This is a genomic window from Bacillus sp. URHA0034, from assembly GCF_056280405.1.
In genome coordinates, this window is sequence record NZ_JBWCDK010000002.1 from 230,687 (window position 1) to 341,692 (window position 111,006).

The 111,006-nt window shown below is 39.4% G+C and carries 125 protein-coding genes, 2 other RNA genes, 4 pseudogenes and 3 riboswitches (2 of these 134 only partly in view); of the genes and pseudogenes, 43 read left to right on the forward strand and 88 right to left on the reverse strand.

The window, feature by feature from the left end; all coding sequences use genetic code 11:
* From ppsA to ACZ9EE_RS03355, 4 genes are all read right to left on the reverse strand, one after another.
* Positions 1 to 1,531: the 5' portion of a phosphoenolpyruvate synthase gene (gene ppsA, locus ACZ9EE_RS03340; protein WP_476025269.1), read on the reverse strand. It extends 1,082 nt beyond the left edge of the window; only the first 1,531 of its 2,613 coding nucleotides appear in the window; its start codon is at positions 1,529 to 1,531; the stop codon falls past the left edge of the window.
* A gap of 165 nt (positions 1,532 to 1,696) precedes the next feature.
* Positions 1,697 to 2,314, reverse strand: coding sequence for an FMN-binding negative transcriptional regulator (locus tag ACZ9EE_RS03345; protein ID WP_476025270.1), 618 nt, complete (start codon positions 2,312 to 2,314; stop codon positions 1,697 to 1,699).
* 26 nt (positions 2,315 to 2,340) lie between these two features.
* Entirely contained in the window at positions 2,341 to 2,856 is a 516-nt protein-coding gene (gene paiA, locus ACZ9EE_RS03350) for a spermidine/spermine N(1)-acetyltransferase (RefSeq protein WP_476025271.1), read from the reverse strand.
* A gap of 26 nt (positions 2,857 to 2,882) precedes the next feature.
* Positions 2,883 to 3,335 carry a MarR family winged helix-turn-helix transcriptional regulator gene (locus ACZ9EE_RS03355; RefSeq protein ID WP_476025272.1) on the reverse strand — a complete coding sequence of 151 codons (453 nt, stop codon included), beginning with the start codon at positions 3,333 to 3,335 and terminating at the stop codon, positions 2,883 to 2,885.
* Positions 3,336 to 3,523: 188 nt separating this feature from the next.
* Between ACZ9EE_RS03355 and ACZ9EE_RS03360 the strand changes: the two genes are divergently transcribed.
* Positions 3,524 to 4,006 (forward strand): CBO0543 family protein, encoded by a 483-nt coding sequence (locus tag ACZ9EE_RS03360; protein WP_476025273.1) that lies wholly within the window; start codon positions 3,524 to 3,526, stop codon positions 4,004 to 4,006.
* Between the two features lie 269 nt (positions 4,007 to 4,275).
* Here the strand turns inward: ACZ9EE_RS03360 and ACZ9EE_RS03365 are convergent, their stop codons facing one another.
* The 4 genes from ACZ9EE_RS03365 to ACZ9EE_RS03380 form a co-directional block, all read right to left on the reverse strand.
* Complete coding sequence (locus ACZ9EE_RS03365; protein ID WP_476025274.1) at positions 4,276 to 5,103, reverse strand: STAS domain-containing protein; 828 nt, start codon at positions 5,101 to 5,103, stop codon at positions 4,276 to 4,278.
* 139 nt (positions 5,104 to 5,242) lie between these two features.
* Complete coding sequence (locus ACZ9EE_RS03370; RefSeq protein ID WP_476025275.1) at positions 5,243 to 5,446, reverse strand: hypothetical protein; 204 nt, start codon at positions 5,444 to 5,446, stop codon at positions 5,243 to 5,245.
* Between the two features lie 130 nt (positions 5,447 to 5,576).
* On the reverse strand, positions 5,577 to 5,765 hold the full coding sequence (locus ACZ9EE_RS03375; RefSeq protein WP_476025276.1) for a hypothetical protein: 189 nt from the start codon (positions 5,763 to 5,765) through the stop codon (positions 5,577 to 5,579).
* A gap of 69 nt (positions 5,766 to 5,834) precedes the next feature.
* Positions 5,835 to 6,941: a glycosyl hydrolase family 18 protein gene (locus ACZ9EE_RS03380; protein WP_476025277.1), complete on the reverse strand. Its 1,107-nt coding sequence runs from the start codon at positions 6,939 to 6,941 to the stop codon at positions 5,835 to 5,837.
* Between the two features lie 213 nt (positions 6,942 to 7,154).
* On the opposite strand from ACZ9EE_RS03380, the gene ACZ9EE_RS03385 reads away from it, so the two are divergent.
* The gene (locus tag ACZ9EE_RS03385; RefSeq protein ID WP_476025278.1) at positions 7,155 to 7,553 is read left to right on the forward strand and encodes a CotD family spore coat protein; all 399 of its coding nucleotides are present in this window, start codon (positions 7,155 to 7,157) and stop codon (positions 7,551 to 7,553) included.
* A gap of 157 nt (positions 7,554 to 7,710) precedes the next feature.
* Here ACZ9EE_RS03385 and ACZ9EE_RS03390 read toward each other — a convergent pair whose 3' ends face one another.
* Positions 7,711 to 8,901 carry a macrolide family glycosyltransferase gene (locus ACZ9EE_RS03390; RefSeq protein WP_476025279.1) on the reverse strand — a complete coding sequence of 397 codons (1,191 nt, stop codon included), beginning with the start codon at positions 8,899 to 8,901 and terminating at the stop codon, positions 7,711 to 7,713.
* A 148-nt stretch (positions 8,902 to 9,049) separates the two neighbouring features.
* On the opposite strand from ACZ9EE_RS03390, the gene ACZ9EE_RS03395 reads away from it, so the two are divergent.
* From ACZ9EE_RS03395 to ACZ9EE_RS03415, 5 genes are all read left to right on the forward strand, one after another.
* Complete coding sequence (locus ACZ9EE_RS03395) at positions 9,050 to 9,343, forward strand: LytTR family DNA-binding domain-containing protein (RefSeq protein WP_476025280.1); 294 nt, start codon at positions 9,050 to 9,052, stop codon at positions 9,341 to 9,343.
* Positions 9,344 to 9,942: 599 nt separating this feature from the next.
* Positions 9,943 to 11,415, forward strand: a complete 1,473-nt coding sequence (locus ACZ9EE_RS03400) for a spore germination protein (protein WP_476025281.1) — start codon at positions 9,943 to 9,945, stop codon at positions 11,413 to 11,415.
* On the forward strand, positions 11,405 to 12,622 hold the full coding sequence (locus tag ACZ9EE_RS03405; protein ID WP_476025282.1) for a Ger(x)C family spore germination protein: 1,218 nt from the start codon (positions 11,405 to 11,407) through the stop codon (positions 12,620 to 12,622). The genes ACZ9EE_RS03400 and ACZ9EE_RS03405 overlap by 11 nt, the downstream gene beginning before the upstream one ends.
* A 30-nt stretch (positions 12,623 to 12,652) precedes the next feature.
* Positions 12,653 to 13,747: a GerAB/ArcD/ProY family transporter gene (locus ACZ9EE_RS03410; RefSeq protein WP_476032841.1), complete on the forward strand. Its 1,095-nt coding sequence runs from the start codon at positions 12,653 to 12,655 to the stop codon at positions 13,745 to 13,747.
* Positions 13,748 to 14,204: 457 nt separating this feature from the next.
* Positions 14,205 to 15,275: an AI-2E family transporter gene (locus ACZ9EE_RS03415; protein ID WP_476025283.1), complete on the forward strand. Its 1,071-nt coding sequence runs from the start codon at positions 14,205 to 14,207 to the stop codon at positions 15,273 to 15,275.
* A 78-nt stretch (positions 15,276 to 15,353) separates the two neighbouring features.
* Here the strand turns inward: ACZ9EE_RS03415 and ACZ9EE_RS03420 are convergent, their stop codons facing one another.
* Positions 15,354 to 15,695, reverse strand: a complete 342-nt coding sequence (locus ACZ9EE_RS03420) for an avidin-fold protein (protein ID WP_476025284.1) — start codon at positions 15,693 to 15,695, stop codon at positions 15,354 to 15,356.
* Positions 15,696 to 15,865: 170 nt separating this feature from the next.
* Entirely contained in the window at positions 15,866 to 16,027 is a 162-nt protein-coding gene (locus ACZ9EE_RS03425) for a DUF3934 family protein (protein ID WP_476025285.1), read from the reverse strand.
* A gap of 219 nt (positions 16,028 to 16,246) precedes the next feature.
* Between ACZ9EE_RS03425 and ACZ9EE_RS03430 the strand changes: the two genes are divergently transcribed.
* Positions 16,247 to 16,390 (forward strand): anti-repressor SinI family protein, encoded by a 144-nt coding sequence (locus ACZ9EE_RS03430; RefSeq protein ID WP_476025286.1) that lies wholly within the window; start codon positions 16,247 to 16,249, stop codon positions 16,388 to 16,390.
* A gap of 144 nt (positions 16,391 to 16,534) precedes the next feature.
* Here the strand turns inward: ACZ9EE_RS03430 and ACZ9EE_RS03435 are convergent, their stop codons facing one another.
* Positions 16,535 to 16,672 carry a hypothetical protein gene (locus ACZ9EE_RS03435; protein WP_476025287.1) on the reverse strand — a complete coding sequence of 46 codons (138 nt, stop codon included), beginning with the start codon at positions 16,670 to 16,672 and terminating at the stop codon, positions 16,535 to 16,537.
* 473 nt (positions 16,673 to 17,145) lie between these two features.
* Entirely contained in the window at positions 17,146 to 18,186 is a 1,041-nt protein-coding gene (locus ACZ9EE_RS03440) for an NAD(P)-dependent alcohol dehydrogenase (protein ID WP_476025288.1), read from the reverse strand.
* 293 nt (positions 18,187 to 18,479) lie between these two features.
* On the opposite strand from ACZ9EE_RS03440, the gene ACZ9EE_RS03445 reads away from it, so the two are divergent.
* Positions 18,480 to 18,893 carry a MerR family transcriptional regulator gene (locus tag ACZ9EE_RS03445; RefSeq protein WP_476025289.1) on the forward strand — a complete coding sequence of 138 codons (414 nt, stop codon included), beginning with the start codon at positions 18,480 to 18,482 and terminating at the stop codon, positions 18,891 to 18,893.
* A 131-nt stretch (positions 18,894 to 19,024) separates the two neighbouring features.
* Positions 19,025 to 19,246: a hypothetical protein gene (locus ACZ9EE_RS03450; protein WP_476025290.1), complete on the forward strand. Its 222-nt coding sequence runs from the start codon at positions 19,025 to 19,027 to the stop codon at positions 19,244 to 19,246.
* Positions 19,247 to 19,381: 135 nt separating this feature from the next.
* Here the strand turns inward: ACZ9EE_RS03450 and ACZ9EE_RS03455 are convergent, their stop codons facing one another.
* Both ACZ9EE_RS03455 and ACZ9EE_RS03460 read right to left on the reverse strand, forming a co-directional pair.
* The gene (locus tag ACZ9EE_RS03455; RefSeq protein ID WP_476025291.1) at positions 19,382 to 20,386 is read right to left on the reverse strand and encodes a DUF3231 family protein; all 1,005 of its coding nucleotides are present in this window, start codon (positions 20,384 to 20,386) and stop codon (positions 19,382 to 19,384) included.
* Positions 20,387 to 20,490: 104 nt separating this feature from the next.
* Positions 20,491 to 20,706, reverse strand: coding sequence for a hypothetical protein (locus ACZ9EE_RS03460; RefSeq protein ID WP_476025292.1), 216 nt, complete (start codon positions 20,704 to 20,706; stop codon positions 20,491 to 20,493).
* A 420-nt stretch (positions 20,707 to 21,126) separates the two neighbouring features.
* Here ACZ9EE_RS03460 and ACZ9EE_RS03465 point away from each other — a divergent pair, with 420 nt between their 5' ends.
* From ACZ9EE_RS03465 to ACZ9EE_RS03475, 3 genes are all read left to right on the forward strand, one after another.
* Positions 21,127 to 21,249: a YjcZ family sporulation protein gene (locus tag ACZ9EE_RS03465; RefSeq protein ID WP_476025293.1), complete on the forward strand. Its 123-nt coding sequence runs from the start codon at positions 21,127 to 21,129 to the stop codon at positions 21,247 to 21,249.
* 62 nt (positions 21,250 to 21,311) lie between these two features.
* Positions 21,312 to 21,401 carry a YjcZ family sporulation protein gene (locus ACZ9EE_RS03470; protein WP_476025294.1) on the forward strand — a complete coding sequence of 30 codons (90 nt, stop codon included), beginning with the start codon at positions 21,312 to 21,314 and terminating at the stop codon, positions 21,399 to 21,401.
* Between the two features lie 220 nt (positions 21,402 to 21,621).
* Entirely contained in the window at positions 21,622 to 22,389 is a 768-nt protein-coding gene (locus tag ACZ9EE_RS03475) for a hypothetical protein (RefSeq protein ID WP_476025295.1), read from the forward strand.
* 96 nt (positions 22,390 to 22,485) lie between these two features.
* Here the strand turns inward: ACZ9EE_RS03475 and ACZ9EE_RS03480 are convergent, their stop codons facing one another.
* From ACZ9EE_RS03480 to ACZ9EE_RS03490, 3 genes are all read right to left on the reverse strand, one after another.
* The gene (locus tag ACZ9EE_RS03480) at positions 22,486 to 23,124 is read right to left on the reverse strand and encodes a YcnI family copper-binding membrane protein (RefSeq protein WP_476025296.1); all 639 of its coding nucleotides are present in this window, start codon (positions 23,122 to 23,124) and stop codon (positions 22,486 to 22,488) included.
* Between the two features lie 17 nt (positions 23,125 to 23,141).
* On the reverse strand, positions 23,142 to 24,788 hold the full coding sequence (locus ACZ9EE_RS03485; protein ID WP_476025297.1) for a copper resistance CopC/CopD family protein: 1,647 nt from the start codon (positions 24,786 to 24,788) through the stop codon (positions 23,142 to 23,144).
* Between the two features lie 217 nt (positions 24,789 to 25,005).
* The gene (locus ACZ9EE_RS03490) at positions 25,006 to 25,152 is read right to left on the reverse strand and encodes a hypothetical protein (protein WP_476025298.1); all 147 of its coding nucleotides are present in this window, start codon (positions 25,150 to 25,152) and stop codon (positions 25,006 to 25,008) included.
* 226 nt (positions 25,153 to 25,378) lie between these two features.
* On the opposite strand from ACZ9EE_RS03490, the gene ACZ9EE_RS03495 reads away from it, so the two are divergent.
* Together ACZ9EE_RS03495 and ACZ9EE_RS03500 are read left to right on the forward strand one after the other, a co-directional pair.
* Positions 25,379 to 25,915: a CBO0543 family protein gene (locus tag ACZ9EE_RS03495; protein WP_476025299.1), complete on the forward strand. Its 537-nt coding sequence runs from the start codon at positions 25,379 to 25,381 to the stop codon at positions 25,913 to 25,915.
* 210 nt (positions 25,916 to 26,125) lie between these two features.
* Positions 26,126 to 26,326: an MBL fold metallo-hydrolase gene (locus tag ACZ9EE_RS03500; protein ID WP_476032842.1), complete on the forward strand. Its 201-nt coding sequence runs from the start codon at positions 26,126 to 26,128 to the stop codon at positions 26,324 to 26,326.
* A gap of 181 nt (positions 26,327 to 26,507) precedes the next feature.
* On the opposite strand, the gene ACZ9EE_RS03505 is transcribed toward ACZ9EE_RS03500, so the two are convergent.
* A complete protein-coding gene (locus tag ACZ9EE_RS03505) occupies positions 26,508 to 26,678 on the reverse strand; it encodes a hypothetical protein (RefSeq protein WP_476025300.1) in 171 nt (56 codons plus the stop codon).
* 286 nt (positions 26,679 to 26,964) lie between these two features.
* Between ACZ9EE_RS03505 and acpP the strand changes: the two genes are divergently transcribed.
* Positions 26,965 to 27,192 carry an acyl carrier protein gene (acpP, locus tag ACZ9EE_RS03510; protein WP_476025301.1) on the forward strand — a complete coding sequence of 76 codons (228 nt, stop codon included), beginning with the start codon at positions 26,965 to 26,967 and terminating at the stop codon, positions 27,190 to 27,192.
* A 254-nt stretch (positions 27,193 to 27,446) separates the two neighbouring features.
* Here the strand turns inward: acpP and ACZ9EE_RS03515 are convergent, their stop codons facing one another.
* The 4 genes from ACZ9EE_RS03515 to ACZ9EE_RS03530 form a co-directional block, all read right to left on the reverse strand.
* Positions 27,447 to 27,806 carry a hydrolase gene (locus ACZ9EE_RS03515; RefSeq protein ID WP_476025302.1) on the reverse strand — a complete coding sequence of 120 codons (360 nt, stop codon included), beginning with the start codon at positions 27,804 to 27,806 and terminating at the stop codon, positions 27,447 to 27,449.
* Between the two features lie 74 nt (positions 27,807 to 27,880).
* Complete coding sequence (locus tag ACZ9EE_RS03520; RefSeq protein ID WP_476025303.1) at positions 27,881 to 29,482, reverse strand: glucose PTS transporter subunit IIA; 1,602 nt, start codon at positions 29,480 to 29,482, stop codon at positions 27,881 to 27,883.
* A 297-nt stretch (positions 29,483 to 29,779) separates the two neighbouring features.
* On the reverse strand, positions 29,780 to 30,370 hold the full coding sequence (locus tag ACZ9EE_RS03525) for a hypothetical protein (RefSeq protein WP_476025304.1): 591 nt from the start codon (positions 30,368 to 30,370) through the stop codon (positions 29,780 to 29,782).
* Between the two features lie 77 nt (positions 30,371 to 30,447).
* Positions 30,448 to 30,756: a hypothetical protein gene (locus ACZ9EE_RS03530; RefSeq protein WP_476025305.1), complete on the reverse strand. Its 309-nt coding sequence runs from the start codon at positions 30,754 to 30,756 to the stop codon at positions 30,448 to 30,450.
* A gap of 232 nt (positions 30,757 to 30,988) precedes the next feature.
* Between ACZ9EE_RS03530 and ACZ9EE_RS03535 the strand changes: the two genes are divergently transcribed.
* Complete coding sequence (locus ACZ9EE_RS03535; RefSeq protein ID WP_476025306.1) at positions 30,989 to 31,324, forward strand: hypothetical protein; 336 nt, start codon at positions 30,989 to 30,991, stop codon at positions 31,322 to 31,324.
* 314 nt (positions 31,325 to 31,638) lie between these two features.
* Here ACZ9EE_RS03535 and ACZ9EE_RS03540 read toward each other — a convergent pair whose 3' ends face one another.
* Positions 31,639 to 32,508: an SDR family oxidoreductase gene (locus ACZ9EE_RS03540; protein WP_476025307.1), complete on the reverse strand. Its 870-nt coding sequence runs from the start codon at positions 32,506 to 32,508 to the stop codon at positions 31,639 to 31,641.
* 231 nt (positions 32,509 to 32,739) lie between these two features.
* Here ACZ9EE_RS03540 and ACZ9EE_RS03545 point away from each other — a divergent pair, with 231 nt between their 5' ends.
* Complete coding sequence (locus ACZ9EE_RS03545) at positions 32,740 to 33,186, forward strand: Rrf2 family transcriptional regulator (protein WP_476025308.1); 447 nt, start codon at positions 32,740 to 32,742, stop codon at positions 33,184 to 33,186.
* A gap of 309 nt (positions 33,187 to 33,495) precedes the next feature.
* On the opposite strand, the gene ACZ9EE_RS03550 is transcribed toward ACZ9EE_RS03545, so the two are convergent.
* Complete coding sequence (locus ACZ9EE_RS03550; protein ID WP_476025309.1) at positions 33,496 to 34,095, reverse strand: hypothetical protein; 600 nt, start codon at positions 34,093 to 34,095, stop codon at positions 33,496 to 33,498.
* A gap of 305 nt (positions 34,096 to 34,400) precedes the next feature.
* Here ACZ9EE_RS03550 and rnpB point away from each other — a divergent pair.
* Positions 34,401 to 34,786, forward strand: an RNA gene (gene rnpB / locus ACZ9EE_RS03555) — RNase P RNA component class B.
* Positions 34,787 to 34,958: 172 nt separating this feature from the next.
* Here the strand turns inward: rnpB and ACZ9EE_RS03560 are convergent.
* Together ACZ9EE_RS03560 and ACZ9EE_RS03565 are read right to left on the reverse strand one after the other, a co-directional pair.
* Entirely contained in the window at positions 34,959 to 35,150 is a 192-nt protein-coding gene (locus ACZ9EE_RS03560) for a hypothetical protein (RefSeq protein WP_476025310.1), read from the reverse strand.
* Positions 35,151 to 35,304: 154 nt separating this feature from the next.
* The gene (locus ACZ9EE_RS03565; protein ID WP_476032843.1) at positions 35,305 to 35,883 is read right to left on the reverse strand and encodes an ADP-ribosyltransferase-containing protein; all 579 of its coding nucleotides are present in this window, start codon (positions 35,881 to 35,883) and stop codon (positions 35,305 to 35,307) included.
* A 128-nt stretch (positions 35,884 to 36,011) separates the two neighbouring features.
* Between ACZ9EE_RS03565 and ffs the strand changes: the two genes are divergently transcribed.
* Positions 36,012 to 36,276, forward strand: an RNA gene (gene ffs / locus ACZ9EE_RS03570) — signal recognition particle sRNA large type.
* Positions 36,277 to 36,387: 111 nt separating this feature from the next.
* Here ffs and ACZ9EE_RS03575 read toward each other — a convergent pair.
* From ACZ9EE_RS03575 to ACZ9EE_RS03590, 4 genes are all read right to left on the reverse strand, one after another.
* Complete coding sequence (locus ACZ9EE_RS03575) at positions 36,388 to 36,516, reverse strand: hypothetical protein (RefSeq protein ID WP_476025311.1); 129 nt, start codon at positions 36,514 to 36,516, stop codon at positions 36,388 to 36,390.
* A gap of 153 nt (positions 36,517 to 36,669) precedes the next feature.
* Positions 36,670 to 37,494 (reverse strand): aldo/keto reductase, encoded by an 825-nt coding sequence (locus ACZ9EE_RS03580; RefSeq protein WP_476025312.1) that lies wholly within the window; start codon positions 37,492 to 37,494, stop codon positions 36,670 to 36,672.
* A gap of 28 nt (positions 37,495 to 37,522) precedes the next feature.
* On the reverse strand, positions 37,523 to 38,554 hold the full coding sequence (locus ACZ9EE_RS03585; RefSeq protein ID WP_476025313.1) for an NADH:flavin oxidoreductase/NADH oxidase: 1,032 nt from the start codon (positions 38,552 to 38,554) through the stop codon (positions 37,523 to 37,525).
* Positions 38,555 to 38,808: 254 nt separating this feature from the next.
* Positions 38,809 to 39,255, reverse strand: a complete 447-nt coding sequence (locus ACZ9EE_RS03590) for a MarR family winged helix-turn-helix transcriptional regulator (protein WP_476025314.1) — start codon at positions 39,253 to 39,255, stop codon at positions 38,809 to 38,811.
* 262 nt (positions 39,256 to 39,517) lie between these two features.
* On the opposite strand from ACZ9EE_RS03590, the gene ACZ9EE_RS03595 reads away from it, so the two are divergent.
* On the forward strand, positions 39,518 to 40,744 hold the full coding sequence (locus ACZ9EE_RS03595) for a Bcr/CflA family efflux MFS transporter (protein WP_476025315.1): 1,227 nt from the start codon (positions 39,518 to 39,520) through the stop codon (positions 40,742 to 40,744).
* Between the two features lie 797 nt (positions 40,745 to 41,541).
* On the opposite strand, the gene ACZ9EE_RS03600 is transcribed toward ACZ9EE_RS03595, so the two are convergent.
* Positions 41,542 to 43,110, reverse strand: coding sequence for an amidase family protein (locus ACZ9EE_RS03600; RefSeq protein ID WP_476025316.1), 1,569 nt, complete (start codon positions 43,108 to 43,110; stop codon positions 41,542 to 41,544).
* Positions 43,111 to 43,406: 296 nt separating this feature from the next.
* On the opposite strand from ACZ9EE_RS03600, the pseudogene ACZ9EE_RS03605 reads away from it, so the two are divergent.
* Positions 43,407 to 43,793: pseudogene (locus tag ACZ9EE_RS03605) on the forward strand (VOC family protein).
* Positions 43,794 to 43,832: 39 nt separating this feature from the next.
* Here the strand turns inward: ACZ9EE_RS03605 and ACZ9EE_RS03610 are convergent.
* The gene (locus tag ACZ9EE_RS03610; protein ID WP_476025317.1) at positions 43,833 to 44,009 is read right to left on the reverse strand and encodes a hypothetical protein; all 177 of its coding nucleotides are present in this window, start codon (positions 44,007 to 44,009) and stop codon (positions 43,833 to 43,835) included.
* 157 nt (positions 44,010 to 44,166) lie between these two features.
* A riboswitch (TPP riboswitch) is annotated at positions 44,167 to 44,281 on the forward strand.
* A gap of 133 nt (positions 44,282 to 44,414) precedes the next feature.
* Between ACZ9EE_RS03610 and thiC the strand changes: the two genes are divergently transcribed.
* Together thiC and ACZ9EE_RS03620 are read left to right on the forward strand one after the other, a co-directional pair.
* Positions 44,415 to 46,199 (forward strand): phosphomethylpyrimidine synthase ThiC, encoded by a 1,785-nt coding sequence (gene thiC / locus ACZ9EE_RS03615; protein ID WP_476025318.1) that lies wholly within the window; start codon positions 44,415 to 44,417, stop codon positions 46,197 to 46,199.
* Between the two features lie 252 nt (positions 46,200 to 46,451).
* Complete coding sequence (locus tag ACZ9EE_RS03620; protein ID WP_476025319.1) at positions 46,452 to 46,850, forward strand: CBO0543 family protein; 399 nt, start codon at positions 46,452 to 46,454, stop codon at positions 46,848 to 46,850.
* A gap of 133 nt (positions 46,851 to 46,983) precedes the next feature.
* Here ACZ9EE_RS03620 and ACZ9EE_RS03625 read toward each other — a convergent pair whose 3' ends face one another.
* Both ACZ9EE_RS03625 and ACZ9EE_RS03630 read right to left on the reverse strand, forming a co-directional pair.
* The gene (locus ACZ9EE_RS03625) at positions 46,984 to 48,486 is read right to left on the reverse strand and encodes a DHA2 family efflux MFS transporter permease subunit (RefSeq protein ID WP_476025320.1); all 1,503 of its coding nucleotides are present in this window, start codon (positions 48,484 to 48,486) and stop codon (positions 46,984 to 46,986) included.
* Between the two features lie 155 nt (positions 48,487 to 48,641).
* On the reverse strand, positions 48,642 to 49,484 hold the full coding sequence (locus ACZ9EE_RS03630; protein WP_476025321.1) for an aldo/keto reductase: 843 nt from the start codon (positions 49,482 to 49,484) through the stop codon (positions 48,642 to 48,644).
* 114 nt (positions 49,485 to 49,598) lie between these two features.
* Here ACZ9EE_RS03630 and ACZ9EE_RS03635 point away from each other — a divergent pair, with 114 nt between their 5' ends.
* Complete coding sequence (locus ACZ9EE_RS03635; RefSeq protein ID WP_476025322.1) at positions 49,599 to 49,799, forward strand: lmo0937 family membrane protein; 201 nt, start codon at positions 49,599 to 49,601, stop codon at positions 49,797 to 49,799.
* Positions 49,800 to 49,858: 59 nt separating this feature from the next.
* Here the strand turns inward: ACZ9EE_RS03635 and ACZ9EE_RS03640 are convergent, their stop codons facing one another.
* From ACZ9EE_RS03640 to ACZ9EE_RS03650, 3 genes are all read right to left on the reverse strand, one after another.
* Positions 49,859 to 49,996 carry a hypothetical protein gene (locus tag ACZ9EE_RS03640; protein WP_476025323.1) on the reverse strand — a complete coding sequence of 46 codons (138 nt, stop codon included), beginning with the start codon at positions 49,994 to 49,996 and terminating at the stop codon, positions 49,859 to 49,861.
* 210 nt (positions 49,997 to 50,206) lie between these two features.
* Positions 50,207 to 51,784 (reverse strand): phytoene desaturase family protein, encoded by a 1,578-nt coding sequence (locus tag ACZ9EE_RS03645; protein WP_476025324.1) that lies wholly within the window; start codon positions 51,782 to 51,784, stop codon positions 50,207 to 50,209.
* Between the two features lie 219 nt (positions 51,785 to 52,003).
* Positions 52,004 to 52,276: a hypothetical protein gene (locus ACZ9EE_RS03650; RefSeq protein ID WP_476025325.1), complete on the reverse strand. Its 273-nt coding sequence runs from the start codon at positions 52,274 to 52,276 to the stop codon at positions 52,004 to 52,006.
* 214 nt (positions 52,277 to 52,490) lie between these two features.
* Between ACZ9EE_RS03650 and ACZ9EE_RS03655 the strand changes: the two genes are divergently transcribed.
* Complete coding sequence (locus ACZ9EE_RS03655) at positions 52,491 to 53,309, forward strand: cobalamin-binding protein (RefSeq protein WP_476025326.1); 819 nt, start codon at positions 52,491 to 52,493, stop codon at positions 53,307 to 53,309.
* 71 nt (positions 53,310 to 53,380) lie between these two features.
* On the opposite strand, the gene ACZ9EE_RS03660 is transcribed toward ACZ9EE_RS03655, so the two are convergent.
* The 5 genes from ACZ9EE_RS03660 to ACZ9EE_RS03680 all read right to left on the reverse strand — a co-directional run bounded on the left by ACZ9EE_RS03660 (position 53,381) and on the right by ACZ9EE_RS03680 (position 57,583).
* Positions 53,381 to 54,349: an LCP family protein gene (locus ACZ9EE_RS03660; protein WP_476025327.1), complete on the reverse strand. Its 969-nt coding sequence runs from the start codon at positions 54,347 to 54,349 to the stop codon at positions 53,381 to 53,383.
* 170 nt (positions 54,350 to 54,519) lie between these two features.
* Entirely contained in the window at positions 54,520 to 55,512 is a 993-nt protein-coding gene (locus tag ACZ9EE_RS03665) for a DUF3231 family protein (protein WP_476025328.1), read from the reverse strand.
* Between the two features lie 105 nt (positions 55,513 to 55,617).
* Complete coding sequence (locus ACZ9EE_RS03670) at positions 55,618 to 56,229, reverse strand: NUDIX hydrolase (RefSeq protein ID WP_476025329.1); 612 nt, start codon at positions 56,227 to 56,229, stop codon at positions 55,618 to 55,620.
* Between the two features lie 21 nt (positions 56,230 to 56,250).
* Positions 56,251 to 57,018, reverse strand: coding sequence for a TSUP family transporter (locus ACZ9EE_RS03675; protein ID WP_476025330.1), 768 nt, complete (start codon positions 57,016 to 57,018; stop codon positions 56,251 to 56,253).
* Between the two features lie 247 nt (positions 57,019 to 57,265).
* Complete coding sequence (locus ACZ9EE_RS03680) at positions 57,266 to 57,583, reverse strand: antibiotic biosynthesis monooxygenase family protein (protein ID WP_476025331.1); 318 nt, start codon at positions 57,581 to 57,583, stop codon at positions 57,266 to 57,268.
* A gap of 184 nt (positions 57,584 to 57,767) precedes the next feature.
* Here ACZ9EE_RS03680 and ACZ9EE_RS03685 point away from each other — a divergent pair, with 184 nt between their 5' ends.
* The 3 genes from ACZ9EE_RS03685 to ACZ9EE_RS03695 all read left to right on the forward strand — a co-directional run bounded on the left by ACZ9EE_RS03685 (position 57,768) and on the right by ACZ9EE_RS03695 (position 58,703).
* A complete protein-coding gene (locus ACZ9EE_RS03685) occupies positions 57,768 to 57,989 on the forward strand; it encodes a hypothetical protein (protein WP_476025332.1) in 222 nt (73 codons plus the stop codon).
* A 70-nt stretch (positions 57,990 to 58,059) separates the two neighbouring features.
* Positions 58,060 to 58,218 (forward strand): hypothetical protein, encoded by a 159-nt coding sequence (locus tag ACZ9EE_RS03690; protein WP_476025333.1) that lies wholly within the window; start codon positions 58,060 to 58,062, stop codon positions 58,216 to 58,218.
* 140 nt (positions 58,219 to 58,358) lie between these two features.
* Complete coding sequence (locus ACZ9EE_RS03695) at positions 58,359 to 58,703, forward strand: YkgJ family cysteine cluster protein (protein WP_476025334.1); 345 nt, start codon at positions 58,359 to 58,361, stop codon at positions 58,701 to 58,703.
* 150 nt (positions 58,704 to 58,853) lie between these two features.
* Here the strand turns inward: ACZ9EE_RS03695 and ACZ9EE_RS03700 are convergent, their stop codons facing one another.
* Complete coding sequence (locus ACZ9EE_RS03700) at positions 58,854 to 59,879, reverse strand: threonine aldolase family protein (protein ID WP_476025335.1); 1,026 nt, start codon at positions 59,877 to 59,879, stop codon at positions 58,854 to 58,856.
* 195 nt (positions 59,880 to 60,074) lie between these two features.
* Here ACZ9EE_RS03700 and ACZ9EE_RS03705 point away from each other — a divergent pair, with 195 nt between their 5' ends.
* On the forward strand, positions 60,075 to 60,995 hold the full coding sequence (locus ACZ9EE_RS03705) for a YhcN/YlaJ family sporulation lipoprotein (RefSeq protein ID WP_476025336.1): 921 nt from the start codon (positions 60,075 to 60,077) through the stop codon (positions 60,993 to 60,995).
* 63 nt (positions 60,996 to 61,058) lie between these two features.
* Here the strand turns inward: ACZ9EE_RS03705 and ACZ9EE_RS03710 are convergent, their stop codons facing one another.
* The 5 genes from ACZ9EE_RS03710 to ACZ9EE_RS03730 all read right to left on the reverse strand — a co-directional run bounded on the left by ACZ9EE_RS03710 (position 61,059) and on the right by ACZ9EE_RS03730 (position 65,103).
* The gene (locus ACZ9EE_RS03710) at positions 61,059 to 62,063 is read right to left on the reverse strand and encodes a DUF3231 family protein (RefSeq protein ID WP_476025337.1); all 1,005 of its coding nucleotides are present in this window, start codon (positions 62,061 to 62,063) and stop codon (positions 61,059 to 61,061) included.
* Positions 62,064 to 62,087: 24 nt separating this feature from the next.
* The gene (locus ACZ9EE_RS03715; RefSeq protein ID WP_476025338.1) at positions 62,088 to 62,657 is read right to left on the reverse strand and encodes a hypothetical protein; all 570 of its coding nucleotides are present in this window, start codon (positions 62,655 to 62,657) and stop codon (positions 62,088 to 62,090) included.
* Positions 62,654 to 63,178, reverse strand: a complete 525-nt coding sequence (locus tag ACZ9EE_RS03720; RefSeq protein ID WP_476025339.1) for an SRPBCC domain-containing protein — start codon at positions 63,176 to 63,178, stop codon at positions 62,654 to 62,656. The genes ACZ9EE_RS03715 and ACZ9EE_RS03720 overlap by 4 nt, the downstream gene beginning before the upstream one ends.
* A 123-nt stretch (positions 63,179 to 63,301) precedes the next feature.
* Positions 63,302 to 64,723 (reverse strand): amino acid permease, encoded by a 1,422-nt coding sequence (locus ACZ9EE_RS03725; RefSeq protein WP_476025340.1) that lies wholly within the window; start codon positions 64,721 to 64,723, stop codon positions 63,302 to 63,304.
* Positions 64,724 to 64,920: 197 nt separating this feature from the next.
* Positions 64,921 to 65,103 carry a Fur-regulated basic protein FbpA gene (locus ACZ9EE_RS03730; protein ID WP_476025341.1) on the reverse strand — a complete coding sequence of 61 codons (183 nt, stop codon included), beginning with the start codon at positions 65,101 to 65,103 and terminating at the stop codon, positions 64,921 to 64,923.
* 261 nt (positions 65,104 to 65,364) lie between these two features.
* Here ACZ9EE_RS03730 and ACZ9EE_RS03735 point away from each other — a divergent pair, with 261 nt between their 5' ends.
* The 3 genes from ACZ9EE_RS03735 to ACZ9EE_RS03745 all read left to right on the forward strand — a co-directional run bounded on the left by ACZ9EE_RS03735 (position 65,365) and on the right by ACZ9EE_RS03745 (position 68,446).
* Positions 65,365 to 66,273 carry an MBL fold metallo-hydrolase gene (locus ACZ9EE_RS03735; protein WP_476025342.1) on the forward strand — a complete coding sequence of 303 codons (909 nt, stop codon included), beginning with the start codon at positions 65,365 to 65,367 and terminating at the stop codon, positions 66,271 to 66,273.
* A gap of 181 nt (positions 66,274 to 66,454) precedes the next feature.
* Positions 66,455 to 67,543, forward strand: a complete 1,089-nt coding sequence (locus tag ACZ9EE_RS03740; RefSeq protein WP_476025343.1) for a C40 family peptidase — start codon at positions 66,455 to 66,457, stop codon at positions 67,541 to 67,543.
* Positions 67,544 to 67,627: 84 nt separating this feature from the next.
* A complete protein-coding gene (locus ACZ9EE_RS03745; RefSeq protein WP_476025344.1) occupies positions 67,628 to 68,446 on the forward strand; it encodes a GDSL-type esterase/lipase family protein in 819 nt (272 codons plus the stop codon).
* Between the two features lie 64 nt (positions 68,447 to 68,510).
* Here ACZ9EE_RS03745 and ACZ9EE_RS03750 read toward each other — a convergent pair whose 3' ends face one another.
* Entirely contained in the window at positions 68,511 to 69,074 is a 564-nt protein-coding gene (locus tag ACZ9EE_RS03750) for a DUF2062 domain-containing protein (protein ID WP_476025345.1), read from the reverse strand.
* A 352-nt stretch (positions 69,075 to 69,426) separates the two neighbouring features.
* Between ACZ9EE_RS03750 and ACZ9EE_RS03755 the strand changes: the two genes are divergently transcribed.
* Complete coding sequence (locus ACZ9EE_RS03755; RefSeq protein ID WP_476025346.1) at positions 69,427 to 70,422, forward strand: NADPH:quinone oxidoreductase family protein; 996 nt, start codon at positions 69,427 to 69,429, stop codon at positions 70,420 to 70,422.
* A gap of 260 nt (positions 70,423 to 70,682) precedes the next feature.
* On the opposite strand, the gene ACZ9EE_RS03760 is transcribed toward ACZ9EE_RS03755, so the two are convergent.
* Both ACZ9EE_RS03760 and ACZ9EE_RS03765 read right to left on the reverse strand, forming a co-directional pair.
* Complete coding sequence (locus ACZ9EE_RS03760) at positions 70,683 to 72,152, reverse strand: IS1182 family transposase (protein ID WP_476025347.1); 1,470 nt, start codon at positions 72,150 to 72,152, stop codon at positions 70,683 to 70,685.
* Positions 72,153 to 72,403: 251 nt separating this feature from the next.
* Positions 72,404 to 73,111, reverse strand: a complete 708-nt coding sequence (locus ACZ9EE_RS03765; protein WP_476032844.1) for a rhamnogalacturonan acetylesterase — start codon at positions 73,109 to 73,111, stop codon at positions 72,404 to 72,406.
* Positions 73,112 to 73,462: 351 nt separating this feature from the next.
* Here ACZ9EE_RS03765 and ACZ9EE_RS03770 point away from each other — a divergent pair, with 351 nt between their 5' ends.
* The gene (locus tag ACZ9EE_RS03770; RefSeq protein ID WP_476025348.1) at positions 73,463 to 73,939 is read left to right on the forward strand and encodes a hypothetical protein; all 477 of its coding nucleotides are present in this window, start codon (positions 73,463 to 73,465) and stop codon (positions 73,937 to 73,939) included.
* A 61-nt stretch (positions 73,940 to 74,000) separates the two neighbouring features.
* Positions 74,001 to 74,723, forward strand: a complete 723-nt coding sequence (locus ACZ9EE_RS03775; protein WP_476025349.1) for a 4Fe-4S binding protein — start codon at positions 74,001 to 74,003, stop codon at positions 74,721 to 74,723.
* A gap of 64 nt (positions 74,724 to 74,787) precedes the next feature.
* On the opposite strand, the gene cysI is transcribed toward ACZ9EE_RS03775, so the two are convergent.
* From cysI to ACZ9EE_RS03820, 9 genes are all read right to left on the reverse strand, one after another.
* Positions 74,788 to 76,506, reverse strand: a complete 1,719-nt coding sequence (gene cysI / locus ACZ9EE_RS03780) for an assimilatory sulfite reductase (NADPH) hemoprotein subunit (RefSeq protein ID WP_476025350.1) — start codon at positions 76,504 to 76,506, stop codon at positions 74,788 to 74,790.
* 28 nt (positions 76,507 to 76,534) lie between these two features.
* The gene (locus tag ACZ9EE_RS03785; RefSeq protein ID WP_476025351.1) at positions 76,535 to 78,334 is read right to left on the reverse strand and encodes an assimilatory sulfite reductase (NADPH) flavoprotein subunit; all 1,800 of its coding nucleotides are present in this window, start codon (positions 78,332 to 78,334) and stop codon (positions 76,535 to 76,537) included.
* Between the two features lie 172 nt (positions 78,335 to 78,506).
* The gene (locus tag ACZ9EE_RS03790) at positions 78,507 to 79,232 is read right to left on the reverse strand and encodes a sirohydrochlorin chelatase (RefSeq protein WP_476025352.1); all 726 of its coding nucleotides are present in this window, start codon (positions 79,230 to 79,232) and stop codon (positions 78,507 to 78,509) included.
* Positions 79,233 to 79,250: 18 nt separating this feature from the next.
* Complete coding sequence (gene cobA, locus ACZ9EE_RS03795; protein WP_476025353.1) at positions 79,251 to 80,030, reverse strand: uroporphyrinogen-III C-methyltransferase; 780 nt, start codon at positions 80,028 to 80,030, stop codon at positions 79,251 to 79,253.
* A 23-nt stretch (positions 80,031 to 80,053) separates the two neighbouring features.
* Positions 80,054 to 80,653 carry an adenylyl-sulfate kinase gene (cysC, locus tag ACZ9EE_RS03800; protein ID WP_476025354.1) on the reverse strand — a complete coding sequence of 200 codons (600 nt, stop codon included), beginning with the start codon at positions 80,651 to 80,653 and terminating at the stop codon, positions 80,054 to 80,056.
* 15 nt (positions 80,654 to 80,668) lie between these two features.
* Entirely contained in the window at positions 80,669 to 81,820 is a 1,152-nt protein-coding gene (sat, locus tag ACZ9EE_RS03805) for a sulfate adenylyltransferase (RefSeq protein ID WP_476025355.1), read from the reverse strand.
* 64 nt (positions 81,821 to 81,884) lie between these two features.
* Positions 81,885 to 82,952 carry an inorganic phosphate transporter gene (locus ACZ9EE_RS03810; RefSeq protein ID WP_476025356.1) on the reverse strand — a complete coding sequence of 356 codons (1,068 nt, stop codon included), beginning with the start codon at positions 82,950 to 82,952 and terminating at the stop codon, positions 81,885 to 81,887.
* A 155-nt stretch (positions 82,953 to 83,107) separates the two neighbouring features.
* Entirely contained in the window at positions 83,108 to 83,824 is a 717-nt protein-coding gene (locus ACZ9EE_RS03815; RefSeq protein WP_476025357.1) for a phosphoadenylyl-sulfate reductase, read from the reverse strand.
* A gap of 75 nt (positions 83,825 to 83,899) precedes the next feature.
* Entirely contained in the window at positions 83,900 to 84,028 is a 129-nt protein-coding gene (locus ACZ9EE_RS03820) for a YezD family protein (protein WP_374104086.1), read from the reverse strand.
* A 99-nt stretch (positions 84,029 to 84,127) separates the two neighbouring features.
* Positions 84,128 to 84,229: riboswitch (SAM riboswitch) on the reverse strand.
* A gap of 183 nt (positions 84,230 to 84,412) precedes the next feature.
* Here ACZ9EE_RS03820 and ACZ9EE_RS03825 point away from each other — a divergent pair.
* Positions 84,413 to 84,697 carry a hypothetical protein gene (locus tag ACZ9EE_RS03825; protein WP_476025358.1) on the forward strand — a complete coding sequence of 95 codons (285 nt, stop codon included), beginning with the start codon at positions 84,413 to 84,415 and terminating at the stop codon, positions 84,695 to 84,697.
* A gap of 262 nt (positions 84,698 to 84,959) precedes the next feature.
* Positions 84,960 to 86,066 (forward strand): AbrB family transcriptional regulator, encoded by a 1,107-nt coding sequence (locus ACZ9EE_RS03830; protein ID WP_476025359.1) that lies wholly within the window; start codon positions 84,960 to 84,962, stop codon positions 86,064 to 86,066.
* Positions 86,067 to 86,253: 187 nt separating this feature from the next.
* Here ACZ9EE_RS03830 and ACZ9EE_RS03835 read toward each other — a convergent pair whose 3' ends face one another.
* From ACZ9EE_RS03835 to ACZ9EE_RS03855, 5 genes are all read right to left on the reverse strand, one after another.
* On the reverse strand, positions 86,254 to 86,472 hold the full coding sequence (locus ACZ9EE_RS03835) for a helix-turn-helix domain-containing protein (protein ID WP_476025360.1): 219 nt from the start codon (positions 86,470 to 86,472) through the stop codon (positions 86,254 to 86,256).
* Between the two features lie 10 nt (positions 86,473 to 86,482).
* Positions 86,483 to 86,968 (reverse strand): DUF2975 domain-containing protein, encoded by a 486-nt coding sequence (locus ACZ9EE_RS03840; protein WP_476025361.1) that lies wholly within the window; start codon positions 86,966 to 86,968, stop codon positions 86,483 to 86,485.
* A gap of 298 nt (positions 86,969 to 87,266) precedes the next feature.
* On the reverse strand, positions 87,267 to 87,848 hold the full coding sequence (gene clpP / locus ACZ9EE_RS03845) for an ATP-dependent Clp endopeptidase proteolytic subunit ClpP (RefSeq protein WP_476025362.1): 582 nt from the start codon (positions 87,846 to 87,848) through the stop codon (positions 87,267 to 87,269).
* A gap of 29 nt (positions 87,849 to 87,877) precedes the next feature.
* Entirely contained in the window at positions 87,878 to 88,576 is a 699-nt protein-coding gene (locus tag ACZ9EE_RS03850; RefSeq protein WP_476025363.1) for a sigma factor-like helix-turn-helix DNA-binding protein, read from the reverse strand.
* Between the two features lie 106 nt (positions 88,577 to 88,682).
* On the reverse strand, positions 88,683 to 88,823 hold the full coding sequence (locus tag ACZ9EE_RS03855) for a YrzI family small protein (protein WP_476025364.1): 141 nt from the start codon (positions 88,821 to 88,823) through the stop codon (positions 88,683 to 88,685).
* Between the two features lie 312 nt (positions 88,824 to 89,135).
* Here ACZ9EE_RS03855 and ACZ9EE_RS03860 point away from each other — a divergent pair, with 312 nt between their 5' ends.
* Positions 89,136 to 89,333: a hypothetical protein gene (locus ACZ9EE_RS03860; protein WP_476025365.1), complete on the forward strand. Its 198-nt coding sequence runs from the start codon at positions 89,136 to 89,138 to the stop codon at positions 89,331 to 89,333.
* A 116-nt stretch (positions 89,334 to 89,449) separates the two neighbouring features.
* Complete coding sequence (locus tag ACZ9EE_RS03865) at positions 89,450 to 89,647, forward strand: hypothetical protein (RefSeq protein WP_476025366.1); 198 nt, start codon at positions 89,450 to 89,452, stop codon at positions 89,645 to 89,647.
* A gap of 31 nt (positions 89,648 to 89,678) precedes the next feature.
* Here ACZ9EE_RS03865 and ACZ9EE_RS03870 read toward each other — a convergent pair whose 3' ends face one another.
* The 4 genes from ACZ9EE_RS03870 to ACZ9EE_RS03885 form a co-directional block, all read right to left on the reverse strand.
* Positions 89,679 to 90,047, reverse strand: a complete 369-nt coding sequence (locus ACZ9EE_RS03870; RefSeq protein ID WP_476025367.1) for a hypothetical protein — start codon at positions 90,045 to 90,047, stop codon at positions 89,679 to 89,681.
* A 206-nt stretch (positions 90,048 to 90,253) separates the two neighbouring features.
* Positions 90,254 to 91,615, reverse strand: coding sequence for an MATE family efflux transporter (locus ACZ9EE_RS03875; RefSeq protein WP_476025368.1), 1,362 nt, complete (start codon positions 91,613 to 91,615; stop codon positions 90,254 to 90,256).
* Between the two features lie 125 nt (positions 91,616 to 91,740).
* A complete protein-coding gene (locus tag ACZ9EE_RS03880) occupies positions 91,741 to 92,550 on the reverse strand; it encodes a hypothetical protein (RefSeq protein ID WP_476025369.1) in 810 nt (269 codons plus the stop codon).
* A 139-nt stretch (positions 92,551 to 92,689) separates the two neighbouring features.
* Positions 92,690 to 92,890: a cold-shock protein gene (locus tag ACZ9EE_RS03885; protein WP_098527548.1), complete on the reverse strand. Its 201-nt coding sequence runs from the start codon at positions 92,888 to 92,890 to the stop codon at positions 92,690 to 92,692.
* Positions 92,891 to 93,236: 346 nt separating this feature from the next.
* Here ACZ9EE_RS03885 and ACZ9EE_RS03890 point away from each other — a divergent pair, with 346 nt between their 5' ends.
* Positions 93,237 to 94,475 carry an MFS transporter gene (locus ACZ9EE_RS03890; protein ID WP_476025370.1) on the forward strand — a complete coding sequence of 413 codons (1,239 nt, stop codon included), beginning with the start codon at positions 93,237 to 93,239 and terminating at the stop codon, positions 94,473 to 94,475.
* 81 nt (positions 94,476 to 94,556) lie between these two features.
* On the opposite strand, the pseudogene ACZ9EE_RS03895 reads toward ACZ9EE_RS03890, so the two are convergent.
* Positions 94,557 to 94,796, reverse strand: a pseudogene (locus ACZ9EE_RS03895) (MarR family winged helix-turn-helix transcriptional regulator); the annotation flags it as partial.
* 15 nt (positions 94,797 to 94,811) lie between these two features.
* Entirely contained in the window at positions 94,812 to 94,979 is a 168-nt protein-coding gene (locus ACZ9EE_RS03900) for a hypothetical protein (protein ID WP_476025371.1), read from the reverse strand.
* Positions 94,980 to 95,130: 151 nt separating this feature from the next.
* Between ACZ9EE_RS03900 and ACZ9EE_RS03905 the strand changes: the two genes are divergently transcribed.
* Positions 95,131 to 95,868, forward strand: coding sequence for a protein-glutamine gamma-glutamyltransferase (locus tag ACZ9EE_RS03905; RefSeq protein ID WP_476025372.1), 738 nt, complete (start codon positions 95,131 to 95,133; stop codon positions 95,866 to 95,868).
* An 82-nt stretch (positions 95,869 to 95,950) separates the two neighbouring features.
* Here the strand turns inward: ACZ9EE_RS03905 and ACZ9EE_RS03910 are convergent, their stop codons facing one another.
* From ACZ9EE_RS03910 to ACZ9EE_RS03980, 15 genes and pseudogenes are all read right to left on the reverse strand, one after another.
* Entirely contained in the window at positions 95,951 to 96,958 is a 1,008-nt protein-coding gene (locus tag ACZ9EE_RS03910) for an ABC transporter substrate-binding protein (protein WP_476025373.1), read from the reverse strand.
* Positions 96,959 to 96,976: 18 nt separating this feature from the next.
* Positions 96,977 to 97,747 (reverse strand): ABC transporter permease, encoded by a 771-nt coding sequence (locus tag ACZ9EE_RS03915; protein WP_476025374.1) that lies wholly within the window; start codon positions 97,745 to 97,747, stop codon positions 96,977 to 96,979.
* The gene (locus tag ACZ9EE_RS03920) at positions 97,737 to 98,474 is read right to left on the reverse strand and encodes an ABC transporter ATP-binding protein (protein WP_476025375.1); all 738 of its coding nucleotides are present in this window, start codon (positions 98,472 to 98,474) and stop codon (positions 97,737 to 97,739) included. The genes ACZ9EE_RS03915 and ACZ9EE_RS03920 overlap by 11 nt, the downstream gene beginning before the upstream one ends.
* Positions 98,475 to 98,481: 7 nt before the next feature.
* The gene (gene tenA, locus ACZ9EE_RS03925) at positions 98,482 to 99,153 is read right to left on the reverse strand and encodes a thiaminase II (RefSeq protein WP_476025376.1); all 672 of its coding nucleotides are present in this window, start codon (positions 99,151 to 99,153) and stop codon (positions 98,482 to 98,484) included.
* Complete coding sequence (locus ACZ9EE_RS03930; protein WP_476025377.1) at positions 99,116 to 100,441, reverse strand: acetylornithine deacetylase; 1,326 nt, start codon at positions 100,439 to 100,441, stop codon at positions 99,116 to 99,118. Before ACZ9EE_RS03930 ends, tenA begins: the two co-directional genes overlap by 38 nt.
* A gap of 18 nt (positions 100,442 to 100,459) precedes the next feature.
* Positions 100,460 to 100,975, reverse strand: coding sequence for an energy coupling factor transporter S component ThiW (thiW, locus tag ACZ9EE_RS03935; protein WP_476025378.1), 516 nt, complete (start codon positions 100,973 to 100,975; stop codon positions 100,460 to 100,462).
* 4 nt (positions 100,976 to 100,979) lie between these two features.
* Entirely contained in the window at positions 100,980 to 101,630 is a 651-nt protein-coding gene (thiE, locus tag ACZ9EE_RS03940) for a thiamine phosphate synthase (RefSeq protein WP_476025379.1), read from the reverse strand.
* On the reverse strand, positions 101,627 to 102,436 hold the full coding sequence (gene thiD / locus ACZ9EE_RS03945) for a bifunctional hydroxymethylpyrimidine kinase/phosphomethylpyrimidine kinase (protein ID WP_476025380.1): 810 nt from the start codon (positions 102,434 to 102,436) through the stop codon (positions 101,627 to 101,629). Before thiD ends, thiE begins: the two co-directional genes overlap by 4 nt.
* Before the next feature lie 14 nt (positions 102,437 to 102,450).
* Entirely contained in the window at positions 102,451 to 103,257 is an 807-nt protein-coding gene (gene thiM / locus ACZ9EE_RS03950; RefSeq protein WP_476025381.1) for a hydroxyethylthiazole kinase, read from the reverse strand.
* An 83-nt stretch (positions 103,258 to 103,340) separates the two neighbouring features.
* Positions 103,341 to 103,451, reverse strand: a riboswitch (TPP riboswitch).
* A 68-nt stretch (positions 103,452 to 103,519) separates the two neighbouring features.
* Positions 103,520 to 103,759 (reverse strand): glutaredoxin family protein, encoded by a 240-nt coding sequence (locus ACZ9EE_RS03955; RefSeq protein WP_476025382.1) that lies wholly within the window; start codon positions 103,757 to 103,759, stop codon positions 103,520 to 103,522.
* Positions 103,752 to 104,261 (reverse strand): metallophosphoesterase family protein, encoded by a 510-nt coding sequence (locus ACZ9EE_RS03960; protein WP_476025384.1) that lies wholly within the window; start codon positions 104,259 to 104,261, stop codon positions 103,752 to 103,754. Before ACZ9EE_RS03960 ends, ACZ9EE_RS03955 begins: the two co-directional genes overlap by 8 nt.
* A gap of 300 nt (positions 104,262 to 104,561) precedes the next feature.
* Positions 104,562 to 105,598 (reverse strand): annotated as a pseudogene (locus ACZ9EE_RS03965) (agmatinase family protein).
* Complete coding sequence (gene hutI / locus ACZ9EE_RS03970; RefSeq protein ID WP_476025385.1) at positions 105,576 to 106,868, reverse strand: imidazolonepropionase; 1,293 nt, start codon at positions 106,866 to 106,868, stop codon at positions 105,576 to 105,578. The pseudogene ACZ9EE_RS03965 and the gene hutI overlap by 23 nt, the downstream one beginning before the upstream one ends.
* Before the next feature lie 30 nt (positions 106,869 to 106,898).
* Positions 106,899 to 108,572 carry a urocanate hydratase gene (gene hutU / locus ACZ9EE_RS03975; protein ID WP_476025386.1) on the reverse strand — a complete coding sequence of 558 codons (1,674 nt, stop codon included), beginning with the start codon at positions 108,570 to 108,572 and terminating at the stop codon, positions 106,899 to 106,901.
* Between the two features lie 227 nt (positions 108,573 to 108,799).
* Positions 108,800 to 109,195, reverse strand: a complete 396-nt coding sequence (locus ACZ9EE_RS03980; protein WP_476025387.1) for a hypothetical protein — start codon at positions 109,193 to 109,195, stop codon at positions 108,800 to 108,802.
* 265 nt (positions 109,196 to 109,460) lie between these two features.
* Here ACZ9EE_RS03980 and ACZ9EE_RS03985 point away from each other — a divergent pair.
* Positions 109,461 to 110,795: pseudogene (locus tag ACZ9EE_RS03985) on the forward strand (APC family permease).
* Positions 110,796 to 110,961: 166 nt separating this feature from the next.
* Here the strand turns inward: ACZ9EE_RS03985 and ACZ9EE_RS03990 are convergent.
* On the reverse strand, positions 110,962 to 111,006 hold the end of the coding sequence (locus tag ACZ9EE_RS03990) for a TerD family protein (protein WP_476032846.1). The gene runs 537 nt beyond the window's last position; the window shows 45 of its 582 coding nt (coding positions 538-582); its start codon lies off the right edge, out of view; its stop codon occupies positions 110,962 to 110,964.

Here is a 111,006-nt window from a genome sequence, read left to right on the forward strand (position 1 = left end):
CACCTAACCACTTCTCCATTTTTTCATTGACCCATGATGAAGCATCCATAGCGGCCATAAATACAGCCGTACTCTGTGGGTTAGAAAGTATCTTCTTTAATTGCTGGATATCTTCTTGAATAAAATTAAATAAATCCGTTCCTGATTGGGTTTGGATGTTTTGTTTTAACTCTTCTATCGATGCTTGACTACTCTTGATCAAATCCGTAACGATTGTCGGATCGTTTTCGGTTTGTGTCAGAAAGTCCACGGGTTTCCTATTATTGCTTTGACCGGAACTTTGTAATTTTTCATCATCTGGTAACAATTTTATAAAATTTTCGCGTTCGATTACAGTGGTAAGTGCGTCTTTCATGAGCGGATCGTGTTGTCCCATGGCATTTAAAAACATTTTTCTACTGACAGGCGAAGCCAGTTTTTGTGTAATATCAACAAACAACCTTCCACCAGCTCTTCGCATCGGTGCCGAAGTTGTTAACAGGAAAAAAGATAATCCCAATGGTTTTAGGGGCGCGGTCATCATTTGTTGATGTCCGACAGATATATAGACGTGATTTTCTTGATCATTCGCTTCAGGAATGGGGTAAAGCGTAGTAATTGGCCGACTCTGGACGATATAAAATGTATCATCAACCAAACACCATTCGATATCTTGTGGACCGCCAAAATATGCTTCAATCTGTCTTCCGATGCGCGCAAGTTGTAAAATTTGTTGTTCAGTAAGTGTTTGAGTCTTTTGCTGATGGGGATCGATCTGCTGTGTCTCTGTTCCGCCTTCTTTTCGTGCATAGATAGCCAATTTTTTGGTGGCGATCATCTTATTAACGATTTTTTCTTCCTGTACTTTATAACAATCGGCTGATACCAAGCCTGAGACCAGTGCTTCTCCAAGCCCAAAACTGGCCTCGATTGATAGCAGCTTTCGGTTAGAGGTAATCGGATCAGCAGTAAATAAAATGCCTGAGGCCTCTGGGTAAACCATCCGTTGAATAATAACGGATAAATACACTTGGCTGTGGTCAAATCCGTTTTGCATACGGTAGATTACTGCACGATCCGTGAATAGGGAAGCCCAACATTTGCTGATATGCTGCAAGATGGCTTCTATTCCGATGATATTTAGATAGGTTTCTTGTTGACCAGCAAATGAGGCATATGGTAAATCTTCAGCGGTCGCACTAGAACGAACTGCATAAGCATGTTCTTCGCCAAGCTGAGAAAGATAATCAGCAACAGCGCAGGCAACATCGGTAGGAATATCAACCTCCATAATAATTTGTCGAACCTTCTTGGTGATTTCACCGATTTGATCTCGATCCTCTACCCTCAGCATTGTTAGTTGATCCAACAATGCTTGAAACGTTTCGTTTTGTTCGATGGCTTTTTGATATCCCACTGTTGTAACACAAAATCCTTCTGGTACTTGGATTCCTTGGACTTTTGATAATTCTCCTAAATTTAACCCTTTTCCGCCGACAAGCAAAAGCTGTGTTTTTTCCATTTCCTGAAAACCGAGAACAAGTGGCCCCATCTATATCCCTCCAACGAATCTCATTACAGTTCTATTGCATTTTAGCAGTAGTAAATGAGAATAAAAAGGCTATTTTGACCATTTTTTATATGGTATAATTATAATAGAAGGAGTTTCAAAAAATCGTTAGGCCCTACTACAGTAAACTGATGCTTCGCTTCATCTCTATTTTTTTACTCTCTTTTCCATCTGCTCTGCCAGTTGTTTCGAATTTGAATTTCCTTCGTTTTGTAATTTTTCAATGATGTTATTATAATCCGTTTCACTTCGGTTTTGGCTTAATTTATAAGCAGCCTGGATTTCCTCGACTTTAATCTTAAAACCAATAATTCCTTTTAATTGATTTTCTAACAGATCAGGAGAAAGTTTATCCCATAAAACTGAATTTTCACGTTTTTGTTCATATTTTTCTAACATTACGGTTAATTCTTCAATTAGTTCATCTTTTTCTAATATACTAGCTTTTCCATACAGATGGATAGCCTGATAATTCCACGTTGGTACATTTTCGTGTGAGTACCAAGAAGAAGAAATGTAAGCGTTCGGTCCCTGAAACATAACCAATACATCTTCACAGGTTTCAAATGTTCTCCATTGCGGATTTCCATAAGCCATATGCCCAGTAATATAGTATTCATCACCTTTTTTATGTAAACCTAAAGGTAAATGAGTGGCAATTGGCTTCCCCTGTTCAGTTGTGACGATTGTGCCAAAAGAGTTTTGTTGAACAAACTCCCAAATTTCATCAACATTTGTGACCTTAAAATATGTTGGAATATACATAGTACCCCACCTTTCAGATAATGTATCTAAAGTGTTTTGCTCATTATAAAGTCTATTTGTTCTTCATCACCCATATAAAATGAGTGGGCTCCAGTTTGAACAAACCCCATTTTCTTATAAAAAGCAATAGCATTTTCATTTTTTTCCCATACGCCAAGCCAGATTTTCTTTTTATTATGTTCCATTGCAATTTCCAGCGCTTTATTAAACAGACATTTACCAAGCCCATGTTTTTGAAATTTGTTCTTTATATAAATCCTCTCGATTTCAAGTGATTCCTCACCCATTTCTTCAGACTGAGCTTCATTGGTATTGACCTTTAAATATCCAGCGATTTCATGATTAAAATAAACAAAAAAGAATTGAGAAGAACTATTGGATAATTCTTTTTCTACCTGTTCTAAGTTAAATGCCCTTTCCAAATAGGCATTCATATTTTCGGGTGAATTCTCATGCTTAAATGTCTCATTAAATGTTTCATAACTAATCTCTTGAAGTTTGCGTGAATCCTCAAGGGTGCACTTTTTTATATTTATGGTCATTTAAATTTGTCGCTCCTTTATAAAATTCAATAATTTCGCTTGTTTCCCTTTTTTACAAATTCCCAGTCTTTTTCTATATTTTTTCTTACTCTTTGAAGAAGATTAAAAGTGGTCTCTACTTCTCTTTCGGAAAATCCCTCTAATGCAACACTATTGGAATAATCATTTTCTCTTTTGATAAAAGGATAAACATTTTTCCCTTTTTCTGTTGGAAAGAGTTTTTTAATTTTTTTGTTATGCTGGTCAGCTTTCTTTTCAATAAAGCCATTCATTTCGAGTTTTTTTATCGCTCGAGCTGCTGTTGTTCGATCTACTTTTATCATTTCAGCTAACTTTTCTTGAATAATTCCTGGATTTTCACCTATTCGGACAAGGTACAAATACTGCCCTTTTGTGAGGTCATATTCTTTAAATTCTATATTGCTTATAGAATCTAATGCCCTGGCAATCATTCCAATTTCTCGCAGAATTTCCTTCATTATTTCACTCCTTATCGCATAATTTTGTTGCAAATGCAATAATAATGGTATGTATTAAATTTAACCTAGCTTTGTTGTATTTGCAACAAAAAAAGCAAAAAAGCTTTGTTAGGTAATCCAAAACAATTTTAATTTTTATTCGATTTTTAGATAAAACTAACATTGAATCAATTAGGGAGGTTAACTGAATGGGCAAACAAATTGAAAAAAATATGATAAGATTGTTGTTTATTTTTGGTTTTTGCTCTTTTTTCAATTTAATTAGAAAACCTCCAATAAAGGATTGGTTACTAATTTTCTTTATGAAAAGCTACATAGCCACAATCATAGATACTACATTAGTAAAAAAAGGTTATTTAAAATATCCTGTTAAATTGGGGCACAAGTTTGATATAAGTGTTTTGTTTAGCTACCTGCTTTTTCCTGTAAGCTGTATTTACTACAATCAATTAACGAAAAATTCGACTATTTGGGGAATTATTTTTAAGTGCTTATTATTTAGTATCCCATCTTCAGTTGTAGAGTTTTGGATTGAAAAGAAAACAAAATTAATTAAGTACAAAAAATCTTGGACTTCTCTTCATAGTTTTGGTTCCATTTCTTTAACCTTTTTACTATCACGGTTTCTGATTGGAATAATTAGAAGACACGAACGAAGACAATTGGAATAATCACATTTTTTTGTCCAGCCTGTTAGGAATAAACTGACCATTACTTCAATAAGAAAAGCAGCGGAACTATACTAATTGGACCATCAGGCCCTCAATAATTTAATGTTCCATTACAAGCAGCCATTCGGCCGAAATTATAAGATTTGCCCTAATTTAGTTTAATAAAAAAAGTGACCTTTATCTAGAAAGGTCACAGTGACTTATCAAAGGTAAAAAACTTCGGTGTTGAATCAATATTTTTAACCCACATGATTATTATTTTGACCTTTTTAAGGCAAATCTACTTTTTGATTAATCCATTCTAACGCATGCTTGACATGAGCAAATGTTTTATAGGAAGACATGTCCATTCCACTTCTTACAACTGTCAGAGCTAGCTCAGGACGCATCCCGGTAACAATAACCTCTATGCCTAACAATCCAAGAATATCTCCAACCGATTTCAAGGTACTTACCAGCTCTTGATTAAGATTAATGATACCTGAATAGTCTATGATAAGAAATTGTAATTGCAAGTCTGCTATTTTAGGAACAACCCTATCTAATATATAACTAACTCTATAAGAATCTATTTTACCCACTAACGGAAGAACTGCAACACCCTCCTGAATCAAAACGACCGGTGCCGACAGTTCCGCCAATTCTCTCTTAGCCTTTTCCTCGTTTCTTTCTGTCAGCATTTCAAATGCTAAAATAGTCTCATTTAAACTGACGTCGAGCATTGAGTTAATCCTTTTAATAATGGATTTACCTTCTTTTAACGAAATCCCAAAGTCATCGCTTAGTTTTGTTATAAGGTCAGTAAAGACTTCTCTTGTAGGCGGATACCTAACGGTAAGCTCAGATATTTTTCCTCCTGAAAAAACTTGTTTTTCTGCGTTTCGTTTACTCCATGTTATAACGTCCTCAGCTACTTCTTCTGAGTCTTCCAAAATCGACTTTCCTAAAAACTCGAAAAATTTTATGTACATGATGATAGCTTGCTGCTTTTCTTCTTTGGAAATGATTAAGTTCATTCGTTGAAGAACCTCTTCAACAATTTGTACAGCAAGTGAAGATGAATTATTTTTGAAATAGTCAGCTATTTTATTTATCATATTGTTAATAACCTCCTTTTTCCATATATAAAGATTATACCTTAAACAAAAGAACACTTCAGTAACTGTCCATTATTTCGATATCATTCTTCAACCAAATATGATTTTAACTAAGGCAAAAAAAAAACCACAGCACTATTTATAATAGATCCGTGGTCTTAAATGAAATTTCTCCAGATGGTAATCCCTTATCATCAATAATTATATGCTTATACAGTTTGCGAACTAAACTTTTCATCTCTTCAGGAGAATAAGCTATTATGACAGCTTGTTCTTCCTGATTATTCCCCTTCATTTTTACATGATATCTCTTTCTTGTTCTTACTTGTTGTAATGATTCCATTTAAATCGACCTCGCCTTGATGGAAGTAATCAATATTATATACCCATTTAGCAAGACTATTAAACAGAAAGCATCGTTAAATATTGACAATAAAATGATAAGGTCGAAAATTGGCAGCTAGTTTTAAAAGCTAATTTAATAAATTTAAAATGATCATTAACAAAATAGATATTGAAAAGAAGCCAGTAATAAAGAATCCGAAATATTTTAATGGTTTTGGCAGCCTTTTTACAGCACCCTTGCTTACATTTGTCATATTTCCTTCGATCTTATTAATGTGGTCTATTACATCATTAAATGGTTTATTTTCATTTTTCATACAACCACCTCTTTACCACATTTTAACATATCTATCCCCTAAACTTCCGGTTTTTTGGGGACCATTCCATCACTTTTTTACTTTCATCTTCTCAGGAATAGCTGTCCAGTACATGGGGTCTTCTAAGCCTAGCCGCCAAATCCCGATTCCCCGTAAGTTATATTTCTCTACAAGGTTTAGCTTAAACCGCAGACTATGACTATTCTCGAACCAAACCTGGTGGCTATGATGTTTATTATCAACATAACTGAAATGTGGAGTTTGCGAACGGGAGTCCCATATAACTTTAGCTTTATATTTTGTTTTCTGGTCCATTAAAAGTCGAAAAGGACTATACAAGGCTTTGTCTGCTGTTGTATCCCAATCCCATCCATAACCAGCGATACCAAGTAAAATTTTTGATCGCGGTACTCCTTGTTTCAAAGCATAATGAATCGTTGCTTCTGTCCAATTGAATGATGCTGTGGCCCCGGGTGTTGTTCGTGGGTTGTGTTCATCGTATGTCATGATCATTAACCCATCTGAAAATTGACCAAGTTTTTTGTAATCAAACCACGGCGACCAAGGATTAGCACGAGAATCACCCGTATTTGCGGGGACTGAAACGGTAACTATTTTTCCATCACGATGTAGAGCCTCAGACAATTTCTTAATCAGCAGACTAAAGGAATCTCGGTCAGTCAGATACAAATTTTCTATGTCAATATTAATACCGTCATATTGAAATTGTTTCATTTCATCGCGTAAGTTCTGAATGAAAACGGTGCGGTTTTTATCGTTGTCTAGTATATTACTCGCTACCTGCTTACCCTTCTCGACGGTTTCATATAAGAGATTATGTACAACCATATACACCTTCAGGTTTTTATTATGAGCACTCTGAATAACCTTTCTCTTATGATCTGCTGTAACGCCTTCTATAAGACTGCCTGGACGCTTATCATCAAGCTTATACCAGAAAGGTGCAATGATGCTTAAACTGTCGAAATGCGAATTTACTGTAGGTTGAGACCCTGGAAACGTCCCTTCCTCTTCTGTGTAAAAACCCAAAACTTCACGAGGTTTTTTTTCCTTCTTGTTATCCTCTTTACTTTGTAACTGACTACAGGAAGACATTAGTAATAATGCCATGCTTATAGTAAAGATAGTGAATGACCGATAACGTTTTTTCGCCATAATACACCTTCTTCTAATTTGTATATTTCTTAAGTTGATAAGAAAAGGTGTAACTTATTCACGAATTGAACTCATCACGGGTTAGTAAATAAATCTCCGCAAGTTAATTTAAGTGGCATAAAGCCTCATAATTAGGTATTCGAACTAGTCCCAATAAAAAAATCTCACATAGACTGATGATATAACAAGACAAATGTAGATGGAGGTCATTTAATGATGAAAAGACAAAGTGGATTTGGTGGTTTCCCGCCAAATATGATGCCAAACGCTATGCCAAATATGATGCCAAATCAAGTCGCTCCCATTCAATCATTACCAGCCCAATACTGCCCGCCGCAACCATGCCCACAGTTCTGTCCGCCTCAAGTGTTCCCGGCTCAGTATGATCCGCCACTAGTTTCACCAGGACAACAATATGTGAAAACAAATTTATTCAACAAGGTTGTACAACACATTCATCCTTCGCATACAACAACAGTTAACAAATTACATGTTAACCACCAACACTATTTCCCTCACACAGAATCCTGCTTAAATGAATGCTGTGAGACACATACAATGTGCGGCGTACCAGTTAACCCTTGTTGTCCCCCAGGTCCTTTCGGATTCTAATTTTCTAAAATCATGATTTCTTAGATATTCGTTAGCAAATACAAAACAATATCATATACTATTAAATTCTTTGATAGACCCTAGTACCCGATTGGGTACTTTTTTTATTATAAGTAAATGGGTGTACTCGCTTCGCATAAGATGCCAATTGTGATAACTAGATATCATTTTGATGTGTGAATTCAAAAATCTCATCCACCGCTTGGTGATACCCACCTGATTTTTGAAGGGATTCCCTAATCTTTGCAACAGCTTTTTGAAAAGATTCTTGATTTATCACATAATCTACAGCTTCACTTAGTTGATTTGCAGACAAGTTTTGCATGTTTAATTGAATACCAGCTCCGATACGGGCAACTTGTTCGGCAATGATCGGCTGATCCGCACTTTGTGGGATGACAATAAGCGGAACCCCGTAGTAGAGACCTTCATGGGTACTATTCATTCCACCATGTGTGATAAATAAATTTGTGTATTTCAGTACCTCAGTTTGTGGAACATAATTTTTTACTATGAAGTTTTTAGGAATCTCCTCTAAATCAGCTAGTTGAACTTTATCTCCAATCGACATGACAACGGTATGATTAGTGTTTTCTAATACCTTAAAACAAAGCTTGTAGAAATCAATTGCTTGGTTAAAGACAGTACCTAGGGAAATGTAAATTAGACTTTTCCCCTTAATTTCAGAAGGGTCGAAATTTTCCCGGGTTAATCGTGAAGAAATGGATGGACCTACAAACTTGTATGTGTGGTCATATGCCTCACTAAAAGGTTGAAGGTCCCTAGTTGTGTAAACGATTGTAAGTGGTGCCGGATTACAAAAAACTTCGTAAGGAGAATGGATTTCTACATCGTATTTCTCCTTCACCTGTTCCGTCAGGCTTTGGAATTCATTCACTACTTCAACAGGAATTGTTTTAGAATGCTGTTCCAGCATTTCATCGAATGTTCGTTTTGGCTGGGCAAATGAAGTACAAGAATTGATGGCTGGAAGTTTAAGTATTTGGGCAAGTAAATAACCGCAGCCAAACATCGAATCATGAATGATATAATCAAAATGTTCTCCTTCGATTTGCTCCAGAACACTTGGTATCACGATGTCTGCCGTATGTAAAAGACCGTTGACTCTTTCCAGTAAGTAATTCCTTCCACCCGAAATAAAGGCTTTGATAAATTTTTGTCCATCAAATGTTCGTACAGTAGCTCCCGTCTTCTCAATACGCTCTCGAAAATCCTCGATCGCAAAGTACACGACCTCTTCTCCACGAGAAATAAGCTCTTCAACAACTCCAATTGTTGGATTGATATGTCCTTCTGATCCACCATTAATAAATAATACACGTGCCATTACGACCACTCCTTATGTAAAATGTAATCAAAATTGCGTAAGAGAAGAAATGCTTTAGTTTATTATACATTTATTAACTTAGACCATAAAATGTAAAAGGAATTCCATATGTTTGTGCCTGAATTATAAGATTTTCGTGGGTGATAATATGAAAATTTCAATAGAAGAAATAAGCAAAGAACTGGGGGAAGAAATTCTCATTAGGTGTCATGAGGTTGATGATGAAAAATACGAAATCGTTAACACGCTGAAAACTAAGGACCTCATTTTACTAGGATATCAGAATGATAGAGTTCACCATATTAAGCTTAGTGATATCTATTATTTCGAAGCAGTTGACGGAAAAGTTTTTAGTTACTGCAAGGACAGCGTCTTTGAGGTAAAACAAAAGCGTTATCGTTGCGGCGGTCCTTTTTCTTCTACTGAATCATGTTTCTTTTAAAATTCACCAATGTAAAAATTTTTTGAAACTCTCTTTCAGTTATTGAAATCCTCACCGATAAATCTATCGTGCGTAACACATAATCTTTAACACCGATAAATTCAGATTCAGCAATCAAAATGAATTGTGTTCCTTTTTTTATACCATTAAAATTATTCTTTAGTTTATATACCTTCACGATCTTACCTTTTCCCCCTGGGTAACTCTTCCCATTATAATCGACTCCTTTAACTTTTTTATTAAATCATTATTAGCCGTCAGCAATTTAGTATAATATGAGCTCATTGAATATCCTTTCATTATAGATTTCACACAAAAATAATTCAATTCGTATAAACCTCTATACTTCAACTACTATGTTTTTTTAGATCAAGATGAAGGAAAAAGAACTTCAACATTGACTCATCACGATCTGTCCGAAATGGATGTCTCTATTCGAACTGTTTTCTCTTCATCCATGCAAATAAAAGCTCTCCAAATGGGATAAAATAAGCTGGATAAAACATTCAATTCTCGTATAATTATCCACTATTTCTACATAATATTTCCCTTTTTGGGGATAATAAGGTATCAATTCAAAATAAACTCAGGTGGTAACCATGAAGAGTTCAAGTGTTTTACAGGACAATATAGAAGTTTTAAATACTATATTGGGGAATAGCTCTGATCTTCAAAAAAGGAAAATTACGTTGAATCGTATAGCGAAGGAAGCTGCCATTTTGTTCATCGACGAAATCGTAGATACGAATGCTGTACAACAGTACGTAATTGAACCTTTATTAACGTATCATCTGCCGAGTTTCCAAACTGATGAAGAATTGCTTTCATTCTTAGAATTAGCTGTTATTCAATCAAAAAAAATTACACGCGTAGTAGATATAAATCTTGCTCCAACAGAGTTATTATCAGGCAAAACCCTTGTTATGGTGGAAGGAATAAATACCTTCCTATCAACTGATACAACCAAATGGACTGCTCGCGCTATAGAAAGCCCGAAAGGACAAAGAGTGGCTAAAGGTCCTGACATAGGTTTCAATGAAAGTAGTAGTACAAACATCTCCCTCGTTCGAAAGATTATTAAAAATCCAAATTTAAGAGTATCAACCAAACAGTATGGTACAAACACACATACAGACGTATCTGTAATGTACATTGAAAACATAGTAGATAAACAAATACTTGAGACCATCTACGCACGCCTTGAAAACCTCCAGTTGGATGCGCTGCTGGAGGCAAATTACGTTGAGACCGCTCTTACGAAAGAGACCAAGTCTTTTTTTCCTCTCATGCTCAATACAGATAGACCTGATGTAGTTGCAGGCGAAATACTGGAAGGGAAAATCGCCATTTTTATAGATGGTTCTCCATATGTACTTGTCGCTCCTGCTGTTCTCATTCAATTTTTTCAAACACCGGAGGACTATTATTTAGGAAACACAGGATTTGTTAATACTCGTTTGATTCGTTTTTTACTATTTATTTTCGCATTATATATTCCTGGGGCCTATGTAGCATTTATGACTTATCACGCAAATCTGTTGCCCGTCAAACTGCTAGTTGGTTTTGTTTCACAGCGAGAATTGGTGCCCTTTCCCACCTCGGTAGAAGTAACCTTGTTGGTTATTGTCATTATTGCAATAAACGAAAGTTCCACTCGTTTACAGCAAAACATTGCTGTTACCGTATCTATTTTTGGAGGAATCATATTAGGGCAGTCTGCAATTGAATCACAATTAGTCGCCCCTCCTAGCCTAGTTATCGTAAGTATTGCGTATATTTTTATTAGTGTCATCCCTATTTATACACTAAGAATAACAGCAGCAAATATAACTCTTTGTTTCATCACTGGGGGTGCGGCTCTTGGTTTTTACGGCATAGCCTTATTATCACTTCTGTTATTACTTCATCTAAGTTCGCTGCGCAGCTTCGGAGTACCCTATTTATCTCCTTTTGCTCCATTCGTTGCACATGATTTAAAGGACAGCGCGATCCAATTATCACTAAAGGAAATGACAAACGATGAGTCCCATTATACCAAAGAAGAAACCATGGAAGAGACAGATGAAGCGTAATGACAAGGCAAAGCAATTACACACCAAATCAAACATAAATCTCATTCTTTTGATTATGCTAATCATCTCCTTAATAGTAAGCAAACAGGTGCAGCACACTATGTTAAATAGAATCAGTGTTGTCTCCGCGATTGGAATCGACAAAAGCGATGGAGAATACATCGCTAGCCTGCAAATATATAATCCAGCCGCCAATAGCAAAGAAGGGGCTGCTGAAACCGGGGCATATACGTACAGTGCACAAGGAAGAACGATTCCTGAAGCAATCTCTCGTATTCAAAATAAATTAGCACGGCCAGTTTTCTTAGATAGTGCGGAAGTCGCTGTTTTAGGGGAATCCTTAGTAAAAACCGAAGGAATTTCATCCCTTACACATTACTTTTTACGGGAATCCAGTTTGCCTGCTAATATCAGATTCGTGATTTCCAAGGGAGTTAAGGCGGAAAAGCTCTTACAAATCATTACACCTGTTCAAAAAATCTCGGGAAATAGAATGCAAGAGATGCTAAATAGTAAACGAGAATCATGGGGGAATATCGCTGATATCACAGCGAACAAAATCACAGAGATGTTAATTCGAAATAGAGGAGAACTTACCGTCCCTTATATCTCCATAAGAGGTAATTCTTCAAAAGGTACCTCGAAAGGCAATATTGAAAAGGCAAAACCAGATGCTATCATCCAATTAGAAGGATTTGCCGTTTTTAAACATCAAAAATTTTCGTATTGGCTTTCTTCATGGGAAAGTAATTTATATGCATTAACAAAAAACAAATTACACAATATTTCATTTGTAACAAAGTGCAAAAAAAATTCTGGTTTTGTTACTTGGCAAGACTTACAAAGCAGGCCTGTCATTTATATTCAAGAAAAAAAGGCCATTCCATCCTTTGTTCTTCAGCTGAAATTACAAGGAAAGCTATCTGATATTTCATGTAATATCAACACAACTACCATAAAAGCCATTGCCTCTTTGGAACAGGAGGCAGAACAAGAACTTCAAAAACAGATTAATGAGCTGATAGCGAAAACTCAAAATAACAAATCTGATATCGATGGATTTGGAGAAGCTCTGTATCGCAAACAACCAGACAAGTGGAATAGGGTAAAACACGATTGGAATTCTCAATATTCTAAGGTACAAATTCAAACAAAGGTAAGGTTTGATGTTTTAGATGTAGGAGAAGTATCATCTTCATTGAAATAGCCTATGTACTTGGAAAGGACTAGATAGTTGATGGTCAAATTAGCTCCACTGGAAATATTCTTCTTAATGATCAACTTTTTACTCGGAAGTGCAATCGTCGTAGGCTGGAACTTCCAAACGAAACAAGATGTTTGGATTACGATTTTATTATCGTTAGTTTTTGGGGTGGGAATCTTTTATTTCTATATCCTGCTCCATTCATTAGGAAAATGGGGAAATTTAATCCAGCTTTTAGAAATAGGATTAGGGAAGTGGCTGTCCAAAATACTTGGCTTAATTTATTGCCTATACTTTTTATACATTGCTGGACGGGTGCTAAAAGATTTCTCTTTTTTCATAGGGCAAGTACTATATAATAATGTCCCTTTTTGGATTATTTCTTTTACTTTTCTTTTGGTGGTGTCGTATGGCTGTTTTCTCGGCATCGAAGCGATAGGAAGAATTTCCCTCATATTATTTGCTTTTACAGGTGTTATCATTTTGATTCTTATGTTATTTGGGTACCTATCTCCTTATTTTGAACTTACTCATTTAACACCTTTGTTTCGGACAAGCTGGAAGCAGATCATGACTTCTGTTTTCCCAACGGGATTAACCTTTCCTTATGGCGAGCTCATTGTATTTACAATGCTATTTCCGTATGTAAACGATCGAAAATCCTTACGAAAATACGGTTGGATCTCTGTGTGTACAACAGGAGTAATCCTCCTTATGGCCGGAGAAATGATATTGGGCTTGCTCAGTTCTGAAACCGTAAACTTCTACGTTTTTCCATTTGTAAAGGCTGTGGAACTAACTAGCGTCGTGGATTTCCTGCCACATATTGAGGCTTTTGCAGTACTCCTCAACCTAATAGGTGGTTTTGTGAAAATTTCAATATTTATGTACGGTGGGTTAATGATCCTTGCTCACTTGTTTCCAACGAGAAAGCTAAATCGGTTAAATGCTATTTCTACGATTCTAACCTTTTTATTCTCCATTACATTTTCGAAAAATATAATTCAACATTTGTTCATTGGTTTAAAAGTTGTACCACTATATTTTCATATTCCATTTCAACTTATCATTCCATTTATATTAGCAATCAGTTTGATCATAAAGAAATTTATAGTCAAATCAGCTTAAAGGAGTCCTCTCCCACTGTTCGAAGCGTGACAAGAAAAATGAGGGCAATTTGGTGTCAATATCTAACCACAAATGCAGTAACTAATTAAAATTTTTAAGACCTATTAGTAAAATTATATAACTAATTTCTTCGAAGAATGAACAAAATAAAAGCTGCCACAATGGCAGCTCAAACTGAACAAAAGTGTATACTTGAATATTTCTCTACTAACACCCCTGATATTATTTTTATATTTGACTTATTCAAGGTTGAATCCAAATTCTAGTTATTCGCGACCATCCTGATTTCTCTAAGGAAAATCGGCATGTCTTTGTTCAATAGAACAAAAAATCATAAGTGAGGAGATTTTTCTTTATAGGTTTATGTAGGACAAAAAGAGGATAGTTACATAGAGACCCAGTTTAAAAGCGAATTAAAATCCTTTATATTAAAAAAATATCTTCTAGGGGGGATGGTATGTGGATTAACAGACCATTTTTTAAATATGCAACAGGGATCCTGTTAATTTTATTAATCATTTTCTTATTTGGGAAAATTGATTACTTTGTTTGGCCCTTTCAAAAATTAATTGCTACGATCTTTTTTCCGATCCTCATTTCCGGAATCATTTATTATGTTATGAGGCCATTTGTAACCTTTTTTTCCAAATATATCAGTAAAAATCTGAGTATATTGATTGTTTATCTACTTTTCATCGGAGCGGGATATCTTTTTGTTCATTTTACTGGTACTCCCATTGCACAACAAGTCCAGCAGCTTTCGGAGCAATTTCCAAATAAGTTTGATAGTTTATCAGATGTATCCCACAATATGGTAAAGCATAATAGCTTTGGAAACAGTTCATTAAGAATGATAGAAAAAAAAGCAAGTTCCCTCTCCAACTCCTTTTTAAATCATGTCGAACAAAATATAACAAATATCATTTCCATTGTTACTAGTATTGCAACGGTGCTTGCAGTTGTTCCGTTTATTGTTTTTTATTTTTTACGGGATGGTGAGAAACTGAAGCCCGCTCTCTTAAAAAATCTTCCCGTTGAACACGTGGAAGAGGGAAATTTGATTCTTGTTGACATCGATAAGACTTTATCCGCTTATATAATCGGCCAATGCATTATTGCATTATCCGATGGAATCATGATGTATATCGGTTTTAGTATTATTGGCCTGAATAATAGTCTAGTGCTTGCCATTTTCGCCATGTGTATGACGGTTGTACCCTTTATTGGCCCTGTGATTGGAATGGTCCCGGCCGTCGTTGTCGCACTTTTACAAGGTCCATTTATGGTTTTAAAAGTCGTATTCGTGGTAATTGCTGCGCAACAAATCGATGGAAATATTGTTACACCAAGAGTTATGGGAAAAAAACTCAATCTTCATCCGTTAACGGTGATTTTCGTTTTGTTAATTTCAGGGGCTATTTATGGATTTGTAGGAATCATTATCGCCATCCCACTCTATTCTGTTGTTAAAGTAACACTTAAAAATGTGATTCGTTTTTATAAACTGAGACGAATTGAGAATATGTAGCCAAAATAAAACAGAGTTTCACGGACAGTGTGGTTCTGTTTTATTTTGATAATTGTTGTCGATAAAAAGGGTTATTGGTTATTTAACTTCTTCAATGATGGATTCACCTTCAGTTTGGTCAGTATCCGTCCATTTCCACTTCTCATGTAATCTAATTCTTCCATTTGGCAGGGTTTCTGGAGTAGAGTAACATTGACCGCCTCTAATTTCATTTCTAGCGTTCACATGGTTATATCTAAACTGGATACTGCCATCGTCCTTTACTATTCCAATTAGTGTCCCTTTTACAATTTCCCCTCCACTATAGGTGGCTGTTAGGATGTTTCCTTCTTGTTTATAATCAAAAATCGTTTTTGAAGAAACTTCTCCGTTTGCAGTATTCTCAACTGAAACAAACTTCCGTCCATTATAATTAATCAATAGTTCGTCCTCCAATAGTTTTAATATTCAAATAATTTAACACATTTTTCCACTTTTCACAATCATTTTCCCTGCTAGCTAAAAAGGAAAAAAGCGAACTCCTATAAAGGAGATCGCATATGTTGGTTCAATAAATATTAATCATCAATCGCAATATTTCGGTTATTCACTTAACTATTGCTCTTTGAATCCTGTTCAGCAACCGCTTTTTTTGTACCTTTACTAATATAAGGTTTTGCACTCTTTGCTTTGTTTGCACCAGCTTGCCAACGATTCCAACCCTTTTTGCCGGTTCCTCTCCCTGTTCCACCTTTTCCTTTAGCTTTATTCATATCATCACCTCATTATCATTCCGTTTTGTTACCAATTTGGTAAGTTTTAATCATTCACTAGGTTATAAAACTGCTTATTCAGTCACTGTGTATAAAGATAGCTTACAGATTCTCATGCTTCAGCCCTCAAAAACAATCAACATGTTTCGAATTTTATAATCAGATAATACCAATACTAAATCATTTCCTGTGTTAAATACATCAAAAAGGAGGTTTACCATGAAAAAAAATGAACTTGATTTTCCTAAAGAGTGGGTTGAGCTGGTAAAAGAAGCAATGAAATCAGGCATAAAAAAAGAAGACTTTAAAAAGTTTCTAATAGAAGTGAAAGACAAAAAGGAAAACAAAGGTTTGACTTTTTAATGTAAACGATATCAATATAATGTTTAAACTTAAATTGTGTAACTCTTTATGAAATTAAGCCTTTATAAACGAGAAAATGGAAGATCTTGTTTTAAAGGCTTATTTATTTTTAAATCGTTTTTCATACCACTGTACAATTAATAATTACTTTTTATTGTTTTTTTTCAATTCATTCGCGATCTCATTGATGCGTTTTTCTACTTCATAAAGGTTCTTTTGCATCCGATCCCGCCGACTGGTCAAGACCTGTAATTCCTGTTTCAATTCCTCTATTTTGCTCATAATTTCCCCTCCGTTTTACGATAAAACATTAATATGCAGAAAAACCTTTTTAGTTGGATTTCTCTGATTCCTATTATTCTTATCATAATCATTAAAAATTCATTATACCAAATTGATTATTAATTTGTTAAAAACTTGATTCCTTAATTATTATGTATAAATGCTTTATGCTGATCTTATCTTGGACTTAATACCAATTTAGAGCAACATAAAAAGAAGGTGTCCCAAAAGTATAACTTTAAGGGGCACCTTAATTCTTCTACTTTAAACTAGTCTGTTGATTTCCGCTCCAGGCGCTTCGCTTTCCGCGGGCGGTCCGGGAAGCCTCCTCGGCGCTTAAGCGCCTGCGTGGTCTCCCCTGCCCCGTACTCCCGCAGGAGTCTTCGCGCCTTCCGCTCCAATCAACAGAGTGTGCAAAAGTTATTCATCAACCACCTTTTGGGTCAGCCTCTTGAAATAATCATTTATGCAGCTTACATTGTACTGATGTCAATCACGAATCGATACTTCACATCTGAAGCTAATACGCGAGTGTAGGCTTCGTCAATTTGGTCGGCGGAAATCACTTCAATCTTAGGAGTAATGTTATGGTTTGAACAGAACTCCAACATCTCCTGAGTCTCACGGATTCCTCCAATCATAGAACCAGCAAAAGAACGGCGATGACCAATTAGTGAGAATACATTAACTGGCAATGGTTCCCCAGGAGCGCCGACATTAACCAACGTGCCATCAAGCGTGAGCAATGCGAAATATGCATTAATGTCGATTTTTGCACTTACTGTGTTAATAATTAAGTCAAAGGTTCCAGCCAATTTCTCGAATGTTTCCGGGTCGCTAGTGGCATAGTAGTTGTCTGCGCCAAATTCCAAGCCATCTTCCTTTTTATTCAATGTTTGTGACAGGACAGTAACTTCTGCACCCATGGCGTGTGCAATCTTGACTGCCATATGACCAAGACCTCCCATACCAACAACCGCTACTTTCTTACCTGGTCCTGCTCCCCAATGGTTTAATGGAGAATACGTCGTAATGCCTGCACAAAGTAATGGTGCTGCTGCATCAAGCCCAATATTATCTGGGATTCTAACTACAAAGTCCTCCGTTACAACAATATGGGTAGAATAGCCACCTTGAGTTGGCTCACCGTATTTGTCAACACCAGCGTATGTAGGGACATTTCCTTTTAGACAGTATTGTTCCTCTCCTTTACGGCAGTTCTCACATTCACCACAGGAGTCTACCATACAACCGACCCCAACCCGGTCACCGACTTTATACTTTGTTACCTCGGCTCCAACATCCGTGACAATTCCCGCAATCTCGTGTCCAGGTACAAGTGGATAGTTCACTGGCCCCCATTCGCCATGAGCAGTATGGATGTCAGAATGGCATATGCCTGCATATTTAATTTCAATTAGAACATCATGTAAATCAAGGTCACGTCTGTTAATTTCAGCAACTCGAAACGGTTTGTCGGGACCGTCCACTGCCCGTGCTTTAGCTGTTATCATTTGTTTAACCCTCCAAAATAAGTTGATTTTTCAAGAGAATGATTGGTACTGGGTATGGATGCATAACTCAGGATCCCTTTCAAGCATGATCTACCCTGTTTTTTTCTCTTCCAGAACAATATTAATCCTTAGAGTTAACTCTAGGTCAATCCTTATTTTATAAAAGTTTGAACTTTATTCTGTTTTCCTTTTTATGATTACGTGAATTTTGACATTATGCATTCCTCATGATAAAATCCCCTCTATCATAAAGTTAACTCGAAGTCTATATTATTACGACAAGGTGATGAATCATGCAGACATATTCTATCAGCGAAGTGGCAAAAGAATTAAATCTAACAGTCTATACCTTACGTTACTACGACAAGGAAGGACTAATGCCTTTTGTAGAACGGACACCCAGCGGAACACGATTGTTTAATGAATCGGATATCAGTGCTTTAAAAGTAATTGAATGTCTGAAATCAACCGGGATGCCTATTAAGGAGATTAAAAATTTCATTGATTGGTGTTCTGATGGGGATTCCACGTTGCAACAAAGATATGACATGTTTATGGAACGAAGAGCCAAAGTAGAAGCACAGTTGGAAGAACTAAAAAAAACATTGGAAGTCATTGATCATAAATGTTTATATTACAAGACTGCACTGGAAGCTGGTACGGAAGATATTCATAAAAACAATAAAATAGGGATTTCCCATTACTAAATAACAGAAAGCCACCTGTATTTCATAAATGTGTAAATGAAATACAGGTGGCTATATTTTTATCATTTGACTACGATGGCATTAGTTAGTTGAAGGACTGAATCTAACTCTTAATCATATATTAATAAGAGGTGATTAAAATCGATAAACATCTACAACAAACATTTGATATCCGATATTTGAAAATTGGTCAAATGGTCAACAGCGGAGTTTTGCAAATTGGTTGTGGAGGAGGTAAATCTCCACGCGTCGCTCCTATTGGCTATACAACAGTAGGAACTTCATTAGTCGGTCTATCAGGTCCTCAACAATTTTCTGTCCCATTACAAGCAGCAGTACGGCAGAAACGATAAAATCTACCCTCTTTAAGAAAGAAGTCCCCAAATTTATGACTTCCTGTTGGATGTCATTTTTTTATTGCTTAGCTTTCTTCGAGGAACAATATGGGTCAAATCCGATATTCATAACAAAGCCTTATTCAGTATATTTTAAGTATCTTGTGCAAGTTCTTTTCTATTGGGAGCAAGTGGCGGCTGTTCTAACCACTTGTTTTCCACCATAATATCGAACCAGTTTTTTGTCATTGCTAATGTTTTTAGAATGGTTTTTTCATAAACGACAGCTAGGTCTGTCCGCATGGCTCCTGCTAGACCTGTCCCGTAATATACTTGTGCAGTTTGAGCCAAAAAACCGATATGATACAACATTAATTTATCTGAAAAAGGAGAGTCTTTTGACGTTGTAACCTCTGATTCCCACGACATTGGAACTGGCAAATTATCCTTGTGCATAATTTTTGAAAGGGCTTGTATGTTTTCATCCGCCTTTTTTGCTAATTCCTCAAAAAACTTTCTTATTCCTTTCGAATCAGCGACTTGACTAAATCCGATCGAAAGAGTTTTTGCCATAATGCTCTTTTTAATATTTAAAGAAAGACTGATTAGTTCTGTAGCAGATAAAAGTCTCCCTTTTCCGAAGTATCCATCTGCAAAATCTTCAGTAGAAATAAGTTCAGGGCTCTCGTTAGGATAAAAATAGGGGTCTCTTTCGAATTTTCCTTTTTCAAGCAATAACTCAATGGTTAAATCGTACATTCTTTTCGCATCATTATCACATGAATAGTAAAACTGCCGTATGTCCTTTCTGACAGAGACACTTAAAGCAGTGGTATGCCCCAATAAACCGTGTATGGTCATAATATGTAAATAATTTAAGCAGAAGGTGTCAGAAAACAGTCTCTCTGCACTTTTATTAAGGTCTGACTCAGTAAATCCAATGGGAACTGGAAATCCCTCTTTTTCAATGAAGGTAACAAGCTGTTTCTTTTGCTTTTCCCATGTCTCAATGGCTATTTCAAAAACTTTTTTTATTGCTTCGTCTTCCAAAATAGAAATCATATACCTATTTACGATTTCGGTCATTGTTCCGTTTACATACTCCCCCCATAGTGTTCCTATTTCGGAAGCTGTAAGTTTTAAATGTTCATTTTCCATTTGTTTTCACCTCTTCCGTATTTTTTACTAATGCAGAAGTAGGTATGCATATCCTTGGATTTAAGCAAGCCCCGTTAAAAAAAACGTAGAAAGGAGTGAATCTTCTACGGGTAATAACCTTTTTGCTTTGATATTCTAACCAATGCTTCTAATATTTTTACCTTTAAATCTGAATCCTTTTTTACTAACTCAACTATTTTAACTTCCCCAGTCCTTAATTTCCTAGATATATTGTTTATATACTCTTCTTTAAAGCCAATTAGACTGTCATTTAGAAACATACACTGCAACTCGTCTGCAATCAATTTTTCAATCTTCATTGTAACCCTCCGAGATAAGTGTAGGAAATAAGTCTTCCTTCATTTTATGTTTCATAATTAACATTGAAACTTGTCGTATTCATTTGATCATACAATGGCTCTATTTTTATTTTTTAATAACCTATCCTCGTTCGTTCAACTAGGGTAAAAGACGTATGTTCCCTGCCTAATTTACATCTAATCAGCACTTGTCCATTCCTTTTTACTCTGTGTGCATATATTATATTACCACCAAACATTGAATTACCTCCTAATAAGGCGTTTGCATTTATTGCAGACGCTTTTTATATTTTAAAAATTTGTATAAGTAAATCGCTGATTTTTTTAACACTGTGATGCTTGTCCAATCATCCTTTATTTTAAGAAATATATATATATAGAAGTTAATACTTCGAAAAGTCAAACAGGTGGTGAATTAATATGTGGGGATCTTATGGCTACGGTGGCGGTTATGGCTACGGTGGTGGCTATGGCGGCAGCAGCTTTGTATTAATTGTTGTTCTGTTCATTCTGTTAATCATCGTACTAAGCGCTTGGGTTTAATCTAACCACGGTTTGTTGTGGTATGTAATTTTCAATTTCAGCAAGGACAGGAGGTGTTTTACATGGATGGATTAAGAAATGCGTTTGCTTTAATTGTCGTATTGTTTATTCTCCTTATCATTGTAGGATCTTCTTTTATGAGAGGTTACTAATTAGAAGGTCAAGACTCTTCTAAATAAATGTTTTAAAAAGTGTGTTAAGGAGCCTTCGGGCTCCTTTTTATATTTTACTGTTAATTAAAAAATCCATTAACGGTTAGACTACTATTTATTTAAAAAATAGCGATCTATTATGAAGAAAATAAATACTAGTATGGTATGTTAGATATAAACGTTTAAGTTAAGATATTTTTTATAAAAAGGGGGTTAACCTGTGAAGAAAATATTTATTGTACCGGTCTTGTTTAGTTTTTTATTAGTAACGGCATGTGGTGCCGCCAAAGTCCCTATGGACACTGATCAAAAGCAAATGATGAATATGAAGCCAGTTAGCGGAGAGGAAACACTTTCAGAATGGACTGCACCCGATGACATTACAGCTAACCAATCAGTGACAATCTCTATCCTTATCAAAGATAACCACAATAAGCCGATTAAGGAATTTGAAACAGTCAGCACTAAAAAAATGCACTTAGTGGTAGTCAGTAAAGACCTTTCTTACTTTACCCACATCCACCCCACCTTCAAGGGCGATGGACGTTTCGAGATTACAACTAAATTTCCTGCAGGTGGAGACTATAAACTCATAGCTGAAATGACACCAGTTGGGGCTAGTGATTATAGTATTGAAGATCATTGGTTAACAGTACAGGGAACTCCACCGACACCAAAACCGATCGTACCCGAGGAAAAACGATCAAAAGTTATTGACGGAACAAAAATAACCCTTTCCTTTGATGAGAAACTAGTATCAAAGAAAAATATCGATATGAACTTCACATTATCTGATGCAGCAACGAATAAACCGATTAAAAATTTAAAACCGTACCTAGGGACAGTTGGTCATGCAGTTGCAATTGATAAGGATGTTAATCAGTTCATGCATATACACCCATTGTATCCGAAAGGGAAAGGCCCCAAAGTTGTTTTTATGACCTATTTCCCCACAAAGGGCATATATAAAAGTCTGGGGGCAATTTAATGTCAATGGACATATACTAACTGTTCCTTTTGCGGTCAACGTCGAATAGTCATGAAAAAACCTGTTCAACAAAATGAACAGGTTTTTTTCATTCCATTACTTTTTACGGAATGCAAAGACAAGTGCCACTAGAGATAAGATAACGGAAACAATCGATAAGATGAGTGGAAGAGAATTAGCTTGTCCAGTATCCGCTGTTTTCGTAACCTCTTTTTTAGTGTCTTCTGTTTTCGCTGGTACATCATGATGGTCATCTGTTGCTGCCGTTACAATATCTGTTATCGAATGTGGTGAGTCTGAACTTTCATTCCCAGTCCATTCCACCACACTGCCATCTTTATAGAATTGATAGGCATCCCAGGCTATTTCCCCCGCTTTATCAGGGTTTTTCGCAACAAAAGAAAACTGTTGGAATTGACCAGGTAAAATACCTTCACCTGTTGCTTCAAAAGTTATTGATTTAACCTTCCCATTGGAATCCTTATCAGCTAAATATTTCCAGCCTGGGACTGGTTGATAAGACTCCATTTCTACCCCTGCAGGTGTTTTTAATGTAATTTTGGTAGTGGGTACTTCTTTTTCTACTGGAACTTTAACCATATACGTTTCCCACGCTCCAGTTGCAGACGTTTTCGGAATTACTGTCACATGCGCACTTGCCACGCTTGAGAACAAAAATAGCCCCATAATGGCTGGTAAAATCACTTTCGAAGCCTTTTTCATCGTTTTTTTCATATACATTTCTCCTCTGTTTATTGACTGCCTACTCTCACTTTGAAGTCGGTATCAAGAGTTTCTAAATCATTCGTTAAAACATGGACATGAACGTTCCAACGGCCTGCCATATTGAAATTCATTCCTTGTCCTTTGTATTTGCCATCTTGGACTTTTATTAACGTCTTAGTATCATCACCCATATCCATTTCTAGCGATGTAAACGTAAGGGTTACTTGCTCTATATTCTTTATAGGTTGACTTTTTTTGTTTTGCAAAAATAAAACGAAGGAATTTTCCCCAATAACATTAGGAGTCACTTCAAAAGTAATTATACTTCCCTGCTTTCCTATATTTGTTTCCTTAAACGGACCAGGAGACGCCATTGCAGTAGGCAGATTGGTTAATAAGACAGAAAGAATTAAAACGGATAATCCTGTTATGAATTCTCCCCATAAGGATGAGGTCCACCCCTTTTCTCTGTTTCGTTTCCCTTTAACAAAATTAACCGCAGCAAAAACCATCATCATAATCAAAAGAAGAACCTTACCTAACAACACTCGTCCGTAATTAGTAAATAAAAGACTCCGAAGATTAGGAATATAGGAAATACTGCCGATAACCCCCGTTATGGTTAACAAGATGACTAAAAGGGTTCCCCATTTTGAAAATCTACGTATTGAATCAAAATACAGCATCTTTGTATCCGGCTTTCTACTTAGAGGGATCAAAGCTACTAGTGTAATTAAACTCCCTATCCAAATCGAAGCTGAAAGTAAATGAATAAAATCTATTGGAATCGTAATATATACATTTGTAGACGAGGCAGCATGACTGGTAAATGCTTTTGACAGGATCAAGCCCATTCCAAGAACAAAAGAAATCCACAACCATAACGATTTAAAGTTTGTTTTTTGCATTAAGTATGTAGTAATAAAAAGGAAAAACAAGCAACAGATTTGAAGGATCCACATTTCCCCAAAAAGCGTGTTCATTAGTATATCACTAAATACTTCAATTCTTAGAACCTTACCCCAGGTCAAACCCGATTCAATCGTCGCCTGCAAAGGTAAACTCAAAATAATACTTAGACATAATGTTATGAGCGAAAGTTTTGCCATTTTACTTAAAATATTAAACACCCATAAATCATTTATTAATTCTTTACGAAGAACACAAAGGCTAAAGAAAAGTATTCCAAGGAAACACGCATTACTCACATATTGGAACCAACGAATGATGATCAGGTCCAATTTTGGGATATATCCTTTTGATTCATTATCGGTTGAATCGTCTTGGGCATGTCCATTTCCAATTTGGAATGGAATGGCCCCCTTTACTGGATGACCATCACTAGACACAACTCTCCATTGGATGCTGTAGGTCCCATTAGGAAGATTTTCATCTAAATCACTTTCAATAATGGATGGATTTTTAGAATTAACCCCCCCATTCTTCTTGTCAACTCGCTTACCTGAGGAATCAAACACTTTTATAGAATTAAAAGACGTCTGGATTTTCTCATCAAACTCAATAGATACCTTTTTTGGTGCTTCTTTTATTATTTCGTTTTCGTAGGGGGTAGATTTAAGTATGTAAGCATGAGCAGAAGCAAAGGAAGGATAAAAAAATAGAAAAAGGTATAATACCGTCATAATCAGGCTGCTGTATTTAAACTGTTTCACCCCATCACTTCCTCTCATATTCATATTTTTACCACTGAATTGGCAGATATCAAACTCCTGTCCTGTATTTAAATTATTTCAACAAGTATACTTTAGGATAATTTTTCGATTTAAACAAGTACACAGGTCTATTATGAAAAAAATTAAGTGAAATTACTTTATTCCTAGAACTTTAAAAAAGACCGCCGCAGCGATCCTGATATATGATTAAAGAAAATTATTTAATTAATGTTAATTCAGAGAAATGAACAAGTAGTATTTCACGATGATCTTTTGTTGGCTCAGCGATTTCACAATACCCAGTGGCATATTGGGACAGAATCATGTATTCTATGCCCTTATAAATCACTCTTACATTATCCAAAGAACTCACACCCTTCAAGTTTCTACATCTATCATAGTGTAAATTCACTCAACGGTCTGTGTCTTTTTAACGACAATTTTTCAATTTACCATTATTTGTGTTGATATTTTATTATTTCATCGAAATGCGGGCATTAGATTAGTTTATTCTAATATCTAAATGGCAATAGTGTAATAGTAGCTTATCAAAATAACAGGAGGAACCTATCATTCACTCATCTTCAGGGATGCATAAATCTTTTTGGGAATACCATAAAGCTTATGATTACAGAATGTTAGCATGGAAGCATGAAGTTCTATTTACTTGGGAATGGTGGCTGGGTATTTTTCTTACGATCATGCCGTGGATTGTATGGATCATTTATAGAGAAAAGAAAAGCACCAGTCGACTACTTTCCGCAGGTACCTTTGTTGCTCTTATTTCTGTAACATTGGACAATATAGGGGTTCAATTATCTGCATGGAATTACCTAAAACCTGTAACACCTGCTATTCCATCCTATATTCCTTTTGATTTTTCATTAATGCCAATAACGGTGATGTTTCTTTTACAATGGTTTTATAAAAGAAACCCATGGATTATTGGATTGATTTTTTCAATCATTACTGCTTTTATTGGTGAACCTATTTTTAAATGGCTTGGCTTATATGAGCCTGAAAATTGGAAATTTGTATACTCTGTTCCCTTTTATATAGTTATCTATTATTTAGCTCATAAAATCATCTTCAGTAAGAAATTCAATGAACTAGGGGCATCCAAGTGATGCCTTGTTTGAGTTTTATTAACTTCTCCGCTATGCCTTCACTAAAAATCCTCCGCAGACAAGAATCTAACATTCTATTTCACTACAAAAACAACGAAACCTACTATTCAAAATACCACTCCAAGTGATAGTGGATTAAAGGTCTATTATTTTGATGTCGGTCAAGGGGATAGTATTTATATTAAAACTCCAGCGGGAGATGACATTTTAATTGATGGTGGAAACAATGATAAAGGGGATGATGTAGTTCGTTATCTCCACACTTTAGGTGTGACAGATTTAGAGGTAATGGTTGCCACCCATCCTGATGCCGACCATATTGGTGGCTTAGATACGATCTTGCAAAATATTAAAGTTAAAGCTGTCTATACACCGAGAGTAACACAATCAACTAAAAGGCATGGATGCTAAATTTGTTACTCCTGTACAAAGCTATGGGTCCGAACTAAATGATTGGAGCGCAGTTGCGAAATTCACCTATGGAGAAAATTCTTTTATTTACTGGAATTGGCAAATGATTTATGGGAATAAAAGAAAAATCTTGAGGAAAGTTAGTTTCCTCAAGATTTTTCTTATTTACCAAATAAACACGTTAGTGAAATTCCGTAAAAGTATCAAAGCTATCATCATTTTGCTTCATTTGATTAATTTTTTCACGAGTATACTTATTGGAATATACCAATAATATAAGCAATAAACCTAAACATCCGCTAATAATTAACAAGAAATACTGAAACCAAACACCAAAATCTAAAATCTCCATTTAACATCCTCCTTTTCATATTAACTTCTTGTTGTTTTTAGCTTTTTCCATGTGTAACCGTTTACTCCGTAACACCCTTAACTCTAAAAGAAGAAGCTTAAAGGTAGTTCATTTGTTAAAAAGTATATACCCGTAAACTAGTAAATGAATCATATAAATTCACCAAAATTATATGACTATTGGATATTCATTTTTCTGAAACTATTTATTGTCAATTATTTTATGTTTCACCTTCCTAATTAGACTGATATAATTATCCTTATGATCTATTTAGGAGGATTCCGCCATGACTACATTTGAAAAGTTAAAGCCTATTATTGCAGACCAACTGGGGGTCAAAATGGAAGAAATCAGACCAGAAGCATCATTTAAAGATGATTTCGAAGCTGATTCACTTGATATGGTGAACCTGACAATGGAAATTGAAGATGAATTTGCTATTGAAATAACTGACAAAGTCGCAGCAAAGCTTCAAACCGTTGGTGATGTCGTAAACTATATTCAAAACCGATAACAAAAAAGAAGGTGTTCCAAAAGTATAACTTTTAGGGAGCACCTTCTTTTTTGTACATTCAATTAGTCTGTTGATTTCCGCTCCAGGCGCGAGCGGTTCGCGGGCGGAACGGGAAGCCTCCTCGTCGCTTCGCTCCAATCAACAGAGTGTGCAAAAATTATTCTTCAACCGCCTTTTGAGTCAGCCTCTTTTTTGTTATTACAATTTCGATAAGGTACAGCCTTTATTTCTAACGAAAAAGGCTCGTTTTTCATTCAAAATTCCCGGTACCCTTGTATGGCTTGTTCTTTTATTAAATTCTCATTTAATATTCCCATATCACGAATATGGCCGCGGGTTTTTTCATCACCCAAATAATAAAGGAAGCTATAGATCAACAGCATCCGCAAATCATATTCTTTATTTTCAGGTTGATGATGATATTCTAGAAATGGAATGTGGGCGCGGAGATAACTTTCCCAATCAGTTTCTTCCGTTTTATCAAACAACCGTTCTAGAACAGCAAGTTGACTTGCCGTTGCTTCAATTTTATAATCCCATTCCACTCCATTAGGTTGACTAAAAATCTCGTGAGATTGAATGTTAATATAATAACTTTGTTTTGGTTCATCCATACGATCAACTCCTCTCCTTTTTGTATGTTTACCACAACAAACATAGTCCAAAACGGAGAGAAGTAATCCTTAGATTATACCAACAGCTTGATTAAATCATCTTGTGCCAAGACTTTTCCTTCATTAGCAGGCACCACATCTAAATATTGATTGGTATTGGTGATGACAACAGGAGTTTTTACATCATAGCCGGCAGCTTTAATGTTTTCTATATCAAATTCAATCAGCAAGTCCCCCCGCTTTACTTCATCCCATTGTTTTACATGGGAAGTAAAGAATTTACCCTTTAAGTTAATAGTATTTACTCCAACAATAATTAAGATTTCAGCTCCACCTTCTGAGGTAATCCCAATGGCATGTTCGGTTGGAAATAGAGTCGTAACGACTCCATCAACAGGTGATACCACTTCACCCTTTGTTGGATCAATCGCAATCCCTTTTCCAACCGTCTCCGTAGAAAAAAGAGGATCTGAAATTTTGCTTAATGGAACAATTTCTCCGCTTAATGGACTTACAATGGTTTCCCGCTGTACAATCGAGATTCCAAATTCTCTCACCGTTTTAGCTGCAACCGTGTCGTTCTTCCCTTCATACCCAAAGACAAGTGTTAAAACTAGTGCTAACACTAGAGCTACTAACGTACCAATCAAATATAATCCAATCGGTGTAAAGATTGGAACGGACAAGAAACTTGGAAGTGCAAATCCAGTCCCCTTTACACCAAATGCCCCGTTTATCGCTCCGCCAATTGCGCCTGCGATCGCAACGATCAACATGGTTCGTTTGTAGCGTACTAATAGACCGTATGTGATGATTTCTGTTGTACCTGCTAGGGCACTCGGAATAAGCCCAGAGCCAGCGAGTGTTTTCAAATCTTTATCTCGAGTCTTGACGAAAATCCCAAGTGCCATCCCCATTTGTGCAAATGGAGCTGCAGCTACCATCGGGCTAAGTGGATCTAAACCTTTCGATGCCAGGTTGGCAAGGAATATCGGGATAATCGCCCAGTGAAGTCCTAATATCGTCAGAAATGACCATGCAGCACCCATCACTGCACCTGTTAAAAGACCGCTTCTTGCACTTAAAAATTGAATTAGGACCGCCAATGCTTCACCAACATATGTACCAAATGGACCAAAAATAAGGACAGTCAAGGGAACAATCACAATTAATGAAACAAGTGGATTAACAAACATTTGTAAGTCTTTATAAATGACCCGTTTTAAAAGCTGATTAAATAAGGAATAAATGGAAACAGCAATCAAAATCGGAAAAACAGTGGAGGAATAATTCGCCAATATCACTGGGATCCCTAAGAACTCTACGTTTTGGGCCTTTTCTGCCACCAAATCCGTATAATGCGGCTCTAAAAGTGCAGCGCCAATCGCACCGCCGACAAAGCCATTGGCTCCAAGCTTAGTCGCTAATGTAATCCCTAAAAATACAGGAAAGAAGTAAAAAATAGCATGCCCAGCTGCAGAAAATATTGCATAGGTACCACTCTCATGCGATAACCATCCTAATGAGATAAAAATCGATAATAGGGACGTTATTAGTCCGGATCCAGCAAGTACCCCCAATATAGGCGCAAAACTTCCACTGACTGTTCCTAAAATTTTATTCATGATTGTTTCTTTTTTTTCTACTGTACCATCACTCGTATTAATCGCATTCATGTTGTGTTCTCCTTGCTCGTAGTTATAGGGTTGATTTTCAGCTGAAAATGCCCTCTCTACAAAACATTCAGCTTTCATAAACATCCCAATTATTTTTATCAATCAAGGACCCAACCATTCTCAAAACGCATAAATCATAAAGAAATAATTCCATATGCTGAACTGAAACCTACTATAACGACAGCTTCCTAAAAAGAGCGTTGTCGTTAACGGTAAAAAAACCCGGTATTGAACCGGGGTCACGATTTTTAACCTCTTTGAATAGAATTGGCTTCTCAATATTCGAGAAATTTTCCTTTATTCATATATTGTGCCTTTTTCTTCATTAAAGATAAAACGATACGTTTCCTCTCCTATTTTTTTATTGCCTACAGGAATTGCGTTTACAAAAATACCTTCCACCTGAAAAGCTTTGGCAGCTAATGCTTTTTTGGATCTAAATAAATAGTAAGCCCCATCCTTTACAAACGAATTGTCAAATTTAAGCCATATTGGTGAGGATGCTATGTAGTCAAATGAGTTGGTTTCTTGATTAGGTGATGCTCCAACGGAGAACTTAAAAATATTGTAAAGAACAATTTTCATTTCGTTTTGGTTGTCAGTAAGAGGATGTTTTTGAAGATTTAGGACGTAGTAATATTCTTTATTTTGTGTATTATAAAATTCCTCAATATCATAAGAGATATTATTTATGCCATTTGACAGAATCATTTGTTTTTTGGAATAATCTAGATTCGTCTCCTTTTGACTTTGTAAATTTTTTAGATCAAGAGAGTATTTAGCTTTACTTGTTAGGCCTTCATTAACTTTTCTGGTTTTTTCACAGCCAACGATCCCCATTATTATGATTAATACTATTAACCTGATTGAAATTTGTTTAATGCTCAATCCGGTTCATCCCCCTTTTATTTCACAAATTATAAGAAAGGAGATACCGAAGCACCTCCTTCTATAAAAGATGAGAACTATTGGTAAGATGGTTCTACCGCCTTTTTGCTTCTCAACTCGTTGTTCACATATTTTCTGCTCTTATACAAAAATTGAATTAACTCTGTCCTCGTTAATTCCTTTTCACTTTCATCGCAATAATCCAAACCTTTACCGTGAGTGGTCCATTTCTCTTCTTCTGGATAAAACATTAATGTCCAATCCCCGTTTCGGGTATGATCTTGGAATATAAAATAATGTTTGTTCCCCTGTGGATCAAATTCAGCAAGGTCTAAGAAGTTCTCTAGAAAATACTCAATATCTTTCTTGGATACTATCAATTTCATAATTCCTCTACCTACCTTTTCTTTTTCTATTTATTTTAACATAATCTGCTAAAAGTCTGATAGAGGGATGATTCTCTCTTTTGGACGAGCTGTTAAAAAAAGCATAACTTTTCGTGTAAAAGGTCGCTATTATAATTAGGCTTTTGGAAGTGTACATAACTATGTACAATATGGAAACAATAACATTTGTTTCTATATATTGATGCTAACTTTTCATTGAGGGGTTAATACCGTGAATCTAAACAAAGACCCAGAATATTATATAGGCGACCTAATGATGTCTAAGGATTTAGAAAAGCAGCAATTAACCAAAGGAAAATTTGATGTTGATCTATACTTCTTTAATTCCCTATGCGATTTAGCAATTATAAGATCCTGTATTTCTGAACCGCTCATCAAGAGTCAAACACGGGAAGATTTTTTGAAAAAGCTGGAATCTAACCTTTCTTGTCAACAAGTAAAGGAGGAAGAACTAGAACAACTATCTTCTAAACTGCTGCAGGGTAAGGTTCTAATCCGTTTTGAATTGATGATCATCTTCGGCAACAAAAATGGTCGAATTATCTGATTTTCTCATTATTTCTATTCTATTTTTTTGCTCTGATGAACTCATCTTTCTTTCTCCTGGTTCGAAGAGCATATATTGCGACTCACTTTCAACTTGCTTTATTAAATTGATCAATTTTTCAGCATCATCGGGTTTTATTTCTCTGATAAGCATTGGAATCCTCCGTTAAGATATTTACCAATTAATTCGGTTAACTTGTTTCAAAAACCTGCTTTTTCATACTGGCTTCCTACATTGTTTGAGATAACGAAGAAATTCTTCTCTTTTGAAAAAACCGACCTCCATTATTTAAAAGAGGTCGGTACTTAAATCAATTATTTTGTTGTTAGTCCATTTACAATCTGTTTGAGTGCCTCTTTAATCGGGGTAAGTGGCCGGCCAAGAAGTTTTTCAAAATCATTACTTTCTACTTCTAAAGTCCCTTCACGAATACCTTTTTGGATGCCAACCAGCATAGGGATAAGGAAATCTGGTACCCCAGCACCTTTCATGATATCAGCATAGGCGGTGTCATCTACCTGTGTCACAGGTACCTCTTTACCTAATACACCAGCAAGGGCAGAAGCAATTTCTTCCTGTGTCAATAACTTACCAGATAGCTCGTAGATGGTGTTTTCGTGCCCGTTTCCAGCTAATACAGCTGCGGCAGCCTCTGCATATTCTTGTTGCAGTGCCCAGCCTACCTTGCCATTTCCTGCTGATGTCACCCAAGGAGCTCCTGCAAGGACACCTTGAATGCTTGGGATTTCATTTTCTAAATACCAGTTGTTGCGTAAGAAAGAGTAAGGAATCCCTGTGTTAAGAATAGCTTCTTCCGTTGCCTGATGTGTTGGAGCAAGGAAGTTTTGACTTTCCTTTGCTTTCGCCAAGCTTGTATAGGCAATGAATTTAACTCCTGCCCGCTTAGCAGCGGCTACTGCATTTCTATGCTGTGGAATCCTTGTTTCATTGTCGCCATCAGCAGAAATAATTAAAAGGCGATCTATCCCTGCAAAAGCGGAATCCAATGTTACTGGAAGGTCAAAATCTCCCTTGCGAACCTCTACTCCGCGAGCTCGTAATCCCTCCGCTTTCTCGGGATTGCGAACACTTACAGCTAATTGTTCAGCTGGTATAGTTTTCAATAAAACTTCCACCACTTTTAATCCTAATTTGCCAGTTGCTCCTGTTACTAACATTTTCATACTCTTTTCCTCCCCTATCTTTTTTAGTATTTTCTATTTGACCTTCTGATTCAGCCTGTATTCAATTTAGTTACCTGTATTCATAATAGATACATCTAGTAATCTTGTCAACACATTTATCAATCATTTTAATTTTTTGCAGAATTTAAGGTATAATAAGTTGTAATCAAAATAGATACATGAGGAATATGGGGTGTCATGTACAATTAAAATGTAAGGTAGGTAAATGATATGTCCATCAGTAGCCGTTTTACAGTCGGCATTCATATATTAGCTCTAATTGAATTAAATAAGGACGGAATCAGTTCATCGGAATATTTAGCTGGAAGTGTTAACACGAATCCGACCTTAATCAGAAAAATTATGGGGATGCTTAAAAAAGCGAAGTTAATCGAAGTGAAACCCGGTATTGCAGGTGCCAAACTAGCCAAGGAGCCAGGTAAGATCACCTTACTAGAAGTTTATAAGGCGGTCGAAGTTGTCCAGGAAAAAGAATTATTTAGTGTACATCAAAATCCTCATCCTGATTGCCTCGTAGGCAGGAATATTCAAGATTCGATTATGCCTGTGTTATCAGAAGCTCAGTTAGCTTTAGAAAAGGTATTAGAAAATGTAACGATTAACGATATCATTGGGGATATTATGGAAAAAGAAAAATTAACACTGGATTTACAATGAAGGTGTCCCAAAAGTATAACTTTTCGGGGCACCTCCTTTTTTATACATTAAACTAGTCTGTTGATTTCCGCTCCAGGCGCTTCGCTTTCCGCGGGCGGTACGGTGAGCCTCCTCGTCGCTTCGCTCCTGCGGGGTCTCCCCTGTCCCGTACTCCCGTAGGAGTCTTCGCGCCTTCCGCTCCAATCAACAGAGAGTACAAAAATTATTCATCAATTACCTTTTGGGTCAGCCTCTTTTCATCGTTCAAAAAATGGACTAACCCGATCAGTCCTGAAGGCGTTAATTGTTTTCCTTGAAATTCGATTCCTCTCAGCTGCAGCTTGATTCATCTTTCTCAAGTAATACCTTTCTCAACATAACCTTATTTAGGTGCCTCATTCCAATCATGCTTAGATTCGTCCAAATCCAGCTATAAAACAGGCCAAAAAGGAAAACTCCTATTACCACTGTTCCATTTACCTCATTTGTAATCGAAGGACCTAACACTGGGAATTGAAATAAATAAAGTAACATAAGAATCCCAGCAGTAAGAGAGGTTCCTCCTATTAGGGAAACCGTAGTCGCCGTATGGTAGACTTTAAAACCAATTCCAAGACTGATACCAAGAAGGCCGGTGGTAAACAGGAAGACTAGGACTTCACTCGGTTGAAGGATGATCAATAAAAACGTAGTCACTGCATACGTTAACAAGCCAATTCGGATCGAAATGACCGTCGCCAAAACAATCGGTCCGGTTGCCATTATGCTAAACGCGTAGCCAATCCCGCCAATCAACCCGGCCGACTGCAGAATAGCTGCAGCTGCACCAAGCAGACTCCCAATCACTAGCTTCATGTTTTGGCTATACGGAACGGCAAGAATTTCATGTTTCTTTTTAAATACTCCCACAGTCCACTTTATCAATCTCATAAGCGTTCATCCCCCTCAACCTTGTTAACGGTAAACCGATTCTGCTTATTGATTAGATGTTATCCCTATATAGAAGTCATCTCCTAATATCTACTCCCAAATCAGCAATTGATGTATATTTTTTCATGAGCGATCCGAAATCACTAGCGCCCCTTCTTTCATACAAAGCGATAATCCGATCTCTGCGTTCGTAAAAGCTTCCCTTATTTATAAGTTGGTAACAATGGAATTAACCTACCAATGACTTATCGATTTAATTCTGATATATTATCTATTGTCGCTTCAAGAACAAATTAAAAAGATGAAATGGTGAGTAGTCGCGGTTCCTTATGGGAGCTGAGGAAAGTCCAGGCTCGCACAGTGCTGAGATGCCTGTAGTGTTCGTGCCATTCGTAAGGGTGGGCAGTCGATCTAAACGATACGACTGACGGCGGTGAAATCAGGCTAAGTCCTTAGCGATATGCGGAGAGTAACCTGAAAGTGCCACAGTGACGTAGCTTTTCTGGAAACGGAAAAGGTGGAACGGGTAAACCCCACGAGCGAGCAACCCAAATTTAGGTAGGGGCATCATCCTGCGGGAATTGAACCAAACGGATGAATCGGCCATTGGTCGATAGTTACATGACTACTACTTCCTGTACGAGGCTTGCTGCCGTTTGCAGTACGGAAGTACAGAACCTGGCTTACAGCCATTTCATGAGCTAATTTATTCGTTTATTTGGAGCACTAAAATATAGAGGGGCTGTTTGTTAGTTCGCGCTTTTTATCCTGCCCCAACTACATACTGTTTATTTTTTAAAAATAATTGAAAACGCTTTCGGACTCATTATATTTATAGCCGTTGTGAATGCCCGCAAATAGAATTATAACTGATGATGAAAATCATCCTGTCCGTTTGATAAGAGGTTTGCCAAGATAGCAGAGTTCTCTTGATCGGCATCATATTGTAACACATCGTCATATTCAAAAAGTTGGAACGTATCAGGAAAGGTATCCCTCATATACTGAACAAAAGCCTCCATATTTTCTTCACCATTCCTGCGGAATTCCATCATGATTGACCGGAATTTATGAGGCGGAATGTCGCACTTAATATGATAGGATTTTGTAAATCGAAAGTCTTTTGAGCTGTACAGATTGTATGTAAAAGACATGATCATCACCATCCTTCTTCACTTGTATTTGTTATTTTCTCCAATTTAGATTGATTTATTTATCCGGTAATTCATCGACAGAAACGATATCAGCAATGAAAAGACCTTCTTGCGAAAAAATACAAAACAAGTCTGTCGAATCACTTTGCAGTTGTATGTTTCGTACAATAAAACCCTCATATCGCTGTTTTAAAAGGTATTTCCGAAATTTATCATTGGCTTCTTCTTTATTTAATAGAGTAGCTTGATCCTTCCAAGTAAGGTTCCTCTTTTTTGTTGTAAAATAATCGCAATATTGGTCCCGATCCCTCATAAACAATTCATAGGCTTCATATTCCTTTAGGTTTGGTTCATCAATAAACACTCTGTAGATAAAGCCGCGAACAGGTCTGTCATATTGCACGACTTTCGGTTCCCCATCGTCCCAAAACTCAGTTCTAGATTTTTCGATAACAGTCTCGGTTCCATATGCAAAAGCTTGCGCTGCCTTAATTTCGGACGTAAACCAAAATCCTATTGTATCGATATCGTTTGGTAGTTGTGGGATAGTTGTTTTTTCTGTAAAATGGTCAAATTTTTTTATGGATCCATGATAAACGATCATAAGCAAGCCCTCCTTTTTTAGATTGCCCAGACTTTATAGAATCATTTAAGTATGGTTAAGAATCAAACAATGGTTAAAATGTAGGATTGGATAAATTAGGTCGTTTTTACAGAGAAAGTATAATGTTATTTTTTCAAACTGGATGTATAATGATAGTATCGTGCTAGACGGGGAGGTAGCGGTGCCCTGTACTCGCAATCCGCTCCAGCGGGGTTGAATTCCTTTTCTAGGTTAATTCGCTGTAGGGTCTGTCTTAAAAAAGTGATGTTGACGTCTTGGTCCTTCGCAATGGGAATCCATGAACTATGTCAGGTCCGGAAGGAAGCAGCATTAAGTGGAAGCTCTCATGTGCCGAAGGGTTGCCTGGGCTGAGTTAACTGTTTAAGCAACGCTTATGGAGATTAATCGACAGAAGGTGCACGATTACATATATAATTTAAACACTCATCCATTTGGATGAGTTTTTTTGATTAATTTTGTTCTGCTCGAATATTAGGTTAAGTTAAAATGGAGCAGGATTACTAACCCATTTTTCTACTGATTATGATTTTGTTGAGATTTTATTGCCATTTTTTCAAGTCCATTTTCTCTGTCAAATTCCACATCAGCTACAGGCGCACCTTTTTTATTTTTTGAAAATCTGCTTTTTTTGTTTTTAACCATTTTGACACCTCATAATTGTTTGTTTTAGGTCGTTAAGGATGCTTCTTTAACCGCACCCGCAACGTTAGTTTTGCTTTCTAATGGCCAGGCTATTCGATGTTCTTTAGCTACATAAAAAAATGACGTGTGTTGTTCACACGTCATTCGTTTATCCTATCGAACATTCATCTCGCTCGGATTTGGTCCTTTGCGACGATTGCGATTGATTTGATTGATTTCATTCATTTCATCAGGGGTTAGTTCGAAATCAAAAACTTGGAAGTTTTCTTCAATTCTTGATGGTGTAACCGACTTTGGAATAACGATTGTATTGTTCTGTAAATGCCAGCGTAGAACAGTTTGAGCCGGTGACTTATCATGTACTTTAGCAATTCGTTGAACCACTTCATCTTGAAGCACTTCTCCACCTTGATCCAGCGGGCTCCATGCTTCTACAAAAATATTATGCTTCGCACAGAACTCTTTTAATTCATTTTGGGCAAGGTACGGATGGCATTCGACCTGATTTAGCACCGGTACTACTTCACATTCTTTTAAAAGCCGCTCTAGGTGTTCAATTTCAAAATTACACACACCAATAGCTTTAACACGGCCCTCATGATAAAGCTTTTCTAATGCTTTATAGGTATCGACATACTGATCAAATTGAGGAGTAGGCCAATGAATTAAGTAAAGATCGACATAGTCAAGTCCTAATCTTTCTAGGCTTTCATCAAACGCACGGAGTGTATTTTCATATCCTTGGTCACTATTCCAGACTTTTGTCGTTATGAATAATTCTTCACGGGAAACCGATGATTCTTTAATGGCTTTTCCCACACCTTTTTCATTTTGATAGATCATCGCCGTATCGATAGAGCGGTAACCTACTTGGATAGCCGTTTTAACTGCAGCAGTGGCTTGATCGTCTTCGACCTGCCATACACCAAAACCAAGCTGCGGCATTTTTAATCCGTTGTTTAACGTTACAAAATTCATGATAATTGCTCCTTTTCACGTTATCGTTCTAGCGAGTTGGGAATGCTGGTGTATACTGTCTTGGGACTTCTGTTTCTTTCCGTAGTTCAGATGCCGCTTCTAATGCCCAATAAGGATTTCTTAACATTCCTCTTCCGACTGCTACAAGGTCCGCGTCTTCGTTGCCGATTACAGCGTTTGCTAGTCCCGGTTCGTCTAGTCTTCCTACAGCGATTACAGGGACATTAAGTGCTTCCTTAATGGCTCTTGCTAATGGCACTTGGTACGCAACGTGTGTTCCAGGTCTTCCGGCCGCAGCAATTGGTCCTTCTCCCCCTGCACTTACATGGAACATATCTACGCCTGCTTGCTGATAAACTCTTGAAAATTCAATCGCTTCGTCGATTCCATAACCGCCTTCTACGTATTCTCTTCCTGAAATTCGCATAATTAATGGCATATTTTCAGGTATCTCACTTTTCACTGCCTGAATGACTTCTTTCCCGAACTTGGTCAATTCCTGCCCATACTCATCTGTTCGTTTATTTGTGTAGGCTGATGTGAATTGGTGAATCAGGTATCCGTGGGCACCATGAAGTTCAATTACATCAAACCCTGCTTTGACAGCCCGCTGTGCAGCCAGGCGAAATTTTTCTACCATACCTTTTATATCTTCTGTAGACAAGGCTCTTGGTGTTTTCGAATTTTCGTCAAATGGAATCGCAGATGGAGCAACGGGTACTTCAGCATCTTCCGCTTTTCTGCCCGCATGAGCGATCTGAATCCCTACTTTCGCTCCATATTGATGGCAAGCGTCTACAATCCGTTTTAATGGAGCGATATGATCGTCTGACCACAAACCTAAATCATAATCAGAAATTCGGCCGTCTGGTTCGACATCCGTCATTTCGATAATAATTAATCCGGTCCCGCCAATCGCTCGGCTAACGTAATGCACATAATGCCAATCTGTCGCAATTCCATCTTTATTGGTAACCGAGTATTGACACATCGGCGGCATAACGACGCGATTTTTCAATTCCAATCCTTTTAACTGGTAAGGGGTAAATAAATGTTCCATGTGAACACTCCTTCAATCGATTAGCTTTTAGAAGAATTAGGCTGTGTTAAAAAGCCATGTAACACCGTTTAGCGTCTACTTTTTTCTCCATTTTAACCGCCTTTTCTCATCTAAAAAATGCTAAGTTATCAGTCACATAATTAAAATGTATGTGCATGCATACAAATTAACATACACCAAAAACACCCGTCAAGTAAGATGGACTAACTAAAAAAATGGGACATAGAAATCCGTACATTTTGACAATCCGGATTCTACTTTGTCCCATTTCCTTTTAATTGATCCATTAGTTGTTGTAATTCTTCTTTAACCGTTTCTTTTGAAAAGGTCCTTTCAAGTGTTGCATTAAACGTAACCATTGCCTTGGTTAGCTTTTCTTCTCCTTCCGGCGTTAAGGAAGTGTATATTGCTCTTCGGTCGTCTACGCAGATGTTTCTTTTTAATACACCACAGTCCCTTGCTTCAAATCGACTTACTAACCTAGACATGGCACTTTGACTTAAACCGACCAAGTTCTGTAACTGCTGTAATTTTAACTTTTTTTCAGGTGCTTCATTCAAAAATAGGAGAACGTAAAACTCGTTCAGTGATAATTGATGTTTCAGTTGTAGGCTGCTTTCTAACTCATTTGTGATTTTCAGTTGCAGATTGGAGAATGATAACCAATTGGTTATTAATTGTTTTTTGTGAATGGATTCCATTTATACCACCTATTCTAAGGTTTCTCAAAAGGCAATCATGCCTTGTAGATTTTATCGATTTAATCATTCATTACCCCTAATACTACCAATTAATTAAATTGCTAGTCAATTGTACCTGTTGGATTCATCATTTTATAAATTGATTTTTTAGTTTTTCAACTAAAAAAACTATTTCTTATGTTATACTGTGAAAAGTTCTTTTTCAGTTTCTCGAAAATTTCGATATACGCAACAAGAAAACGAGATTGAAAGGTGTGAGGTTATGCTTCATAATCCAACAGGTAAACAGCGATTGGGATTGGCATTCCTGCTTAGTTTGCTTGGAATGCTTGGACCATTTAATATTGATATGTATTTACCAAGCTTCCCTAGTATTGGACATGATTTTGGGGCACGTGCGTCACTTGTACAGCTGAGCTTAACGGCATGTTTAATTGGGCTGGCTGTTGGTCAGGTGATTGTTGGACCCATCAGTGATGCCCAGGGGAGAAGAAAGCCGTTAATTGTTTCGATTTCTTTATTTGCCTTAGCGTCCCTTCTCTGTGCAATTTCTCCGAATATTATCATATTGATATCAGCCCGATTTTTACAAGGCTTTACTGCCTCAGCGGGAATCGTCCTTTCCCGGGCGGTGGTACGTGACGTGTTTAGCAGTAAAGAACTGACGAAATTCTTTGCCCTCTTAATGGTCATCAATTCAACAGCCCCGATGATTGCACCCATGACGGGCGGAGCTATTCTGCTTATGCCATTTGCAAGCTGGCATACGATTTTCTATTTTTTATTTTTTCTCGGGGTTTTTACCGTCTTAGTAGTGTCCTTGCGTTTAAAGGAAACATTACCGCTGGAAAAAAGAGTTCCGAGCTCTGTTGGGCATTCTTTACGGACAATGGGGAGTTTGTTTAAAGACCGTTCGTTTATTGGGTATGCCTTAATTGTCGGTTTTGTTCATGGCGGCAGCTTTGCTTATGTATCGGGTACGCCTTTTGTGTACCAGGGAATTTATGACGTATCACCACAAGTTTTTAGTATTTTATTTGGGATTAATGGTCTGGCGATTATTACGGGAAGTTTTCTGATTGGGCGCTTTGCTGGGATTGTTCCTGAACGAAGCCTGCTTCGGGTCGCCGTTATTACCGCTGTATTCGCAACATTAGTCCTGCTTGTGATGACGGTGATTGAAGGACCATTAGCCGCTATTGTGATACCCATCTTTATCTACATGACGACAATGGGAATGATATTAACAAGTTCATTTACTTTAGCCATGGAAAAACAAGGTCATCGTGCAGGGAGTGCCAGTGCGGTGTTAGGGATGCTCCCATTACTAATTGGTTCGATTGTATCTCCTCTCGTTGGGATTAATGAGTCAACGGCAGTTCCAATGGGTGCTATAATGTTTACTACCTCCTTAATCGGGTGCATATTCTTTTTTACTCTTACTAAAAAGAAAGCATCATCTCAAGTTAGGGTTCGGTTACATGCTTAAGATTTATGCACCGTTTTTATTGAGGAATAGGCATTAAGATGAATTTACTATAAAAAAATGGTCCTCATGAACCTTCATGAAGACCATTTTTTATAGTAGAGTCAATCTCTGTCCTGATAGCACCGGTATGAGGATAACTTCTTTTTCTGGTGAAGATTCCTGTCCTCATCACCCCTCCATGAGGACAACTTTCTCTTTCTGGTGATGATTCTTGTCCTCATCAACCCTCCATGAGGACAACTTCCTCTATCTGATGAAGATTTCTGTCCTCATCAACCCTTCATGAGGACATCTTCCTCTATCTGATGAAGATTCCTGTCCTCATCAACCCTCCATGAGGACAACTTCCTCTATCTGATGAAGATTTCTGTCCTCATCAACCCTTCATGAGGACAACTTTCTCTTTCTGGTGAGGATCTCTGTCCTCATCAACCATCCATGAGGACAACTTTCTCTTTCTGGTGATGATTCTTGTCCTCATCAACCATCCATGAGGACAACTTTCTCCTTCGGGTGATGATTCCTGTCCTCATCAACCCTCCATGAGGACAACTTTCTCTTGCTGGTGAGGATTTCTGTCCTCATCAACCATCCATGAGGACAACTTTCTCTTTCTGGTGAAGAATTTTGTCCTCATCACACCTCCATGAGGACAACTTTCTCTTTCTGGTGAGGATCTCTGTCCTCATCACCCGTCCATGCGGACAACTTTCCATACTAGCAGGAGATCCTCATGAGTCCGCTAGGAGGATAATTGTCTATCTCCCTCTTCACCTTTTCTCGACCTGCACCCCACTCTATTTTAAAACAGGTTCTTTTCGATTATGGGTTGCTTCTTGATATGAATAAGCCAACTTGATCAATGTTGGCTCATCAAATGCTTTTCCCAGCATTTCCATTCCTATAGGTAGGCCATTATCACTGAAACCGGCAGGAACTGAGATGGCTGGGAAGCCTGAAAAAGGACTTAACCGATTAGCATTTCCTGCACCCTGCCCACTACCTACTACGGCTGGTAATGCACTAGAAGTTGGATAAACAAGTGCATCAAGCCCAAATTCATTAAAAGTGGTCATTAAGCTTTCCTTAGCCAGTTTTGGACGTTCCGTTATAATCCTCTGGTAATCTACATTCGTTTCTAGAGATCCCATATTATTTCTTGAGATTAAACCGCTTTTTAAGCTCGGATGATATAGTCCGCTATTAATGATATCTGTCAATGTATGAACAGGTGCATTGGGTCCAAGTGATGCTAAGTAGTCATTTAACTGAAACTTAAATTCATATCCGCTTAAGCTTGGATACGCTAGAATTTGATCAAGATTCGGTATGGTGACCTCATATACTTCGGCCCCTTGCTCTTTCATATCAGCAATGGCTTGGTCCATGACGTTATTTATTTGTGGATCGTTTCCGAATAAGGCTCGTACGATCCCAATGCGTGCTTTTTTCAATCCATTTTTCTTAAGGTAATGTGTATACGTTTGCGGCACTTTACCGACGCTGGCTTCCGTTACTGGATCGGCTGGGTCATACCCGGCAATCGCATCAAGTACCACGGCAGCATCTTCCACTGTACGAGCAATCGGTCCGCCGACATCCTGTGAGAGTGCAAGTGGAATAATTCCATCCCTGCTGGCTAGTCCCATGGTTGGCCGGATTCCAACAAGATCATTAAAAGATGACGGAATTCGAATGGACCCCCCCGTATCTGTCCCTAATCCGACCGTTACGAAGTTTGAAGTAACAGCCGCTGCCGTACCTCCGCTCGAACCGCCAGGATATCTTGTCGTATCATATGGATTATACGTTTGCCCCCCCAAAGAACTAATCGTTTCAAATCCAAACGCAAATTCATGAAGGTTTGCTTTTCCAAGGATAATCGCCCCTTCTTCTCTTAATCTCTTCGTTTGGTAAGCATCATTCAATGGAACCGACCCTTTTAGCGACAGGGAACCGGCTGTCGTCGGCATATCGTATGTATCAAAGTTGTCTTTTAAAATAACTGGGATTCCATGTAATGGACCACGGACTTTGCCAGCTTTTCGTTCTTGATCCAGTTGCTTTGCCTCAGCAATCGCATCTTTGTTAATCGTAATAATAGAGTGAATACTATCATCATACTCCCCGATTCGATCTAAGTAGAATTGAACTAATTGTTCAGACGTCAACGTCCCCTTTTTCATATCATGCTCTAAATCAAGTATTGTCGCTTCCTCAATCTCAGCCGCTAAAGCACTTTTTGCGACAGGACTAGCGGTAATTGCGGCTGCATGTACCGTGGCACCTGCAGGCATGGCTAGTAAACTTCCTGCTAAAACTAAACTCGTTATGAAAGGTATTGATTTCCTCCCCCATTTTCCCATTGGTTGTGACTCCCCCTTAAATTAAGATTCTATGAATATATCAATAATATCTTCATTCGTCCTAAAATATGGAAGGTTTTCTGACAGAGAAAAGGGCTTAGTAGAAATAACGACCTTACCCACTATTCACGCAAGTAGTCTTATCAGACAAGTACCTTAGCCGAGTTTTCTATTCATCAAAAAAACTTTACTGTTCTATTAAAATATCCTTTAAATAATTAAACAGTTTTCAATCATGGTTTGTGTTATTCTATTAAAACAATTCAGTAATTGAAGTAAAGAAACGAGGGAATCCATTGTCACACGGACTTATTCATCATATTGAAATCTATGTTTCCGATTTAAGCAGGACAATTGAATTTTGGGGTTGGTTTTTAGAAAAGTTAGGCTACGAACCTTTTCAAGAATGGGAAAGTGGGCAGAGCTAGAAACTCGGTGAAACATACATAGTCTTTGTGCAAGCTGAGCAGCGGTTTCTTGATATACCCTATCATAGATGTCGGGTGGGTCTAAACCATTTGGCGTTTCACGCAAGTTCACGTCAGCAGGTGGATGAGATGACCAGCGCGTTACAAGAAAGAGGTATTCACATTCTCTATGAAAATAAGCATCCATTTGCAGGAGGAAAATCACATTACGCAGTTTATTTTGAGGACCCAGATCGAATTAAGGTTGAATTATAGCCCCTGAAAGAGAGTGACCTCTAAATGAGGTCTTTTCTATTACGGTTCTTGATTTTTCATGATTTGGTTTACTAAGTTTTGAGTTGCATCTTGTGACGTTGGCGCCGTATTTTCAATCGCCGGCTGGACGTAGTTTAGTGCTGACTGATGAATGTTTTTAAATATCTTCATTTTATTTTCAGGATCGTTCTGATTTGGAATACTTTCGTTCATCATCCATTCCTCCATAGTTATATTCACTTCTTATTTTCTATTTGATTTTGAAAAATATACATGAACTGTTAACTACTAGTAAAATAGACTCAAATTACTAAATTTTATAAATTTCGATTTGATTCTATCCACTTTTCTTGTATACTGAAAAAAGTTAAATAAACATAACTAGGGGAGTCCAATAGTTTGGGCTGAGAGAGAAACACGCTTAAGTTTCTTGACCCTTTGGACCTGATCTGGATCATACCAGCGTGGGGAAGTTGATAAGCATCTTTTATTAAGATTAACTTCTACATACATTTGCCGGGTCCATCCTTTTAAAGGACCCGGCTTTTTTATGTGCTTCTTTTTTCCCATTCATGTTCTAGAACTCGTCCTTTTATTAAATAAAAAGGGAGAGATTTATCAATGGTATCCACCTCATTAAATGAAAAAAACATTTCCATCATGTCAAGCTTTTCAGGCAGTAAAAAAGTTTATGTAGAAGGTTCAAGACCCGATATTAAAGTTCCTATGCGTGAAATTGAACTAAGTCCGACAACAAGTACCTTTGGAGAGGAAGCGAATTCCCCAGTACGGGTGTATGATACAAGCGGCCCCTATACAGATTCAAATTATTCCGTAGACATCACAAAAGGTCTGCCTGCCCTTCGTAGTACATGGATAAATGAACGATCTGATGTTGAAGAATATGAAGCCCGTGAAATCAAACCAGAAGATAATGGGTATCAAGATCTAAACGACCCAAGGGCTAATCATAAAGTTTTTCCTAGATTAAAGCGTAAGCCATTACGAGCAAAAATAGGAAAAAATGTGACACAGCTCCATTATGCAAAAAAAGGAATCATTACACCTGAAATGGAATACATCGCAATCAGGGAAAATATGAAGCCTGAATTTGTCCGTGATGAAGTGGCAAGAGGCCGGGCGATAATCCCTTCTAATATCAACCATCCAGAGACAGAACCAATGATCATCGGACGCCATTTTCATGTAAAAATAAATGCCAACATTGGGAATTCGGCGGTTTCCTCATCGATTGAAGAGGAAGTGGAAAAAATGACGTGGGCTACTCGCTGGGGCGCTGACACGATTATGGATCTTTCTACAGGGAAAAACATCCACACGACTCGTGAGTGGATTATTCGAAACTCAGCCGTTCCTGTTGGTACGGTTCCGATTTATCAAGCCTTAGAAAAAGTAAATGGAATTGCCGAAGATCTAACTTGGGAAGTTTACCGTGATACCTTAATTGAGCAGGCTGAACAAGGTGTCGATTACTTTACCATCCATGCCGGTGTCTTATTACGATATGTTCCGTTAACAGCGAAACGGTTAACCGGAATTGTCTCACGTGGCGGATCGATTATGGCCCAATGGTGCTTACACCATCATAAAGAAAACTTTTTATATACTCACTTTGAAGAGATCTGTGAAATTATGAAATCATACGATGTGGCCTTCTCATTAGGAGATGGTTTACGTCCAGGTTCTATTGCCGATGCAAATGATGAAGCACAATTTGCGGAATTAGAAACTCTAGGCGAATTAACGAAGATTGCTTGGGAACATGACGTACAGGTAATGGTCGAAGGTCCAGGACATGTACCGATGCACCTCATTAAAGAGAACATGGATAAACAACTAGAAATTTGTAAGGAAGCGCCCTTCTATACACTGGGACCTCTTACTACGGATATTGCTCCCGGATATGACCATATAACCTCTGCGATTGGAGCCGCAATGATTGGCTGGTTTGGAACCGCCATGCTATGTTATGTAACTCCAAAAGAACATCTTGGCTTACCAAATAGAGACGATGTTCGCGAAGGAGTCATTACCTACAAAATTGCTGCACATGCGGCTGATTTAGCTAAAGGACATCCCGGTGCACAAATTAGAGATGATGCATTATCAAAGGCTCGTTTTGAATTCCGTTGGAGAGATCAATTTAATTTATCTTTGGATCCTGAACGTGCACTAGAATACCATGATGAAACCCTGCCTGCTGAAGGGGCCAAAACAGCCCATTTCTGCTCCATGTGCGGGCCAAAATTTTGCAGCATGAGAATCTCTCATGATATTCGGAACGCTGCAAAAGAAAACCAACTTGATCAGAAGCAAGAGATTGAAAAAGGAATGAGGGAAAAAGCCGAAGAGTTTAGACATTCTGGTGGTAACATCTATCAGTAAATTTGTTTCAGGAAATCGCAATAACTAAATGTGCCTTAAAAAACCTTACCTAAGTTTCTTGTCAAGGTAAGGTTTTTCTCTTTGCATTTTGATTAGAGGAAAAAAATTAATTATTTTGAGTTCAAATGATAATAATAAAAAAACATATTAATGCTTTTATGATTATGCAATGGTTTCATACATAATGGAAGAAGCTCTAGTTGGTGAACCTATGTTTCCTATTATGATGGGTATTATCACAATCCTCAGTGCATGCAAGTGGGGAGATTGGAAAAATTGGGTTATCTCCACACAATTCAATATTTCATTCTTGGTGACATGCTTTATAACTTGTTTACTTGGGATTATTCGTTATGGACCTATCCTCACCCACCCAATTTACTACCCAACCACTTAACGAATAATCTTTATATCATGTTTACAATGTATCCCAGTACGATGTTAATTTTTTTATTTCGGTTCCCTAAAAATAACGTTAGGAAGCAAATTCTTTATATTTTACTTTGGATTGTTTTATGGTTAATTTTCGAACTATTTATGGTAATCAATGGTTTTTGTGTTTACAGTCACGGCTGGACTTATGGCGGGTCGATTGTGTTTGCGTGCCTTATGGTTCCCATGTTGTTGCTGCACATAAAAGACCAATATTAGCCTACATTCTATCAGTCCCAATTATTGTGTTTCTACTTTTATGGTTCCATGTTCCTGTTTTTGACATGAAATAATCACAAGAAAATTGACGTATGTTAATCATACGTCAATTCGTGTGTTGATTTTATTTAAGTTACTGCATCTGCGGTACTTTTTTTATGGCCTTCTTTTGGATTGGTGCTTCTTCCTTTTTACCAGGTCGGCGGATAAAGAAAGCTAAAATAAAGGCAGCAATCGATAAATAGGTGGCAATCATAAAGGCATCATCGATCCCCATTACGGTTCCCTGTTTAATAGCCATCGCCATATGAACCTTATCCGTCGGAGAAATCTGTTCCCGACTCAAAATAGATTCCATATGTTCTTTCCCTTGATTGGTCATGATAGAGACAAAAAAGGCCATGCCAACTGCCCCTGCCACCATCCTTAACGTGTTCACCATCGCGGTACCATATCGATTTAAACTAAGTCCCAAATCATTGAGACCCGCTGTAAAAATCGGCATCATTAGGATTGACATTCCAAACATCCGTGCCGTATAAATCCATAAAACATAAGTATATGATGTATTCGTATGAAGCTTTGTTAGTGCATAAGTAGTTACAATCGTGATCGCTAAGCCAACGATTGCTAACCATCTTGCACCATATCGATCGAACAACTTCCCAGTGATGGGTGACATGATCCCCATCACGATGCCGCCTGGGAGGAGCATGAAACCTGCCTCAAGCGGGGTGAAACCATGGATATTTTGCATATAAATCGGCATTAAAATCATTCCTGAGAACATCGCCATCGTGACAATCACGTTAATAATCGTGGTTAACGTAAACATACGATACTTGAAAATCCGGAATTCTAGAATAGGATGACCCACCGTTAATTGACGCCACACGAACAGAACGAGGCTTATTCCTCCGATGACAAACAAAGTAACGACCTCCGGATCGGTCCACCCTTTGGTTCCTCCTGTCGAAAAACCATAAAGTAAACCGCCAAATCCAATCGTCGATAAAATCACACCAAGAACATCTAATTTTGGACGGCTTGTTTCTGTCACATTTTTTACAAAGAAAATAGCTAATATAAAGTCGATCACTGCAACCGGTGCAATGATATAAAACATCGTATGCCACGAGTAGGTTTCAATGACCCACCCTGCCCAAGTTGGACCGATTGCTGGAGCAAAGTTCATAGCAACACCAAAAATCCCCATCGCGAACCCGCGCCGTTCAATTGGAAAAATCGTAAAAATAACATTTGTTATTAATGGAAATAGAATGCCTGCCCCGATTGCCTGGACAACACGGCCAATTAAGATGATATTAAAAGTAGGTGCAATCGCACAAATAAACGTACCAACTGCAAATACACCCATCGAGAATAAAAATAATTGCCTTGTTGTATATCTTTCCATTAAAAACGCCGTAACCGGGATCACAATCCCATTGGTTAACATAAAGATGGTACTCAACCAGTTTGCGGTAGAAGCTGAGATATCAAAATTGTCCATAATTTTTGGCAATGCTACATTAATGACGGTTTGATTCAAAAATGCCACAAAAGCCCCAGCTAATAAAACCGCAAATATCGGTGTTGTTCGAATAACCTTGTTTGTTGTTTCAGTAGTACCCAAGTGAATAATTCCTCCCGTATTTCTATTTCTAATATGACCTTAGTTAGTATATTACTGGATAGCATGTGTATACAAGGAAAAAGAAACATTCGAAGCATGGGGACGGTTCTTATGCTTCCTTCGAAGCATGAGAACCGTCCCCATGCTCCATTCTTCTAGAATTCTTCGTATGTAGCGGGATCTTGATTGTTGATTCTTCCATCCGGGCGAGTTAATCCTGATATTATGTTCATTTCTGTTTCATCTAAGGAAAAATCAAATATCGAGATATTTTCAAGCTGCCGTTCCGGTGATCCAGATTTAGGGATTGAAATGGCCCCCAGTTGATAATGCCAACGTAAAATAATCTGTGAAATCGATTTATGATGGTGTTCGGCAATTTGCTGAAGGGTATCATTTTGAAACACTTCATTTGCCCGTGCTAATGGACTCCAGGATTCGGTTACAATATTGTTTCCATTGTGCCAGCTTCTTTGTGAGGCTTGATTGAAAAATGGATGTAATTCTATTTGGTTCATGCTCGGTTTTACGCCTGTTTCCTTTTCTAAACGCTCAAGATGTTCAGGCAGGAAATTGCAAACACCAATCGAACGAATCAGACCCCATTTTTTGGCGTCAATTAAAGCCTGCCAAGCCTCAACATAGGTCTCTTGCTTTGGATTTGGCCAATGAATTAGATAGACATCATAATAATCTAAATTTGCTCGATATAATGATTCTTGAATTGTTGTAACAGCCTTATCATAGGTTTGATAGCGGCCTGGCAGTTTGGAGGTAATCTTTAATTGTTCTCTTGGAACAGAACTTCGGCGAACGGCTTCCCCTACTGTTCCCTCATTTTCATAATTATAAGCTGAATCTATCAATCGATAGCCGGTATCAATCGCAGCTAAGATCGATTTGACACCTTCATTCCCTTTAAGCTGATACGTTCCTAAACCAATAACTGGTAATGTCAGCCCATCATTTAGTGTAATTTCTGGAATTGATTTCCCCATCACTATCTCTCCTTTCAAGTCTATCTTTAAATTACCATAATGATAATCAGATTTCATCGAAATAGATTGAAGTAAAAAGATACGTCGACTATGGTTGATTTACTTTATTAAAATATGGGTATGATACATATCAAACCATTTCTTAAGAAAGAAGGGATTTTAATGATTTGGACAATTGTCGGGTTATTACTATTATTCTGGGTACTTGGGCTTGTATTCCATATTGCCGGAGGACTTATCCACCTTCTATTAGTAGTGGCTGCCATAGTCATCATCTTCAAATTTATAACCGGCAGGACGAAGAATCGAGCGTAAAAACACGGGGACGGTTCTTGTGCTTCTTTAGAAGCATGAGAACCGTCCCCGTGCTTCTTTTATTGCTTTTTAATTGGGGTAACAACGGCAAATAAGTTCTCGGTTGGATCAGAGACATTAAATTCAATAATTTTATATCCATTCCCTCCATTTTTGTTATCGTTTTTCTGTGGTGTTATTACTAGCTTGTTGTTCATTGTCATACTTCCTTCCTAACTTTTCTGGCACAGAAGTTACTATATGATCAATGTTTGCAAATGTGATTCCTATTTAACTGATAGGAGAAAATTTTTTTACACCTTTAGCAACCTTTTCTCAAGAAGAAGTCTTAAAAAAAGAAAAAACCCTATTTCCAAAATCAGAAATAGAGTCTCTAAATCACTATCAACATAGGAACAAAAACAGTATTACTGTGCCAACAGTTTCTTAGCGACAATATACCCGGAACCGCCATTCACTCCATGTCCTGGCCAGGTCGCGGCACCAAGCATATAGACATTTGGAACGGCGGTGTGATGACCAGGCTGCCCTGGGAGGGGTCTAAACAGATAGCTCTGCGCCAAATCGTGTGCCCCGCCATATGGATCCCCAGGTCCTGAATTTGGGTTAAATCTTGCGATCGTATCAGGTGTAACGACATATTTACCAATAACCGCACTAGGAATGTTCGGAATATGTCTGCTCACTACATCTAGTACCCGTTCGGTAAACCTCTCTGTTAAATCATGCGTCCAGGTTCCGTCCCCCACCTCAATTTGATTAGCCGCATCCCCGCGTGGACGAATCGGCACTTCCAATACCTGCAGCCGCATGATGGCTTTGCCTTCCGGGGCACGAGTGGGGTCAATATTTGTCGAACAGTCAACCGTGAAAGTTGGTTTAGCTGGCAGCAGATCAGCCATCCCCTGAGCAATCGCCATTGTAAATCCGTCCAATCCGTCCGTTAGATGCGGCTGACCAACACGATGGAATCGTTCATCCGGCCACTGTGGCGGTTCATTAAGAGCTAAATGAATCTGTACACAGCCGCGGCCATAACGAAACTTTTCTGCTTGGGCACGCAGCGGCGGTGAGATTTCCGTATCCTTTAAGAGGGAGAGATAAAGTTGATCAGGTGTAGTCGTGGCTACCACGGCCTGCTTAGCATAGTATTTTCTTCCTTTAGCTGTCCGAACACCCACTGCTTTCCCCTTTTCCACTAAAATTCGCTCAACTAGAGATTGGGTTAGAATCTCCCCACCCTGGTCCTTTATTAATTGGACCAAGGCGTGAATCAGTTTTTCACTGCCGCCTTCCGGAGTAGGCATACCGCCACCCATCAGTGCCATTGTCGTCAGCGGCACCCAAACACCGCTCCCTACTTCATCCGGCGTTCGCCCCAGATGTGTGACCCAAGATGCGAGCATAGCCCTCGTTACCGGTGACTTAAGGGAACTAACGGTATGTCGAGCTGTTGTGACAAGAGATGCCGCAAAAGGCGAATAACCAGCTCCACCCTCTTCATGTAACAATCGCTTAATAATAGGAGAGGCTTCAGGACTTGATAGATCCATGTTAAATAAACCGAATACATCGTTCACATAAGGATTTAACTGTTCAAACATGGCAGCCAAAGCCGAACCATCACCAGGAGCAAGCCTCTCTGCTTCTTCCATGAGTGCTGCAAACGAAGTCGGCAAAACCGCGGTCTGGCCGTCTTCCATCGATACACCAGTAGGCAAATCCGTATTTAAATAGTTTAGTCCCCGCTTTTCTAAGTCCTCTCTAAGTTCAGCATACGCGGGGCCGGTGGTAAAGAGCGGATGCGCTGCTGCAAAGACATCGTGCTTGAATCCGGGTAACGTCAGCTCCTCAGTGCGCAGAAAACCGCCTGGACGATCATTTTTCTCTAACACTAGCACACTACGGCCTGCGCGGGTTAAATAGGCCGCTGCTATTAACGCATTATGGCCGCTTCCCACGATAATCACATCATATTTTCCCACCCGATATCTCTCCTCCATATAGCTTATAGCCAAGTTATACGTAAAAAGATATTCTGACATCTGGATATTAAGTACTAATTCTAGCTAAAATTCATTTAGATATTTAGTTCTATGTAGTGCTGAAATGTCCCTGAAAAACCAGAAAAAGGAACGTCCTTTTCTAGACGTCCCCCTTTTCTAGTAAAGCCCCTTCTAAGCTTAAGAAACTAGTATTATATATTATTTAACTTCTTCCCAATAATATTGAATAGCCTCTTTCCTCACTACCTCTGGACATTCAACTTCCTCTTCCCAGTGGTCATAATTGTTCTCTCCATTTACATGTTGGATATCAACACTATAAAATTTATCTTTATATTTGAAAATAATCACGACCATCTCAGAATAACCAGCATCATCATGTCCAAGTTCCTGGACAAATTCGAGTCCGTAACTTTGATGGTTTTTACGTTCGGCAACAGAATCTAGTAAAATATTTTTAGGAAACTTCATTTTTTTCCTGCTCCTTCATTTTTATATGCGTTTTTTACTACATAATAAAATCATATTATAGGGTCGATTGCAAGGGCAAAATATTGACTCTTTTTCCAGAAGGCCATTCTTTCCCTATGTCGTATACACTCTTCTTTATTTAATTTTGATTATGTCCAAATTGAAAAAGGTTTTATTATAATAGTTATAAGATCGTATAGATGGGAGATCGCATATGAAATTGATTTCGATTTGTCCAAGTAATACCGAATTAGCAGCTTATTTAGGGTTAACTTCTTCCTTAATCGGGATAGATCAATTTTCTGACTGGCCTGAAGCAATCAATGGATTACCAAGGCTAGGACCAGATTTGGACATAGATATGGATAAATTAGAAAAGTTACAGCCTGATTTGGTTTTAGCCTCCCTTTCCGTTCCAGGGATGGAACGCAATATTTCGGAAATGGAAAAACGCCAGATCCCATATGTCATTGTTCCGAATCCACAAACCTTGCAAGAGGTTGCAGACTGTCTTTTGTTTGTCGGAAAAGCAACCAATACCGCTGACAAAGCTCACCAGCTTTATGAAAGATTTACGCGTATTCTTCAAACCTACGACTCTTTAAGCCTGCAAGTAACAAAACGAAAAACACTTTATTGGGAATGGTGGGCAAAGCCCATATTCACTCCAGGTGCTGGAAACTGGTTGACCGAAATGAGCAGGCTTGCCGGTGGACGAAATATTTTTGACGATCATTCTGTAGCAAGTGTCCAAACAGATTGGGAGGATGTAAAAAGCCGAAATCCGGACGTTATCTGCGTTGTATGGGTAGGTGTTCACAAAAAGAAAGTAAACCCAAAGGTCATCCTCAAACGTCCAGGCTGGTGCCAAATGAACGCCATTAAAAACAAACAACTCTATATTCTCGATGAACCTCTTTTTTGCAGGCCATCCCCCCGCCTATTAAACGGGTTGGCCAGAATTGGACACTACCTTCATCCTGACATTTATCCACAGGTAAACGAACATCTCGACTTGTTAATTAATTCTTGACCGATTAGGAATAGCTGGATCACAAAAAAACACTTACTCTTGGTAAGTGTTTTCTTGCCTATCTGCTCGATTTACGATGCTAAAAATTCATTTATAGCCGACTGGTTTTCATCCAGGTTGATGCGGAGGACTGCTCCAATACCATCAAATGTTTCATTTCTAAAAGAACCATCCACTGGAACACGCATCGTTTTTATGTCACCGGATTGCTTGGTTAGCAAATCTTTCCCCAAAGAAAACATCGTTGATTTATCTAAATTGGTATCAACATACGAACCAACAACCCCCATTATTTTAGGAAGCTTTACTAAGGTACCGACACTTAAGGCTTCATCCTTTAGTTTTCCAATGACTTCCTGCTGTCGTTGAACTCGGCCAAAATCACTGAGGTTATCATGTCTAAAGCGGACATATCCTAATAACTTATCACCATGTAAAACTTGATTTCCTGACTCTATCGTCATCCCAATCCCAGATGACATTTCATGTGGTACATCTACCTTAATACCATCAGGTGCGACGATATCTGCAATTTTAGAGAATCCTTTAAAATCAACAACTGCATAATAGTTTACATCAAGATTAAAATTTTCTTTGATCGTTTTTCTTAGTAATTCTGGCCCGCCAAATGCATACGCAGCATTGAGTTTTTGCTTTCCATGTCCTGGGATATCGACATACGTATCTCTCATGATTGAAATCAACTTAGCTTTATGGGTATTTTGGTCATAATGGGCAATCATGATTGAATCCGTTCTGGAATGCTCTTCCCCACGGCTGTCACTTCCTAACAGGAGGACATTTATTTTTCCAAATTTCACTTCTTCGCCATTAAAAGCGTACGCTTTTTTTGTATTATTGTTGCCGTCCTTACCGAGCATAACTCCCTGTGTATACTCATAAGCACTAAACGCACCAACCCCAATAATCATTAAAAGGAATAAAAATATAAAAACTCTTTTCCATTTAACTCTTCTTCTTCGTCGCATTCTCTCCATGGTACACCTACTATCATTATTGTATTCTTTCGAAAAATTCATTTTAGGAATCTATTAAACTGGTAATTATATTTTCATAAAAGGATAACTTAGATTTCCTAGTTTTAAAATATACTGATTTGTAGCTAATTTGTCAATTTTTCATTTGTCCTAGCCAGATTATCCTATATCCATAAAAAATAGCTTGGTTAACACCAAGCTATCCGAACTAACTAATTTCTTAATTTTTTCCGGTCAACAGCCATTGGAGGTTGTTCCATCCATTTATTTTTGATCATTAAATTCATGCCATCATCGGAAAATGTCATCATTTCAGCTATCAGTTGTGCATATCGCGCACCAACGTCTCTGCGCATCATCGTTGCTAGACTAAAACCATATTGTTCAATCCCAGCTCCTGTCAGAACCGCACCATGAAACATAATCAATTTGTCGGAAAATGGGGATACAGTAGTATCTGTAACTAAAGTATACCAAGGCATGGAACTTGATAATTCTTCCTCTTCCATTACGGAACGTAATTCTTTGAGCGTTTTTTCACTAATTTCTTTCCCTCTTGTTAAAAAATCCCTAACATCCTTTGATTTTGCTACTTGTGAAAAAGCAATAAGTAAAGTTTTACAAACATCAAGTGTCTGTAAATTAAAGAAAAGATTGCTGATTTCTAACGATGTTAACGGCCGTTTCTCACCTAAAAAACCCTTCATATAACCTAATTTTTGAATGATCTCTGATTGGGCTGGATCAGGAATATAAGGCGGTCTCACGTATAATCCCTTGGAGAGAAGCAGTTCCTTTGTCCTGGTATTTAACTCTGTCGAAGAGCTTATGCATTCTTTATAAAACTCATGAACATCCCTGCGGGCCACCATCGAAAGTGTTTTTGCGTAGTACGTTAATCCCAAATTAGCTAAATGATGCAGGTATAATAGAACAAATTCATCTGAAAATAATCTAGGAGCATTTAGATTTACATCTTCCTCAGTAAAACCAATTGGGACTGGAATATTTTCTTTTGAAAATGTTTCAGCAGCAAACTTTGTATGAATTTTAGACAAATCTAATGCATACGATAATATTTCCCTGATTTCATCATCCTCGCACTTCTCCAAATAATAGCTAATACAACAAACAGCCATACTATCTACCATATAATTGACCCATAAAAAGCCCTTTTCTGAAGCCGTTAAATATATACCTTCCATTTTGCACCCCTAAACGATAGTGATTCGTTTATTTTTCGACAAATATGGTATTTTATTCAATTCAAAAAAAGTGAGAATGTTTTCCACACTCTCATTCATTGGTCCTTATTTGATTTTTTCGTCTATTTTTTCGATAATGGTTTGATAATATCCGGCTGGGTGTGGAACAAATTGATCTCGTCCCACGAGTTGATTGATCAAATGCTTACTGCCGTCTGCTTTTACTTCATACCCTGCCACTCTAATTACGTCTTTCTTTCCCGTCCAGAGTTGGCAGAAGTCGTTAAAATCGACTTTTACAATCCCTGCCACTTCTTCTTTTTGAAGATTAAAGTCTTCCATCTCCATATGACATTTATATAAAAATACGTTTGCTATTTCATTATCGATATACGTTCCCTGAATCGAGCAATAATCAATGATTCCTAGTGACCGTAACTCTTCAAAGGCAACATCGACACCTAGTTCCTCTTTCACTTCACGGACACCGTCTGCTACTGTTTCATTGGCTAATAGGTGACCTGCTGCGGTGATATCGAAGAGAGACGGATTCTCTTTTTTTCGTTCACTGCGAAGCTGTAAAAGGAGATCATCATTGCTTACAAACCAACAATGGAACACTTCGTGCCAATATCCTTTGTTATGTACCTCTTCGCGACTCGCTACACCTATTTCTTTTCGCGCTTGGTCGAATATTTTTAATTGTTCCGTCTCCATCTTGATTCCTCCTGCTTCTTGTTAATGAAGAAAATCATATGTATTTTTCGCAAGCAGTAAAAAGGTCACGACGATAAACAAAGCCCGGACATAACCACTTCCACGTTTGATCGCAAATTTTGAGCCGCAGATGGCCCCAGCAAATTGGGCAATCCCCATCGGTATGCCATAAGCATAATTGATATGCCCTAAATACATGAACATAAGCAGTGCGGCAACATTACTGCCAAAATTTAAAAACTTGGCATTTCCTGCTGCTTTTAAAAAGTCAAAGCCAACCATTAAAAAGGCAAATATGAGGAATGAACCGGTTCCCGGACCGATAAACCCATCATAGAATCCAATCGCGAATATAAGAATTAGAAAGATCGTTAAATCACGAAAGGATAATTTTTTATTGGTGTTGACACTTCCCCAGTCCTTTTTAAAAATGGTATAGATCGCAACAGCCGCGAGCATGATCAGCATCAAAGGCTTCAAGATTTCAGGGTTCATCAAATGAACTGTCCAAGCACCAATCATCGAGCCAATAAACGTTAAAGGAAATAGCTTATATACGGACTTGATATCAAGCTTTCCTGAGCGGTAGAACATAATCGTACTGGTTAACGACCCGATCGTTCCTGCTAATTTATTGGTGGCCACCGCTGCCGCAGGTGACAAGCCTGTAAATAGCAAGGCCGGTAAGGCAATCAGTCCGCCCCCGCCGACAACTGAATCGATAAATGCGGCTAAAAAGCCAAATACAATTAAAATAACTAATAAGGATGGATCTAAATCAAATGGCATCTAATCACTCTTTCTTTTATCACTACTGAAATAGTAGCTAAGATTTTCATTATTGTAAATAGTCCTTGTTAAGTTGACACGCTTAACTAGTGATGATGCCCCCCCCCTTACACCAACATACGTTTGTTTACTTTGTTAATAAAATCTTTCCTAAATAAATCGTTAGATGCCTAGCCTGAGACCCACTGATCGATACGCTAATACAAAAAGGTAACAAGGGATTCCCTGTTACCTTTTTTAAAGCCCGCTATTTCGTGAAAGAGTAAGCTCGCTCCACTTTACAAATTCTCACGGTATAATTCTGATACCATTCCTCTTTGCCTTTTTGCTGGGCAAGTCTGTGCACAGCATGATTTTTCCATGCCTCGATCGCTTCTACTGAATCCCAATAGGAAACTGTAATGCCTAATTGTGAATCCCTGGCACTTTCCATTCCTAAAAAACCCGGCTGTGCCGCCGCTATTTCCTCCATTGTTTCTGCCATTTTTCCATAGCCCTTATCCCCTTCTGTGCGCTCGGAAGTAAAAATGACAGCATAATAGGGCGGTTGTGGTGTTTTGTTCATCCCTTTTTCCCCCTTTATTGGTGACCATAATTCACTATATACAAAATTTCATATAAAAAGGGATCCTGCCATAAAAATACTTTTTGTACAATTTTTTAGGAACATGGTCTCTAATTTAACAATAATCATATATTTAGATGAGGATTATTTCTACCCCATTCTATATGAAAATAGGTGAGACTAAATGTTTGCCGTTCATTTTTTTGAAAACAAAAACCTCTTATTAAGTCAGCTCCTTCAACGGATCCCTTCCGTCGGGGAAGAATTAAAAATAAAAGGCAAAAAAGGAACGATTTCGAGCGTTACCAATGTGGAAGAAAATAAGTTTCATGTCCAAGTGGTCTTAGAAAAAGTCACAAAAGGTAAAACTGCAGTTGCTGACCTGTCCAAGAAGAAAAAACGGTAATATAATACAGGTATCAGTCCAGCCTCTCTTTTTATAAAAAAATATCATTTTAAAAAAGGACTGATTCCTTATGAGTCATGACAAAATGCCTTTGAATGATAATTCGATGGAAGACCGACTCGAAAAAATTATCCAGAAAGAGAAGGAAAAACTGGATTCTCTCGAACAAAAGTTAAATGAATTAATGAACAAACTAGAGAAGTACTCAAAAAAGGATAAAAACCAATAATTTCAACCATCCATTGTTAAAATGATGGTTTTTTTTATTGACGAGTAATCGTTAACATGGTAAATATACAGATGGAAACATATTCCTTTTGTAGTTATTAAGATTACTATAATTACCGATTCATAGAAATGGGGAAACAGATGGAGCAATTACCATGTCGGGGCTGCAAAGGGTTGTGCTGTGGTCCAGTTGCTATTACAGAAAGGGAATTAAAGAAGATTAGAAAGAAAATCAAAACGATGCCTCAGAAGACACGGTATCAGTTAGAACATCAAATCCGCTTTCATGGCACTTGTATTTTTTATGATTTGGAAAAAGACCGGTGCGGGGTTTATTCTGTCCGTCCTAAAGCGTGTAGTATGTTTGGCTATTATAAGGGTATGGCCTGTTTTCGCAAGCCAGAGGCAGCCACGAAAAATCATGATTTTAATGAAGAACCCGCTGGTGTTCTTTCGATTGATTTCACGTGGAAGGATTTTAAATAAAGCAAACCAGAGCGTCTCAAGGAGTGCTCTGGTTTTCATTTTATCGGTTATGTAGTTACCTTTAATAAATGGCCTTCATGAGGCCCATTTCGCTACCCCTGCCACTCGATTTGTCCTCATTTCATTTCAGTTCCAACTTGTTTTTCCGCCTTACAACCATCTTTTCAATTCCTCAATAAAGCCAACAACCTCTTCCTCTTTCGTTGCCCATGAAGTCACTAAACGAATCGCCGATTGATCCGCATCGATCTTCTCCCAAACATGAAACGAATACTTTTTCTCCAACTCAGCAATCACCGTATGAGGTAAAATCGGAAAAATTTGATTCGAAGGAGAATTCGTTAAAAACTTTACATCAGCTTGTTTGAGTGCTTCACAAAGCATCCCAGCCATCCGATTGGCATGATTCGCCAAGTCAAAAAACAAATGATCCCGGAACAATTCAAGAAATTGGATTCCTAATAATCTTCCCTTCGCCAAGAGCGCCCCTTTTTGCTTAATATGATAACGAAAATCCTCCTTAAGAGAATCGCGGCAAATCACTAAAGCCTCGCCGAGCAAAGCCCCATTCTTTGTTCCGCCGATATAGAAAGCATCAACTAGGTCAGGTAAATCACATAATTGAAGGTCATTTTCTATCGAACAAAGCGCAGACCCAAGTCTTGCCCCGTCCATATATAGTATAAGATTCTGTTCCCGGCAAAAATCACGTAACGCCTGCAGCTCTTCTTTTTTGTAAATAGACCCGATTTCGGTCGAATTTGATATGTAGACAAGTTTTGGTTTAACCATATGTTCATCCGGATGACCCTCTAACACGGCTTGCACACCCGCCGGCGTTAGTTTTCCATCTTTACTAATGACAGAAAGAACCTTATGCCCTGTTGCCTCAATCGCACCTGTCTCATGGCCAAGAATATGACCAGTACTCACGGAAATGGCTGCCTCATGCGGTCTTAAAAAGGCTGAAATAGCTGTTAGATTCGTTTGCGTTCCGCCCGTTAATAAATGGACATCTACGTCAGTCCGTCCCAGTTTCCCCTTAATCAGCTCGATTGCCTGTAAAGAATAATCGTCTTCTCCATATCCTTCTTCTTGAACTAAATTAGTTTCCATTAATGCCTTTAATATTTGAGGATGTGCTCCCTCACTGTAGTCATTCTTAAAGCTGTACATGTGCAGTTCCCCCGTTTTTATTTTACCATTTTGATTTCACTCTTTATCCTACCATAATTCGACAATTCAAGTGAATCCCTTACTACCCAAAGATACAATGGTCATATCAATATTTACCTTTGTCCAGCCTCGAATATTCCCCTCAGGAAAGGTGACGATATATATGTACCACATTATTTTTAGGGAGTGAAGTTCTTGAAAAAAGGTTTAGTTACTTTCGTATTAGCTTCTACCCTCGTCGGTTTAACTGGTTGTGCTGATAATGCTACTAAGAACAACCTTAGAAATGACGCCAACAATAGACTGGATGTTCGCAATGTAAGGAACGATAATAATAACAACCGCTTAAGTGTTCAAAATGCGAATACTCACAACCTACGCTATTCAAACCGTGCGGGTCGTGCTGTTGAAAAGCTTCAAGAAGTAGATTTAGCGCATGTTATTATCCGAAACAATGATGCCTATGTTGCTGTTCGTTTAAAAAATAATCGTTTTCAAACGGGAACGGGAACTACAAACACTCGCAACAACACAGGGGCAACAGGTACGAGGGGAACAACTAGCATCACTGGAACCAATAATAATTTAGGTACGACTGGAACAAATGGACGTGACAACCGCCTTACGGCACGAGGTGCAGGAACCGGTCTTAATGGAAACTATCCTGGTACAACAGGTGTGAATCCGATTGACAATACAAATACTGGCTTAAACACTGGTGCTGGAGGAGCTTCGAACACTCGTGGTACAATCGGTATTCGCGGCACCAATAATAACGCCGGCACTACTGGTACCATGAACAACAATAATGGCAACGGTACTAACGGTACCAACAACAATAATACCTTTACAGGTACAAATAACGGTACTGCTGGAACAAATGATGGTACTACTGGTACTAACTATCGCAGTGTGTCTTCACCTCTTGATCAGCGAATTGCCGATCAAGTTCGTACATCAGACAAGAGCATACACCGTGTCTATGTTTCATACGATCGTGACTTCTTCCGTCAAATGACCAACTACTCAACTGATTTAAACACAAAAGGCCGTAACCGAAACAACAACAACCTTTGGAACGACTTTAACAGAACAGTGAAAAATATCTTCCGTTAAGCGGTAAAAGGAAGCATTGCTTTTCCCAATGGAAATGGCAATGCTTCTTTTGTTGACTAATTTTTAACTATTTATTAATTGATCCTTATCGTCAGCCTGCGGCGGTTCCTCCATCCAGCCATTCTTAATTAAAATATTGGCACCGTCTTCCGCATACAAGGCAATTTCGGGAATTAAAGAGGCGTACTGAATGGCCAGATCTTTCCTTGGACTTGCAGCCATTGCCATTCCATAGTTTCCCACTCCAGCAGCAATCATCGCTGATGTGATAAACATCATTAACTTATCTGAAAATATCGATGCCGTGGAATCCATGACTGTAGCATCCCAGCTCATCGGTGCCGGTAGATCTTCTTTCATTAAAAAATCACTAAAGATATTCATATGTTTCTGTGCGATGTGTTTGCCTCTTTTCAGGAACTGTTTGACCTCTTCACTCTTGGCGATCTGACCAAACCCAGTGATTAAAGCTTTTCCAATTGAATTAGTTTGTACATTTAAAAACAGATGAGTAATCTCAATCGAAGTCAAAGCTCTTTTTTTTCCCAGGATTCCGTTTATAAATTGCTGTTTCTCAACAAAGTCCACTCTATCAGGTGTTGAAATAAACGGTGGTCTGATATATGTCCCTTGTTTTAACATCAATTGGCGCGCTAGGTCCTGTAATTTCACCGCTGTTTGTAAAACTCGTTTATGAAAAGAGATCACATCTTCTCGTGTAGCTAATCCCAAGGCCGCGCTGCTAGCGGCCATGGCCAAAATGGACATTTGTCTTAAATACATCAGAACAAACGTATCGGAAAACAGTTTTGGTGCGTCCGGCAATACATCCTTTTCAGTAAAGCCAAATGGAATTGGAAATTCTTCTTTTTTAAAAAAACCCTTTAGAAATTCAACATGAATTTTCGCCTCAGTTAAGGTAAATTCAATAATGGAACGTACTTCAGGATCAGTAGCTTTTTGTAAAAAGTGGCTATTAACACAACTGGCACTGGAATCATTTATGTATTGGGACCATAATGTCGACATTTCTGCTGCCGTCAGACGGATCTCTGATTGACCCTCCATGTAGAACACTCCTCACGCTAGGAATTACCGTTTTTCTTTTAAAAACTGAAAGCCATAAAGCAGTAAAGACTTTATAAAAAAGAGCATTGAAAGCTGATATTTCTTCAACTGGATCAGTGAAGCGATTCGGAATTTTTCTAAAAAGCTCACGAATGGATAGGTGAAAGCTGTGTCAATGACAAAATTAGTTATGGTGTAAATCCAGAATTTTCCATAGGTGAATTTTAATATCCACATAGAACCAATAAAGAAAGGGCCCCAAATTAACGGGAATTCTCCGACTGTGTTCGGAATTATTTTTTCATAAAAGTACCACCAGCGCCTTTTCTTCGCGATTATACTTTCCAACCTTACAACTATGGCAATAAAAAGGCATGCCGGCCAGAATCTCTTAACTGTTTTCTTTCCTAATAACGGAATAGAAAACCAAGGAAGAATTAACATGATGAGTAAAAATAATTTGGATTGTTTCACTAGTAAGTGCCTCCAATTAGTTCTTCTGAGGTTAGGTTTTCCAAACATCGGTAAAATATGAATGGATGTACTTTCATTTCCATACAAATAAAAAGAGCGATTTACCAACCGCTCCGTCATCTGTTTCTTTTTTTAATTTCATAAAGTTTCCGCTTGATTTCTTTTTCTAGCTGCAGGAAAAAATTCTCTACTCCCTTGGTTACTCCAGAATCTAAAAGCCTCTTCCCTGCTAAACCAAGTGCCCCCGACAGCTCACCTTTTGCCTTACATGTTAACTGGGTTACACCTTGGTTTTCTTTTAACATGAGTAAGGCTGTGCCCTTCATTTGTCCCAAATTACCATTCCCATTTAACTTGAGTCGTAATACGGCAGGCGGATTTTCTTCAGCTAGTTGAATTTGTAGTTTAAAATCATCTTGGATTGGTCCCATATTGATTTCCATTTCACCCACGTAAACGCCCGGTGATGTCTCCGAAATTGACTTGCATCCCGGTAGTGAATTCTTTAGAACCTTTTCATTTTTAATATACTTCCAAACAATCGGCCTAGGTAATCCGAAACGATATTGGTATTCAATTTCCACTGTTTCTCCTCCAATAGCAGCAGATTCTTGTGGTCCTTTTTCCTTAATCTTATTCATGGATAGGCAATGTTGTTAAAAGAAACTCGTTGGGATTGTAACCGTTCGTTAAAAAAAGCTGACTCGCATTGTCGTAAGATACGACTTGGTCGAGTCAGCTTTTTTGGTACAACTTATTTTTCTTTATTTTCTTCTTTGGTTTGGAGTAATTTCCTCCGAGAATTCTGTTAATAGGCCAGGTTTTGGTTGTATTCCTTTCCTAGCTGCCTGTTTATTCTGGGTATTCGTCCGAAATCTCATGACAAAATAAATAGCTGAAAACAAAACCACCATAATGATTCCTGACACGAGCCCTACCCCTTGACCCGGTATTAATGGCATACTCAAAAGAACAATGATTAAGCTTATTAAAGCTATATACGAGGTATAAGGAAAGCCCTTTACTTGACAGTTCCCTTCTGGCGGGCAGCCCGCCCTTTTGCGAAACCGGATATGGCTGGCCATAATGACGGCATACGTAAAAATCAACGTAAAACCACTTGTGGTTATCAAGACTAAATAGACTCTAGGGAACAACAGACCGAAGCCCAATCCTAAAAGCATTGCTAGACCCGAAAAAAGTATGCCTCGATAAGGTACATCTCTTAAATCTTTTAGCAATTGCGGTGCATGTCCCTCATCAACTAAAGAACGAATCATTCTGCCAAGCCCAAAGATTGCAGCCAGCATCGCAGACAAACTCGCCGAAATCAAAACCAAATTGAGGGCCGAACCTGCCCAGCCAATCCCCCATCGGTCTAGTGATGCCACCATCGGACTAACGGTCTCATTTAGAGCAGCGGTCGGAATCAGTGGCAGAAGCACTGCCGCATAAAGGATATACAATCCAACTAAAGAAAACACGGTATACCGAATTGCCTTAGGAATGGTATTGCGGGGATCTCTTGCTTCTGAAGCGGCAAGACCAATGATTTCAAAGCCTGCATATGCAAAAACCACGAGTAACATACTGCCGGCAATGCCCTTAATCCCGCCAGGCATGATTGACTCTCTTGCTAACTCCCCTGCCCCGATCGCTCTTGCACCAGGAAGCAGACCGGCGATTAACACAATTGCAGTAAGGATAAAGAACACAATGGCAAAGATTTTCACCCCTGACAGTCCGCTTACGATCTTCCCAAACTTGTCTGCACCTAATAAGTTGACCAGTGTCACTCCAATAATGAGAATGCTTCCGAAAATAGCAATCGATAAATGGGGAAACCATTCACGAAGGAGGATAGTAATGGCTGTAGCTTCACTCGACATCGATAAAATCGTACCTGTCCAGTAAAGCCAGCCAACGACAAAGCCAAATCCTGAACCAAGTTCTCGCGCCGCGAAATTACTAAACGATCCGACAGTAGGATCGGCAACCGTCATTTCGGACAAAGCATACAAGATTAAATAAACAAGGACGCCTGCTAAAATATAGGACAATAAAATAGACGGCCCAGCTGCGTGGATGGCAACGGATGATCCTAGAAAGAAGGAACCTCCAATCACACTTCCTAAGGCCATCATCGTTAACTGCCATGCTGACAGTCCTTTGCTTTTTGTCTCCATTAAACGTTTTCTCCCATACTTTAAATTTTGTTAACAACATATAAGGATATTATTTGCTCCGGTTAACAATTTGATTCTAGGAAAGAGACAATTTGGCCTTTGTGGTGAGAATTGGATTAACTAAAGTCAACACAAAGAAACCGCTCAATCTCTCCTGAGCGGATCCTCTACTTACATATGTTTGAATTAGCTGAAAGTTACATATAAGTATGTTGGCTAGGCTCATTAGCCAAGCCAATGGTTACACATTCTTTCTCTAATTCGCTCAGGGTCATCTCGTACAGATGCTTATTTTTAATCTTATACACCCCTGATTGGATTAATTGATCAATCAAAATTTGTCTTTTATCGTGGACAGCTTCCTGAAGTAATTCACTCACCTGAGAAAACCTCCATTCATAGACTGTTATTTTTGACCTTCTGCCCTTAATTATAAATAGTCCTATTTTAGAATATTGTCGAATTGGCACCTGATAGAAACTTTAACCTTATTTTAATGAACGCAACAATTTTTTAATCTGGACATAATGTTTTATTACTATATTTCCTGGATGGTGACATTTGTTCATTTTTGATGGTTGAACGAATAATTGCTATACTCGTTTTAGATCCAAACTCATGAGAGACCAAGGTGAAGAACGATGATGAGATACACGAACTTAGATGGTGTTGAAAATAAAAAAACATTTAAAGACATGCGAAAGTGGCAAAAAGAGAGAAAAGCCAAGGTGAAGGATTTAACGGTTCAAATTGAACAATCACCTGTAAAAAAGATAACAGAAATCAATGATAACAGGAGCAAAACCACCTATACCTGGATCGGCCATTCCACTTTTTTAATCCAGCTAAATGGGGTTAATATTTTAACAGACCCTGTCTGGGCCAAGCGGATGGGCTTTCAGAAGAGATTAACAGCGCCCGGGATTGCTTTAGAGGACATGCCAGAGATTGATGTTGTGGTCATTTCGCATGGCCATTATGATCACTTAGATTTTCCGACGTTAAAAAAATTAAAAGGCAACCCCCATTATTATGTACCAGCTGGTTTAAAATCACTCTTTTTAAAAAAAGGTTATCAAAAAGTAACGGAACTGAACTGGTGGGAAAGTGCTGAGCATCAAGGCATTACCATTCACTTCGTCCCTGCTCAGCACTGGACAAGGCGGTCCGTGAATGATATGAACACCTCCCATTGGGGCGGCTGGATTTTTCAAACAGAGAAAGAAACTGATTATTTTGTTGGCGATACCGGCTATTTTAGCGGCTTTAAACAAATTGCCGACCAATTTGAAATTGATACGGTGTTTATGCCGATTGGTGCCTACGAACCGGAATGGTTTATGGCCGTTTCGCACATTAATCCAGAGGATAGCGTCAAGGCCTTCCTTGAGCTGCGGGCGAAAACCTTTATTCCTATGCATTACGGTGCCTATCGCTTAGCGGACGATACTGGTCCGGAAGCGTTAGCACGTTTATACCGAGCATGGGAAAATCAGCAGCTGCCTAAAGAACAATTGAAGGTCCTTTTACTAGGTGAAACAATCGTATAGTTTTGAAAGAAGGATGTTTGTCCAGCAGGACAGGCATCCTTTTTCTTTACGTTCCTTGAGATAAAATCACGACTGATACCAAATTGTAAAACTCTCCTAACACGATTGATAAAATGATTTGTTACAATGTACAACGTGTATTGAGAATATTTTGAAAACTCATGAAAGTAGTGGTGTTATTTTGATTAAAAAAGTACTCATCCTTTTAACCTTGTTTATTGTGCTCATAGCAGCCGGGGTTGACATAACAAAATCTAAGGTTCAGGCCGAAACATTAATAGACTTACAAACCGATCATAGCAACACTGCCCTTCCCCCTTCTACACACACCGAAGACTCAACATTCCAGAAAACATCTAATCTAAATAAAAAACTTTTTCAATTATCCCAAGATATTCAAGCAAATGCTCAAGCCATGCAAATGGCCGACAAAAATCAAAAAGTCCTGCAAATAGACATTCAAAACCTTGAAAAAGATATACAGGCAGCCAAAAAAGCAATCGAAAAACGGTCAACTATTTTAAAAGAACGGGCCCTTGCCTATCAACATAGTGATAAACAAGTCACCTATCTTGAAGTTTTGCTTGGCTCGTCTAGTTTAAGTGACTTTTTGAATCGGGTTGGGGCTGTGGCTGCAATTGCTGAGGCGGATCGGAACCTGATTAAACAACAAGAAAGCGAGCAGCAGAAATATGTAAAAAAACAAGCAAATCTAAACAAGAAGTTGACAACGTTAGCTCAATTAAAAGATAATCTAAAAATAAGAAAAACTCAGCTGGAAAATAAGCAAGCTGAATATAAACAAATAGCACAACAGCTTGAGGTAGTGACAAAAAAAGTGGCACCGATACAGTCACACATTGTTACCCCTGTTAACTCTAAAAATGGGTACGTACATACGGTTATAAATGCTGGCAGAAAGTATATTGGAAACTCAGATTATGTATTTGGCGGCGGTAGAACGGCCGATGATATTGCCAACGGACGCTTTGATTGCTCTGGATTCGTTCATTGGTCTTTTGCGCAAGCAGGTATCGAAATCGGACGAAATACGAATGCAATTAAAAAAGCTGGCAGACAGGTGTCCCCAGCTAATATGCAGCCGGGTGACCTTGTGTTTTTTGACACGTATAAAAAAGATGGTCATGTCGGGATTTATATCGGAAATGGCAAATTCATCGGCTCCCAGTCCTCTACTGGAGTAGCTATTGCCGATATGACAGAGGGTTATTGGAAGGATGCCTTTAAAGGACAAGTAATCCGAATTTAATCGGCTCTCCGTTTGAATGGAAATCACCTCCTACATATTTCTGTTGTTTTCCTTGCTATAATGGAATATCAGGGAGTGAAGGAAATGAAGTTTTTTAGATACCTAATCTGTTGCGTTTTAATTATTGGACTTGGTTCAGCGATATGGATCTATTATCCACATTATCAACTTTACCAAATGAAAAAACATACGGTAAAAGCCAGTCAGGCTGATAACCAAGTTTCATATCTTACTTATTTTAAAAATACAAAAGCAGATACCTTGCATCACCTAGCCATAGGTGACTCGGTTATCCGTGGTGTTGGTGCCGAACAAAGTGAAAATCTGGTTTCGCAATTTTCTAATTCGCTCGGCGAACAGGCCGATAAAAAAATAGAGTTTAACAACCAAGGAATTAACGGGATTACGAGCAGCGAATTAAACCAGCTTGTCCAGTCTGGGCAATTTGATGATTCCATTAAACAGGCTGACATTATTACAATCAACGTGGGCGGAAATGATATCATTCATGCAGCCAAAGGATTAGATCTCCAATCTGTCTTTCAAACCTATGACGAGCTGCAAGCCACCTTTACGAAGAATTTAACTGATATAACTTCTCGAGTAACAAAACTAAATCCTCATGCTACGGTGGTTTTATTAGAATTATATAATCCATTATCTCCGGATAACCAAATGTACTCACTTGCTGATAAACTGCTGCCAAAATGGAATGTCCATATTTATGAAGTGGCAAACCGCCTGCCCTCTTCGATTGTGATTGAAACAACAAAGGTGATTAACGGACAGCATTTACAAAATTTATCTGCCGATGGTGTCCATCCAAATTTAGCGGGTTATACCGCGATTTCCGAGCAAATGATTTATCAATTTAAACATCAATATCGAAAAACGGCCGCATAAAAAAACGAAGGAGCATCATCACTCCTTCGTTTTTTTTGTATAATTCATGCTAACGATTACAGGGTCAAATAAAATTTTTATTCACTCTTTTAATCCGTATCTCACTTTTAGAACGCCTTCTTTTTAAACGATTTACTCGTTCTTTTTCATAAAAATAATGAACAATGAAGTACGAAATAACGCTAAGGATAATTCCAAAAATCGTCATCCCAATCAGAGCGTGAAATCCGCCGTGAATGAGGCTTACCAGGCTATGGAAATCACCATGCAACAGTTTTTGGAATGAAAAAGAGCCATTGTGCCCAATTTTCACCTTCATGGGAAGAATTAGCTTTCCTAATTTTCTGGCAAAAGGCAATAAAATGACAGGCAGCAACGTCAGTTTTCCAATCACATTCCCGATAATCGAAGCCGGTAGCGATCCTTTCGCCAAACGGACAATCGGTACGAATAATATATATATTAGGGAGGCAGACGAAATCACTAACATCTCTAGCCCGAATCCTATTGCAAAACCCAATGAAACCTTTTTTGCCCCTCCAGGAGAACGGAGAAGTTTTAAAAAGTTTAACTTAAAAGCACGTCCTAGACGTTGAAAGAAATTATACTTTTTATGTTTTATGCTCATAAGTTAACCTCCCGACCGAATACAATAAAAGAATATAAGTTAATTATATTCCAAATGAACTAAATAAACCAGAAGTACTATTCAGGATATTGCTGGTTTTTTGAATATTAATATAAAATTAATTTAACGAGTAAATTTTTTATTAAAAATTAAGGTGACACGAATTTCTAAAGCGGGCTCATCCGTTTTCCATATGATATGCTAAGAACTTCATTTTGTTCCATTTTCGGGACTATTATCCTCAGAGGCGATTTCCTCGTAATGTCACAATTAGTACGTGTATCATAAAGGTAAAATGATAATATTTATTGTATGATAATTTTAAGTCAATTTTTTATGAGGAGTTAAAGCCATGTCACAAACGTTTAAAGCTTTGATTGTTGATAAACAGGACGAGCAATTTTCTGTTGAAGTACAAAAGCGAACATTAGCTGATCTTCCTGAAGGCGAAGTCCTTATCAGGGTCCACTACTCGAGTGTCAATTATAAAGATAGTTTGGCCAGTATTCCAAATGGCAATATTGTCACACGCTATCCATTCCTACCGGGTATCGATTTAGCAGGAGTGGTGGTTTCATCAAGTGACGCTCGATTCCAAGAAGGCGATGAAGTGATTGCCACAAGCTATGAAATTGGTGTCTCCCATTTTGGAGGATACAGTGAGTATGCCCGCATTCCTGCTAAATGGATTGTTCCGCTGCCAGATGGTTTAACCTTAAAAGAAGCAATGGTCATTGGTACAGCCGGTTTTACCGCTGCGCTCTCGGTCCAACGGTTAGAAGAGAATAACGTAACACCTGATCAAGGGAAAGTGCTCGTAACCGGTGCAACAGGCGGGGTCGGAAGCTTTGCTGTTTCCATTCTTGCTAAGCGAGGCTACCAAGTGGAAGCAAGTACCGGTAAAGAATCCGAGCATGACTACTTGAAAAAGCTCGGTGCAAGCGCGGTCATCCCGCGTGAAGAAGTTTTTGATGGAAAAATTAGAGCCTTAGGCAAGCAAAAATGGTTTGCCGCGGTCGATCCAGTAGGCGGAGAACCACTCGCTTCGTTACTAAGTCAAATTCAATACGGCGGTTCAGTTGCGGCTAGCGGCTTAACAGCAGGGACAAAATTGCCAGCAACCGTGTTCCCATTCATTCTTAGAGGCATTAATTTACTAGGAATCGACTCTGTTTATTGTCCGATGGAAGCTCGCTTAATAATTTGGGATCGGCTCGCCTCAGATTTCAAACCAGCAAATTTGGAATATCTCATTCAAGATGAAGTAACGCTTGAACAGCTGCCAGAAGTCCTTCCTACGCTCTTAAAAGCGCAGGCCCGTGGAAGAATAATTGTAAAATTAGGTTAAATGATTAACAAGAAGAGGCTGACCCAAAAAGGTTGTTGATGAATAATTTTTTCACACTCTGTTGATTGGAGCGGAAGGCGCGAAGACTCCTGCGGGAGTACGGGGCAGGGAAGACCCCGCAGGAGCGAAGCGAGGGCACTGAAAAACTTACGTTTTTTTAACTTTTCAATTTGAGATAAGATAAAATTACGAGCTAATATAAAAAAAGGTGACATTTCGTCTTAAATTAGATGAAATGTCACCTTTTTCCTTGTCTTCTTTTACACTTTTTCATTTAGGAGCTTTAGAATCCGCTTAAGATTCACTGCGAACATCGCTGTTGCCCCTTGAATTTCCATGCCAAATAGACCCGAGGAATTTGCTATTTTAAACCCGTGTCTGTGTTTAAGTTCGCTATTTTTGGCCTCAATTTTATAGCGAGTTTTTGCTAGTTGTTTGAATCTTTCTGTTTCTTGAAATTCTTCTTGATCTTTATGTTCTGTTGATTTAACTGTTATTGAGTATGTCTTACTTTTTGCTTCTTCTTTATAGCACCCATCACGGAATGCACAACCTTTACATTTCTCAATATCAAAAAAGAACTTGATTCTTGGGTTTTTGTCTTGCCCCTTTCTTTCTTCATATTTTTTCTTAATTGCCATATGCCCTGCCTTACAAACGAACATTCCAGCATCTTTATTAAATTCAAATTCATCTTCTTTTGCCCGTGTTCCATGTGTTATATGTGGATGCAATTTAGAAATAAGTTCAAGTTGATTTTTTTTTGTATAGCTAATATTGTCTTTTTCAGAATAGGCTGTATCACCAATTACTGTATTAATTTCCATTCCTGTTGCTTGGCTTTTTTCAATTAACTCCTGCAGATATTTTCCATCACTTTTTTCTCCCGTTGTCACAACTGCAGCTGTTATTATTCTTTCATCGCTCATTGCAATATGTGTTTTATATCCGAAGAATGAAGAGTCTGCTGTTTTATGTCCTACCCGTGCGTCTGTATCAGTTGAACAATTCATTTGACTCATATGGTCTGTGTAATCTTCTACTACTTCATGTAGGACATTTAATTTTTCATTAACGTTAGGAATTGCAGCTATTAGTGGTTCCGATTCGACAACAGAAATAACTTGACGACAATAATTCAATTCATCTCCAACTTCGTCAGAAGTTGATTTTGGTGGAAATTTCTCCTTCATTGATTCGTCGATTTGATAAACTGCTTTTCTTAGACTTTTTGACTTCTCTTGCAAAAATTCCTTTGGCGACTTTTGGTTATAACGTGACTGCGTATGTGTGGAGTCCACAATTATTGTTTTACTTTTTATAATTTCCTTTTCAAGTGCTATCTCAACGGTTTTCCCAATAAGCAAATCTAATAAGCCCACATCTTTAAGACGGTGCCTACGAAATTTTGTTAACGAACTTGGATCTATTACCGGGTCTTCTGGTGCCATGTCGAGGAAATATTTAAACGACATATCATATCTGGAACGCTGTACGATATCTACATCTGATAAATCATAAATCGACTTCAGTAATAGATATTTGAACATTCGGATTGGTGGCACCGCATTCCGCCCGTTATCTAGGCAATATTTCGTTTTTAACTCTTCGAGAATGAACGAAAAATCCACTAATTCTTTAATTCGTCGAAGCATATTTTCTTGTGGCACAACAAGATCGTAAATTGCTATATATGGACTAAGAGTAAAAGATTCTTGATCGGAAATCATCTGAATACCACCCGCAAAATTTTATAATTTTATTATAAAACAAAAAGGCAGTTAAAAGGTCGATAAAGTCTACCTTTCAACTGCTTAAAATGTGAACTTTTTCAGTGCCCTCAGCGAAGCGACGAGGAGGCTCCCCGTACCGCCCGCGAACCGCTCGCGCCTGGAGCGGAGATCACAGACTAAACTAATGAATAAAAAAAGAAGGTGCCCCTAAAAGTTATACTATTTGGGACACCTTCTTCTTGTATTTACTAACGGTATTTTGGTAAGACATGCATTTTTAGCGGCAGATTTTGCTCAGTTATTCCCTGTATAAGTAATTTGGCAATTTGCCGTGCCCCATAGGCTTGGAAATGAGTAATGTCCTTTGCTCCATCAGGGTAGTTTGGGTACTCTCCTGTTTTTAGCCATAAAAATAATTTTTTTGTTTTATCGGGTCCTAGCTGCTGATATAATTTTTTACTCTTTGCCGCTAAATCAATAACAGGAACATTTTCTTCTCTAGCCAGAGCTTTCATCGCCGCTGGATATCGGCCGTGTGTTTCCAGTGCCTTACCATCACTTGAAAACCTCAACCTTTCCACTGGTGTCACAAGTATAGGGTTGGCCCCTTTTCTCCTAGCACCCTCAATATACTTTTTCAAGTACCTTTTATAAGTTGTGTTTGGATTCGTATACAGTCTTTGAAAGCTGAATTTCTCATCATTATGTCCAAACTGAATGAAGAGATAATCACCCTTTTGGATTTGGTTCAAAATCAATTTTAATCTTCCTTCATAAATAAAACTTTTTGAACTTCTCCCACGCTTTGCGTAATTCCGAATCGTAACTTTTGAATCTAGCATGGTTGGCAGCATTTCTCCCCAGCCTGCTCGCGGGTAAAGTGATTTCGGATAATTCGAAACAGTTGAGTCCCCGGCAAGATAGATTGTAACTGGCTTGCCATTTTGCTGAGCCATGACACGCTTTGGCGGCTCTTCTGATTTTTGAACAATTGTATAGGCGGCAACACCTAATAGTATCATCAAAGAAAATAATGCCAGCTTCCATATGATCCCTTTATTCAATGTCAATTCCCCCTATGTAAATTCCATTGATGTCTTAGTATTTATATAACCACTATCATAGATTCAAATCACATTTTATTTTTACACCTTTTTGATTTTCTGTACAGCTATTTATCTAGCGCTAAATAAAAATTCACAATATTTTCCTTTTTAAGTAACTTCTATCAATTTACCTGATGGTAAAATAAGTAAAAAAAGGTAATTAAGACTAAATTTGAAATGAATTCTTTCAGGGGTGATCATATGTTAGGTCATTTAGGATTTTCCTATGTTGGTCTAATCTATTTATTGATGTTATGGATTCCCAACACTATATGGAGTAAGAATAAGCCAATTGATTATAACCCTGCCGAAGAAAACAAACTATTATTATTATTTGAGCGGATTGGACAAGGATGCTGTACTAGCAGCATTTTGACTTTTAGCGATTTTAACCCTGCTCCGTTTTCAGCCTGGAGTTATTGGTTACTAGCATCATTTATTTTGATGATTCTATATGAGATTAGTTGGATTAGATATTTTATTAGTGAGCATACGGAAGAAAATTTTTATCGAAGTTTTTATGGAATTCCCGTACCTGGTGCAAGTCTCCCTGTGATGGCTTTTTTGCTCTTGGGCATTTATGGAAAAGTGATTTGGTTGATTGGATCCGCTATGATCATTGGTATTGGACATATTGGCATACACCTTCAGCATTTAAAAGCAACCGTTGATAAATAATGCTTTTTTAATTGTTGTGAATCCTTTCACAACAATTAAGTTATGTTAAGGGGGAACAAAGATGCAAAGGCAAAATAGTAGAAAATTGATATTAGTCGTCTCCATGTTGCTATTTCCGATCACCATCTATTATCTGTCACCACAATTGATTATTTTAGGTGCACTAGACGGAATTATGACCGGAAGTTTCATTGTTTTTCTTGCATTGCTCATAAGTTCAATTTTTTTAGGAAGATTATTTTGTGGATACCTCTGTCCTGCGGGAGGACTTCAAGAGTATGCATCGCTTATTAATGATAAAAATCCCAGGCAAGGATGGAAAAATAATATAAAATATGTCATATGGGTAATCTGGATTAGTAGTATTATATTTTGTTTTATATTTAGAAAACATGAAATAACGGTAAATTTTTTCTATCAAACTACTAATGGAATATCGATTGCCAATGTATATGATTATATCATTTATTATGGGGTAGTTTTACTAATTTTCATACCCTCTGTTGTGTTTGGTAAAAGGATCTTTTGCCACTATTTTTGCTGGATGGCGCCGTTTATGGTAATAGGAACTAAATTTGGGACTCTGCTTCATATTAAACGACTCAGATTAAATGCTGATAAAGCAGCATGTATAAACTGTCATTTATGCGATAAGTCCTGCCCTATGAGTCTTAATGTTTCAGACAAAGTTAAAATAGAAGCCATGGATGACAATGAGTGTATTTTATGCGGGTCATGCATTGATCACTGTCCTAAAAAGGCGATTACTTATATTGTAAAATAAAAAAATGGCTTAGTTCAAATGAACTAAGCCATTTTTGATAAACTGCCTCTCGAAGGAATCCAGTTTATTCGTGGAAATTGGTACCGTCAGTAGTTGCTTTCACGATTTCAGCACGGATGACGAAATCACCAAAGTGCTCGCCTTCTAGTCTTTCTTTCGCGTAGCGTGGAAGAATCACGCGCAACTCTTTCAAAATTTCTTCTTCACCGATATTTTCACGGTACATTTTGCTTAAACGGCTGCCATCATGTGCAGCACCAAGATACATATTGTATTTACCTACCGCTTTACCGATAAAGCCAATTTCCCCAAGTGCGTGTCTGGCACAACCATTTGGACAGCCTGTCATCCTAATGGTAATTTCTTTATCACGCAAGCCTGCTTCATCAACAATATCCTCAATTTTTGTAATTAGAGATGGTAAATAGCGCTCTGCTTCTGCCATCGCTAATCCACAAGTTGGAAGGGCAACGCAGGCCATGGAACTGCGGCGTAATGCAGAATAATGCTTTCCGTCTGTTAAGCCGTATTTCTCAATTAATTCGTTAATCTTTTTCTTTTTTTGACTTGAAACATTCGCAATAATTACGTTCTGATTACCGGTTAAGTGGAAATCACCAGTATGTACTTTGGCAATTTCACGCAAGCCAGTTTTTAATTGATAATCTGGGTAGTCCGCCACACGGCCGTTTTCAATAAACAAGGTGAAATTCCATTTCCCTTGTACTCCTTTTACCCAGCCGTAACGGTCGCCGTTATGATCGAAATTAAATGGCTTCGCTTCTTCCAAACTCCAGCCAAGGCGGTTTTCAAGTTCAGCCTTTACGTTTTCCAAACCAAGTCTGTCAACTGTGTACTTAAAGCGGGCATTTTTACGAACGGAACGATTTCCGTAATCGCGCTGGATCGTAATCGTTTTTTCCGCTACTTCATAAAGTTGGTGCGGTTTAACGAAACCGATCACTTTTGCCAGCTGAGGATATGTCGCGGTATCACCGTGTGACATTCCCATTCCGCCGCCAATACCAACGTTAAAGCCGATTAGTTTGCCATCTTCGACAATCGCAATGAAAGCTAAATCTTGTGAAAAGACATCGATATCATTGGACGGCGGAACAGCGATACCAATTTTGAACTTACGAGGCAGGTAGGTTGGACCATACATCGGTTCCACTTCTTCGAACTCAGGAGTTCCGGCTACTTTTTCTTCATCGAGCCACACTTCATAATAAGCTCTTGTTTTTGGAAGAAGATCATCACTTAATTTTTTTGACCATTCATATACTTCAGCATGAATCTCAGATTGATATGGATTCGAAGCACACATTACATTACGGTTAACATCACCGCAGGCTGCGATTGTATCCATTAGGGCTGCATTAATTTCTTGAATGGTACTTTTCATATTCCATTTTAGAATTCCGTGCATTTGCCATGTTTCACGTGTGGTCAGCTTTAGAGTGCCGTTACCATATTTGTCGGCAAGATCATCCATTACAAGCCACTGGCTTGGTGCTGCTACTCCCCCAGGAAGGCGGACCCGAAGCATGAATTGATAAGCTGGTTCAAGTTTTTGCTTGGCACGCTCGTTGCGAAGGTCACGGTCGTCCTGCAAGTAGCTGCCGTGGTGCTTCATTAGACGGTTATCGTCGTCCGGAATACCGGCACTGATGCGGTCCAACATTACTTCTTTCAAAGTACCGCGCAGATAGTTGCTTCTTACTTTTATATCCTCAACATCACTTGGTGGTCCATCTGGTGCTTTTAAAATTTGATTAACCATGTTGAAATTAAACTCCTTCCCCTTAAAATCAATATACATCCCGCTGGTAACGTTTTTGCTGCTGCATATCTGCCAGGTAAGCCTCTGCTTCCTCACGGCTCATGCTGCCCTCTTTTTCAATAATGTCAATCAGTGTCTGGTGAACATCATGTGCCATATGTTTCTCATCACCACAGATGTATACAGCCGCACCTTCTTGCAGCCATTGGAACAATTCCTGACTGTTTTCAAGCATACGGTGCTGTACATATACCTTTTGGTCAGTGTCTCTTGAAAAAGCCACATCCATTTTCGTCAGCGTTCCGTTTGCTAGCCATTTTTGCCATTCTACCTGATAAAGAAAGTCCGTCACATAATGTTGATCACCGAAGAACATCCATGATTTGCCTTCTGCCCCAGTTTCTTCGCGTTCCTGCATAAACGAACGGAATGGTGCTACACCTGTACCAGGTCCAACCATAATGATTGGTGTTTCAGGGTTTTGTGGCAGTTTAAAGTTCTCGTTTTGCTGAACGTATACATTGAGAATATCCCCAGGGTTAATGCGATCAGCTACTAATGTTGAACACACGCCATTACGACTGCGTCCATGTGCATCATAGCGAACAGCACCGATCGTCAAATGAACTTCATCAGGGTTTGCCGCTAAGCTAGAGGCAATCGAATAAAGACGACCTGGTATTTTACGTAAAATCGAGACAAACTCCTGCGCCGATACGTTCCAAGGAGCGTAGTCACGAACTAAATCGATTAAATCGCGACCATGAATATAGGCTTTTACCTCTTCTTCTTTACCTGGTGCAAGAAGCTCCAGTAACTCTGCATTTCCAGTAAGCTCTGCTGCTTTTTGAAGAAGTGGTTTTGTTAGAACCGTGATTTCGTAATAAGATAAGAGCGTATCTCTTAACGTACGAACATCGCCTTGTTTCACTGTTACTTTCTCTTCAGGATTGAAATTCAGTTCCTTGATCAACAAGTCAACTAACTCAAGATCGTTTTCTGGATAAATACCAAGGGCATCTCCCGGTTCAAAAGTAAGGCCAGAACCTTCAAGGGAAATCTCAAGGTGATGGGTTTCTTTATTTGAGCCTCGTCCGTTAAGGTTGATATTTTCGAGAACCTCTGCTTTAAACGGGTTCGTTCTCGAGTAAACCGATTCGATTGCTGGGTTTACTGCCGTTTGAGCTGCTGCTTGAGTCGTGCCTGCGGCCTCACCTAAGCTGGCTAGAACTCCTTCAAGCCATTCTGCAGCTGGTTCGTCAAAATCAACATCGCAGTCAAAGCGTGGGTATAGACGTGTACCGCCTAGTTCTTCTAGACGAGCATCAAAGTCTTTCCCTGTTTGGCAGAAAAATTCGTAAGAGCTGTCTCCAAGCGCTAAAACAGAGAAATGTAAGTCTTCTAGTTTTGGTGCTCTTTTACTGTATAAGAACTCATGGAAGCTAATCGCATTATCAGGCGGATCTCCTTCTCCATGTGTACTCGCAATGATTAAAAGGTTTTGCAGCTTCTTAAGATTGTTTGGTTTAAAATCGCTCATGGCGCTGACGGTTACTTGGTATCCGTTTGCTTCTAGCGATTGCGCTGATTTTTTGGCTAGGCCTTTAGAGTTCCCGGTTTGAGAACCATAAAGAATCGTTACCTCTTTTGAGATTTTTGAATTTTCGCTTGGAAGCTGTGCCAATTGGGCTGATGCGGTTCCCAATTGGGAGCCGGCAAGATAGCCGCTGAGCCAAACCTTTTGTGTTTCGGACAAGGTTGGCAGGAGTCTGTTAAGGAGCTCCACTTGCTCCTCTGTAAACGGGCTGTTCAATACCTGAAGTTGCAACAATACCACCTCACATGGAATTAAAAAATATTATTTTGCAATATTATTGAGAAAATTCTCTTAGAATCTAGCATGCCATTTTTTTATGATTCAGACAACTATTATTCTGTAAAAGTTACCTTTTTTTCAAAATTTCTTAGGAACGTGGACAAAAAATGCTATTTAGTAAACGTTAATCATTAGTTGCCCGTTCCACGACAATATCCTCAATCACCCGATGGCCGGAGAGGATACCGGTATGATGAATTTCACGGCCTAGCTTCGACCATTTCCGAATCTCAGCCGTTACCTCCGCAATCAGGAGCCCTGAGAATAACAAATAAGGAATCACAATCACCTTACCCTGTGCATCATTCAGCACGGCTGCTAACCCCTCTTTTAGACGGGGTTCGGCTGCCGCCAAATAACATACCGAAACACCTGTGATACCTAGACGTTCCTTCACGCCATCCGCAATTAAGCCGAAATCTGCCAGTGTGGCTGGGTCACTGCTCCCTCTTCCGACAATCAACACCCGATCCTCGAGCCCTACTGTCTCGACGGTCTCTCGTACGAGTTCAGCGACTGCATCCAGAATTTGGCCTTGAACACCGAAAGGATCCTTTACATCGATTAAAACATCAGGATACTGCTCACTTATCGCCTCTAGAACGTTTGGGATATCCTGCTTGATATGACCGGCTGCTAGTAGAAATAGGGGTACGACCGTTACTTCTGCTGCCCCTCTCTCCACACAGCGCCTAAAACCTTCTTCAATCGACGGTTCCGTTAACTCTAAAAAACTGATTTCTTGAATCGCCACATCCACCCGCTCGCTCACTCTCGCAATAAAGGCTCTTGCCTCGTCTGCTCCTTTTTTCGAGCGTGTGCCATGACCAATGTATAGTATGGCTTTCATCTTCATCTCCTCCAAACACTACCCATGAACAAGCGGCAGTTTAGGAACAATTTCTTCTTGAAACCAGTTTAACCGATGATGCAGCTTTACAACCTCGCCAATCACAATCATGCTTGGATTCGAGATTGCCGCTTTTTTCACAAGTTCCTCGATGGTTTCAAGCGTTCCTGCCACTGTTTGCTGAGACTCAAGTGTCCCCCAATGCACGAGGGCAATTGGAGTCTGAGGAGATTTGCCGGCCTTAATTAGCTGGTGCACAATGATCGGCAAATGTGATACCCCCATATAAATACAGAGCGTATCCACCCCATTCGCCAGATGGTACCATTGATGTTCGGCGGCCATATTGCCAGCAGCCTGATGCCCCGTAATAAAAGCAAAACTTTTGCTCAAACTGCGGTGGGTAACCGGAATCCCGGCATAAGCAGCAGCGGCAATCCCGGAAGTAATCCCGGGAACCACTTCAAACGGAATATCGTGTTTCACACATTCTTCCGCCTCCTCGCCGCCGCGGCCGAAAACAAAAGGATCACCGCCTTTTAAGCGAACCACCTGATACCCTTTTTTAGCGTACTTGACTAAAAAGTGGTTAATCGTTTCCTGCTTCATCGTATGGTAATTAGGGAGCTTACCGCAGTAAATCAACTGCGCCCCTTCTTTTGCCGAGTTAAGTAGTTCAGGATTAACAAGCCGATCATAAAGGATGACATCGGCTTCCTGCAGGCATCGTAATCCTTTGACCGTCAGTAAATCTGGATCTCCAGGACCCGCACCCACTAAATAAACCTTGCCAGCCATGGCTGTTCATCCTTTCTTATAAACTAGATAATATTCTTTTCTTGCAGGTATTGAAAAATTTGTGCAACGGCTTCTGTAACCGTTAATTTATCAGAGCGAATCGTAATTTCTGGACGCTCCGGTGCTTCATATGGAGAATCAATTCCAGTAAAATCCTTAATTTCACCACGGCGTGCTTTTTCATAAAGCTTCTTTGGATCACGTGCTTCACATTGTTCAAGCGGGCAGTCAATAAATACTTCAATAAACTCGCCTTCTTCAAACAGCGCACGGACCTGGTCGCGGTCGGAACGGAATGGAGAAATAAACGCTGTCGTTACGATTGCCCCACTATCCACAAATAGTTTGGCTACTTCTCCAATTCGGCGGATATTTTCTGTTCGATCGTAATCTGAAAAGCCTAAGTCCTTATTCAAACCATGACGGATATTATCACCATCTAGGACATATTCATTAATGCCTTGGCGGTATAATTCACTCGAAACCGCATTGGCAATCGTTGATTTACCAGAACCCGATAGGCCGGTGAACCAAAGAACACAGCTTCCATGACCATTTTGAGAACGGCGGTCTGCTTTTGTAATAGTGGCAGAGTGCCAAGTGATATTCGTTGCTTTAGACATTGTTGTATTTCCTCCTTAGACCGTTGCGGTTTCTTCTTTCATACCTTCGATTAATACTTCTACAACTTCTTTACGGCTGAAAGTTGCAGGAGGAAGAACTCCGGCACGTAGCATTTCTCTAACCTTTGTTCCAGAAAGGATGACGCGGTCTTCTTTGCTGTGCGGGCAAGTTTTATCAGATGCCATGCCTTCGCACTTTGTGCAATAGAAGCTGTGTTCAAAGAACATTGGTTTAATGCCAAGCTCGCCTTCTTCAAAATTACTGAAGATATGCTGTGCATCGTATGTTCCGTAGTAGTTGCCTACACCAGCGTGGTCACGGCCGACGATGAAGTGTGTGCAGCCAAAGTTTTTACGGGCAATCGCATGGAAAATCGCTTCTCTAGGGCCCGCATAGCGCATAGCTGCAGGGTACACACCAAGCTGTACACGTTCAGCTGGATAGTAATTATCTAGTAATACACGATAGCTTTTTAGACGAACTTCTGCGGAAATATCGTCTGATTTTGTTTCCCCTACAAGCGGGCTAACGAATAGTCCATCAACCGTTTCTAATGCTGCTTTTTGGATATATTCATGAGCACGGTGGATTGGGTTTCTAGTTTGGAAACCAACGATTGTTTTCCAGCCTTTTTCTTCAAACATTGCACGAGTTTCTTTTGGCTCATGCCATACATCAGCAAATACGCCTTTATCTGACTTTTTAACCAGAACAATATCACCTGCTACATAAACAGGTCCTCTTTCATAAAGACGTTTCACGCCTGGGTGAGCGACTTCGTCTGTTTTGTAAACTTCGATGGCTTCTTTATCTAAATCTGGCTCATACCATTCAGATACTGTGATAACCCCATAAACCTCGCCTTGGTGTACTAACTTGATTTCTTCTCCTACTTTAAGTGTTGCAGCAGTTTCATAGGATACAGGCAAAGTTACTGGAATGGACCAAATTGTATTGTCAGCTAAACGCATGTTAGAAACAACATTTTCATAGTCTGCTTTTCCAAGGAACCCTGTAAGCGGGCTAAATAGGCCAACACCAATCAACTCAAGATCACTCAATGCAATCGCATCAATTTCAATCTCTTTTTCGATGTTTGTTAAATCATAAGTTGGGTCAAATGCTTGAATTAGTTTTCCTCCATGAGGTGCTGGTAAAAATGACACTTTTAATCAAGTCCTTTCTTTTTTAGAAAAATAATTTATCAATTAAAATATGAAACTAGCAAATTTAATCTTTCACAATCTCCTGGTGGACCGCCATACTTGGTTTCTGTCTTTTCATTAATGACATGACACCAAAGACGGAAATTAACACACCAGCCATTGCGATGATGGGATAAAAATTATGTTCAATCATCATTTGAATCATTGTATATGATAATACCATGGATAAAACAGGTGAGACAATCCAAACTGTAAGAAGTTGTACAACAATATCTTTCTTCAAAACAGATTTGCCGTTTTTCGCAAAACCAATCCCAATAATCGAGGATGTCGTAATTTGTGTCAGCGGAACGGGAATTCCAAAAACAGATGCGATCGTCACAATCGTTGCGCCTGTTCCAGAGATGACGCAGCCTTCTTCTAAGCGCAGTTTCGTAATTTTCTTCCCGTTGGTTTCAAGGACACGATGACCGAGGAGCAATGCCCCGCCGGCTACAAATAACCCGCCCCAGAAAATCCCGTTATCAGTCGAAATGATTTTCGCTCCGACTAACGGACCAACCGCATTGGCCACATTATTCATTCCCGCCGAGAAGGCTTCAAACAAGCCCATGAAAACGACTAACACGGACAGATAAGGTACTGTCTTCGGTGCTTCCATCCATTTTTTCAGATGTTTATTTTTTAATAGAAACGTAACACTAATCGCAATAATAAAAGCAACAAATGGGGTGAGCAGCCAGAATAACAAAATCCACACTAGTTTACTGACTAACACAGATTGGTAAACAATCCCGGCGCCAATGACGGCTCCTACCGCCACTTCACTAGTCGAAAGCGGAATTCCAAATATGTTAGCTAAAAACAGTGACAATGCTGCTGAAGTTAACACAACTAAGGCGATGGGGATTGTAAACGTACTGCTGGGTACAATCCCGCTGCCTAACGTTTTAACCACTTCTCCGCCGCCAAGCCATGCTCCAAAAAATACGGTGATACTGCAGAGCAGCAAAGCCAGCGGTTTTTTTATTACGCCTGCCCCGTAGGCAATCCCCATGGAAGCGGCTGCCCCGCTTGCGCCTATATTAATAGCAAAAAATAAACCAATCGTCACTGCTATAATTGTGAGCAAATAAATGACCCTCCTTTAATCCCGCATTACGGACGATCCACCCCCACCATACTATTTATGATAGATTTAGAGTCCGAAGCGGTGGGCACTGCCCGTCAATGCCGGATTGGTTCAACATTCACTGTGGTGATCACCACAGTGTTGGAGGCTTTAGCTTAACGGGTATGTAAGCCGCATTCTGTCTTACCGCTGCCCGACCAGCGTCCTGCACGTGAATCGGCGCCATCACCAACCGGCTTTGTACAAGGGAAACAACCGATGCTTGGATAGTTCTGGTCATGCAAGGTGTTGTATGGAAGATCCTTACTTCTGATGTACTCCCAAACCTCATCCCAAGTCCAATGAATTAATGGGCAAATTTTGATATTCTCGAATTTATCATCCTTATTAAGGAACTCTGTGTTGGCTCTTGTTGGTGACTGTTCACGGCGAAGTCCTGAGATCCACGCTTGTTTAGCAGTCAAAGTCTCCCTTAATGGGATTACTTTACGAATGTTACAGCACTGGTTGGCATCTCTTAGCCATAGCGCCGAGCCATATTCTGCAGCTTGTTCATCAAGAGTTACTTTTGGTTGTTTCCGCTCAATTCTTAATGTTGGGAAACGGGCTTCGATTTTGTCGATGACTTCGTAAGTTTCAGGAAAATGCAGCCCGGTGTCTAAGAACACGATATGGGCATCTGGTTTTACCTGATGAATCAGGTCAATCAATACAATCGCTTCGGCTCCGAAGCTGGATGCATAGACAATGTCTTGATCAGCATAAGTGTTGTATGCCCACTTTAAAACGGAAAGTGCCCCTTTCGTTTTATCTTCGAAAGGAAATGTGTCGGAAATTTGTTGCCAATTTTGATAGGTAATTGCAGCGGTCATGCTACATGCCTCCTTTTTTTCATAAAAAAACGTCTTCCAGGGCGGCTGACGTTGAGACAGCCTCCAGCTTACTGGTCAGCAGTTTTTATTTTGTTTAAGACGAACCTTTTCATTTTTTTCTATTTGTACAATCTTACCATCCTGAACTACTAGTGTAATCGAGCCAAATTGTAAAGAAACCAGCATGTTCTCTAAATGCGTGATAAGTTCTTGCCTTTCATTAGCGTTCAGACTTATTCGCCTCCTTTTTACAAAAAGCGCCTTTCCCACTTTAGGAAAGGCGCTCACAAAAGTCCAGTAAACACCTTATCTACCAAAATGAAAACCATTTTGCTGGAATTGGCACCTTGCTTGGCAGGTTGCCGGGCTTCATCGGGCCAGTCCCTAAGCCTCTCTAGATAAGAATAATTGATTGATGTGATTAATCCTACCATACCAATAGGATTTATGTAAATAAAAAAATATAAAATTTAAAAAATTCTTCACTGCTCTCTTTTTTGTGATGAATTTTTGGCAAAAAAATTTCTTTAAACCAATGCCCTTTTCTGATTGTTTGCATTTACTGTAATGTGAAGGAGGAGGATGAATGTGACGGAATTGAGTTTTCATCAAATTGCCCATGAATTGTTAAAAAAGGAAGTCGAAGTAGTTACTCTGCAAGGGAATTTTACCGGCAGGCTTTTAGAGGTAGGCAGAGATGTTATTGTATTGGAATCGAGAGGCAGAGGCCGCGAACGAATTTTGGGTATTAGAATTGAAACGATCGTAGCGATTTTCCGAGTGGAAAATTTTATACCTAGAGGACCATTTGGGTTTGGGCCAGGGGAAGTCGAGGAATCACCAGAACATCATGAAAGCAGCAGCAGTCATTAAGACGAATCAACAAGAGAAAGCAGCCGTATGCTTTCTCTTTTTTTTGCAAAAATCTCCCTATTACCGAAATATTAAACGAAATTTATTTAACTTCAAATACATACGGAAATGCTCTTACCTTGATAATGTCTCTTAGTACCCTTTTACACGTCATCGTGCTAAAATAATGAAATGACAGGAACATCATGATTCCAAATGATGGGGATCTGTTTTCCTCACAGTAAGGACGCGGTTAAATAATAAAAGACAAGAAGGGTTTTTTTTGAATAATACATCAAAGAATTTAGACAATAAAATACTTCGTTTTACAGTTACGCTGGTAACGGCTTTTATTGGGGGGTTAGTATTTTCTTTTCTTCATACTCCGATCCCTTGGCTGCTTGGGCCAATGGCAGCTGTCTTAATCGGCGCAAGATTTGGAAAAATTGCATTTTACTGGCCGGTTGCGATTCGTGATACAGGCTTAATTGTCGTCGGGTATTCGATTGGACTATCATTTACAAAAGACGCACTCTTACAAATTATCGCCAAACTTCCTTCGATGCTGCTGATGACGACTTTGCTTGTCCTCTTTTGTGCTGGGATTGCTTGGATTGTTTCAAAATTAACCGGGGTTGATTATCCAACGGTCTTAACCGGGAGTATACCAGGCGGACTTTCGCAAATGATTATTTTTGCTGAAGAAATGAAAGGAATTGATATTACGACGGTTACTTTCCTGCAAGTAGCTCGTTTGATGATGATTATCTTCGTTGTTCCGTTTCTGATCTTGGGTCCGTTGTTTCATCATACAGGCGGCGGTGCTGGAGCAGATGTTGTGAATCATGCCGTGCACGGATCAGGACCGGTATTTCCTAATTTTATTTTGTTAGCGATTATTTGTGTATTGTGTGCTTTCCTGGCGCGGAAACTTAAATTTCCTACTCCTTATTTATTGGGACCTATCCTTGGCACTGCGATTGCCGGTATTTCCGGGCTGCATGGCCCTGTTTTGCCGCCATCTGTATTGGATATTTCACAATTTATGATTGGCTCTTATATTGGTTTATTGTTGAAACCTGAAAAACTAGAGCATAAAGCGAAGGTCATTAGCCTGGCGTTTTTGAGTGGTCTGTTGATGATTATTGGGTCTGTCGGCTTAGGGCTCTTGCTCATTTATTTTTACCATATCACGCCTTCAACTAGTTTACTAAGCTTGGCACCGGGAGGTATGGATCAAATGGCCATCCTCGCTCATGAAGTCAATGCTGATTTATCGATGGTTACAGGTTATCAATTATTTCGTCTCTTTTTCATTTATTTTGTTGTCCCGCCGATGCTGCGGCTGTTTTTTAAAGTTGGGTCTGGAAAAATAAAGAAACCTGCTTAAGTACCTCAATAAACAATCAATGCGTTCTTTTCAGTAAGTAGTTCGGTTTTAGAGTACAACATGTAAAATAACACTCCAAAACGAACTTCTTTGAGTAAATAACATCATTAAACGCAAAGAAGGGATAGCCTAATGACTATTCCTTCTTTTCTCTATCGACTCCCGTTAAATAAATTTGTTGTCTGTTTTATAGAGTGTCTTCGTCGCTTTTGTACTCCAAAATATCACCTGGCTGACAATCCAAAGTCTTACATATCGCTTCTAATGTAGAAAAACGAACCGCTTTTGCTTTACCATTCTTCAGAATAGAAAGATTCGCCATAGTAATTCCAACTCGCTCCGAAAGCTCTGTTACGCTCATTTTTCGTTTTGCTAACATCACATCAATATTAATAATAATTGCCATATCCTTCACCTCAGACAGTCAAATCATTTTCTGATTTTATGATAATCGCTTCTTGTAGAAGCCGTTGGAGGATAGCAGCAAAAACGGCGATAACCAACGAAGTAAAAATGATGATGAGTGCTATTAATCCAATGGGAGGGTCAACTTTCTTCGCAATAAAACGAAAGAGTGGCAAACCTAGTACATACAAACCACTGATTGTAATCGCACAGCACTTTATGTTCTTTAACGCCTTTACAGATAATTCCGAGAACGCTGTGTTCTCGTCAATATACTGTAAAAGATTGAAAGCCTGAAAGAGAGCAAAGTAAAAAGGCACAGCCGCTCCATACATTACGATGAAAACGAGATATTTCATTGGGACAATATTTGGATATATTTTTGCTGCGAAATTTGCCATATGGGGCACTAAAAATATACATAAAGCAAGCACTGCAATTCCAGCCAGAAAAATAATTCCCTTTAAGAAAGTGGTTGAACCTCGTTTACTATTCATTTCATACACCTCACTTAATTAATGACAACATGATTTTAGCACACTGTTTATCGTTTTTCAATAAATTAATATTGTTTTCTATTATATCATTGTTGTTATTTAATATCCTTTTTATTTAAATTAATTAATATCGTTTGAAAAATTTCAGATTACGAATGACAGAGGTGAAAGTATTGATATATCAACAAAAAAGACATATGAAATCATTTACGATTTCATATGTCTTTTCAAGTGTTTTTTTTATTGTTTGTACTCCAAAAGCGAACCTTTATTTTTTTCAGCGCTTGCTTTTTAGCTTTTATTTTGGTGAAAGGATTTCATCGATAATCCCGTACGCTTTTGCTTCGTCTGCGCTCATAAAATAATCCCGATCTGTATCTTTAGCAACTTTTTCAACCGGCTGACCCGTTCGGTCAGCAATGATTTGATTAATATGTTCTCTTAGCTTTAAGATGCGCCGGGCCGAGATTTCGATTTCGGTTGCCTGCCCTCTCGCGCCGCCTAATGGCTGATGAATCATGATTTCACTGTTCGGGAGTGCGCACCGCTTCCCTTTTGTTCCAGCTAATAGTAACATCGCCCCAAACGAGGCGGCCATACCGGTGCATATTGTGCGAACATCAGGCTTAATGATTTGCATGGTATCATAGATGGCAAATCCTGCAGTGGTCGAGCCGCCTGGGCTGTTAATATAGAGCGAAATCTCTTTTTCCGGATCGTCTGCTGCTAAAAATAACAATTGTGCCACAACGCTGTTGGCGGTATGATCCGTGATTTCCTCCCCTATGATGATGATTCTGTCCTTTAACAGACGTGAATAAATATCGTAAGAACGCTCACCGCGATTGGATTGTTCAATTACATATGGAATCGTAGTCATTTTTTATCCTCCTTGAAGCGATTATTAGGCTATGCAGCCATACAGAGAGTGCTTGAAGAAGTTTGATTTTTATAAGGTGATTTTGAATAGAAACTTGAGACGTTACTGATGGCCGTGATTGAAGGAATGGCCTCTATTAGTACAGCTGGATCCTGATCTTTCAAGGCCTCATAAAAAATTTCAGTGAGTTCCTCTTTTTCCTTTTCATCCCAATAGGAGTCAACTGAAGAAGGTTCCTCTTCCTCGGTTGTTTTTTCCAGACGTTTTTTCCCGCGATGAAGACTGGCCTTAACTGCCGTCTCGCTTGCGCCTACTATCTCAGCAATTTCCTTTAGCTGATATTGAAAGGCCTCTTTTAGTAAAAAGATAACGGCCTGCTTGGGTGTAAAATTATGAATTAGCATTTCAACTGCATTCGTGACTTCATCGAGTTGTTTTGTTAATTCATGGCAGGAGAAGTCTAGTTCAGTCTCAAGCCTTTCATGTTTTCGTTTTCGTAGCTGATCGATCCAATGATGATAGGCAATTTTGTTTAACAAAGCCGTACTCATTTGGTGCTGATGATATTTTAGCGCCTTCAGATAGGTCTCCTGCGCGATGTCATCTCCATCCCATTTGTTCTGGGCTAAAAATCGGCAATACCGCTGTAGCTTAGGATAAACTTCAGCCCAGTGGTTCTCTTCCTCCTCTGAACCCATGGTCTTGAATGAGTTAAGCTTTACTGACATGTTTTTCACTCCTTTTGCACTCTCTGCTTTATTAACGTTTAAAGAAGGATCAAAAGATACGGGTCAGATTAATTTTTTATTTTATTATATGTTAGTTTACGATGAATCACATAAACCGATGGATGTTGATCTGCTTTTCTTTATTTTGCTGATACATTTTTTCCACATATTCCTCTCTTGCTGCTTCCTCTAATGTGATTAGACGTTTATGGATGGTTATTGTAAAGAACAAGAGATTAATGGTCATTATATTCCCCTCTTTCTCTATTAGCTCTTTTTACTTCATAACGTTTGAGGAGCTTTTAAAGATACGGGGCAATGACCTAAATTTTCTAGGTGGCATATCTTCAGTTTACATAATATAATTATCTGTTATGTAAAAAATATGTAAATTCAAAACTATTAAGTTAATAAGGCTTGAATTACACTGAAAGACATCCTACAATGGTTTTAGCTTCGATTGAAAAAATATGGGTTTATTTTGATGAAAAATAACCATGGATTATTTTAATCAGCCTGATATAATCCAATTAAACAATACATGTTAAAGGTGGGCATTATGGAGAACACAAGTCGATATGTTGTCAACGCACTTGGAAAAGGTGGGGAAACATATTATACTCTTTGTAAAGACAAACAAGAATTACAGAAATGGATTCACAACAATCGTGAAAAATTAGTGATGGATGAACTGATCATTAAGGATAAAAAACAAAGTTTATTCTCCAAATGGTTCGGCCTAAGAAAATTATATTAACAACAGACGCCATTTTCTCACAGGAATGGCGTCTTCTTTTTGTATTTTAATAATTTAGCAGTCAACTAACCGCATATAAATGAATATCGATCATTTTTTAAACAGGAGGTATTTTTTTGACAAATGAAATGTTAGAGAAAAAAGTTCTACCCACGACTAACAACAATTCGAATCATATCAGGGTCCAAAATCGCTTCAGTTTAACGATTCATTTTGGTGATTCCTTAAATTTATTAGCGTTACTAGCTGGTGTTTACATAATAAGAAGTTCAGTAAAGAAAAGAAAACAAAAAAAGAAAGCAGAGAAAATGTAATGACTATTGCAGTCATTGCATTTTTTTGCGTTCAGTCGTCTAATGCTCTTATTCTCTTACGCAGTTCAATCATGACCTCTTTTGGGTTTTCTAGTTCAAATATGACGTATTTGTATTTCCCGCAGCCCTCGATTTCCAACTGTAATAATGGTACATTATGTTCGAAGGAAAGGAAATACCATTCGTTTCCAAATTTAAAGCTTCCCTCGAAAATATGCAGTGGTGCAATCGAGGTGCCAGGCATCCTGAGCATCCACATCGGCGGTTCAAATTCATCGATATACACCTTTTTGATCGCCTTATAAGGGATTTTCAACTGCCATTTCAGCGCAAAAACACTTTCCACACCATTTAACCTAAGTACGAACTCCTCCTCATCAAAGTGGACTTTCCTTGTCATAAAGGACACCTCACTTACGGTTTCAATTCATACCTTCTTAACCTATTTTAACACTTACAGAAATAGGAAACTAGATAAATATAAAATGGTGTCAGGCACCATTTATAACCTTCCTCTTATAAGAATCGTAGAAAGTTAGTTAATGGTGCCTGACACCCTTATATACATTATTACCGTAGAAAGTCATTTATTGGTGCCTGACACCACTATTGTACCAATGCGGCGTTGTATCGTTTCTTTTGGATTTGGATGAGTCTGACGGAGAGGGCGATTCCTGCTGCGAGCAGCCCTATGGTCAGTCCGATCCAGTAGCCTCTTGCCCCTAAGCCGGTGAAATTGGCTAGTAGATAGCCTGCTGGCAGACAAATCAGCCAGTAGGCGACCAGTGTCATGATGAAGGCGATATTTACGTCCTTATAGCCTCTTAATGCCGCCTGTGCCGTTGCCTGGATCGCATCGGAAATCTGGAAAAACAGGGCAAAGATTAAAAAGTTCGCTGTTAAGTTAATAACAGCTGCTTCTGTCGAATAAAGTCCGGCCACCTGATAACGGAATGCGACAACAACCAAGCCCGTCCCGATGGCAATTAATACCGCGATCCCTATCCCTAACCAGCTGTACTGTTTGGCATCCTTGTATCTTCGAGCCCCTACTTCAAATCCGACAAGCACGGTTAGTGCGGTTGAAATACTAATTGGGATCATGTAAATGAATGAGACGACATTTAAAGCAGACTGATAGGCCGCAATCGTCGTTACATTAAACTTACTTAATAGGATTGTCACAATCGCAAACACGGTCGTCTCGAAGAAAACGGACAGTCCCATCGGCACCCCAATTTTGAGAATTTCCTTACACTGTTCCCATGAAAACTCATTTAAATTTGAGAAGACTTGGAAAGATGAAAACGGATCCTGTTTTTTAACAATAAAAATTGTCATCCCCAAAAAGATCCAATCGGTGATTGCAGTGGCATAGCCGGCTCCTGCACCGCCTAGCTCTGGAAACCCAAACTTTCCAAAAATCAAGACATAGTTCAAGACTAAGTTGATCGGTAAGGACAACAGCATAATCACCATAATGACACGCGTTTTACCTAAAGCATAAATAAAAGATCTTAGCACATTAAAAATAAAAAGTGGCAGTAAGCCATAACTTAGTCCAACCAAATAATCAAAAGCGGTATCTTGGACTTTAGGTGAAAGCTTCATTAGATCTAAAATCGGCCCTAGGAAAAAATAACCTAAAACTATAATGATAATTGCAATGATCATGGATAGAAATATTCCATTTTTGACGATAGAAGCTACTTCATCATTCTTTTTTTGCCCAAAGCGCTGGGCACAAATTGGGGATACAGCAAGAAAGATTCCGCTAATTCCATTAAAGACTGGACTCCAGATCGATGTTCCGATGGCTACTCCTGCTAAATCAGAACTACTATATCTTCCTGACATGATTGTATTGAAAAAGACCATGGAAAACATGCCAAGCTGGGTAATTAAGATGGGGACTAACAAGACAAAGATTTGCTTTGTCTTTTCTTTAAGTGTAAACGTTTGGTTCATAATATGAATGCTCCTATAGAAAAATAAAATTCCGAAATTTCATTATAACCTACTATGGGTTAATTTTCCTCATAAAGTTTGAACTAATCTGTTTAAGAGCACAAAAATAGGACTCTTTACAAGTCCTATTTCTTAACAATTTTGGATGGATTATTGATTTTATACAACACTGCTGTATCGACCACAAAATCCTCTGGGGCATCCTTGCCTTTCCCCATTTTCTTGGCGGCCACTTTTCCATCGAATTCGAGCAAATCCCCTGCTGCTAATTCAAACTTTTTCAATGTCTTACTATGACTGCACCAGGCTAGTCCCAAATCAATTGGATTTTCCTGAACAATTTGCACATTTTCCAATACAACCACCTCGTCATTTTCCTCATTAAAAGGATTATAGACAAGGGCAAACTGTTTCACTGCAGCAGTAAAATGTACTTTATCAGCAGGCAGCTCGATTTTCGGTGCCTTCTCTTTTTTGGGTTTAGGTTCCTTAGCAGGTTTGACGGCCTTTTCCTTCTTGGGAGCTTCCAGAGGTGGAACCGTTTCGGTTTTTTGGGCGACCTCTTCTGATTTTGGCTCTGCTGCCTCTTCTGAAGGATCCTTCTCTTCAAGATTAATTAAGCTTTCTTTACCGAAGCTGGATTGCTGCATTTCTTTTAAAAATGCCGGGTGGACACAGGTCAAATTTCCATCTTGGAATTCAACCACTAAGGTGTTAAATTCTCCCGTATTGCCATAAGTCTCATAGCCTTTAATCGTTACGAGACGTTGATAGTTGCCTTCTTTATACCAAAATTCCTTTTTCGCCCCTGGCAATCCCCATTCCTTAAGCTTTTCTTTAAAATGATCCTCATCCCGAAACGATTCGTAGTCCCCTTTTGGCGGAATATATTTAGTTAAATCAGACTGTTCGATTTGTGTACGCAGAATGGCCATAACGACAATCCCTCCATTATATATGTATGTTCTTTCATTATAACATTTATTTCAGAAAAGATTAATTTACCACAATAGGAGGAAATCAGCATAAAAAAAAGACTCTACAATGAGAGTCTTTTCTATATATGGCCTAAAATTATATTTTACGAACGTTAGAAGCTTGTGGTCCACGTTGACCTTGTTCAACGTCGAAAGATACTGCTTGACCTTCGTCTAAAGATTTGAAGCCTTCGCCTTGGATTGCAGAGAAGTGAACGAATACGTCGTCTCCAGCTTCGCGCTCGATAAATCCAAAACCTTTTTCTGCGTTAAACCATTTTACTTTACCTTGTTCCATGTGTGGTTCCTCCTGCTGTGTGCTTTGCACACAATTTGTTACTATCCTTGCTCAAATCTTCAAGACAAAAAGCAGTTATCACTTTAACGTTCTTTCCGACTCACAAAAATAATTCTACTTAAATATAGCAGATACTATGGAATAAAGCAAACTCATTTGCAAATTTTGTTTTTTTTGGTAGAAAAGTCCGCTATACAAAATGTGTCCTTTTGACCATATTCTACAAGCCTTTTCATAAAATATTTAGCGTTTCTAAATTTTTTAAAAACATCTGAAATTTCTCTATTAGATTGTGGTGTTTGATTGTATAATTACTAAGAATTTAAATAGAAATTGGTGATGGCACATGCGGACTTATAACGAAAAGATTAGTATCTATCATGGAATGGTGTCTACCATCGCAGTGAATCTAGCAAGCAACTTTTTTCCTATCTTTGCAATCTCTATTTTAGGGGCCAGCAATTACCAAGTGGGATTAATCAGTTCCCTCCCGCCCTTGGTCGCACTTATTATGACGGTTCCAGCCGCTATTTTATTAAACCGCTTGGAATTGCAAAAGAAAACGGTTGCGATGTCTGTCCTTTGGGCGAGACTGATGTTTTTATTGCTGGCAGGAGTGATCTTTATTCATTCTTCCTATCAGGCATGGGCATTTTTGATCATTGTTGCCCTCATGAATGTTCCTGGTACGATCTCGAACATTGGCTGGCAGACCTTAATTAGCGGAATGATTAAAGAAAAACGGCGGGGGGCCTTTTTCAGTGACCGCAACCGGCTCTTAACGGTTGTGGGCATGGTCACTACTTTAATTATCGGGGTTGTCATGAAAAGTCAGACTCATCATGCTTGGGCTTATCAAATTTTATTCATCATTGCTTTCATTTTTGGCTTACTAGAAGTACTTTTTTTGATGAAGCATCGAGAAAAACCACAAGTGAAGTCTGCGCAAAAAAAATCCTTGATGGACTGGTCGATTTTTAAGGACCCAGGATACAAATGGTTTCTGATTACAGCTCTTTGCTTTAACTTTACTTGGCAGATGGCGTGGGGTTTATTCAATATCTATAATGTCCGCTATGTTCATGCCACGATCCTCTGGATCAGTATTTTTTCGGTTGCCAATCAGCTTGTGCAGATTTTCTCGTTCCCATTATGGAAAAAATGGGCTGAGCAAAAATCTAACACCCTCGTGCTGGTATGGGTAGCAGTGGGAATGGCAACAGCGCCCGTTTTAAACATCATTTCGACAAATGTATTTTATATTACCTTTGTTTCGATGACCTCCGGATTTTTTCTTTCCGGTACAACGCTTTTATTGTTTAATCTATTACTGGAGCAATCGCCAGAAGAAAAGAGAACCTATTGTATTACTACCTATAATGTCCTCCTATCCCTTGTCGCTTTTATTGCCCCGCAAATCGGGATTTGGTTTTTAGAAATTTCCAACATGAGAGTATCGATGGAGATCTGCACCCTCCTGCGTTGCATCAGCGCCTTTGTCTTTTTCCTCATGTATGTAAAATTTATGCGAACCAAAAAAACAACCAAAATCATGTCATCCAAAAAAGCGTCCCCATCCTCTTAACCGGGATGGGGCATTGGATTGGTGTCATTGGATTGGTGTCAGGCACTAAACGTGGACACTGTCCTCCTTGAATGGACAATCCTACTTATCATCAAGAGGGTTCATTTTCCGGAGCAGGGTAAATAATTGATCGGTTTCCTGTATGGTTAGGTGATTGGTTAATCGCTGGTGGGAGCGATCTAATAGTTGGATTAGGATTGGGTAAAAGCCCAGTCCTTTTTGGGTTGGATATAATTGATAGGAACGACGGTCTTCCACATCTAAAACACGCTCGATGTCCCCCGCTTCTTCCAATTGTTTAACAGCCCTGGCTGTGGTCGCCTTATCAAATTTTAGTTATGTGGTTAATTTATCTTGATTGACTCCGGGACACCTTAAGATCTCGATTAAAAAACTATGTTGTCCCCCGCCGCCGATTTGAAACGGTTTTAGTTCTTTTGTAAGGAATTTTTGGTGCTGCCGATTTAGCTGCGAAATCAGCTTGCCGATTGGTTTTCTTTCCATTCTCATCCCTCTTAAATATGTCAATAATATCAAGATTAACTTCAAAGCCAAAGTCGCGGTGAGACATCAGTAAATTTTATCAACTGACAAATATATTTTAAAAAGTTTCATATTTTTAGAAGGAGTTGATTTTTGAAATCGGGAGGTTCCTATGATTAGAATCAATCATCAAGTTGTTGAGCCGGGAGACCTAAAGGGAATTACCAAACCAGAAGAAAAAAATATCATAAAACTAATGGCGGGCTATCATTCTACCTTTGATTATCAAACGATCCATCAATTAGAAACTGAACTGTTATTTCGGACCAACACCATGAAAGCTGCACAAGAGCTTAACAAAAGCGGTTTAAAGTTTACGACATTCACGTACGCATTTTGTAATAAAACGTATTGGGACAGATTAGGGAATGGGGGGTTCTTGTTAAAACCAAATGTTAGCCCTTCGGTAGCAATCTTAGATATCCTCAAAAACGGAAAACTATATGCAACTGAATGCTCCACTGCGATTGCGATCGTTTTATATCTGGCTGCGCTCTATTCCATTGGACGGCAGCGGTTTGATGTGTTATTTGCTCGTCTTTACTTAATGGACTGGCAATTCGATGAGGACCTGCCGATTTTTCAGCTCTATTCGGATGATTTCCTCCCGGGTGATGTCTTACATTTTAACAATCCCGATTTTGATCCGAAACAGCCTCATTGGCGCGCAGAAAATGTGGTCTATTTTGGTGATGACAAATACTACGGACACGGGGTCGGCATCCAAAATGCCAGCACCATCATCAACTTCCTAAACAAAAAAAGAAAACCGAATCCAACGAACTCAGCCTATCTCATGAATATGATTACACGTCCTAATTATCGAGCATTTTCATACGGAACAATGTAGAAATAGTGAAATTGGTGACAGGCACCACCCGTGGACAATGTCCACGGGCGGTGCCTGTCACCTTTTTTACTTTATTGATATGTTATAAGTTGATAAATGCGTCTTCTGCTTTTACTTTGGTTTTGATTACTTTGTTTTCTTTTAACCAATCGGCAACTTGGTTCCATGTTTGCGGGTCTTGGTAGCCGAATGGTTTGTCTTTTGCGTCCATGAGCGGCAAGAGAATTTGTAAGCTTTTCGTTTCAATGTCCTTCTCTAGTGGTGATGATTGATCTTCATGCTTTAGTAACACCGACAAGCCCTCCGCCGGGTGATCCTGAACATATTTTTGTCCTTTTCCAATCGCTGTCATAAACTTTTTAAATACATCAGGCTTGGCTTTTAGTTCTTTTTCACTTCCTACCAAGACTAACTCATAGTAATCCGGAACGCCATAGTCAGCAGGATTCAAGGTCCGCATTGGATGCCCTTCCTTATCCAGCAATAACTTTTCATGGTTGATATAACCGCCAATTAGGGCATTGGTTTTCTTCGTTGCCATCGCCGGAATCAAGTCCCAGCCAACATCGACCATTTTCACCTTCGAAGCATCACCGCCGGCAGCCTTAACCATGGATTGTACAATCGCCTCGTCAAGTGGAATCGATGGATAGCCGATCGTTTTCCCTGCTAAATCTTTCGGTGACTTAATGGAACTATCTTCAGGAACCATTAATTGATTAAGCGGATGACGGACGATCGCCCCAAACGATTGAACGGGAATATCTTCCCCACGGGCCACCAGTACCTGCGGCTGATAGCTGAGCGCCATGTCGATTTGGCCGGCAGCAACAAGCTTTAACGGATCATTTGTATCGGCCGGCATTTGAATCGTAACATCCAAGCCCTGCTCTTTAAAATAACCCTTTTCCTGCGCTGCATAAAGGAAAGAATGGACAGCGTTTGGATACCAATCTAACATTAAGGTCACTTTTTCAAGCTTTTTGTCACCGCTTGACGTGCCCTCAGTGGATGCGGTTTGGTTGTTTTTTCCGCAGGCACTTAATAAAATTAACAATAAACTAAGTAGAATTAAAGCACTTTTCTTCATTTGATTGATCTTCCTCTCTTAGATGCGAACTTTATTTTTTAAAACTTGCTTTTCTATTAAACTTATTAATAAAAACAAGACAATTCCTAGCAATGATAATAGAAAAATCGCCGCAAACACAGCGTCAGCCTGTAAGCTGCCCGACATGCGCCGGCTGAAGTAACCCAGACCCTGGCTGGCACCGAGCCATTCACCAATTGTGGCCCCGACAACACAAAACACCACTGACATTTTTAAACCTGATAAAAACGCTGGCAGGGCCATTGGCACCTGTATCTTCTTAAAAATCATCCAGCGCCCCGCACCCATTGTTAGCAATAAATCACGGTACTCGTTACCACCTGTTTTCAGGCCATCATAGGTGCTAACCACGATCGGAAAGAACGCCGTTAAAATCGTGACAGCAATCTTGCTCCAGATCGAATAGCCAAACCACATGATAAAAATCGGCGAAATTGCAATCAGCGGAATCGTTTGTGAAATGACCAAGAACGGATAAAGCACTTTTTCTAACGGACGAAAAAAGTGCATGCCGACCCCAAGGATGGTACCGCAGATCACCGAAATCACAAAACCTATGAGAACTTCATTTAGGGTCGCGGGCAGATGCTCTTCAAATAGGAGCTCGCGGTTGTCTATTAATGAGCTCCATACCGCGGAAGGAGCCGGCAAGATAAAGGCTGGAATGATCCCACGTTTGACCACCATTTCCCATATACTGACAAGAAGAATGACCACGATTAAAAATAATCCATAATCACTCGTCCATTTCTTTAAACTAGTTTTCATGTTGAATCAGCCACTCCAGTTCTTTTCTCATCCTTATAAAATCTGTTTGGTAGATTAATTCGGAACTTCTTGGTCTCGCTAAGTTGACTTTCCATTCCTCAATACCGTCCCGTTGGAGGATATAAATTCGGTCACTTAGCAATAAAGCTTCCTCTAGATCATGAGTGATAAACAAGACCGTTTTTTGTAATTCGCCCCATAGCCCCAGTAACCAGCTGTGCATATTCCGTTTCGTCATCGAGTCCAGGGCACCAAACGGTTCATCTAACAGGAGCAAGTCTTTCCCCGTCATAAGCGTTCTTAAAAAGGCGGCTCGCTGCCGCATACCGCCTGAGAGCTCATTGGGGTATGAATTTTCATAGTCAGCCAGTCCAAAACGAACCAGCCACTCGCGCACTTCTGGTAATTTGCTTTTCTTATTTTCCTTTGTTACTTCGAACGGTAGTAGAACATTGTCTAAAACCGTTCTCCAGGGCAAAAGCAGGTCCTTTTGCGGCATATAGCCAACACTTCCTAATCTCTTGCCAGTCTCGTGCGTGCCGTTTATCAGGATTTCCCCCTGATCCGGCTCAAGTAACCCGGTAACCAGCTTAAAAAGGGTGCTTTTTCCCGAACCACTTGCCCCAATCACGGAAACAAATTCTCCTGCTTGTACCTTAAGCGAGATCTGTTCGAAGATCGGTTTTGAATCGCCAAAGGTATAGGATAGTTCGTTTATTTTTAACATCGTTGGACTAGACAGGCCACTCGCCCCCCTGATAGACCATATCCCAAAACATATATTCAAACCGGGAAGTAGTTAAGAAATGTTCTTCTAAGATCGCTAACTCCCATTCCGGTTTTCCTGCAGTCAATTGGTCTAACAAATCGATCAGCCACTCCGCAAGATTGCCAAATTCCTCAGAAGAGTACATTTTTACCCACTCACCATACTGATAGTGACTGCTAGCACCTTGATATTCTTCTGCTAACATCTTGCCGATCTCCCAATAGCTCCACATACACGGCAATAATGCCGAGATTAATTCCTCAAGAGAACCATTTTGCGCCACATTTAACATGTATCGGGTGTAGGCTAAATTGATTGGGGCAGGTTTCGTCTCTTCTAGCTGTTGATGGGTAATCCCAAACTTTTCAGCATATTGTCGGTGCAAGTCCATTTCCCCGTGCAATGTCTCATTAAGGAGTTTGGCGAAAGCTGCCATCGTTTCCAAATCTCTTGCTTTTACTGCTCCAAAAGCAAACAGTTTAGAATAATCGATTAAAAATACATAGTCTTGCTTCATGTAACGAATAAAGGATTCAACCGGAAGGTCCCCGTTCCCCATCCCAACAACAAAGGGATGCTGATGGGTTTTCTCCCAAATATCACTTACTTTTTGAAAAAGCCGCTGAGAAAATTTCATGCTGTTTCTCCTCCTTCTTGCTGTTACACCACTCAGCGATAAAAATCGCTAATACTTTTGTAAAATCTAGCAGCTGCTGTATTTCCAGTTTTTCATTAACGGCATGCGCATCCTCCAACTTTCCAGGTCCAAAGATGGCGGTCGGAATCCCGGCACGACCCAGCCAGCCTGCATCGGTTACGGTGGTGGACATTCCGACCATCGGCTGTTGGTGTAAGATTTTTTCAAAAGAGTTTGTTAAAAGTTGTGTACCAGGATGCTCTTCGTCTATTTCTAATGAAGGAAAAATTTCACCGCGATCGACGATCATCGATTTTCCTCCCCAAACAAATTCGGGAGGATTGTCTCGAAGCCATGGATCAGCAGCGGCAACCGCCAAGATATGCTGTTCAATTTCCCTAATTACTTGTTCATAATCTTCATTAGGATAAAAATGAACGGTTACCCATAAAGCACAGCGATCGGCAACAAACGCCGCATGACGGCCGCCCTCAATCACCGCAGGATTGATTGTATTAGTGCCCGGCGGAAATCCTACATAGCTTTTGGTCACTGCCCAGTGGCGTTCGAGGTCCTGGAGACCTGCGATAATCTTCATCATCTTCTCAATGGCACTGGCCCCTTTAACACCGCCGCCCGCATGAATCATGTTCCGGCGGATCCCATCATGATACGTTTCTTTGCTTTGAATCGTAATCCAGACAGTAATGACGCCGCCTTGTCCTTGAATATGTAAGTCACTTGTATCAACCACAACGGCATAGTCTGCATGATAGCCCCGCTCAACGCAGGCCTGGGTTCCTGCTTCACCGACTTCTTCCCCAATAACGGATTGGAATTGCAGATCTCCTTGCAGGCTGATTCCTAGTTCATTTAATAGTTTGATAGCAAACAGTGATGCCGCCATGCCGCCTTTCATATCGGCAACGCCCCGGCCATAAATATGAGCATCCTTTAGGTAGGCTTCAAATGGGGATGAACTCCATTCTTTAGTGTCGCCAACCTCGGCTACGTCCACATGACCATTTACAATTAAGCTATTAAACTGGTTTGAAGATTCCCCCGGCAAAATTCCGACTACATTGGGGTCCCCGGGGTACACATCCCACTTATCTGTAGTAAAGCCTAATGCTTCTAAATATCCTTTAATAAATTCTTGAACACTGTTGGTATTCCGGGCGGGAGGGCTGACGGTCGGGAAGGAAACAAGCTCGGTCAACAGATCAAGTAATTCCCCTTTTCTCGCCTCTACCTCACTTGTTATTCTCTCAAGTATTGCCTCGTTCATTTTTCTCACTCCATAGAGTTAGTTTTTAATAGCTGGTGATTTATTTTCATCCATAACTAACACTTTCTTTCTTAAAAAGACCACTAGAACTACAAAGCCAAGCAGTGCTCCCGCAAATGAGCTGAAGATAAATAATGGAATAAATCCAAAAAGAGTCGCTTTTTGCCCAAGAATCAGTGTAGCGATCGGATAGGACAATAGAGCCCCAAGGATTCCGGTTCCGATCACTTCACCGGCAAATGCCAGGTAAAGCTTTTTGGTTTTTAAAAATAACAGCGATGCCAGTAAAGCCCCGACCATACTGCCAGGAAAAGCAAAAATAGAACCCGTGCCCATTAGATTACGGATTAGTGATACACAAAAGGCCTGGGCAACAGCGTAATACGGCCCTAACAAAACGGCAGATAACACGTTTAAAAAATGCTGCATGGGAAATACCTTTGTAAAACCAATCGGAATAGCTACTAGGTTACTAGTGATGGTCCCGATGGCAATCATCATCGCGGTAACTGTCAGCTTATAGGTTTTATTCATGTTATCAGCCCTCCGTTATTTGAACATTATTTATTAACGCCTCGGCTGCTTCGTATGGGGAGTCTGCATGACTGATCGCTGTGATGACCGAAACTCCATCAGCCCCCGAATTGATGACCTCCGCTGCATTTTCACTGGTGATGCCTCCGATTCCAACGATTGGGATGGTGCAGCCTTGTTCTCGTAAGATCTCGATTAATTCCGTCCCTCTTACCGGCTTAGCGTCATCTTTTGTGCTTGTAGGGAAGATCGGGCCGATTCCGAAATAATCTGCACCATCCTTGAGAGCCGTCTCGGCTTCTTCTTGGGTATGGACGGAAACTCCGAGGATTTTGTTGTCGCCTATTCTCGCACGGACGACTTTTACTGGCTCATCCTCTTGTCCGATATGGACACCGTCCGCATTCAGTTCAATCGCTAACTCAATGTCATCATTGACAATGAAGGGGATTTGATTTTCTTTACAGATGCTCTGCAATTGTCTTGCCAGTTCGTATTTTTCCGTTCCTGTTAATGCATTCTTCCCCTTTTCACGAAATTGAAAAAGGGTAACGCCCCCAGCGATTGCTTCTTTTAATACGTCTGCTGGATCTTTGCGGCAGTTAGGACTGCCCATGATAAAATAAACCTTTAAAGCCTCTCTCAGGTTTTTCATCGATTGTATAGCTCCCTTCTCTTCCGAAACGCCCCATGGTTCGTCGGGCCATGCCCATGACCGATATCGATGCCGTCCTCAATGGCCGCCTGAATAAACTCCTTTGCTGTTAACACAGCATCATATACAGATGCCCCTTTTGCCAGTTCCGCCGTTAACGCTGCGGAAAAGGTACACCCGGTTCCGTGTGTATTTTTCGTCGGAATTCGTTTATTGGTAAAAGTGTAAAATTCGCTGCCATCATAAAGTAAATCGGTGGACGCTGACTCATCTTCATCATGGCCGCCTTTGATCACAACCGTTTGAACTCCTAGTTCGCACAACTTCAAAGCAGCTTCCTTCTTATCATCTGCGCTTTTAATCGTCATACCAGTTAGTACCTCTGCCTCTGGAATATTCGGGGTAATCACTTTGGCAAGCGGCAACAAATAAGTCTTCATGGCAAAAATCGCTTCCTGCTGCAATAAAGAAGCACCGCCTTTGGCAATCATTACAGGATCGACCACAAGGTTCTCCCATTGATATTTCCGTACTTGCTCAGAAACAGCTTCAATAATATCCGAGCTAAACAGCATCCCCGTTTTCACAGCATTCGTGCCGATATCTTCGCCGATTGCCTTAATCTGTTGGACTACCGCTTCTGGCGACATCGGATAAACGCCATGGACTCCTAACGTATTTTGCGCGGTCACCGCTGTGATGGCCGACATACCAAAAACCGCTAATTCTTGGAATGTCTTCAAATCCGCTTGAATTCCAGCTCCGCCGCCGCTATCTGAACCAGCGATTGTTAATGCTCTTTTCATGCTACAAACCTCCGCTATAATTTTTTAATCGAAACATTAGAAATAATATCTTCTTCCGAAACAAGTGCTAATTGATTTAAAAATTCAATTTGGAAACTTCCAGGTCCCGCTTCCGCAGTTTTGTTTGCCGCCTTTTCCGCAGCAATCCCGTAATAGGCTAAAGCCGCTGCCGCTGCCCACAGTACATCTTTTTCCACTCCCGTAAAGGCACCAATTACTGAGGTTAATAGACAGCCCGTACCCGTTACTTTTGTTAAAATCGGATGGCCCCCGGAAACAATATAAGTTGTTTCACCGTCTGAAACGATATCCTCTTTACCAGTGATCACCACAACACTGCCCGTTGTTTGCGCAGCCTTGATCGCAAGCTCGACGGTGTTTCCGTTTCCTGCTCCTGCATCAACACCTTTGATTTCCCATTTTTCGCCGATCACATTCGATACCTCGGCTGCATTTCCGCGCACCACTGAAACCTTGACTTCATTCATTATTTTGTGGGCAGTCTCGGTTCGGTATGGTGTAGCCCCTGCACCAACCGGGTCGAAAATAACCGGAACCCCGTGCTCATTCGCTGATTTCCCAGCCATAATCATACTGTCAACGTTTTCGGCATTTAACGTACCAATATTCAACACTAGTGAACTAGCAATCTTAGCCATATCAGCAACTTCTTCCTTGGCATAGGCCATGACTGGAGATGCACCAAGGGCAAGCAAACCGTTCGCAGTAAAATTTGTCACAACCACATTGGTGATATTATGTACAAGCGGGCTAACCTCTCTTACTCTATTTAATGTTTCATACACATAGCTTTTTTCCAACTTACTCTCCCCTTTTCATTTTTAACATAAAAAAACCAGCTCCAATAAATGGACCCGGTTAGTTTTGAATGCGAAACAAAAACTATCTCACTCGACTACTTTCCTACGCTGGTATTACCCAGATCAGGTCCAAAGGGTTAAAAACTACAATGTTTTCTCTCAGCCTGATTCACAGGGCACCCCTAGTAGATCTTCTATTATTCAATTACTCACTCATATTAACGCTTATATTCTTCAATGTAAAGGAATTGTTTCTACTAGACTAACTCTTGGCTAATTCGATGATCTCCTTTAGCTCATTGGTAAATCCCTTGACGGCTCGTTGATTGAGCACGGTGACTGGGACCCCCAGGAAGCCGTATTTTTCCACTTCTTTTTGGAAAGCAGGATTTTTCGAAATGTCCCTCGCTTCAAAAGGAATCCCTTCTTCCGTGAGGACCCGTTTGACCATCGTACATTCAATACAATCGTTGGTTGTATAGACGATAACTGTTTTACTCATTTGTTTCTCCTTTATTCGAAAAAAAGATATGCTCTGCTTCTATCGTATCACCAATCTCAAAAATGCCAAAGGAAAACAGCTTCTGCCGACGTTTATCAGTGGGGGAGCCAGGGTTAAAAAGCAGTATGCCATTTTCCACTTTTTTCACAGGGATATGAGAATGGCCAAAAATAATACAATCGACTTCATTCTCGGCAAACACTTGGATCGCACGCTTTTCGGTCGTTTTCCCTTTGCCATGACCATGGGTAATACCTATCTTAAACCCGCCCAACTCTAAAATTCTTTTTTCGGGGAAATGTTCCTTGATGGTATCATCGTCGACATTGCCGAAGACCCCTTCGACTTTTGCATAGGTTTGAAGCTCATGAAACACATCGATTGTTTGCCAATCGCCTGCATGAATAATTAAATCCGTATCAGCTAATTCCGCAGTTAATCTGTCCGGAAGTCCTTTGGTACGTTTAGGTAGATGGGTATCGGAAATAATGACAATTTTCATCGTTCATCCCTCGTTCAGCATAGTGTACAGTAAATCTATTATATAACAACGGCCCCGTATGTTGAATTCTAGTGATTACTGCGTTTTATTCCTCGGGAAAGCGCAGAAACAGACATTTCTCGCGCAAGTCTGTCGGAAAACAAACTGTTATAGTATATCATGTCAAAAGTCAAAAACCTTGAGTGAAATTCAACCTTATCGTACCACGACAAGTGGAGCAAAATTTTAAAAGAATGGCCAACCACTCCCCGTCTCAGAAGGAACGGAAAATTAGGTTGGTCATTCTTTTTTATTCATTAGTTAGTTATTTGGCTTGTTTATATCATTTACGGTGCCTGTCACCTTTCGTAACATTATCCCTGTAAGAAAGGTTAAAAAGACGTGGGTGCCGAGTTTTACGGTTGGCTGGACGAAGGTGTCTCTTAGTGGGTCGAGACAGACGATATCGATGGCTTTGACTCTTGGATGCATGGCAGCGGTGAGTACGGCATCAAGGAGCTCTGCCGTTGTCATCCCTCCAGGCGTTCCGGCCGGAACACCTGGGGCATAGGCGATATCGAGGACATCCATGTCGACAGTTAAATAGATCATATCCACTTTTTTCGCCAGTGCAGCCAAGCTTTCACTCACCGTTTCTTCGATCCCCCTTTTGCGCGCCTTGCGAAGGGTAATATAATTTACCCCTTTTTCATCTGCATACTCCTTTAAATCTTTCGTATTAAAAAACCCGTGTAAGCCAATGTTGTACAGGTTAGAACCTTCCACCACACCACTTTCGATCAAGTTTCGCATTGGTGTTCCATTTGACGGCCCATTATCGGCTAGACTCCTTAAATCAAAATGGGTATCAAATTGCAAAATCCCGATTTTCTCGCGTGGTTTGGCCCAATGTAATCCTTTCACCATCATCGCCGTGATCGAGTGGTCACCGCCGACTGCCGCCACGGTCGATGTGGTAAAATTCCGATGGATCGTAGCTGATGCCTCTACAATATTGTCATGACAGCGGCGAATGTCGGTTACATGCATAGGAACATCCCCTGCATCCAGCGCTGTTATTTCAGCTAAATCGAGGGCTTCATCGACGTTATAGGTAGTGAATCCCTTCCATGCCAGCCGAAATGCATCGGGAAATTCCGAGGCACCGGAGGGACTAATCGATGATCGAGAGAGCGGTACACCTACTACACAATATCAATGTTCCTAGTATCTTCAGGATTAGAATCCGTGGTTAGCGGCCGGATCCATTCATGGACTTTGGTTATTTCGGCGTTTTCTCCATTATTTACCCAAATAAAGCTTGGCGGATTTAATTTAGGATAGAGAAAGCTCTTCAACCAATCGACCTCCCTTTACCACGACCTTGCCCTTTTTGATTACAGTATCGGTATGATTTATTCCATATGAATATTGGAGTTTCATATAATTTCCCACGTTAAAAATCGTTACATCGCCCTTTTTACCAACTTCTAAACTGCCAATTTCGTGTCCGCGCCCAATTGCATGTGCAGCATTGATCGTTGCTGCAGCGATCACCTCCGCCGGTGTCAGCCCCATTTTTAAACAGGCTAGATTCATAATAAAGGGCAAAGATACGGTTGGCGAAGAACCAGGGTTACAATCTGTCGACAGTGCTACAGGTACTCCAAGATCGATTATCTTTCGGCCATTGGCTGATTCCGCCATTAAAAAATAGGCGGTCCCTGGCAGCAAGACCCCGACCACGCCTCTGTCGGCCATTGCTTTTAGCCCTTTTTCCGATGCCTTTAATAAATGGTCGGCTGATATGGCGCTTACTTCAGCAGCCAGCTCTGCTCCTTCATAAGGTTCAATCTCATCAGCATGAATTTTCGGGAGTAGCCCAAAACGCTTCCCGGCTTCAAGAATCGTTCGTGCTTGCTTAGGGGTAAATACCCCCTGTTCACAGAAAACATCATTAAACTCCGCTAAACTGTGTTCGGCCACCTTCGGAATCATTTCTTCCACCAGCAGTGTCACAAATTGATCGGGATTGTCCTTGTACTCTTTCGGTACCGCATGGGCTCCCATAAACGTCGACACTACGTCAATTGGATGCTGCTCATTCAGTTGTTTTGCCACTTCCAGCTGCTTCTGTTCTGTTTTCCATTCCATCCCATAGCCGCTCTTTGCTTCAACCGTTGTTACGCCATGAAGCAGGAATTGATTTAACCGCTCAAAGCTTTCTTGAAAAAGTTCCGCATGGGTGGCGTGCTTTGTCCGTCTAGTAGTAGCATGGATGCCCCCGCCGGCATTCATAATTTCTATATACGTGGCACCATTGAGCCGCATGTTAAATTCATTTTCCCTGCTGCCGGCAAAAACTAAGTGGGTGTGCGGGTCGACGAGGCCCGGTGTGACAAGCTTACCTGCCGCATCAACCACTTCTGCCTGATCGATTCGCGCAGCATATTTTTCAAAAAGCTCCTCGTCTTGGCCTACCGCTTGAATGATTCCATCCTCAATCCACACACTGCCGTTTTCAATGATGCCAAGATTAGACATTGCTTCATTTACAAGGGGAGCCTGTGAACTCCCTGTTAAGGTTACCAGCTGTGAGGCCTTCCTGATAAAAATTGCTTTGCTCATCTATTCACCATCTCTCATTTGTTAGTTGTCCTAGTCGAGCATCGGCATGTTAATGCCCTTTTCCTTTGCCGTTTTGATGGCTAATTCATAACCGGCATCGGCATGACGGACGACACCCATTCCAGGGTCGGTGGTTAAAACCCGTTGCAGCCGAACCGCTGCCTCCTTTGTCCCATCTGCGACAATCACCATTCCGGCATGCTGTGAATAGCCCATTCCTACTCCGCCGCCATGGTGAACCGAAACCCAGCTTGCGCCGCCAACTGCATTGATCATGGCATTTAAAATGGGCCAGTCGGACACTGCGTCACTGCCATCCTTCATGTTCTCTGTTTCGCGGTTTGGCGAGGCGACCGAACCTGCGTCTAAATGATCACGGCCAATCACGATCGGGGCCGAAACTTCTCCGGACGCAACCATATCATTAATGAGCTTTCCAAATTTGGCACGATCCCCGTAGCCTAGCCAGCAAATACGAGCCGGCAGACCTTGGAAGTTGATTTTCTCCCTAGCCATCTTGATCCATTTGCATAAATGCTCATCTTCTTTAAATTCGCGTAAGAGGGCTTCATCAATTTTTCGAATATCTTCGGGATTGCCAGACAAGGCAGCCCAGCGGAAAGGTCCTTTCCCTTCGCAGAAAAGCGGACGAATATACGCAGGCACGAACCCTGGGAAATCAAAGGCATTTTCGACCCCTTCGTCTTTGGCCATCTGGCGGATGTTATTACCATAATCGAACGTAACGGCGCCCTTTTCCTGCATTTTCAACATCGCTTTTACATGTGTTGCCATACTTTGCTTAGCTAGCCGTACATATTTGGCAGGTTCCGCACTTCGTAACGCTGCTGCCGTTTCTGGTGTTAAGCCGGCAGGGATATAGCCGTTTAATGGATCATGTGCTGAAGTTTGGTCGGTTAACACGTCAGGAGTGAAGCCTTTTTCGTTCATCAATGGCAAAATTTCTGAAGCATTTCCGAGTAACCCAATCGATAATGCTTTCCCGGCAGATTTGGCTTCACGTGCCAATCCTATTGCCTCATCAAGGTCTTTAGATTTTATGTTTAGGTAAGCGGTTTCGATTCGCCGGTCAATTCTTGATTCATCGACATCGATTGCCAGACAGACCCCCTCGTTCATCGTTACCGCGAGCGGCTGCGCGCCTCCCATACCGCCAAGTCCCGCCGTTAGGGTAATCGTATGTTTTAATGAACCGCCAAATGACTGCCGTGCTAATTCCGCGAAAGTTTCATAGGTTCCTTGGACGATTCCTTGGCTGCCGATATAAATCCAGCTTCCGGCAGTCATCTGGCCGTACATCATTAATCCTTTTTGATCAAGCTCGTGAAAATGCTCCCAGGTGGCCCATGCAGGCACCAGATTGGAATTGGCCAATAAAACACGCGGTGCATCGGGGTGGGATTTCCAAACGGCTACAGGTTTACCAGATTGAATGAGCAATGTCTCATCATTCTCTAATTCTAATAGGGTTTTCACGATCGCATCATAGGATTTCCAGTTCCGGGCCGCCTTGCCAATCCCTCCGTAAACCACCAAATCCTCAGGCCGCTCCGCTACCTCAGGATTAAGATTGTTCATCAACATCCTTACGGCAGCTTCTTGAATCCATCCCTTTGCATGTAACTCCGTTCCCGTATAGTTCTGAATCACCCGATGTTTATCCGTATTCGCATTCGTCTCCATCACTTTCACTCCCTTTTCATATCCATCTATCTTCATTATAAAAATAAAATATTCTGAAAAATACGGATAAATTTCAACAATTTCCTTAGAAATAGTGCCTGACACCAAACGTGGACACTGTCCATACCCTGTGCACACTTGACCGCAGACCCGGAAAGCCCACGATCATAAATAAAAAAAGGATAAATGCCCGCCGCAAAATGATCGGGGATTTATCCTTTACTGTTTTAGATTTTACGTTCCGGCCTGGTGAAAAGAATAGCAAATCCCATTCCAATGATAACGGCAAGAAAATGAACTGTCCCTGTTGATATCGAAAGGAATTTGATCGTACTTCCATAGCTTTCATTCGTTAATTTCAATAAAATTTCCTGAAAGATTGGTTTATATAGAAGTAAATAAGAGATTAGCACTAATAAAAGGGACGACCAATTCCTCCCTAGCAGATACCTTGTTAAAACAAAATACAGAATAGCTAATAGAATCGCCAATCCAAATACAAATGTATTTATGTACCGAAGGGCACGGTCTGGCTGGTCTAGAAAGGCTAAAACAACCAAGTAAATAATCCAACATAATGTTATTAATATTGCAAAAATTTGTGTCTTAAGCAAATACTTCATCTAACCATCACCTCTGACTGCTGTTTCACTAACCTATTTACCATAACATATTTTAGCATGGTATGACTAATAGCTTAGCCTATTTGAGTTGTTTATTTCATCACCTTTAATGTTCCATTTTTATAAATCCCCTTTCTTCAACGCAATCTACTGAATCATTTCTTTATATAATAATTTAAATATTTCAAAAAAATAAATTGAAATATTTTCATGTTATAATTCTGTGTATATCTTAAAAATACAGTTGTTTACTGGAGGCGGACATATGGGGAAAGAAGCACAATTACAGAAAAATATTGGTTTCTTCGTCGCAACATCATTAGTCGTTGGAACCGTTATTGGTTCCGGGATATTTATGAAGCCAGGGATCGTTATTTCAGAGACGGGTAATTCTACTTATGCCCTATGGGCCTGAATCATTGGCGGAATTATTACTTTAGCAAGTGGTTTAACGATTGCGGAAGTGAGTGTTAAAATCCCAAAAACCGGTGGTTTATATGCCTACATAGAAGAAGTATACGGAAAGTTTTGGGGTTTCTTATGCGGATGGGTCCAAACCCTTATATACGGCCCTGCAATAATGGGCGCACTTGGTCTGTATTTTGGCTCACTTGTTGCTTCCTTATTTGGTTTTTCACCGGGAAGTAACACGATTATTGGAATCATCACCATTCTTTTCTTAGGATTTATGAATCTATTAGGAACGCGCTACGGCGGATTCATCCAAAACATTTCTACTGTAGGCAAATTGATTCCGATTATCTTAATAGCAGCATTTGGGATCTTCCAGGGTCATGTCCAAATTCTGCATATGGATAGCGGAGTCTCCCAATCGTTTAATATGGGGGCTGCCGTTTTAGCCACTTTATGGGCTTATGATGGTTTTATGAACGTGGGCTATATGGCAGGAGAAATGAAAAATCCTAGTAAGACTCTCCCGCGTGCGATTATTTCAGGGATTGTCATTGTCATTGTTGCTTATTTAACCGTTAATATTGCCATGCTCCATGTACTTCCAGCTAGTAAAATTGTTGAGCTTGGCCCAAATGCCGCCAGTACGGCTGCCACTATTTTATTTGGAAAAATGGGCGGAAATCTGTTAACGATTGGTATTCTCGTCTCTATTTTTGGCTGTTTGAACGGAAAAGTTTTAACATTTCCAAGGATACCTTATGCAATGGCAGCGGATGGATATTTACCAGCATCAAAGTCTATGTCCTATATACATCCAAAAACCAAAACACCAGTTGGGGCAACTATTTGGCAGCTCGTTATTGCGATCTTAATGATGATCTTAACAAATCCTGACCGCCTTTCAGATATTGCCATTTTTTCTGTCTTTACGTTTTATTCCTTTTCCTTTGCAGCTGTATTTAAGCTACGTAAACAAGGGCTCAACCAGAACTTATATAAAGTGCCATTATTTCCAATCACACCAATTGTAGCCATCATCGGCGGCCTTTATATCATTGGTAACACCTTAATCACCAAACCATTAGACGCGGTCCTATCAATAGCAGTAACGCTAATCGGTATTCCAGTCTACCTAAAACTAAACGCCAACAAACAAAAACATGACCAAACCAAACAAGTAAGCTAGCAAATGGTGCCTGTCACCATTACTACTACTTTGAACTGACTATCTATATTTAAACAGAGAAAAAGGACAAGAAGAAACGATATTCTTCTTGTCCTTTTTGTTTGATTTTGTTTTTTCTTTTCGTTAGTCACATGACTGTGATACTAAACACTGTTTACAACCTGGTTTATCCGACGTTGAGGCCAAAGTCGGTAGCGATCCGAGCAAGGCC

What these genes read in the sequence shown, in the direction of transcription:
- ACZ9EE_RS03375 (WP_476025276.1), bottom strand. Translation starts at nt 5,765, where the DNA reads ATGAAAAATGAAAATAAACCATTTAATGATGTAATAGACCACATTAAT.
- ACZ9EE_RS03370 (WP_476025275.1), bottom strand. Translation starts at nt 5,446, where the DNA reads ATGGAATCATTACAACAAGTAAGAACAAGAAAGAGATATCATGTAAAA.
- thiD (WP_476025380.1), bottom strand. Translation starts at nt 102,436, where the DNA reads ATGAAAAGAGCATTAACAATCGCTGGTTCAGATAGCGGCGGCGGAGCT.
- ACZ9EE_RS03545 (WP_476025308.1), top strand. Translation starts at nt 32,740, where the DNA reads ATGTCCATCAGTAGCCGTTTTACAGTCGGCATTCATATATTAGCTCTA.
- ACZ9EE_RS03660 (WP_476025327.1), bottom strand. Translation starts at nt 54,349, where the DNA reads ATGAATTTTTCGAAAGAATACAATAATGATAGTAGGTGTACCATGGAG.
- ACZ9EE_RS03680 (WP_476025331.1), bottom strand. Translation starts at nt 57,583, where the DNA reads ATGAACAAAACACCACAACCGCCCTATTATGCTGTCATTTTTACTTCC.
- ACZ9EE_RS03635 (WP_476025322.1), top strand. Translation starts at nt 49,599, where the DNA reads ATGGGTATGATACATATCAAACCATTTCTTAAGAAAGAAGGGATTTTA.
- ACZ9EE_RS03875 (WP_476025368.1), bottom strand. Translation starts at nt 91,615, where the DNA reads ATGAACCAAACGTTTACACTTAAAGAAAAGACAAAGCAAATCTTTGTC.
- ACZ9EE_RS03425 (WP_476025285.1), bottom strand. Translation starts at nt 16,027, where the DNA reads ATGAATAAAGCTAAAGGAAAAGGTGGAACAGGGAGAGGAACCGGCAAA.
- ACZ9EE_RS03695 (WP_476025334.1), top strand. Translation starts at nt 58,359, where the DNA reads ATGGAGCAATTACCATGTCGGGGCTGCAAAGGGTTGTGCTGTGGTCCA.
- ACZ9EE_RS03560 (WP_476025310.1), bottom strand. Translation starts at nt 35,150, where the DNA reads ATGATGGAATTCCGCAGGAATGGTGAAGAAAATATGGAGGCTTTTGTT.
- ACZ9EE_RS03930 (WP_476025377.1), bottom strand. Translation starts at nt 100,441, where the DNA reads ATGAACGAGGCAATACTTGAGAGAATAACAAGTGAGGTAGAGGCGAGA.
- ACZ9EE_RS03550 (WP_476025309.1), bottom strand. Translation starts at nt 34,095, where the DNA reads ATGAGATTGATAAAGTGGACTGTGGGAGTATTTAAAAAGAAACATGAA.
- ACZ9EE_RS03920 (WP_476025375.1), bottom strand. Translation starts at nt 98,474, where the DNA reads ATGTTAAAAATAAACGAACTATCCTATACCTTTGGCGATTCAAAACCG.
- ACZ9EE_RS03870 (WP_476025367.1), bottom strand. Translation starts at nt 90,047, where the DNA reads ATGACAAGGAAAGTCCACTTTGATGAGGAGGAGTTCGTACTTAGGTTA.
- clpP (WP_476025362.1), bottom strand. Translation starts at nt 87,848, where the DNA reads ATGACTACGATTCCATATGTAATTGAACAATCCAATCGCGGTGAGCGT.
- ACZ9EE_RS03575 (WP_476025311.1), bottom strand. Translation starts at nt 36,516, where the DNA reads ATGGTTAAAAACAAAAAAAGCAGATTTTCAAAAAATAAAAAAGGTGCG.
- thiW (WP_476025378.1), bottom strand. Translation starts at nt 100,975, where the DNA reads ATGAATAAAACCTATAAGCTGACAGTTACCGCGATGATGATTGCCATC.
- ACZ9EE_RS03915 (WP_476025374.1), bottom strand. Translation starts at nt 97,747, where the DNA reads ATGAAAACTAGTTTAAAGAAATGGACGAGTGATTATGGATTATTTTTA.
- ACZ9EE_RS03590 (WP_476025314.1), bottom strand. Translation starts at nt 39,255, where the DNA reads ATGGAATCCATTCACAAAAAACAATTAATAACCAATTGGTTATCATTC.
- ACZ9EE_RS03900 (WP_476025371.1), bottom strand. Translation starts at nt 94,979, where the DNA reads ATGGAAAGAAAACCAATCGGCAAGCTGATTTCGCAGCTAAATCGGCAG.
- ACZ9EE_RS03580 (WP_476025312.1), bottom strand. Translation starts at nt 37,494, where the DNA reads ATGAATTTTGTAACGTTAAACAACGGATTAAAAATGCCGCAGCTTGGT.
- ACZ9EE_RS03880 (WP_476025369.1), bottom strand. Translation starts at nt 92,550, where the DNA reads ATGGCCATTCTGCGTACACAAATCGAACAGTCTGATTTAACTAAATAT.
- ACZ9EE_RS03620 (WP_476025319.1), top strand. Translation starts at nt 46,452, where the DNA reads ATGCAAGTGGGGAGATTGGAAAAATTGGGTTATCTCCACACAATTCAA.
- ACZ9EE_RS03505 (WP_476025300.1), bottom strand. Translation starts at nt 26,678, where the DNA reads ATGGAGATTTTAGATTTTGGTGTTTGGTTTCAGTATTTCTTGTTAATT.
- ACZ9EE_RS03380 (WP_476025277.1), bottom strand. Translation starts at nt 6,941, where the DNA reads ATGGCGAAAAAACGTTATCGGTCATTCACTATCTTTACTATAAGCATG.
- ACZ9EE_RS03400 (WP_476025281.1), top strand. Translation starts at nt 9,943, where the DNA reads ATGAAGAGTTCAAGTGTTTTACAGGACAATATAGAAGTTTTAAATACT.
- ACZ9EE_RS03735 (WP_476025342.1), top strand. Translation starts at nt 65,365, where the DNA reads ATGATGAGATACACGAACTTAGATGGTGTTGAAAATAAAAAAACATTT.
- ACZ9EE_RS03710 (WP_476025337.1), bottom strand. Translation starts at nt 62,063, where the DNA reads ATGGAGGGTCAATCAGAGATCCGTCTGACGGCAGCAGAAATGTCGACA.
- ACZ9EE_RS03465 (WP_476025293.1), top strand. Translation starts at nt 21,127, where the DNA reads ATGTGGGGATCTTATGGCTACGGTGGCGGTTATGGCTACGGTGGTGGC.
- ACZ9EE_RS03435 (WP_476025287.1), bottom strand. Translation starts at nt 16,672, where the DNA reads ATGAGCAAAATAGAGGAATTGAAACAGGAATTACAGGTCTTGACCAGT.
- ACZ9EE_RS03385 (WP_476025278.1), top strand. Translation starts at nt 7,155, where the DNA reads ATGATGAAAAGACAAAGTGGATTTGGTGGTTTCCCGCCAAATATGATG.
- hutI (WP_476025385.1), bottom strand. Translation starts at nt 106,868, where the DNA reads ATGAGCAAAGCAATTTTTATCAGGAAGGCCTCACAGCTGGTAACCTTA.
- ACZ9EE_RS03960 (WP_476025384.1), bottom strand. Translation starts at nt 104,261, where the DNA reads ATGAAAATTGTCATTATTTCCGATACCCATCTACCTAAACGTACCAAA.
- ACZ9EE_RS03755 (WP_476025346.1), top strand. Translation starts at nt 69,427, where the DNA reads ATGTCACAAACGTTTAAAGCTTTGATTGTTGATAAACAGGACGAGCAA.
- ACZ9EE_RS03445 (WP_476025289.1), top strand. Translation starts at nt 18,480, where the DNA reads ATGCAGACATATTCTATCAGCGAAGTGGCAAAAGAATTAAATCTAACA.
- ACZ9EE_RS03410 (WP_476032841.1), top strand. Translation starts at nt 12,653, where the DNA reads ATGGTCAAATTAGCTCCACTGGAAATATTCTTCTTAATGATCAACTTT.
- acpP (WP_476025301.1), top strand. Translation starts at nt 26,965, where the DNA reads ATGACTACATTTGAAAAGTTAAAGCCTATTATTGCAGACCAACTGGGG.
- ACZ9EE_RS03345 (WP_476025270.1), bottom strand. Translation starts at nt 2,314, where the DNA reads ATGTATATTCCAACATATTTTAAGGTCACAAATGTTGATGAAATTTGG.
- hutU (WP_476025386.1), bottom strand. Translation starts at nt 108,572, where the DNA reads ATGGAGACGAATGCGAATACGGATAAACATCGGGTGATTCAGAACTAT.
- ACZ9EE_RS03650 (WP_476025325.1), bottom strand. Translation starts at nt 52,276, where the DNA reads ATGAAGTTTCCTAAAAATATTTTACTAGATTCTGTTGCCGAACGTAAA.
- paiA (WP_476025271.1), bottom strand. Translation starts at nt 2,856, where the DNA reads ATGACCATAAATATAAAAAAGTGCACCCTTGAGGATTCACGCAAACTT.
- ACZ9EE_RS03415 (WP_476025283.1), top strand. Translation starts at nt 14,205, where the DNA reads ATGTGGATTAACAGACCATTTTTTAAATATGCAACAGGGATCCTGTTA.
- ACZ9EE_RS03355 (WP_476025272.1), bottom strand. Translation starts at nt 3,335, where the DNA reads ATGAAGGAAATTCTGCGAGAAATTGGAATGATTGCCAGGGCATTAGAT.
- ACZ9EE_RS03460 (WP_476025292.1), bottom strand. Translation starts at nt 20,706, where the DNA reads ATGAAGATTGAAAAATTGATTGCAGACGAGTTGCAGTGTATGTTTCTA.
- ACZ9EE_RS03390 (WP_476025279.1), bottom strand. Translation starts at nt 8,901, where the DNA reads ATGGCACGTGTATTATTTATTAATGGTGGATCAGAAGGACATATCAAT.
- ACZ9EE_RS03610 (WP_476025317.1), bottom strand. Translation starts at nt 44,009, where the DNA reads ATGATGAACGAAAGTATTCCAAATCAGAACGATCCTGAAAATAAAATG.
- ACZ9EE_RS03765 (WP_476032844.1), bottom strand. Translation starts at nt 73,111, where the DNA reads ATGGCTCAGCAAAATGGCAAGCCAGTTACAATCTATCTTGCCGGGGAC.
- thiE (WP_476025379.1), bottom strand. Translation starts at nt 101,630, where the DNA reads ATGAAAAACCTGAGAGAGGCTTTAAAGGTTTATTTTATCATGGGCAGT.
- cysC (WP_476025354.1), bottom strand. Translation starts at nt 80,653, where the DNA reads ATGTCTAAAGCAACGAATATCACTTGGCACTCTGCCACTATTACAAAA.
- cobA (WP_476025353.1), bottom strand. Translation starts at nt 80,030, where the DNA reads ATGGCTGGCAAGGTTTATTTAGTGGGTGCGGGTCCTGGAGATCCAGAT.
- ACZ9EE_RS03855 (WP_476025364.1), bottom strand. Translation starts at nt 88,823, where the DNA reads ATGACCATTAATCTCTTGTTCTTTACAATAACCATCCATAAACGTCTA.
- ACZ9EE_RS03675 (WP_476025330.1), bottom strand. Translation starts at nt 57,018, where the DNA reads ATGCCATTTGATTTAGATCCATCCTTATTAGTTATTTTAATTGTATTT.
- ACZ9EE_RS03860 (WP_476025365.1), top strand. Translation starts at nt 89,136, where the DNA reads ATGGAGAACACAAGTCGATATGTTGTCAACGCACTTGGAAAAGGTGGG.
- ACZ9EE_RS03495 (WP_476025299.1), top strand. Translation starts at nt 25,379, where the DNA reads ATGCATAAATCTTTTTGGGAATACCATAAAGCTTATGATTACAGAATG.
- ACZ9EE_RS03600 (WP_476025316.1), bottom strand. Translation starts at nt 43,110, where the DNA reads ATGGGAAAATGGGGGAGGAAATCAATACCTTTCATAACGAGTTTAGTT.
- ACZ9EE_RS03750 (WP_476025345.1), bottom strand. Translation starts at nt 69,074, where the DNA reads ATGAGCATAAAACATAAAAAGTATAATTTCTTTCAACGTCTAGGACGT.
- ACZ9EE_RS03725 (WP_476025340.1), bottom strand. Translation starts at nt 64,723, where the DNA reads ATGGAGACAAAAAGCAAAGGACTGTCAGCATGGCAGTTAACGATGATG.
- ACZ9EE_RS03775 (WP_476025349.1), top strand. Translation starts at nt 74,001, where the DNA reads ATGCAAAGGCAAAATAGTAGAAAATTGATATTAGTCGTCTCCATGTTG.
- ACZ9EE_RS03700 (WP_476025335.1), bottom strand. Translation starts at nt 59,879, where the DNA reads ATGTACAGCTTTAAGAATGACTACAGTGAGGGAGCACATCCTCAAATA.
- ACZ9EE_RS03670 (WP_476025329.1), bottom strand. Translation starts at nt 56,229, where the DNA reads ATGGAGACGGAACAATTAAAAATATTCGACCAAGCGCGAAAAGAAATA.
- ACZ9EE_RS03980 (WP_476025387.1), bottom strand. Translation starts at nt 109,195, where the DNA reads ATGAAGTATTTGCTTAAGACACAAATTTTTGCAATATTAATAACATTA.
- ACZ9EE_RS03815 (WP_476025357.1), bottom strand. Translation starts at nt 83,824, where the DNA reads ATGACCGCTGCAATTACCTATCAAAATTGGCAACAAATTTCCGACACA.
- thiC (WP_476025318.1), top strand. Translation starts at nt 44,415, where the DNA reads ATGGTATCCACCTCATTAAATGAAAAAAACATTTCCATCATGTCAAGC.
- ACZ9EE_RS03665 (WP_476025328.1), bottom strand. Translation starts at nt 55,512, where the DNA reads ATGGAAGGTATATATTTAACGGCTTCAGAAAAGGGCTTTTTATGGGTC.
- ACZ9EE_RS03955 (WP_476025382.1), bottom strand. Translation starts at nt 103,759, where the DNA reads ATGAGTAAAACAGTTATCGTCTATACAACCAACGATTGTATTGAATGT.
- ACZ9EE_RS03890 (WP_476025370.1), top strand. Translation starts at nt 93,237, where the DNA reads ATGCGGACTTATAACGAAAAGATTAGTATCTATCATGGAATGGTGTCT.
- ACZ9EE_RS03745 (WP_476025344.1), top strand. Translation starts at nt 67,628, where the DNA reads ATGAAGTTTTTTAGATACCTAATCTGTTGCGTTTTAATTATTGGACTT.
- ACZ9EE_RS03720 (WP_476025339.1), bottom strand. Translation starts at nt 63,178, where the DNA reads ATGAATAAGATTAAGGAAAAAGGACCACAAGAATCTGCTGCTATTGGA.
- ACZ9EE_RS03595 (WP_476025315.1), top strand. Translation starts at nt 39,518, where the DNA reads ATGCTTCATAATCCAACAGGTAAACAGCGATTGGGATTGGCATTCCTG.
- ACZ9EE_RS03840 (WP_476025361.1), bottom strand. Translation starts at nt 86,968, where the DNA reads ATGAATAGTAAACGAGGTTCAACCACTTTCTTAAAGGGAATTATTTTT.
- tenA (WP_476025376.1), bottom strand. Translation starts at nt 99,153, where the DNA reads ATGAAATTTTCTCAGCGGCTTTTTCAAAAAGTAAGTGATATTTGGGAG.
- ACZ9EE_RS03715 (WP_476025338.1), bottom strand. Translation starts at nt 62,657, where the DNA reads ATGACGGAGCGGTTGGTAAATCGCTCTTTTTATTTGTATGGAAATGAA.
- cysI (WP_476025350.1), bottom strand. Translation starts at nt 76,506, where the DNA reads ATGGTTAATCAAATTTTAAAAGCACCAGATGGACCACCAAGTGATGTT.
- ACZ9EE_RS03430 (WP_476025286.1), top strand. Translation starts at nt 16,247, where the DNA reads ATGAAAAAAAATGAACTTGATTTTCCTAAAGAGTGGGTTGAGCTGGTA.
- ACZ9EE_RS03685 (WP_476025332.1), top strand. Translation starts at nt 57,768, where the DNA reads ATGTTTGCCGTTCATTTTTTTGAAAACAAAAACCTCTTATTAAGTCAG.
- ACZ9EE_RS03790 (WP_476025352.1), bottom strand. Translation starts at nt 79,232, where the DNA reads ATGAAAGCCATACTATACATTGGTCATGGCACACGCTCGAAAAAAGGA.
- ACZ9EE_RS03470 (WP_476025294.1), top strand. Translation starts at nt 21,312, where the DNA reads ATGGATGGATTAAGAAATGCGTTTGCTTTAATTGTCGTATTGTTTATT.
- ACZ9EE_RS03630 (WP_476025321.1), bottom strand. Translation starts at nt 49,484, where the DNA reads ATGGGGAAATCAATTCCAGAAATTACACTAAATGATGGGCTGACATTA.
- ACZ9EE_RS03540 (WP_476025307.1), bottom strand. Translation starts at nt 32,508, where the DNA reads ATGAAAATGTTAGTAACAGGAGCAACTGGCAAATTAGGATTAAAAGTG.
- ACZ9EE_RS03690 (WP_476025333.1), top strand. Translation starts at nt 58,060, where the DNA reads ATGAGTCATGACAAAATGCCTTTGAATGATAATTCGATGGAAGACCGA.
- ACZ9EE_RS03885 (WP_098527548.1), bottom strand. Translation starts at nt 92,890, where the DNA reads ATGGAACAAGGTAAAGTAAAATGGTTTAACGCAGAAAAAGGTTTTGGA.
- ACZ9EE_RS03640 (WP_476025323.1), bottom strand. Translation starts at nt 49,996, where the DNA reads ATGAACAACAAGCTAGTAATAACACCACAGAAAAACGATAACAAAAAT.
- ACZ9EE_RS03585 (WP_476025313.1), bottom strand. Translation starts at nt 38,554, where the DNA reads ATGGAACATTTATTTACCCCTTACCAGTTAAAAGGATTGGAATTGAAA.
- ACZ9EE_RS03515 (WP_476025302.1), bottom strand. Translation starts at nt 27,806, where the DNA reads ATGGATGAACCAAAACAAAGTTATTATATTAACATTCAATCTCACGAG.
- ACZ9EE_RS03760 (WP_476025347.1), bottom strand. Translation starts at nt 72,152, where the DNA reads ATGATTTCCGATCAAGAATCTTTTACTCTTAGTCCATATATAGCAATT.
- ACZ9EE_RS03905 (WP_476025372.1), top strand. Translation starts at nt 95,131, where the DNA reads ATGATTAGAATCAATCATCAAGTTGTTGAGCCGGGAGACCTAAAGGGA.
- ACZ9EE_RS03360 (WP_476025273.1), top strand. Translation starts at nt 3,524, where the DNA reads ATGGGCAAACAAATTGAAAAAAATATGATAAGATTGTTGTTTATTTTT.
- ACZ9EE_RS03850 (WP_476025363.1), bottom strand. Translation starts at nt 88,576, where the DNA reads ATGTCAGTAAAGCTTAACTCATTCAAGACCATGGGTTCAGAGGAGGAA.
- ACZ9EE_RS03910 (WP_476025373.1), bottom strand. Translation starts at nt 96,958, where the DNA reads ATGAAGAAAAGTGCTTTAATTCTACTTAGTTTATTGTTAATTTTATTA.
- ACZ9EE_RS03395 (WP_476025280.1), top strand. Translation starts at nt 9,050, where the DNA reads ATGAAAATTTCAATAGAAGAAATAAGCAAAGAACTGGGGGAAGAAATT.
- ACZ9EE_RS03480 (WP_476025296.1), bottom strand. Translation starts at nt 23,124, where the DNA reads ATGAAAAAAACGATGAAAAAGGCTTCGAAAGTGATTTTACCAGCCATT.
- ACZ9EE_RS03365 (WP_476025274.1), bottom strand. Translation starts at nt 5,103, where the DNA reads ATGATAAATAAAATAGCTGACTATTTCAAAAATAATTCATCTTCACTT.
- ACZ9EE_RS03770 (WP_476025348.1), top strand. Translation starts at nt 73,463, where the DNA reads ATGTTAGGTCATTTAGGATTTTCCTATGTTGGTCTAATCTATTTATTG.
- ACZ9EE_RS03455 (WP_476025291.1), bottom strand. Translation starts at nt 20,386, where the DNA reads ATGGAAAATGAACATTTAAAACTTACAGCTTCCGAAATAGGAACACTA.
- ACZ9EE_RS03530 (WP_476025305.1), bottom strand. Translation starts at nt 30,756, where the DNA reads ATGAAATTGATAGTATCCAAGAAAGATATTGAGTATTTTCTAGAGAAC.
- ACZ9EE_RS03440 (WP_476025288.1), bottom strand. Translation starts at nt 18,186, where the DNA reads ATGATAACAGCTAAAGCACGGGCAGTGGACGGTCCCGACAAACCGTTT.
- ACZ9EE_RS03655 (WP_476025326.1), top strand. Translation starts at nt 52,491, where the DNA reads ATGAAATTGATTTCGATTTGTCCAAGTAATACCGAATTAGCAGCTTAT.
- ACZ9EE_RS03405 (WP_476025282.1), top strand. Translation starts at nt 11,405, where the DNA reads ATGAAGCGTAATGACAAGGCAAAGCAATTACACACCAAATCAAACATA.
- ACZ9EE_RS03520 (WP_476025303.1), bottom strand. Translation starts at nt 29,482, where the DNA reads ATGAATGCGATTAATACGAGTGATGGTACAGTAGAAAAAAAAGAAACA.
- ACZ9EE_RS03835 (WP_476025360.1), bottom strand. Translation starts at nt 86,472, where the DNA reads ATGGCAATTATTATTAATATTGATGTGATGTTAGCAAAACGAAAAATG.